General features: G+C 72.3%; 94 protein-coding genes and 3 pseudogenes (1 of these 97 running past the window's edge). 47 read left to right on the plus strand and 50 right to left on the minus strand.

Translation table 11 applies throughout. The annotated features are described in order from the left end of the window. The coding region (locus F1615_RS28035; RefSeq protein WP_208818424.1) for a fibronectin type III domain-containing protein at positions 1-1,368 on the plus strand (1,368 nt) is incomplete at its 5' end. 74 nt (positions 1,369-1,442) lie between these two features. On the opposite strand, the gene F1615_RS28040 is transcribed toward F1615_RS28035, so the two are convergent. From F1615_RS28040 to F1615_RS28060, 5 genes are read right to left on the minus strand one after another with little or no spacing between them, the layout of a single operon-like run. Next, positions 1,443-4,364, minus strand: coding sequence for a DUF5682 family protein (locus F1615_RS28040; protein WP_149551842.1), 2,922 nt, complete (start codon positions 4,362-4,364; stop codon positions 1,443-1,445). Continuing rightward, positions 4,361-5,485, minus strand: coding sequence for an ATP-binding protein (locus tag F1615_RS28045; protein WP_149551843.1), 1,125 nt, complete (start codon positions 5,483-5,485; stop codon positions 4,361-4,363). The genes F1615_RS28040 and F1615_RS28045 overlap by 4 nt, the downstream gene beginning before the upstream one ends. A 57-nt stretch (positions 5,486-5,542) precedes the next feature. Then, entirely contained in the window at positions 5,543-6,961 is a 1,419-nt protein-coding gene (locus F1615_RS28050) for a vWA domain-containing protein (RefSeq protein ID WP_149551844.1), read from the minus strand. After that, positions 6,958-8,355 carry a hypothetical protein gene (locus F1615_RS28055; protein WP_149551845.1) on the minus strand — a complete coding sequence of 466 codons (1,398 nt, stop codon included), beginning with the start codon at positions 8,353-8,355 and terminating at the stop codon, positions 6,958-6,960. Before F1615_RS28055 ends, F1615_RS28050 begins: the two co-directional genes overlap by 4 nt. Then, positions 8,355-8,873, minus strand: coding sequence for a hypothetical protein (locus F1615_RS28060; protein ID WP_149551846.1), 519 nt, complete (start codon positions 8,871-8,873; stop codon positions 8,355-8,357). Before F1615_RS28060 ends, F1615_RS28055 begins: the two co-directional genes overlap by 1 nt. A gap of 254 nt (positions 8,874-9,127) precedes the next feature. Between F1615_RS28060 and F1615_RS28065 the strand changes: the two genes are divergently transcribed. Then, positions 9,128-10,747, plus strand: a complete 1,620-nt coding sequence (locus tag F1615_RS28065; RefSeq protein ID WP_149551847.1) for a phosphodiester glycosidase family protein — start codon at positions 9,128-9,130, stop codon at positions 10,745-10,747. A gap of 64 nt (positions 10,748-10,811) precedes the next feature. Continuing rightward, complete coding sequence (locus F1615_RS28070; RefSeq protein ID WP_149551848.1) at positions 10,812-11,858, plus strand: alpha/beta hydrolase; 1,047 nt, start codon at positions 10,812-10,814, stop codon at positions 11,856-11,858. A 127-nt stretch (positions 11,859-11,985) separates the two neighbouring features. Here the strand turns inward: F1615_RS28070 and F1615_RS28075 are convergent, their stop codons facing one another. After that, positions 11,986-12,714: a TioE family transcriptional regulator gene (locus F1615_RS28075; RefSeq protein WP_149551849.1), complete on the minus strand. Its 729-nt coding sequence runs from the start codon at positions 12,712-12,714 to the stop codon at positions 11,986-11,988. Positions 12,715-12,772: 58 nt separating this feature from the next. Between F1615_RS28075 and F1615_RS28080 the strand changes: the two genes are divergently transcribed. From F1615_RS28080 to F1615_RS28095, 4 genes are all read left to right on the plus strand, one after another. Next, on the plus strand, positions 12,773-13,978 hold the full coding sequence (locus tag F1615_RS28080) for an erythromycin esterase family protein (protein WP_149551850.1): 1,206 nt from the start codon (positions 12,773-12,775) through the stop codon (positions 13,976-13,978). 53 nt (positions 13,979-14,031) lie between these two features. After that, on the plus strand, positions 14,032-14,511 hold the full coding sequence (locus F1615_RS28085) for a hypothetical protein (protein WP_149551851.1): 480 nt from the start codon (positions 14,032-14,034) through the stop codon (positions 14,509-14,511). Next, positions 14,508-14,918, plus strand: a complete 411-nt coding sequence (locus F1615_RS28090; RefSeq protein ID WP_149551852.1) for a hypothetical protein — start codon at positions 14,508-14,510, stop codon at positions 14,916-14,918. The genes F1615_RS28085 and F1615_RS28090 overlap by 4 nt, the downstream gene beginning before the upstream one ends. A 191-nt stretch (positions 14,919-15,109) precedes the next feature. Then, positions 15,110-17,722: a tetratricopeptide repeat protein gene (locus F1615_RS28095; RefSeq protein ID WP_149551853.1), complete on the plus strand. Its 2,613-nt coding sequence runs from the start codon at positions 15,110-15,112 to the stop codon at positions 17,720-17,722. A 49-nt stretch (positions 17,723-17,771) separates the two neighbouring features. On the opposite strand, the gene F1615_RS28100 is transcribed toward F1615_RS28095, so the two are convergent. The 3 genes from F1615_RS28100 to F1615_RS28110 all read right to left on the minus strand — a co-directional run bounded on the left by F1615_RS28100 (position 17,772) and on the right by F1615_RS28110 (position 19,516). Further along, positions 17,772-18,056, minus strand: coding sequence for a hypothetical protein (locus F1615_RS28100; RefSeq protein WP_149551854.1), 285 nt, complete (start codon positions 18,054-18,056; stop codon positions 17,772-17,774). 130 nt (positions 18,057-18,186) lie between these two features. Then, positions 18,187-19,113, minus strand: coding sequence for a hypothetical protein (locus F1615_RS28105; protein WP_149551855.1), 927 nt, complete (start codon positions 19,111-19,113; stop codon positions 18,187-18,189). Positions 19,114-19,123: 10 nt separating this feature from the next. Then, complete coding sequence (locus F1615_RS28110; RefSeq protein WP_149551856.1) at positions 19,124-19,516, minus strand: hypothetical protein; 393 nt, start codon at positions 19,514-19,516, stop codon at positions 19,124-19,126. A gap of 79 nt (positions 19,517-19,595) precedes the next feature. On the opposite strand from F1615_RS28110, the gene F1615_RS28115 reads away from it, so the two are divergent. Then, entirely contained in the window at positions 19,596-23,366 is a 3,771-nt protein-coding gene (locus F1615_RS28115; protein ID WP_149551857.1) for a CHAT domain-containing protein, read from the plus strand. Here the strand turns inward: F1615_RS28115 and F1615_RS35765 are convergent. The 3 genes from F1615_RS35765 to F1615_RS28125 all read right to left on the minus strand — a co-directional run bounded on the left by F1615_RS35765 (position 23,363) and on the right by F1615_RS28125 (position 25,564). Next, positions 23,363-23,527, minus strand: coding sequence for a hypothetical protein (locus tag F1615_RS35765; protein ID WP_167533881.1), 165 nt, complete (start codon positions 23,525-23,527; stop codon positions 23,363-23,365). The two genes, F1615_RS28115 and F1615_RS35765, sit on opposite strands and share 4 nt — an antisense overlap. Positions 23,528-23,534: 7 nt before the next feature. Then, positions 23,535-24,665: a hypothetical protein gene (locus F1615_RS28120; RefSeq protein ID WP_149551858.1), complete on the minus strand. Its 1,131-nt coding sequence runs from the start codon at positions 24,663-24,665 to the stop codon at positions 23,535-23,537. A gap of 416 nt (positions 24,666-25,081) precedes the next feature. Next, complete coding sequence (locus tag F1615_RS28125) at positions 25,082-25,564, minus strand: ATP-binding protein (RefSeq protein ID WP_149551859.1); 483 nt, start codon at positions 25,562-25,564, stop codon at positions 25,082-25,084. Positions 25,565-26,099: 535 nt separating this feature from the next. On the opposite strand from F1615_RS28125, the gene F1615_RS28130 reads away from it, so the two are divergent. The 3 genes from F1615_RS28130 to F1615_RS28140 all read left to right on the plus strand — a co-directional run bounded on the left by F1615_RS28130 (position 26,100) and on the right by F1615_RS28140 (position 29,939). Beyond that, positions 26,100-26,954 carry a hypothetical protein gene (locus F1615_RS28130; RefSeq protein ID WP_244328880.1) on the plus strand — a complete coding sequence of 285 codons (855 nt, stop codon included), beginning with the start codon at positions 26,100-26,102 and terminating at the stop codon, positions 26,952-26,954. Next, complete coding sequence (locus F1615_RS28135; RefSeq protein ID WP_244328881.1) at positions 26,939-28,156, plus strand: hypothetical protein; 1,218 nt, start codon at positions 26,939-26,941, stop codon at positions 28,154-28,156. The genes F1615_RS28130 and F1615_RS28135 overlap by 16 nt, the downstream gene beginning before the upstream one ends. Positions 28,157-28,412: 256 nt before the next feature. Beyond that, complete coding sequence (locus F1615_RS28140; RefSeq protein WP_149551861.1) at positions 28,413-29,939, plus strand: hypothetical protein; 1,527 nt, start codon at positions 28,413-28,415, stop codon at positions 29,937-29,939. A gap of 223 nt (positions 29,940-30,162) precedes the next feature. Here the strand turns inward: F1615_RS28140 and F1615_RS28145 are convergent, their stop codons facing one another. The 4 genes from F1615_RS28145 to F1615_RS28160 all read right to left on the minus strand — a co-directional run bounded on the left by F1615_RS28145 (position 30,163) and on the right by F1615_RS28160 (position 34,298). Then, positions 30,163-31,713, minus strand: a complete 1,551-nt coding sequence (locus F1615_RS28145; RefSeq protein WP_149551862.1) for a hypothetical protein — start codon at positions 31,711-31,713, stop codon at positions 30,163-30,165. A 256-nt stretch (positions 31,714-31,969) separates the two neighbouring features. Next, on the minus strand, positions 31,970-32,767 hold the full coding sequence (locus F1615_RS28150; protein ID WP_149551863.1) for a hypothetical protein: 798 nt from the start codon (positions 32,765-32,767) through the stop codon (positions 31,970-31,972). Between the two features lie 127 nt (positions 32,768-32,894). Next, positions 32,895-33,725 (minus strand): SAM-dependent methyltransferase, encoded by an 831-nt coding sequence (locus F1615_RS28155; protein ID WP_425385663.1) that lies wholly within the window; start codon positions 33,723-33,725, stop codon positions 32,895-32,897. A 105-nt stretch (positions 33,726-33,830) separates the two neighbouring features. Next, complete coding sequence (locus tag F1615_RS28160) at positions 33,831-34,298, minus strand: hypothetical protein (RefSeq protein WP_149551865.1); 468 nt, start codon at positions 34,296-34,298, stop codon at positions 33,831-33,833. Positions 34,299-34,857: 559 nt separating this feature from the next. On the opposite strand from F1615_RS28160, the gene F1615_RS28165 reads away from it, so the two are divergent. From F1615_RS28165 to F1615_RS36520, 3 genes and pseudogenes are all read left to right on the plus strand, one after another. Continuing rightward, a complete protein-coding gene (locus F1615_RS28165; protein ID WP_149551866.1) occupies positions 34,858-35,286 on the plus strand; it encodes a HEAT repeat domain-containing protein in 429 nt (142 codons plus the stop codon). Positions 35,287-35,345: 59 nt separating this feature from the next. Beyond that, complete coding sequence (locus F1615_RS28170; protein WP_149551867.1) at positions 35,346-36,125, plus strand: hypothetical protein; 780 nt, start codon at positions 35,346-35,348, stop codon at positions 36,123-36,125. 183 nt (positions 36,126-36,308) lie between these two features. Next, a pseudogene (locus F1615_RS36520) lies at positions 36,309-36,416 on the plus strand (VOC family protein); the annotation flags it as partial. A 230-nt stretch (positions 36,417-36,646) separates the two neighbouring features. Here the strand turns inward: F1615_RS36520 and F1615_RS28180 are convergent. Beyond that, on the minus strand, positions 36,647-37,255 hold the full coding sequence (locus F1615_RS28180) for a hypothetical protein (RefSeq protein WP_149551868.1): 609 nt from the start codon (positions 37,253-37,255) through the stop codon (positions 36,647-36,649). 627 nt (positions 37,256-37,882) lie between these two features. On the opposite strand from F1615_RS28180, the gene F1615_RS28185 reads away from it, so the two are divergent. The 3 genes from F1615_RS28185 to F1615_RS28200 all read left to right on the plus strand — a co-directional run bounded on the left by F1615_RS28185 (position 37,883) and on the right by F1615_RS28200 (position 40,663). After that, the gene (locus F1615_RS28185) at positions 37,883-38,605 is read left to right on the plus strand and encodes a hypothetical protein (RefSeq protein ID WP_149551869.1); all 723 of its coding nucleotides are present in this window, start codon (positions 37,883-37,885) and stop codon (positions 38,603-38,605) included. Positions 38,606-39,099: 494 nt separating this feature from the next. Then, positions 39,100-39,846, plus strand: coding sequence for a hypothetical protein (locus tag F1615_RS28190; protein ID WP_244328882.1), 747 nt, complete (start codon positions 39,100-39,102; stop codon positions 39,844-39,846). A 424-nt stretch (positions 39,847-40,270) separates the two neighbouring features. Then, complete coding sequence (locus F1615_RS28200; RefSeq protein WP_208818429.1) at positions 40,271-40,663, plus strand: hypothetical protein; 393 nt, start codon at positions 40,271-40,273, stop codon at positions 40,661-40,663. A 26-nt stretch (positions 40,664-40,689) separates the two neighbouring features. On the opposite strand, the gene F1615_RS28205 is transcribed toward F1615_RS28200, so the two are convergent. From F1615_RS28205 to F1615_RS28215, 3 genes are read right to left on the minus strand one after another with little or no spacing between them, the layout of a single operon-like run. Then, positions 40,690-41,016 carry a barstar family protein gene (locus F1615_RS28205; RefSeq protein WP_149551870.1) on the minus strand — a complete coding sequence of 109 codons (327 nt, stop codon included), beginning with the start codon at positions 41,014-41,016 and terminating at the stop codon, positions 40,690-40,692. A 12-nt stretch (positions 41,017-41,028) separates the two neighbouring features. Continuing rightward, a complete protein-coding gene (locus F1615_RS28210) occupies positions 41,029-41,250 on the minus strand; it encodes a hypothetical protein (protein ID WP_149551871.1) in 222 nt (73 codons plus the stop codon). Then, positions 41,247-41,582, minus strand: coding sequence for a hypothetical protein (locus tag F1615_RS28215; RefSeq protein WP_244328883.1), 336 nt, complete (start codon positions 41,580-41,582; stop codon positions 41,247-41,249). The genes F1615_RS28210 and F1615_RS28215 overlap by 4 nt, the downstream gene beginning before the upstream one ends. 68 nt (positions 41,583-41,650) lie before the next feature. On the opposite strand from F1615_RS28215, the gene F1615_RS28220 reads away from it, so the two are divergent. Continuing rightward, positions 41,651-42,100, plus strand: a complete 450-nt coding sequence (locus tag F1615_RS28220) for a hypothetical protein (RefSeq protein ID WP_244328884.1) — start codon at positions 41,651-41,653, stop codon at positions 42,098-42,100. Between the two features lie 47 nt (positions 42,101-42,147). On the opposite strand, the gene F1615_RS28225 is transcribed toward F1615_RS28220, so the two are convergent. Then, a complete protein-coding gene (locus F1615_RS28225) occupies positions 42,148-45,012 on the minus strand; it encodes an ABC transporter substrate-binding protein (RefSeq protein WP_149551873.1) in 2,865 nt (954 codons plus the stop codon). A 575-nt stretch (positions 45,013-45,587) separates the two neighbouring features. On the opposite strand from F1615_RS28225, the gene F1615_RS28230 reads away from it, so the two are divergent. From F1615_RS28230 to betT, 3 genes are all read left to right on the plus strand, one after another. Next, a complete protein-coding gene (locus tag F1615_RS28230) occupies positions 45,588-47,054 on the plus strand; it encodes an aldehyde dehydrogenase family protein (RefSeq protein ID WP_149551874.1) in 1,467 nt (488 codons plus the stop codon). A gap of 84 nt (positions 47,055-47,138) precedes the next feature. Next, positions 47,139-48,689 carry a GMC family oxidoreductase gene (locus tag F1615_RS28235; protein WP_149551875.1) on the plus strand — a complete coding sequence of 517 codons (1,551 nt, stop codon included), beginning with the start codon at positions 47,139-47,141 and terminating at the stop codon, positions 48,687-48,689. Positions 48,690-48,779: 90 nt separating this feature from the next. After that, complete coding sequence (gene betT / locus F1615_RS28240; protein WP_280118910.1) at positions 48,780-50,906, plus strand: choline BCCT transporter BetT; 2,127 nt, start codon at positions 48,780-48,782, stop codon at positions 50,904-50,906. Between the two features lie 71 nt (positions 50,907-50,977). Here betT and F1615_RS28245 read toward each other — a convergent pair whose 3' ends face one another. Beyond that, a complete protein-coding gene (locus F1615_RS28245; RefSeq protein WP_149551876.1) occupies positions 50,978-51,601 on the minus strand; it encodes an HD domain-containing protein in 624 nt (207 codons plus the stop codon). A gap of 169 nt (positions 51,602-51,770) precedes the next feature. Here F1615_RS28245 and F1615_RS28250 point away from each other — a divergent pair, with 169 nt between their 5' ends. After that, positions 51,771-52,313, plus strand: coding sequence for a hypothetical protein (locus F1615_RS28250; RefSeq protein ID WP_149551877.1), 543 nt, complete (start codon positions 51,771-51,773; stop codon positions 52,311-52,313). A 13-nt stretch (positions 52,314-52,326) separates the two neighbouring features. Here F1615_RS28250 and F1615_RS28255 read toward each other — a convergent pair whose 3' ends face one another. The 3 genes from F1615_RS28255 to F1615_RS28265 form a co-directional block, all read right to left on the minus strand. Further along, on the minus strand, positions 52,327-52,719 hold the full coding sequence (locus tag F1615_RS28255; protein WP_149551878.1) for an SCO5389 family protein: 393 nt from the start codon (positions 52,717-52,719) through the stop codon (positions 52,327-52,329). Positions 52,720-52,787: 68 nt separating this feature from the next. Then, positions 52,788-53,750, minus strand: coding sequence for an ATP-binding protein (locus F1615_RS28260; RefSeq protein WP_149551960.1), 963 nt, complete (start codon positions 53,748-53,750; stop codon positions 52,788-52,790). A gap of 169 nt (positions 53,751-53,919) precedes the next feature. Next, positions 53,920-54,684 (minus strand): CDP-alcohol phosphatidyltransferase family protein, encoded by a 765-nt coding sequence (locus F1615_RS28265; protein WP_149551879.1) that lies wholly within the window; start codon positions 54,682-54,684, stop codon positions 53,920-53,922. Positions 54,685-54,792: 108 nt separating this feature from the next. Here F1615_RS28265 and F1615_RS28270 point away from each other — a divergent pair, with 108 nt between their 5' ends. From F1615_RS28270 to F1615_RS28295, 5 genes and pseudogenes are all read left to right on the plus strand, one after another. After that, positions 54,793-55,788 carry a zinc-dependent alcohol dehydrogenase gene (locus F1615_RS28270; RefSeq protein ID WP_149551880.1) on the plus strand — a complete coding sequence of 332 codons (996 nt, stop codon included), beginning with the start codon at positions 54,793-54,795 and terminating at the stop codon, positions 55,786-55,788. 115 nt (positions 55,789-55,903) lie between these two features. After that, positions 55,904-56,302, plus strand: a complete 399-nt coding sequence (locus tag F1615_RS28275) for a 6-pyruvoyl trahydropterin synthase family protein (RefSeq protein ID WP_125502651.1) — start codon at positions 55,904-55,906, stop codon at positions 56,300-56,302. Between the two features lie 95 nt (positions 56,303-56,397). Next, positions 56,398-57,615 (plus strand): glycosyltransferase family 4 protein, encoded by a 1,218-nt coding sequence (locus F1615_RS28285; RefSeq protein WP_149551961.1) that lies wholly within the window; start codon positions 56,398-56,400, stop codon positions 57,613-57,615. Positions 57,616-57,713: 98 nt separating this feature from the next. Then, entirely contained in the window at positions 57,714-58,664 is a 951-nt protein-coding gene (locus F1615_RS28290; RefSeq protein WP_425385664.1) for a class I SAM-dependent methyltransferase, read from the plus strand. Continuing rightward, positions 58,661-59,566: pseudogene (locus F1615_RS28295) on the plus strand (lysylphosphatidylglycerol synthase transmembrane domain-containing protein); the annotation flags it as partial. The gene F1615_RS28290 and the pseudogene F1615_RS28295, both read left to right, overlap by 4 nt. Before the next feature lie 239 nt (positions 59,567-59,805). On the opposite strand, the gene F1615_RS28300 reads toward F1615_RS28295, so the two are convergent. Then, entirely contained in the window at positions 59,806-60,573 is a 768-nt protein-coding gene (locus F1615_RS28300; RefSeq protein ID WP_149551882.1) for a creatininase family protein, read from the minus strand. 41 nt (positions 60,574-60,614) lie between these two features. Here F1615_RS28300 and ribA point away from each other — a divergent pair, with 41 nt between their 5' ends. Next, positions 60,615-61,274 (plus strand): GTP cyclohydrolase II, encoded by a 660-nt coding sequence (gene ribA, locus F1615_RS28305; RefSeq protein ID WP_149551883.1) that lies wholly within the window; start codon positions 60,615-60,617, stop codon positions 61,272-61,274. Positions 61,275-61,284: 10 nt separating this feature from the next. On the opposite strand, the gene F1615_RS28310 is transcribed toward ribA, so the two are convergent. Further along, positions 61,285-62,514 (minus strand): serine hydrolase domain-containing protein, encoded by a 1,230-nt coding sequence (locus tag F1615_RS28310; RefSeq protein ID WP_149551884.1) that lies wholly within the window; start codon positions 62,512-62,514, stop codon positions 61,285-61,287. A gap of 48 nt (positions 62,515-62,562) precedes the next feature. On the opposite strand from F1615_RS28310, the gene F1615_RS28315 reads away from it, so the two are divergent. Then, positions 62,563-63,009, plus strand: a complete 447-nt coding sequence (locus F1615_RS28315) for a PPOX class F420-dependent oxidoreductase (protein WP_149551885.1) — start codon at positions 62,563-62,565, stop codon at positions 63,007-63,009. Between the two features lie 27 nt (positions 63,010-63,036). Here F1615_RS28315 and F1615_RS28320 read toward each other — a convergent pair whose 3' ends face one another. The 11 genes and pseudogenes from F1615_RS28320 to F1615_RS28370 all read right to left on the minus strand — a co-directional run bounded on the left by F1615_RS28320 (position 63,037) and on the right by F1615_RS28370 (position 77,415). Then, entirely contained in the window at positions 63,037-65,430 is a 2,394-nt protein-coding gene (locus tag F1615_RS28320) for an ATP-binding cassette domain-containing protein (RefSeq protein ID WP_149551886.1), read from the minus strand. Positions 65,431-65,698: 268 nt separating this feature from the next. After that, positions 65,699-66,283, minus strand: coding sequence for a histidine phosphatase family protein (locus tag F1615_RS28325; protein ID WP_149551887.1), 585 nt, complete (start codon positions 66,281-66,283; stop codon positions 65,699-65,701). 4 nt (positions 66,284-66,287) lie between these two features. Then, positions 66,288-67,172, minus strand: a complete 885-nt coding sequence (gene gnd / locus F1615_RS28330; protein ID WP_149551888.1) for a phosphogluconate dehydrogenase (NAD(+)-dependent, decarboxylating) — start codon at positions 67,170-67,172, stop codon at positions 66,288-66,290. Between the two features lie 6 nt (positions 67,173-67,178). Then, positions 67,179-67,397 (minus strand): annotated as a pseudogene (locus F1615_RS28335) (glucose-6-phosphate isomerase); the annotation flags it as partial. A gap of 97 nt (positions 67,398-67,494) precedes the next feature. Next, complete coding sequence (gene opcA / locus F1615_RS28340; protein WP_149551889.1) at positions 67,495-68,430, minus strand: glucose-6-phosphate dehydrogenase assembly protein OpcA; 936 nt, start codon at positions 68,428-68,430, stop codon at positions 67,495-67,497. Continuing rightward, a complete protein-coding gene (gene zwf, locus F1615_RS28345; RefSeq protein WP_149551890.1) occupies positions 68,427-70,085 on the minus strand; it encodes a glucose-6-phosphate dehydrogenase in 1,659 nt (552 codons plus the stop codon). The genes opcA and zwf overlap by 4 nt, the downstream gene beginning before the upstream one ends. Then, positions 70,082-71,230: a transaldolase gene (gene tal / locus F1615_RS28350; RefSeq protein ID WP_149551891.1), complete on the minus strand. Its 1,149-nt coding sequence runs from the start codon at positions 71,228-71,230 to the stop codon at positions 70,082-70,084. The genes zwf and tal overlap by 4 nt, the downstream gene beginning before the upstream one ends. 380 nt (positions 71,231-71,610) lie before the next feature. Continuing rightward, the gene (locus F1615_RS28355) at positions 71,611-73,029 is read right to left on the minus strand and encodes a glycoside hydrolase family 16 protein (protein WP_149551892.1); all 1,419 of its coding nucleotides are present in this window, start codon (positions 73,027-73,029) and stop codon (positions 71,611-71,613) included. A gap of 284 nt (positions 73,030-73,313) precedes the next feature. Further along, positions 73,314-75,419, minus strand: coding sequence for an MMPL family transporter (locus F1615_RS28360; RefSeq protein WP_149551893.1), 2,106 nt, complete (start codon positions 75,417-75,419; stop codon positions 73,314-73,316). Between the two features lie 131 nt (positions 75,420-75,550). Then, positions 75,551-76,222: a response regulator gene (locus tag F1615_RS28365; protein WP_149551894.1), complete on the minus strand. Its 672-nt coding sequence runs from the start codon at positions 76,220-76,222 to the stop codon at positions 75,551-75,553. Beyond that, entirely contained in the window at positions 76,219-77,415 is a 1,197-nt protein-coding gene (locus F1615_RS28370; RefSeq protein ID WP_149551895.1) for a sensor histidine kinase, read from the minus strand. The genes F1615_RS28365 and F1615_RS28370 overlap by 4 nt, the downstream gene beginning before the upstream one ends. Positions 77,416-78,075: 660 nt before the next feature. Between F1615_RS28370 and F1615_RS28375 the strand changes: the two genes are divergently transcribed. After that, positions 78,076-79,413 carry a 6-phospho-beta-glucosidase gene (locus tag F1615_RS28375; protein WP_149551896.1) on the plus strand — a complete coding sequence of 446 codons (1,338 nt, stop codon included), beginning with the start codon at positions 78,076-78,078 and terminating at the stop codon, positions 79,411-79,413. Between the two features lie 176 nt (positions 79,414-79,589). Here the strand turns inward: F1615_RS28375 and F1615_RS28380 are convergent, their stop codons facing one another. Further along, positions 79,590-80,729, minus strand: a complete 1,140-nt coding sequence (locus F1615_RS28380) for an ATP-grasp domain-containing protein (protein WP_149551897.1) — start codon at positions 80,727-80,729, stop codon at positions 79,590-79,592. Positions 80,730-80,963: 234 nt separating this feature from the next. Between F1615_RS28380 and F1615_RS28385 the strand changes: the two genes are divergently transcribed. Both F1615_RS28385 and F1615_RS28390 read left to right on the plus strand, forming a co-directional pair. Beyond that, positions 80,964-81,824 carry a metallophosphoesterase family protein gene (locus F1615_RS28385; RefSeq protein ID WP_388239069.1) on the plus strand — a complete coding sequence of 287 codons (861 nt, stop codon included), beginning with the start codon at positions 80,964-80,966 and terminating at the stop codon, positions 81,822-81,824. Continuing rightward, positions 81,821-82,498 (plus strand): 4'-phosphopantetheinyl transferase family protein, encoded by a 678-nt coding sequence (locus F1615_RS28390; RefSeq protein ID WP_149551899.1) that lies wholly within the window; start codon positions 81,821-81,823, stop codon positions 82,496-82,498. Before F1615_RS28385 ends, F1615_RS28390 begins: the two co-directional genes overlap by 4 nt. Before the next feature lie 59 nt (positions 82,499-82,557). On the opposite strand, the gene F1615_RS28395 is transcribed toward F1615_RS28390, so the two are convergent. The 3 genes from F1615_RS28395 to F1615_RS28405 all read right to left on the minus strand — a co-directional run bounded on the left by F1615_RS28395 (position 82,558) and on the right by F1615_RS28405 (position 84,173). After that, positions 82,558-82,794, minus strand: a complete 237-nt coding sequence (locus tag F1615_RS28395; protein ID WP_149551900.1) for a hypothetical protein — start codon at positions 82,792-82,794, stop codon at positions 82,558-82,560. Positions 82,795-82,945: 151 nt separating this feature from the next. Further along, entirely contained in the window at positions 82,946-83,485 is a 540-nt protein-coding gene (locus F1615_RS28400) for a toxin-antitoxin system, toxin component (protein ID WP_149551962.1), read from the minus strand. Positions 83,486-83,516: 31 nt separating this feature from the next. Continuing rightward, positions 83,517-84,173, minus strand: a complete 657-nt coding sequence (locus F1615_RS28405; protein ID WP_149551901.1) for a helix-turn-helix domain-containing protein — start codon at positions 84,171-84,173, stop codon at positions 83,517-83,519. Between the two features lie 223 nt (positions 84,174-84,396). Between F1615_RS28405 and F1615_RS28410 the strand changes: the two genes are divergently transcribed. From F1615_RS28410 to F1615_RS28435, 6 genes are all read left to right on the plus strand, one after another. Further along, complete coding sequence (locus tag F1615_RS28410; RefSeq protein ID WP_208818425.1) at positions 84,397-85,056, plus strand: hypothetical protein; 660 nt, start codon at positions 84,397-84,399, stop codon at positions 85,054-85,056. Positions 85,057-85,119: 63 nt separating this feature from the next. Beyond that, entirely contained in the window at positions 85,120-86,010 is an 891-nt protein-coding gene (locus F1615_RS28415) for an FAD-dependent oxidoreductase (RefSeq protein WP_167533882.1), read from the plus strand. A 239-nt stretch (positions 86,011-86,249) separates the two neighbouring features. Continuing rightward, positions 86,250-88,919 carry a class III lanthionine synthetase LanKC gene (lanKC, locus tag F1615_RS28420; protein ID WP_149551903.1) on the plus strand — a complete coding sequence of 890 codons (2,670 nt, stop codon included), beginning with the start codon at positions 86,250-86,252 and terminating at the stop codon, positions 88,917-88,919. Continuing rightward, positions 88,916-89,044 (plus strand): SapB/AmfS family lanthipeptide, encoded by a 129-nt coding sequence (locus tag F1615_RS28425; protein WP_149551904.1) that lies wholly within the window; start codon positions 88,916-88,918, stop codon positions 89,042-89,044. Before lanKC ends, F1615_RS28425 begins: the two co-directional genes overlap by 4 nt. Before the next feature lie 166 nt (positions 89,045-89,210). Next, positions 89,211-91,001, plus strand: a complete 1,791-nt coding sequence (locus tag F1615_RS28430; RefSeq protein WP_149551905.1) for an ABC transporter transmembrane domain-containing protein — start codon at positions 89,211-89,213, stop codon at positions 90,999-91,001. Continuing rightward, the gene (locus tag F1615_RS28435; protein WP_149551906.1) at positions 90,998-92,902 is read left to right on the plus strand and encodes an ATP-binding cassette domain-containing protein; all 1,905 of its coding nucleotides are present in this window, start codon (positions 90,998-91,000) and stop codon (positions 92,900-92,902) included. Before F1615_RS28430 ends, F1615_RS28435 begins: the two co-directional genes overlap by 4 nt. Positions 92,903-92,944: 42 nt before the next feature. Here F1615_RS28435 and F1615_RS28440 read toward each other — a convergent pair whose 3' ends face one another. Beyond that, positions 92,945-93,541, minus strand: coding sequence for a LuxR C-terminal-related transcriptional regulator (locus tag F1615_RS28440; RefSeq protein ID WP_149551907.1), 597 nt, complete (start codon positions 93,539-93,541; stop codon positions 92,945-92,947). 626 nt (positions 93,542-94,167) lie between these two features. Here F1615_RS28440 and F1615_RS28445 point away from each other — a divergent pair. Further along, the gene (locus F1615_RS28445; protein ID WP_149551908.1) at positions 94,168-94,782 is read left to right on the plus strand and encodes a TetR/AcrR family transcriptional regulator; all 615 of its coding nucleotides are present in this window, start codon (positions 94,168-94,170) and stop codon (positions 94,780-94,782) included. 139 nt (positions 94,783-94,921) lie between these two features. Here the strand turns inward: F1615_RS28445 and F1615_RS28450 are convergent, their stop codons facing one another. Further along, positions 94,922-95,878 carry a DUF2510 domain-containing protein gene (locus F1615_RS28450; RefSeq protein WP_149551909.1) on the minus strand — a complete coding sequence of 319 codons (957 nt, stop codon included), beginning with the start codon at positions 95,876-95,878 and terminating at the stop codon, positions 94,922-94,924. A gap of 262 nt (positions 95,879-96,140) precedes the next feature. Here F1615_RS28450 and F1615_RS28455 point away from each other — a divergent pair, with 262 nt between their 5' ends. After that, positions 96,141-98,828 (plus strand): ATP-binding protein, encoded by a 2,688-nt coding sequence (locus F1615_RS28455; protein WP_149551910.1) that lies wholly within the window; start codon positions 96,141-96,143, stop codon positions 98,826-98,828. 14 nt (positions 98,829-98,842) lie between these two features. On the opposite strand, the gene F1615_RS28460 is transcribed toward F1615_RS28455, so the two are convergent. Then, positions 98,843-99,838, minus strand: coding sequence for a DUF3048 domain-containing protein (locus F1615_RS28460; protein WP_149551911.1), 996 nt, complete (start codon positions 99,836-99,838; stop codon positions 98,843-98,845). Between the two features lie 198 nt (positions 99,839-100,036). Here F1615_RS28460 and F1615_RS28465 point away from each other — a divergent pair, with 198 nt between their 5' ends. Continuing rightward, positions 100,037-101,227: a zinc-dependent alcohol dehydrogenase gene (locus tag F1615_RS28465; RefSeq protein WP_149551912.1), complete on the plus strand. Its 1,191-nt coding sequence runs from the start codon at positions 100,037-100,039 to the stop codon at positions 101,225-101,227. Position 101,228: 1 nt separating this feature from the next. On the opposite strand, the gene F1615_RS28470 is transcribed toward F1615_RS28465, so the two are convergent. Next, positions 101,229-102,296, minus strand: a complete 1,068-nt coding sequence (locus F1615_RS28470) for an ATP-dependent DNA ligase (RefSeq protein ID WP_149551913.1) — start codon at positions 102,294-102,296, stop codon at positions 101,229-101,231. Positions 102,297-102,370: 74 nt separating this feature from the next. Between F1615_RS28470 and ligD the strand changes: the two genes are divergently transcribed. Then, complete coding sequence (gene ligD, locus F1615_RS28475) at positions 102,371-103,393, plus strand: non-homologous end-joining DNA ligase (RefSeq protein WP_149551914.1); 1,023 nt, start codon at positions 102,371-102,373, stop codon at positions 103,391-103,393. Between the two features lie 29 nt (positions 103,394-103,422). Here ligD and F1615_RS28480 read toward each other — a convergent pair whose 3' ends face one another. Next, entirely contained in the window at positions 103,423-105,612 is a 2,190-nt protein-coding gene (locus tag F1615_RS28480) for an OmpL47-type beta-barrel domain-containing protein (protein ID WP_149551964.1), read from the minus strand. A gap of 23 nt (positions 105,613-105,635) precedes the next feature. Next, a complete protein-coding gene (locus tag F1615_RS28485) occupies positions 105,636-108,065 on the minus strand; it encodes a ThuA domain-containing protein (RefSeq protein WP_149551915.1) in 2,430 nt (809 codons plus the stop codon). Positions 108,066-108,347: 282 nt separating this feature from the next. Between F1615_RS28485 and F1615_RS28490 the strand changes: the two genes are divergently transcribed. The 5 genes from F1615_RS28490 (at position 108,348) to F1615_RS28510 (ending at position 113,613) form a co-directional block, all read left to right on the plus strand. Further along, positions 108,348-109,334 carry a multicopper oxidase domain-containing protein gene (locus tag F1615_RS28490; protein WP_149551916.1) on the plus strand — a complete coding sequence of 329 codons (987 nt, stop codon included), beginning with the start codon at positions 108,348-108,350 and terminating at the stop codon, positions 109,332-109,334. A gap of 85 nt (positions 109,335-109,419) precedes the next feature. Then, on the plus strand, positions 109,420-110,451 hold the full coding sequence (locus F1615_RS28495) for a LacI family DNA-binding transcriptional regulator (protein ID WP_149551917.1): 1,032 nt from the start codon (positions 109,420-109,422) through the stop codon (positions 110,449-110,451). Positions 110,452-110,928: 477 nt separating this feature from the next. Next, complete coding sequence (locus tag F1615_RS28500; RefSeq protein ID WP_149551918.1) at positions 110,929-111,723, plus strand: VOC family protein; 795 nt, start codon at positions 110,929-110,931, stop codon at positions 111,721-111,723. 136 nt (positions 111,724-111,859) lie between these two features. After that, complete coding sequence (locus F1615_RS28505; protein ID WP_149551919.1) at positions 111,860-112,105, plus strand: WhiB family transcriptional regulator; 246 nt, start codon at positions 111,860-111,862, stop codon at positions 112,103-112,105. 179 nt (positions 112,106-112,284) lie between these two features. Beyond that, positions 112,285-113,613, plus strand: a complete 1,329-nt coding sequence (locus F1615_RS28510) for an SDR family NAD(P)-dependent oxidoreductase (RefSeq protein WP_149551920.1) — start codon at positions 112,285-112,287, stop codon at positions 113,611-113,613. A gap of 40 nt (positions 113,614-113,653) precedes the next feature. On the opposite strand, the gene F1615_RS28515 is transcribed toward F1615_RS28510, so the two are convergent. Continuing rightward, complete coding sequence (locus F1615_RS28515) at positions 113,654-114,631, minus strand: acyl-ACP desaturase (RefSeq protein ID WP_149551921.1); 978 nt, start codon at positions 114,629-114,631, stop codon at positions 113,654-113,656. A 211-nt stretch (positions 114,632-114,842) separates the two neighbouring features. Next, positions 114,843-115,343: the 3' portion of a dimethylargininase gene (gene ddaH / locus F1615_RS28520; protein WP_149551922.1), read on the minus strand. 276 nt of this gene lie beyond the right edge of the window; the window shows 501 of its 777 coding nt (coding positions 277-777); its start codon lies off the right edge, out of view — the gene reads right to left on this strand; its stop codon occupies positions 114,843-114,845.

Consider the following 115,343-nt stretch of genomic DNA (forward strand, 5'->3'; position numbering starts at 1 on the left):
CAGGTCTACCCCGAGGACTTCACCCACGACGTCGTGGGCATGGTGTGGAGCAGCGGCGGCGCCTACGCCACCTGGTGGACCGCCAACCCCGAGGAGATCCACGGCATCAACTTCCTCCCCATGACCGGTGGTTCGCTGCACCTGGCGCGCGAGAAGGAGATGCTGCGCCGCAGCGTGACCGAGATGGAGAAGGAGAACGGCGGACCGGCCGTCGAGTGGAAGGACATCTTCTGGCAGGTCCAGGCCCTCTACGACCCGGCCAAGGCCATGCAGTACTGGAACCAGTACAACGGCGGGTACGTCCCCGAGGCCGGCGAGACCAAGGCCCACACCTACCACTGGGTGTCCACGATGAACTCCATCGGCGCCCCGGACATGACCGTCACGGCCAACACCCCGACGGCCACCGTCTTCGACAAGAACGGCACCAGGACCTACGCCGCGCACAACTACGGTGCCGAGGAGTGCTCGGTGATCTTCTCCGACGGTGGCGTGCTGAACGTCCCGGCGAAGTCGACCGCGTCCGGAGCGGGCGACGACACCAGGCTCGACACGCTCTGCGGCGCCGCCGGCGGCGGCGAGGAGCCGCCTCCGGGCGACGAGAAGCCCTCCGCCCCCGGCACCCCGGCCACGAGCGACGTCACCGACACCTCCGTCAAGCTGACCTGGGACGCGGCGACCGACGACAAGGGCGTCAAGGACTACGACGTCTTCCGCGGCACCGCCAAGGTCGCCACCGTCACCGGCACCACGCACACCGACACCGGGCTGACCCCCGGAACCGAGTACACCTACAGCGTCAAGGCCCGCGACACCGCCGGCCAGGTCGGTCCGGCGAGCGGCACCGTGACCGTCACCACCACCGGTGACGCCCCTCCGCCGTACGTCACGGGCGACACCTTCTACCCGCGCTCGGGCGGCGGGCTCGCCACCGAGGCGGCCGCGACGGGCACCTCCGACACCATCCCGTCCGCCGGAGGGACCAACAACGACGGAACCCCGAAGAACCCGGTCGTCTACGAGGTCGAGAACGTCAAGGGCGACCTCAAGGCGGGCTCCGCCACCGCCTTCACGTTCAAGGTGGACGCGGGCACCTCCGTCGGCCACGCCCAGCAGGCCCGGGTGTCGTACGACCTGACCGGCGACGGCACGTTCGACCGCGTCGAGACGTTCCGCTACTTCGCCACCGACCCGGTACCCGGCTGGGAGGAGTACTCCTCGGCACGGCAGGGCCTGCACTCCGCCTCGGGCACCCTGGGCGACCTGGACGGCGGCACCGTCCGCGTCGAGGTCTGGAGCGCACTGGGCAACGGCCCCTCCACCCTCCAGGTGGGCACGGGCTCGGTGCTCACCATCCCGTTCGCCTGAACACCGGCCCGGTGGCGTGACGGCCCCCACGCCACCGGGCCCCTCGGCCGCACCGGGCCCACCGCACGCGGCCGTCATGTGGCGGGGAGCAGCACCCCCAGGGCCTCGGACGTGGCCGGATGACGCGCCACGAGCGCCGCGCCCGACGGGGGCCCGCCGGCCGCCGCGGCCCACGTGCCGTCGCACCCCAGCAGCTCCGCCACCGCGTCGCACGTCCGCGGATGCGCGGACAGCAACGCCGCGCCCGACGGGGCCGCCGGGACACCGGACCGCGCCCAGTCCTCCTCGCAGCCGAGCAGCCCCGCCACCGCGTCGCACGCCGCGGGGTGCACCGTGAGCAGCGCGGCGCCGCGCGGGACCACGGCCCCCGGCTGCGCCCGGGAGGCGGCGAAGGGATCGACCTCCGGCATCCGCCACGGCGGCGTCCACGCGTCCAGCGCCGCCAGCCGGCCCGGGAAGATCCGCCCCGCCTCCCGGATCAGCAGCGGGGCGAGATCCCCCGCGCCGGAGCGCAGGGTGGTGATCAGGAGCGGCAACCACGGCAGCAGCACCGCGTCCGGCAGTCGTCCGAACGCGTTCGACACCGCCTCCACGACCACGTCCGCCAGCCCCGGAACCGGCTCGAGGGCCTGCACGAAACCGCTGAGGTAACGCGGGTACGCGGGCACCACCAGCGGGTTGTCCAGCAGCGCCTCGCACCGCGCCCGCAGCTCCGCCCGGGACAGGGTGCCGAGCTGCACCTGCGCCGCCCACAGCAGGGCCGTCTTCGACGGGTCGTCCGGGTGCGACTGGGCGACCGCCAGCTCCAGCTGGGTCCGGTCGCAGCCCAGCGACAGCGCCAGGCTCTCCATGCTGAACAGGAAGCCGAGCATCGCCGCGACCTGTCCCACCGTCGCGTCCTCGTCACGGAAGGCCGTCGGCAGCAACGTGCAGTAGTGGGCGTAACCCGTCTTCACGAAGGACTCGATCCAGCCCGGCAGCACCGGCTCGCTGGTCCGGTAGTACGCCAGCAGCGCACGCGCCCGGCGCAGCACCTCCGGCGCCCCGTCGACACCGCGCTCCGCCGCGAGCACCTTCAGCGCGTGCGTGCCGAGCTCGTCGGCGAGACGGCGGCTGCGCAGGTACAGCAGCGTGTCCTCGACCGCCGCCAGCACGCTCGCCGCGGTCGCCTGCGGCCCGTACGCCTCGCGCCGCAGCCGCTGCTCCAGCACCTGCTCGAGACTGACACCCTCGTAGCCGAGCTCGATGAGGGCCCGCTGGTGGGTGCCGATCGCCAGGTCCCAGGACTCCTGGATCGACCGCTCACCGAGCCGCCGCTCGCCCATGATGGGCCGCGCGGCGCCGTGCGGCATGAGCCGCCGCAGCATCCACAGGATGTCGGAGCACGACTCGAGCTCCGGCCGGGACGTCATGTCAAGCAGCGCCCGCTGCACGCCGCGCTGCTGCAGCTTCAGCCCCAGCGGTTCGAGCCGGTCGTACACGTCGCGGGCGAGCGGCGGCAGCGCCTCGTAGCCCACCTGGCCGATCCGGTCGCCGCCCATCATGATCTCGACGAGCCGCCGCACGTCCCGCCGCCCGGGGACGCTGTCCTTCTCGATGCAGGTGACCGCCGCGTCCTGGAAGTCGTACGGCGTCGGCTTGGCGCGGTCCCGCATGCCGGCGAGCAGGATCGACGTCTCGAACACGGCGATGGCGTCGGCGGTGGAGGCGAGGTAGCCGTTGCGCCGGGCCGCCCGCACGATGTCCACCGACCAGCCGAGCAGTTCGGCCTCGTCCAGACCGTCGAGCACCGGCGGCCGGCGCAGGAACCCGGACAGCCTGTCCCCGGCGTCCGTGGACGGCGGAGCCGCCACGACCGGGGCGGCGACCGCCTTCCTCCCGGACTTCTTCGCCCCCGCCTGGCCCTGGAGCCGGTACGGCTTCACCCGGGTCCGCCTCAGGCTCTTCGCCCACTCCGTCGCCGCGATCGACACCGAACCGGCCGCCAGGCCGAACTGCGCCTCGATCGCCGTGTGACTGGACGGGATCAGCCCGTACTGCCAGGTGGTGGCGGTACACGGCGAGATCGTGAACGTGCCGGTGCTGCCGTGCACACCGAACTCCTCGACACGGCTCGCCGCGTGGAACGCCCCGCACACGTACAGGCAGTCCTCCGGATCCGTGCCGGTCGCCGCCAGGTGCTCACGCATCCGCGTCCACATGTACCGCTCGCGGTCCTCGTCCACCCGGACCCGGGCACCGTCGCCCGGGGCGAGCCGCCGGAACAGGCTGCCGATGAGGAACATGACCTGGCGGTAGGTGTCGTGGTCGGCGGCGCCGTCACCGAGCGGCACCTCGACGTACTGGTGCCACCACTCCGACCAGTGCCGCACCTTGCCGTGGCGCAGCAGGTGCTCCTCCAGCTCGGCGAAGCGCGGCCGCAGGTCGCCGATCTCCACCCCGACGGCCTCACCGTGCAGCGCGGCCTCCTCCTCGGCCGGGGGCTCGCTCCCCTCCGGGGCCCGCTCGCCCCTGCTGTCCCACTGGAAGACGTGGTCCGAGGACCGGTCGACGAGGACCAGTTCCACCCCCGGGGTGTCCAGGGCGTAGGCGATGACCTGGTACTCGGCGGACGCCTCGGTGATCGGCGCGACGACCGACAACGGCGCCCACTCCTGGGGGAAACCGTCGACATCGCCGGCGAACGCCTGCACCGCCACCGGAAGCCGGCAGTTGCGCAGCTCCGTCAGCAGCGGAGCCATGTCCTCGCACAGCTCCAGGTACACCACCTTCGGCTGCTTCTCCCGCAGCCGGCGGGCCATGGCGAGCGCCGAGGCGGGGGAGTGATGACAGACCGGGAAGATCTCCAGCGGCTCGCGCACCGCGCGGTCCACGTCGTCGACCATGCCGAGGAGGATGCCCTCCAGGGCGTCCGGCCCGCCCGCGAACGCGGCGGCCGCCTCCCGCAGTTGCCCGCGCAGCGCGGCGAAGGACGTGCTCTCCTGGGGCCCGCTCATGACAGGGTGGCGATCGCGTCGCGGCCGCCCTCCAGGAACTCGGGCCAGGAACCGCCCTCGTCCTTGCTGCGCGGCTCGACGACCCCGTGCAGGTACTTGTTGAGGATGGCCAGGTCCTCCGGCTCGCGCCGGGTGAGCGAACCGACCAGCGAGGAGGCCAGGGTGCGGGCGGTCAGGGCGCGCTCGCCGAAGAAGTTGCTGTGCAGGACCGCGTCCTCCAGCACACCGATCTGCTCGGCCGTCGACAGGGCCGACTCCAGCTTCTCGTCGTCGCTGCCGGCCGCCGCGGCGGACGCACGCAGGTCGGCGAAGCTCTGCAGCAGCACGTCGAGCAGGGTCGGCGGCACGTCCAGGTCGATCGAGTGCCGGCGCAGCAGCTCCTCGGTGCGGAAACGGACGATCTCCGCCTCGCTCTTCCTGTTCGTCACCACAGGTATGCGGACGAAGTTGAAGCGGCGCTTCAGCGCGGAGGAGAGGTCGTTGACGCCCCGGTCGCGGCTGTTGGCCGTGGCGATGATCGAGAAGCCCGGCTTGGCGAACACGATGTTGTCGTCGCCGGCTCCGCTCTCCAGCTCGGGCACGGAGATGTACTTCTCGGAGAGGATCGAGATCAGCGCGTCCTGGACGTCACTCGTGGACCGGGTCAGCTCCTCGAAGCGGCCGATGGCACCCGCCTCCATCGCGGTCATGATCGGCGAGGGAATCATCGACTCCCGCGACTGCCCCTTCGCGATGACCATGGAGACGTTCCACGAGTACTTGATGTGGTCCTCGGTCGTGCCGGCCGTGCCCTGCACCACCAGCGTGGAGTTGCGGCAGATCGCGGCGGACAGCAGCTCCGCCAGCCAGCTCTTGCCGGTGCCCGGGTCGCCGATGAGCAGCAGACCGCGGTCGGAGGCGAGCGTCACGATGGACCGCTCGACGAAGCTCCGGTCACCGAACCACTTCTGCGACACCTCCCGGTCCAGTCCGTCGGCCCGCTCGGAGCCGAGGATGAACAGGCGGACCATCTTCGGCGACAGGCGCCACGAGAACGGCTTGGGGTTGTCGTCGATGGACTCCAGCCAGTCGAGCTCCTCGGCGTACTTGATCTCGGCGGGCGCGCGCAGCAGGTCGGACATGAGGGGAAAGCCTTTCGTACGGTGATGATCAGAGGGAGACGTGTGGCGCTTCGCCGGTCACGTGAGGAAGGTCTTGAGCTCGTGCACGAGCTTTTTGATGTGGCCGGAGATCACCGGCGTACCGAGGTCCTTGAACTTCTCCCGGAACCACGGGTTGACGCTGCCGCGCCCGGAACTGGTCACCGAACCCACCGGGATGAACTTCGCCCCCGAGCGGTGAATCGCGGCCATGCTCTCGAACAGCTCGTCCGTGCGCCATTCGTAGAAGTCGGAGATCCACACCACGACCGTGTTGCGCGGCTCGGCGATCTTCGGCTGGGCGAGCGCCATCGCGACGGTGCCGTCGGTGCCGCCGCCGAGCTTGGTGCGCAGCAGCGTCTCGAACGGGTCGTGCGACCAGGGCGTGAGGTCCAGCGCCTGCGTGTCGTACGCGATGAGGTGCACGTCGACCTTCGGCAGCCCGGCGAATATGGACGCCAGGATCGTGCAGTTGACCATCGAGTCGACCATGGAGCCCGACTGGTCCACGACCACGATCAGCCGCTGCGGTGTCGTCTTGCGGCTGGTGTGCCGGTAGTAGAGCCGGTCGACGTAGAGCCGCTCCTCCTCCGGGCTCCAGTTGGTGAGGTTCTTCCAGATGGTGCGGTCGAGATCGAGATTGCGGAAGACCCGCTTGGGCGGGACGGACCGGTCGATGTCGCCGACCGTCGCCTTCTCCACCTGGCTGCGCAGGACTTGGGCCACCTCGTCGACATAACGCCGGATCAGCGCCTTGGCGTTGGCCAGGGCCACCCCGGAGAGGTTGTCCTTGTCCCGCAGCAGCTGCTCGATCAGCGACATGCTCGGCGTCAGCCGGGACGCCAGGGCGGGATCGGCCAGCACCTCGCGCAGACGCATCCGCTTGACGAGACCGGCCTCGATCGAACCCAGCTCGGGCCCGATCTCGGGAATCAGCCGGCTGAGGTCGGGCGCGGGCCCGCCGGCACCCGTACCGGTCGGACTGACACCTCCTCCGGACCCCGCCCGCCGGCCCCCGCCGCCGCGCAGGTCACCGGGCCGGCAGCCCAGCGCCCGCTCCAGCCAGCCCGCGTCGGACTGCCAGCGGGCCAGCTGCTCGGCGGTGACGGTGCCGGAGCCGGAGGCGAAGACGTTCAGCAGCACCTTCGACACGAGGGCCGCGCGCCGCACCTCCGCCGCCCGGTCACGGGTACCGTCCTCGTCCGGCCCGGGCGTCATCAGCCCGTCGAACTCGGCCGCCAGCTCCGGGTGCCGCTGCACCACGGAATCCACCGACGCCCCCGGGTCGAGCAGCGCCGACGGCAGACCGATGTCCTCGACCACGGCGAGACTCGCCGACTCCAGGGACGCCTGCTCCTCCGGGTCGAAGAGCCGGGCCAGCAGACGCCAGTAGAGCACCTGCCGCCGGTTCTCGTCGGGATCGGGCGCCGGGGCCCCTCCGCTCCTCTCCTCGCTCATTTCCGCAGCAGCCTTCCCGCCCGTTCACGCAGCACCGTGACGGTGTCGGTGGCCGCCTTCTCGGCCCGCACACCGGCCTTGTCGGACGTCCCACCGGCCCAGGCTCCCGCGTGCACGGCGACGGCCTTCTTCCGCACCGTCCGCTCGACGGCGAGCGGCTGCAGCACGAACGCCCCGGCGTCCCAGCGCAGCAGGCCGACACACGCACCGGATCCGGCAACGACCTCCGGGGTCAGCGGACCCGCGGCCGGAACGCGGTCCACGTCGACGGCGAGACGCTCTCCGGCCACCAGGAAGGCCGGCCCGTCCTCGCCCTCCTCCACCCCGTACCCCTCCAGCAGCACGGGCACGGCGATCCGCGCCGGATGCCGGTCCAACGGGGCGGTCGGAGAAGCGGCCGCGGAGGGCAGCGCGACCCGCGCGGTGGTGAACACCTCGGCGGGCTCACCCGTCCTGGCGCGGGCGTCGTCCCAGAGGAGATCGCCCTCGGCCGTGACCGGCATGGCGTCGAGCTCCATGGCACGCCCCTCACTCACGGCGGCCAGCAGGGACAGGTGCGGCCGGAGCAGCTGCCACAGCCCCGCCCCGACGACGCTGTCCGGCTTCGGCGCGGACACACTGGCCCGCACCAGCCGCGACGCACCACCGTCGGCCGGCTCGAACACCGCGTGCACCTGCGCCTGTACGGCGGTGGCGTGCTCCTGGACGTCCACCCCCAGCGGCAGCAGACGGCCGGTGACGTCGGCGACGGCGGGCGCGGAACCGGCGCCCGGCAGCGTCAGCAGCATCGCCCGCGACCACAGGTCGGCCCACCGGCGTACGGGAACGTGCTCCAGGGTCGCTCCGGGGCAGGAGGCGGCGAGCTCCGCGGCGAAGCCGTCGAGCAGCGTGGCCAGGCGCCGCAGACCGGGCTCGGGAAGCATCGCGGACACGACGGCCGCGGCCCCGGAGACCAGCTCGTGGTCGATGCCGCGCCACCCGGCCCGCGCCAGATCGCACAGCCAACTGCGCGCGGCCACATGAAGGTTGACCGCGTGCTCCGCGCCCCCGGCCGCGGCCGTGTCGCCGCCTGCCTCGGCGCGCGGCCGGCCGACGGCCTCCTCGACCCGCACGAGCAGCGCGTCGTGCACGCTGCCGAGCAGCGCGGTGCGCGCGGCGGCGAGCGCCACGAAGTGGTCCTCGCCGGCGGCCCCGGCAGCCGTCTTCTCGGCCGCCTCGGCGACCCGCCCGGCCAGCGGCGACCCGGCGACGGCATCGGCGAGCCCGGCCAGTCCCACGGCCTGGGCGGGCTGCGGACGGAGCAGACCGTCCACGAGAGCCTCGTCGAAACCGTCCACGGCGGCGAGGGCCTCGTCGAGCCCGTCGACGACATCGGTCAGCAGATCGGCACGCATCAGGCCACCGCCCTCGTGGTCGGGAACCACTGCATCTCGGGCAACGGAGCGGTCGTCGGCTCGAATTCGAGATAGGCCAGGTGCCGCAGGAACCGGCTGAACACCTGGGCCGCGGCCGAACTGTCCCCCTGCGCGGGCCGCGTCGAGACCATGGCACCGGTGACGGTGTGCGCGTCCGCCTCCTCACCGGGGACGTCCACCTTCAGATACCGGACCACACGCTCCGCACCGTACTGGAGTACCGCCTCACCGATGAGCGCCCGTATGTGGTTGCAGAACGACCCGCGAGCCCCACCGCACGGACGGTTGTTGTTGGTGCTGCACGCGAACGCGTACGTCCCCGCCTCGACCGACGACACGTACACCCGCCCGATGTCCGAGCCACTGGACACCACACCCTGCAGGCGCCCGTCCGCCAACTCCACGAACGGCACCTTGGCGAGCTTCCGGGGCCGCGCGGACGGCACCACCCGCGCCGTACTCGACCTCTCCCAGACGGACAACGCACCATCTCCCATGCATGCGAAAGGGGACGTCCTCGCCGGACCGGCGGGACGGAAGGAAATCTATCGACGCCCACTGACAACCGCGTCCGGACGCCGGACACCGGCCCCGGGGGGCGTTCTTGACGTGCGTCAGAACCGGTCGATACTTGTCCAACGTGCGTTAAGTGACTGTTCGTGACCCCGTCGGCGCGGGTGGGGAGAGTGACGCGTGTGCCACCGGAACGTCGTGTGCACGAGGCCTTGATGCCCCTCCCCAGGCGGTGCTGATGAAGAAGAGACTGTGCGGTGCGGTCGCCGTCCTCGGCGTCGTCCTGGCGGTGACCGGACCACCGGTCCAGGCATCCGCCGACTCCCGGGCGGGCAGGCCCGCCACCGCCCTGCCGCTGGGCGCGCCGGACCTGACGGAGACCCGCACCACGCGCACCCTGCAGCCGGGCGTCACCCTCACCCGCATCGTGCGCGGCGCCGTGGACCCCTCGCACCACTGGACGGTCGAGGCGTCCATCCCCGGCGGCGGCACCTCACCGGACCCGGACGCGCCGCCGGCCACCCTCAAGGACAGGGCGAGCGCCGACGAACTGGCCGCCGAGCTGGGACGCGAGGGATTCCGGGCCCGCGTGGAGCGGGTGACGACACCGAGGACGGCCGACTACGCGGGCGGCACCCTCGGCTGGCGGGTCCGCATCGGCTCCTTCGGCTCCCAGTCCGCCGCCACCTCCGAACGCACCCGGCTCAGGGCGGCCGGATTCACCGGATCGGTCACCTACACCGGCTGGGACGGCGGGACAGCGGACCGCGGCCCCTGGCGCGTCGACGTCCTCACCATCGACCCGCGCTCGTTCCGCGGGAGGCTGGACGCAACGTACGGCCCGGACCTGGAGAACCGCGAGACCACCAGCGCGCTGTCCGACGCCGCCGGCGCCACCGCCGCCGTCAACGCCGGCTTCTTCGTCCTCGACCCCCGCGCGGGCGCCCCCGGCGACCCGGCCGGCGTGGGCGTGTACGACGGCGGGCTGCTGAGCGAACCCGTGAGCGGACGCCCCGCCCTGGTCGTCCACGACAACGGCCGGCGGACGGACGTCACCCGCCTCACGTGGCAGGGACGGGTCACCACCGGGCACACCTCCCTGCCCCTGAACGGCATCAACCGCGTGCCGGGCCTGATCAGGAACTGCGGCGGCGGCGCGGGCGACAGCCCGACCGCCCTGCCCCTGCACGACGTGACCTGCACCAACCCCGACCAACTCGTCGCCTTCACACCCGAGTACGGCCGGAGCACACCGCAGGGCGAGGGCACGGAAGCCGTCCTGGACGCCCGCGGCCGGGTCGTCGAGCTGCGCACCCCGCGCGGTGGCCCGCTCCCCTCCGGCGGCAGTTCGGTCCAGGCGACCGGACGACGCGTCGCCGACCTGACGGCGTCGGCCCGGCCCGGCGACCGCCTGCACCTCGGGACCACCCTGCTCGACGACCGAGGACACCGCGTCCCGGCCTCCTCCGGGACGGACATCGTCAACGCGGGCCCGGAACTGGTCCGCGACGGCCGGCTCCACGTCACCCCCGCCACCGACGGCATGGTCCACCCGGGCGACCCGAGCTGGTACTACGGCTGGGTGCACAAGCGCAACCCGCGCACCCTGGCCGGAGTCGACGCGGCCGGCCGCACGGTCCTCGTCACCGCCGACGGCCGCAGCACCGACGCCCTCGGACTGAGCATCACCGAGGCCGCGGAGGTCGCCCGGTCCCTCGGCCTGCGCGACGCGGTCAACCTCGACGGCGGCGGCTCGACGACGATGGTGGCGAACGGCGCCGTGATCAACGACCCGTCCGACGCCGCGGGCGAACGCCCGGTCGGCGACGCGCTGCTGATCCTGCCGCGCAGAGACTGACGCCTGCCCCGCCCGTTCCGCAGAACCACCCTTGCAGCGACGAAGCGCATCACAGGGAGCCGCCGTGCACGCGACTGCGACCACCGTCCTGAACCGCAGAAACCGCCTCCTGCTCGTCCTCGCCGTGCTGCTCGCCACCCTCACCCCGACCGTCCCGGCGCCGGCCGGTGCGGCCGAGCCGGCCGAGGCACTGGGCGCAGCCGGGGCCTCCCGCCACTCGCCCTCCCGCGGCGCCGAAGTCGTGGGCGTCACCCGGGTCGCGGACCGCCAGACCGACCTGTCGGTCCGCTCCACGGCACTCGGCGGCCGAACGGTCAAGGTCCGCCTCCTCACCCCCGACGGCTGGAACCCGGCCGACCGACGCCGACACTGGCCCACCTTCTGGCTCCTGCACGGCTGCTGCGGCGACTACACGTCCTGGACCGCCAGGACCGACGTCGCCGACATCGACAGCCTGCGCGACGTCCTCGTCGTCATGCCCGAGGCCGGCTGGAACGGCTGGTACAGCGACTGGTGGAATTACGGCCGGGGCGGCGACCCCGCCTGGGAGACCTTCCACACCGTGGAGCTGCGGCACCTCCTGGAGAGCGACTGGGGAGCCGGCCGCGACCGCGTCGTGGCCGGCCTCTCGATGGGGGGCCAGGGCGCCCTCCTGTACGCCGCCCGCCACCCCGGCATGTTCAAGGCGACCGCCGCCTACTCCGGCTCCGCGCACCCGCTCCTGAACGACGAGTCGGTCGACCGCGTCATGGGCTTCTTCGCGGGCCAGAACAACGACCCCCTGCGTGTCTGGGGCGACCCGGTCGCCCAGCGCCACATCTGGCGGGCCCACGACCCCTTCCACCTGGCCAGGCGTCTCACGTCACTCCCCGTCCACCTGTCCTGCGGTGACGGCACCACCGGCCCGCTGGACGCACCGGGCGGCACGAGCGCCCTCGAGGCCGACTTCAACCGCCAGAACCACGCCCTGGCCGCGGAGTTGAGGCGCGTGGGCGCGAAGCACCTGACCACCCACTTCTACGGTCCGGGCACCCACTCCTGGGCGTACTGGGAACGCGAACTGCACGCGTCGTTGCCGATGCTGCTCGGCGCGCTGCGGGTCGAGGGCTGAGGCCTCTGGGAGTCTGTCGCATGCCGGGCGCGGGCAGTCCGTGGCCGGTCGCGCGGTTCCCCACGCCCCTGGGGTGCAGCCCGGACCGGAGTGCGAAGAGCGGGCCGGGCGCCGGGTGCGACGGCACTCATCCGCGGGCGCGCAGGTACGCCTCCAGCTCGGCGGCCCCGGTCAGCAGCGCCCGCCCACGGGCGGACAGCCGGCCGTGCCAGTCGCGCAGCGCCCCCTCCAGGGGCTCCAGCCCGCCGGCCGTCCGCACCTGCGTGATCAACGGGGCGATCTGTTCCAGCAGATGGCCCCCGCGCCTGAGCTGGTGGACCAGCCGCGCGTCGCGCACGTCGGCCTCGTCGTAGACCCGGTACCCGGTCACCGGGTCACGGCGCGGCCGCACGAGCCCGGCGTCCTCCCACTTGCGCAACGTCGCCGCCCGGATGCCGAGCTCCTCGGCCAGCGGGCCGATGAACGTACGGCCCGTCCGGTACGGGTCGGGCCCAGGGCCCGTCCGGGGTGAGAGGTCGTGCAGGGCCCTCTCGACGGCCTGGAGTGTGCGCCGGTCGTCGAGGAGCTGGACGTGGCTCTCGTCGATCAGGCGGAACGCCTCGTCGGGCGTCTCCCGGTTCACGGCCTGCATGATCGCCGTCGCCGTCCGGTGGCCGTGGCCGGGTACCAGGGCGAGGAACGCGCCGAGGGCCCGTTCGTGCAGGGGTGTGTAGGCGCGGTAGCCCGTGGCGGTGCGGTCGGCGGCGGGAAGGATGCCGGCGTCCTCGTAGTTCCTGACCGCCTGGGTGGACAGACCGTGCCGTCGTGCCAGGTCGATCGGCCTGAGTTTCTCACCGCTTTGAAGGTTGCGCCCCACGGAACGGACGATATCGCGCCCAAGTCTCCACCGAAAGTTCAACGATACCGTTGAGGCCATGGCAACCGACATCAAGGACATCGCCCACTCCGTCGACGCGGCGGCCGTGATGAGACTGCTTCCCGCCCGCCCACGCGTGCTCGCCCTGGGCGAGCCCACCCACGGCGAGGACGCGCTGCTCGACCTCCGCAACGACCTCTTCCGGCAGCTCGTCGAGCGGGAGGGCTACCGGACGATCGCGCTCGAGACCGACTGCGTGGCGGGCCTGGCCGTGGACGCGTACGTCACCTCCGGCACCGGCGCCCTGGACGAGGTCATGGAGCACGGGTTCAGCCACGCATGGGGCGCGTCAGCGGCCAACCGCGAACTGGTGCGCTGGATGCGGGAGTACAACAACGACCGCCCGGGACCCGAGCAGGTCCGCTTCGCGGGCATCGACGGCCCCCTGGAGATCACCGGCGCCGCGAGCCCGCGCCAGTCCCTCACCGCCCTCCACGCCTGCCTCGCGGCCCACGTCGACCCGACGCTGCTCCCCTGCACCGCGGACACGCTCGACCGCCTGCTCGGCCCCGACGAGCCGTGGACCGACGCGGCCGTGATGACCGACCCGTCCCGGTCCGTGGGCCGGTCGGCCGAGGCGAGGGAGTTGCGGCTGCTCGCCGACGACCTGGTGACACTGCTCGACACGCAGGCACCCCATCTGCTCACGGTGACCTCCCGCGACGACCGGGACCGGGCGCGCCTGTACGGGCGTACCGCCACCGGCCTGCTGCGCTACCACTTCTGGATGGCCGACACCTCACCGGCCCGCATGACCCACCTGCTGGCCACGCGGGACCACATGATGACCGGCAACCTCCTCGCGCTCGCCGCGCGTGGCCCGGTACTCGTCCACGCCCACAACAGCCACCTGCAGCGGGACAAGAGCTCGATGCGCATGTGGGACCACCCGCTGCTGGAGTGGTGGAGCGCCGGCGCCCTCGTGAGCGCCCGCCTGGGCGAGGAGTACGCCTTCCTGGCCACCGCCCTCGGCACGATCCGGCACCACGGAGTGGACACACCGCCCCCGGACACCCTGGAAGGACTCCTGTACGCCCTCCCGGACGACCCCTGCGTCATCGACTCCTCCCGGCTGGCCGACACTCTCGGTGACCCCCCTCCCGCGCCCCGGGTATCCCCGTACTTCGGCTACGCCCCACTCGACCCGGCCCAACTGCCGCGCATGCAGGGGGTGGTGTACGTCAGGGACGTCCCGCGCGACTAGGGTCTGTTCCCCGTGAGGTCGTACTCGGCCCTCTCACCTCCACTCGGAAGGACGTGACGGCGCTGCTGCTGGGTCTGGGTCTCTTCGTGGTCTGCGCCGTCGGCGCGCTCGTCGCCGCGGCGGGCGTCGTCTCGGTGGCGCTCCCGGGCAGGCCCGAGCCCTGGGCGGTGCACCTGCTGCGCCGTGCGGCGGCAACCGCCGCGTGGGCGGCCGCGGCCGTCTACTCCCTCGGGTTCTTCGGCGTCGCGGCGTCTGAGCAGGCGTTCGGCGACGGCGCGGACTCGATCCCGGCCCCGGCTTGCCGCGACGGCTTCGACGAGGAGACGAGGCAGGGCCTGACCCACCACCGGTCCTCGTACCTGCCGCTGCGCTTCGACTGCGTCCGCGACGACGGCTCGGTCTACCCCAGTGACCCCGACCACGTGTGGATGAACTGGTCGAGCGCGTCCCTGGCCCTGTCCGCCGCCCTGCTCGCCATCGGAGCGGCCTACGCAACCGAGTACCGCACCCGCAAGGCCGCAGCGGCGTCATGACGCTGCTCGCGGTCTTCGCCGTGCTCGTGATCGCCCGGGTGGCGCTGCGCGGCCTGCTGGTGCATCCGCTCCTGCCGTGGTGGGTGCGGACCACGGTGTTCTGGTCGTTGCCGCTCGGCGCCCTCACCTGGGCCGTGATCATGACGGCGGACGACCCCTTCCTCTTCCCGGACACCGCTCCCTGCCCCAGGGAACCGATGCGCGAGGGCGTCCTGGGGGACGGGGAGGTCTCGGGCATCTCCACCCCGTTCCCGCCGCGCGCCTACTGCCAGTGGGAGGACGGCACCGTCTACGACCTCGCGCCCGGGGCCACGTTCCTCTTCTGGGTCTTCTTCGCCCTGACGGTCGTACCGCTCGGAGCGGGACTGTGGCACGCCCTGAGGGATCCGAGGTCGCTCCTGCGCTGAGGTCGGTGCGACATGTTCCCACCGCCGTCAGCGGCAACGCCGCCTTTTGGGGGCGCGAGAATAAGCTCGAAGGCCGAATTCCGACGGGCACTGCTGTGTAGTGTGCCCTTGCGACGAGGAACTTTACGGCGTTTGCGGGGGTGTGCGATGGGTCCAGTGGAAGCGGCTGGAACGGCGCCGGGAGCCGGCCGGTGAACGGTGGGGGTGGCTCGCAGGACCGGCCGCGGGCGAGCCTACGGGCCGACGCCGACAGCGGTGGGCGGGTTTACCAGGCGCTCGGCAACCAGTACATCTACGAAGGCCGGCCCGTAGCGCCCGCCTCGGTCACCAACACGCTCCCTCGTGACACGTTCGCGTTCAACGGACGCGATGGGGAGCTGACACGGCTCATCAACGCTGTGCATCAGGCGTCCGAGTCCGAGGGGCCGTTACCGGTGTTCGCGATCGACGGAATGCCGGGCATCGGGAAGACCGCGTTCGCGATCCGAGCAGCACATCTGCTGGCCGGTTCCTTCCCCGACGGGACGCTCTTCGTCAACCTGCACGCACACAGCACAGGGCAGCTTCCGGTCGAACCGGTCGATGTGATCGGCTCGCTGCTGAGCATCGTCGGGGTGGCCGCGCAGAACGTCCCCGCCGGGTTGGACGCGCGTGCCGCCATGTGGCGTGACCGGCTCGCCGACAAGCGGCTCCTGCTCATCCTCGACAACGTGGCAGGCCACCGCCAGGTGGAGCCGTTGCTGCCCGGGGCGGACAACTGCCTGGTCCTCGTCACCAGCCGAAGACGGCTCGCCGCCCTGGACGGAGCGGTCTCGATCTCGTTGGGCACCCTTGCTCCCGCCGAAGCCGTCGCCTTGCTGAGTGCCCTCTCGGGCCGGGACCTCTCCCACACGGAACCTGTCGCCGATGCTCTCGTTCGTCTCTGCGGCTGCCTTCCGCTGGCCGTCTCACTGCTGGCCGGCAGGCTTCGTCACCATCCTCTCTGGCGGCTCGAAGACCTCGTGGAGGACATGACGGACGCACAGGCGAGGCTGGACGAGCTCCAAGCGGAGGACCGCGCGGTGGCCGCCACGTTCGAACTGTCCTACCGGGACTTACCCGACGACCTGAGGATCTTCTTCCGGCGGCTGGGGCTCCATCCCGGTGAGGAAATCGACGACTGGGCCGCGGCGGCGCTCACCGGGGTTCCGCGCGGGAAGGCCCGGCGTCACCTGGCGGCTCTCTACGACGACCATCTGATCGACGAACTGCGCCACGGCCGCTATCGCATGCACGACCTGATTCGCGACTACACGCGTGCTCTTGCCGAAGCGGACGGGACCACGAGCAACGAGGAAGCCGTCGGCCGACTGTTTGACTACTACCAGCGCACTGCCTCTCTTGCCGACCAGCAGTTGAGCCGTACCCTCCGGACAGGCATCCCCTCCGCCTCCGGAGCGTCGGACGCTCCCCATCTGACGACCCGTACCCAGGCGTTGAAGTGGATGGAGAGTGAACGAGCCAACCTTCTCGCCTGTGCTCAACGCACCATTCAGCGTGCCCAGCATCCGAGGGTCGTGCAATTCGCCCGGTCCATGGCGGGATATCTCCAGCAGGCAGGGCCCTGGGACCGGGCCATCGAGATCCATCGCGCGGCCACGGCCGCGGCGGAGCACAATGCCAACGCTCCGGAACAGGCACGTGCTCTCGTTCGACTGGCGACCGTGCAGTACCTGAGCGGAGACTACCCGCAGGCCCGCGAAGCGGTGAACCGTGCTCTCCGCCTCTACCGCGACGCGAATGACCCTTCGGGACAGGCGTCCGCGCTGTGCCATCTCGGCATCATCCACAAACTGACCAACGACCACGACGTGGCCGTCGAGGCCCTGGAACAGTCGCTGTCGCTCTATCGCGACCTCGCCGACCAGGAAGGGCAGGCCGACGCCCTCACCCAGTTCGGAATCGTCCGGTACTGGCAGTCGGACTATCCGGGCGCCACCCTTTTGCTGAAACAGGCGTTGCGGCTCTACCGGAGCACGGAGAACGGTCTGGGGCAGGCCAACGCTCTGCACCACCTGGGCCTGGTCCGGTGGCTTCTCGACGACTACCCGATGGCGGCCGAAGCGCTCGAGAAGGCCATCGCTCTCTATCGGGAACACGGCAATCTCATCGGGATGGCCGAAGCGCAGAACTGGCTGGGGGCGGTGTGGTGCGTCACCGGCAGGTACGACGCCGCGGCTCAGACGCAACGCGAGGCACTGGCCGTCTTCCGTGACATGGGCAGTCGCTTCAACGAGTCGGAGGCGCTCTACAACCTGGGCGTCACGCTCGGCTACGTCGAGGACTACGACGGGGCGGTGAAGTTCCTGGAAGAATCCCTGGCCATGTGCCGATTGGTGCACAGCCCTCTCGGCGAGGCGGATGCGCTGTGGGCCCTCGGCTCAATGTATCGGCGTACCGGCGCCCACGCTGTGGCCGCCGAAACCCTCGACCAGTCGCTGGCGCTCTACCGAGAGTTGGACAACGCCCTGGGAGAAGCCGCCGCTCTCAATGAGATCGGGCAGCTGTCGTTCGCTTCGGGCCAGCACGCCCGGGCACTGGAGCATCACGAGTCGGCGCTGTCCCTCGCACGCTCGCTCAGCAGCCCCTTCGAGGAAGCCCTCGCGCTTGTCGGGATCGGTCGTCATGCCCACCACGCGGGTGAGACCGAGGCCGCCGTCGAACACCTCCGAGAGGCGCATGCGATGCTCCAGCGCATCGGAGCGGCCGAAGCGAAGAACGTCGAGCGTGAGCTGGCCGGCCTCGTGCGGGGCCCGGACGACTGACCTCCGACACCGGCCGTCCGCCAGGCTGTCCGTGCACCTGTGCCACTGGCTACACCGAGGAAGTGAACGTGGAGCGGTTCGCCGCGGGCAAGGTCCTGCGCAGCAGGTACCGGCTGGACCGCATCCTGGGCAGTCTCGTGAAGGTCCTCTCCGAGAGCGCGTGCTGCGACTGGTCGACGACCGGCCGCCCGTCCGCCGTCGCACCGCCGCAACTCGTGCGGACGTAGCACGGATTGAGGCGTACGTCGTCCCCGGCCAGCGGGACCGTGCTGGTGCCGTCCTGCGCGTACGTCGTCGTGAGGTACTGCGGCCGGGCGGGCGGCACGGCGGGCACGGACGCCGCTCATGCCCACCTTGCTCGGGAATGCTCCGTGTGTGCGGCTTGATGGGGCGCCATGCGTTGATTCGCGGGTGGCGATGGTGCACGTACCGCGCGGCGCCCGGGCCCCGTACGTGTCCCGCCGTCACTCGGCCTTCCTGAACATCGCCGACATGCCGTCTCCCGTGTCCTGGTCCAGCCGCCCTTGCGCATCCGGGGACATCAGCCCGATCCGGGTGGCCAGCTCGCGGCCGTGAACGTCGACGGCGGCCTCGATGAGTCCCGCGAGTGCGTCAAGTGCGGTGCGGGCGCGCGTCCGGGCGACGGCCGCGCAGCCGACGGCGGCCAGCGCGGCCGGCCACCACCAGCAGGCGAGCAGGGCGTAGCCGACGGCCCAGGCGGCGAGGCGGGCGGCGGCACTGAAGGAGTCGTGTGCCGACTGAATCTGGCGTACGGCGGGTTCGGGGAGGATCAGCCACAACCTGGGCCACAGGACGGCGAGGTCCACCCCGTAGGCGGCCTCGACGCGATCGGCCGCTGCCTGCATGCGGTCGCCGTACCAGGTGGGGCGGGCCGGTTCGCGCAGCGCGATACGGGCGCGGGCCTCGGTGAGGGTATGGATCCGTGCCAGAGTGTCACCCGGGATCACCACCGCACCGTCGGGTCCGGTACCGGCGTGGTGGGCGTGACCGACGGCCTCGGTGAGCTGCGCGTCAATCCGCCGCCACCGGCGGGCCCGGCGTGCCGTCCTGGCGCGTGAGAACGGGTCCCGGCCGAAGCGCAGCCGGCACCGCTCGATCCCGCCGCCGAGGAACTGCGCGGCGAGTGAGGCCGCGGTCGCGGTGAGCAGGACGAGGGCGACCAGGAGCGCGGCGGTGCCGGTGCGGTCCAGGGCGGGGCGGGCGGCGAGGTCGTCCAGGGTGGTGCGCAGCCGGTCGACATCGTGCCAGTGGCGGTGCCCCAGGGTGGCGCCGACGGCGGTCGCGGCGAGGAACAGGGCACCGGGGAGGACCAGCGAATTCAGCCAGCGTTCGGTGAGTTTGCCGCCCAGGGTGGCGAGGAGGGGGTTCACGGGGGCGGGGTCACTGTGCCGAGCCCAGCCGGCTCTTGCGCATGCGGGTGCCGTGGACGGCGCAGTACGGGGCGGGGAGCAGGTCGCGGGCCCGTTCCACGCGGGCGCAGAGGGGCGCCCCGGGGCAGACGGCCACCTTGATGTGGGGCGCGATGCCGGGAGCCGTGGCGCCTCGGGATCCGCCGACCAGCCCGCGTGCGTCCCCGTTCCGGCGCAACGCCGTGTCCAGGGCGCGGTAGCAGGCCGCGAGTTCGCCGGCGTCCGCACCCGACCGCAGCAGGTCGCGCGCACGCTCGGCCGCCTCCCTGACCCCGGGCTGCCGCAGGTCCTCAGGCGAGCCGAGCAGGGCGCACAGTGCCGCTGCCGCTCTGTCGGGTCGGGGTAAGTAGGGAGATGCGGTCATGGTCCAAGTGTGCCGTAATTCAGGCAGAGTTGAGAGCCTGTTGACGCGCCGATGACGTCTGCGGTGGGGGAGTGACGGGGTGGGGTACGACCGGGACTGGTACCTGCGGGCGCTGCGCACGCGTCTCGACCGGGCTCTGACGGCGGACGGGGCAACGGGCGCGGAGGTGGTGTCGTGCCCGGAAGCGGACGCCGAACTCCGAGGTCTGCTGAGGACCGCCGACACGAGAACCGACATGGAGGCCCGGCACGCGGCCGGCTGGCTCTGCGCCCTGCGTGCGATGGCCGGCCCCGGGGAGCACAGCGCCGTCCACGGGGCCATGGCCGGCACACTGCTCTTCCCGGTGTGGGTCGCCGATCCGGAGTCGGTGCCGTCGGAGTTGGCGGCGGGCTACGCGTCCGCCGATCCGGCCGCACGCCCCGACCCCGCGAACGCGGACGGGCCCTCCGAGTGGTCGGCCTTGGGCACCGCGTTCCTGATCGCGGCGCAGGGCCGTCAGCACACCCCGCCACCGGACGCCTCCGAAGACCTCCTCCGACTTCACGAGATGGCCGCGATGGTGGCCGCCACGGCCCCGTCCCGTGAGGAGCGGCTCACCAGCGCCATCGGATGCGGCAGCCTCGCCGTGCTCGCGACCTGGGAATACGACCTCTGGTTCACGGACCGGCTCGAAGAGCTGGCCCGCGCCGTGGCCTTCGCCGGGACGACCTGGCCGTTCGGGGACCTGGCGGACGGGGACCCGGTCCGGTTCATCCACCGTGCCGTCAAGCGGACCCCGGCCGATTCCCCGGCACGGATCCTCGCCCTGGACGGCCTGGGCCGCCGGCTCCAGGAGCGCTACGGGGAGTCGTTCGACACCGAGGACCTGCACGAGGCGGTCGGCATCGCCCGTGACGTGGTGGCGCAATTGCCGCCCGAACACCCGCACCTGCCGCACGGACTCGGCGCGTTGGGGGACGCTCTGCTGACGTTGCGGCAGGCGGACGGGGCGACGGCGGAGGAGTGCGACGAAGTGGTGGACGTGTGCCGCCGGGGCTTCGCCGTCCATCCGGAGGGGCCCGCGGCGGCGGGCCACGGTCTGGGCTCGGCGCTCGTCCTGAGGGCGCAGCACACCGGCCGGTTGGAAGACCTGGACGAGGCGGTCCGGGTCTTCGACGAGGCGCTCCGGGCGGCGCGCCGTCCGGGGGAGAGGGCAGCCCTGCGCCATGCCCTCGGCAACGCACTGCGCTTCCGCTCCGTCAGGACCGGAGCCCCGGCCGACCTGGATGCGGCGCTCGACCTCGCCGGCCCCGCCACCGCGTCCGGGGGGACGGCGGACGTCCCGCAGCCGTCCTTCCTCGGTCCGGCGCTGGCCCTGTACACCCGCTACTCACGCGATCCGGAGAGGAACGGGGCGGACCTGGACGAGGCACGGCGCCGCATCCGGGACAGCGAGGCGACCCTGCCGCCGGGCCACCCGGAGCGTCCCGTGACACTCAACTACCTCGGCCTGGTGCTGATGGCCTGCCATGAACGCTCGGGAAGAGCAGAGGAACTGAACGCGTCCGTGGAGGCCCATCGGGAGGCGGTGGCACTCACCCCCGAAGGACACGGAGCGCTCGGGCTGCGGCTGCTCAACCTCAGTGCGGCGTTGAGTCTGCGTCACCGCCTGACCGGGGACGGCGAGGACCTTCAGGAGGCCCGGGAGTGCCGTCGCCGGGCCACCACGCTGCCCGGCCTGGGGCAAGCTCATCATGCCGCGCTGCTGAGCTCGATGGGGATCAGCCTGTTCACGGGGCACGAGCGCGCTGCCGACCCGGTCACCCAACTCGGCCAGGCCGTGGAGCTCTTCAGGCAGGCCCTGGCACTGACCCCGGAGGGTGACCCCCAGGTGCCCCGTCGGCGGTTCCGCCTCCCCATCGCCCTGCTGACCCTCCACCGGGTTACGCCGGGGACCGGCGTGGCCCGTGAGGCGCGTGAGCTGGCCGACGCCGTGATCGCGGCACTGCCCGCGAACTCGCCCGACCTGCCGGGAGCCCTGATGGTGGCCGCGGCCGCACGGATGGAGAGCCCGCGCACCCTGCTGTCGTTGGCCGCCCGGCGCGAGGTGGTCGCGCTGCACCGCCGGGCGGTGGAGGCCACTCCGCCCGGCCACCCCAGGCGCGCGTCCCGCCTGGGCGCCCTGGGCGGCGTCCTGTACGAGCTGGCACTGGACCGGCGCCGCCGCCGGGCCGATCTGGCCGAGGCCGCCGACATCTTCCGGGAGGCGGCCCTGGAACAGCAGTGCGGGCCCTCCGAGCGGCTGAACGCGGCACGGGCGTGGGGCGAGATCCGGGCGGAACTGGGTGACTGGGACCGCGCCCTGGACGGCTACGTGGTGGCGGTCGATCTGCTGCACTCCGTGGCACCCCGCCAGCTCGTCCGCGACGACCAGGAGTTCCTGCTGAGCCGCACCGTCGGCCTGGGCGCCGCAGCCGCTGCCTGCGCGGTGCGCTGCGGCCGTCCCGGGCTCGCGGTCGGTCTGCTCGAACAGGCCAGGGGCGTGATCCTCTCCCACGCCTTCGACGCCGACAGCGATCTGACCCGGCTCCGGGAAACCGCCCCCGGCCTCGCCGCCCGTTTCGAGGAGCTCCGGGACGCCCTCGACACGGCGACCGGCGGCGGGGAGTTACCGGAAGAGGGATCGCCCGGCCGGGAATCCCGGGCCGATCTCCGGCAGCGACTGGCCGCCGAGTGGCGGGACCTCACCGACCGGATCCGCGCCGAGCACCCCGAACTGGGCCTGCTGCGTCCGGTACGGGACTGGGACGAACGCGAGCTGCGCGCGACGGCCGCGGCTGGCCCGGTGGTCCTCGTCAACGTCTCCCCGTACGGCAGCGACGCCCTGGTCGTCACCGACCACTCCATCGACGCCGTACCGCTCCCGGGTCTCGACCCGCGGACGACGGCCAAGCGCCGGCGGACCTTCGAGGCCGCGCTGGTCCGCCTCGAGACACCCGGAACCTCCCGCAAACAGTCGCAGCGCGCCCAGCAGGACGTGCGGGAAACCCTCGCCTGGCTGTGGCAGGCGGTCACCGGCCCGGTCCTCGACCGCCTCCCCGGGGCCACCCGCGTGTGGTGGTCACCCGGCGGCCTGCTGGGCACGCTGCCCCTGCACGCGGCAGCGCCCGCCAGCGGCGCCCCCGGCGCCCTGGACCGGGTGGTCTCCTCGTACACGCCGACGCTGCGGGCCCTGCACCACGCCCGCCGGCGCGCCGCCCGCCCGGCGGGCACCGGAACGCTTGTCGTCAGCGTCGCGGAGGCCACCGGGCAGGCCCCGCTCCCGGGCGCGCGCCGCGAAGCCGAGCACCTGGCCCGTCTGCTCCCCGGTGCCGCGCTGCTGGCGGACACCTCCGCCACTCACTCCGCGGTCGTCTCCGCCCTGCACCGCCACGCCTACGCGCATTTCGCCTGCCACGCCCTGGGCGACCTGGAGCGCCCGTCCGGCAGCCGGCTCGTCCTGCACGACCACGCCGAACGCCCGCTGACCGTCCGCGACCTGGCCCGGCTCCGGCTCCCGTCGGTCCGGCTCGCCTACCTCTCCGCCTGCGCCACCCTGCACACCAGCCCCGAGCTCGCCGACGAGGCCGTCCACATCGTCAGCGCCTTCCAGATGGCGGGCTTCCCCCATGTGGTCGGCTCGCTGTGGCACGTCGACGACGCGATCGGGGCCGAGGTCGCGCTCAGCGTGTACGAGGACCTGAACACGGGCGACGGCACACTCGACGTCGCCCGCACGGCCGAGGCCCTGCACCGGGCGGTGCGCACCGTGCGCGACACGTATCCGGAGACCCCGAGCCTGTGGGCCTGCCAGGTGCACGCGGGCCCCTAGAAGGGACCGAGGCCCTGCGGGATACGGGCGAGGAGGCGACGGGCGTGGACGAGGTCCTGACCGAACGTGGCCGGGGCCTGCTTGGCGAGCTGCTCGTAGAGCTCCACCGCCTCCCTGGCGAGGGCGAGTGCCGAGGAAGGGTCCACGGAGTGCTGCCGCACGACGGGGTCATCCCCGGCGGCACCGCTCCCGAAGCTCCGCGAGGACCGCCTCCTCACGGGAGCTGACGTCACCGTCCACAGTGGCCACGCGCTCCGCCGCGTCGAGGACGTCGCCGAGATCGCCCGGCTCGGCGTCCACGCGCTTCCACACCTCGGCCGGGTCGATGTCGACGACGTGCGCGAGCTGCTCGTCGACCACCTCGTGCCGCTCCCGGACCAGCCGCACCAGATGCCGCATCAGCAGCGCCTCGTCGTCCGCGATCCCGGGGTTCGCCCTGATGACGAGCCATGTGACCCACAGCATCAACTGCGGGTGCCGGCTCCTCCCGCTCATTCCCTCGGCGAGTTCGATCACCCGCGCCTCGTTCCGGAAGACGGCCCGCGCGTGCCGGCCGGCGAGGAGAGTGGTGTAGCGGTTCAGCAGGACGGCGAGGGGGACGCCTACCAGGGGAATACCGATCTTGATGACGTTGCGCTGCAGGAGGTGCTTCCCGACGACGGGTAGCGCCTTCCCGGCGGCGAGCACCGACTTCGAGTAGAAGCGCTTGACCAAGGGCCGCACCAGGGCGGGCACCGCTTTGACCACCGTCTTGTTGGCTGCTTCCCCGCTCTTGATGGTGAGGGCCACGCGGATCAGCTTCCACAGGTCCTCGGGGTCGTGCACGTCGAGCGGGACCCGGTAGAGCACGGAGATGTCGTAGGCCAGACGAAGCTGGAGCTGGGTGATGAATGCGATGTCGACCATCACTGTCGCCACGGCCGCGGGGACGGTCGCCGGTGAGGCACCCCCGAGGCTCCCGATGGTGGCGGCGACGGTCGCCGTGTAGGCCCCGGCGGAGAGCCCGCCTTCGAGCGCGGCGTACCGGGCCGCGATCTTGATCCGCTGATCCACGATGGCGTCCGCGGGCACGCCCGCGTACCGGTCCTGGAAGTACTGCCAGTCGACCTTCTCGGTGTACGTGTTCATGGCGTGAGCGGCCAGCTTGGTGAACCAGTTGCCCGACTTGATGTCGTCCGCGCTCAGGCTTTTGACGAAGTCCTTGATCTCGGCCTGCTCCTGCTCGACGACCTTCCGGTCGGCGGCGTCGTCGGCTTCGTCCGTGCCGGTGTCGGCAGCGTGTGTCGGCGCATCTGTCATGGCGCGTTCCCCCAGACTGTTCCGCGGTCGGCCGGCTTGCGGGGCGCAGGCCCCGGCTGCCGTCTCCGCGCGTTGCTTCTCGAGGGCACAACGGCCGCTCGATGTCCTCCCCTTGCGGCGCAACCCTAGCGTCTCGTCGCGCGATCGGCGCCGCGTCGGGATACGGGGGCGCGGGTGCACAGGTGGGCGCCGTAAGCGCGAGGGCAGGCACGCGTGCGCGCTGGGCCACCGCCGTTGGCGGATGGCCTCCCGAGACCTTCGCCCCGAGCGCCGAAGCGCTCGACGCGGACCTCGGGCCCTTGGCCATCGGTGATCTGCACCTGCCCTTCCCGGACGAGGTGGAACACCCGTCGACAGCCGTCCACCACCGCGACCACGCCCGCTGGGGAGACGGACCTTCGACGGGGCGGACGGCTTCATGTCATTGAAGAGCCGGGCACGCTCACGGACGCCCACACCGTCTTGCCGGGCCCGGAGCGGCGGTCGGTGACGCCCCAGGCGTCGGCCAGGGCGGCGACGAGGAGGAGGCCGCGGCCGGACTCGGACTCGTCGTCGGGGCCCGTGGGCGTGGTGGCGACGGGCCGGCGTTCCGCGCGGGTGTCGGAGACCTCCACGCGCAGCCGCCCGCCGTCCGCCTCGGCGGCCAGCCGGACGTGGAAGTCCCGTCCGGGGACGCGTCCGTGCTGGACGGCGTTCGCGCACAGCTCGGCGGTGATCAGGGTCAGCGTCTCGTTGACGTCGCTGTCGTAGGGGTGGCCCCAGGAGTCCAGACACTGCGCGACGAAGAGCCGGGCGAGGCGGGCGCCGCGCGGGGTCGAGGTGAACGCGATGGCGAACTCTGTGGGGGAGACGCCACCGGAGACGACCGGCCGGTGCCGCTGGGGGGAAGGACTGTGCATGCCGCCGGCGTGGCGGCGGCGACCGGCGTGCCACCAGCAGCGACGCCTGTACGGGAGAGGGCTGTACATGGGGCGTGATGTCGGTATGAGGCTGGTACGGGGGGCGTCAACTCTGGGGACAGGCGCAGCCGTTGTCCCTAAGGTGGGTGGTGAGGGACGGTTGGTGCCCGACGGGGGTTCTGTACGGGGCTCCGCGTCGGGTCGCCGAGCGGGAGCACCACCTATCACGTCGTGAGGGGACGGCATGACGGCGACCGCACCAGCGGGCGGGACACTGGAACCCCGGCCGAACACCGCCGGGACCACCGGGGGAAGCACCACTCCGGGAACGGCAGGGCAGAACGGAACGCCGGACGGGACCTCACCCCCCGCCCCGTCACCGGCCCCACCGGCACGCCCCCCGGACGTGCCGCCTCCGCCCTCAGCTTCCCCCGGCGGGGCTGACGACGGTCTCCGGACGGTCCTTCCCGAAGTGCTCGGCGTGCCTGCCGGAGCCTCCCGGCGCAAGAGGAGGCTGTGGTTGTCGGTGGCGGCGGTGAGCGCTGTGCTGGGAGGACTGGGCGGGGCGCTGCTGGCCTACGTCATGATCGGGCCGAGCGTCACCAAGGAGAACGACTCCAACAAGGCGTACGACGCCTCCCAGCCGCCGTTCACGGTGTCGGTACAGCCCGAGCAGAGTGAGCCCCGGGAGTGGGCGATGGTGCTCGACCGGACGCTGACCGACGACGAAGTACGGAAGATGAAGTCCCTGAAGGGAAGTTCGTCAGTCTTCTCCTATCTGAAGTCCCTGGGCGGCCGTCCGCTCGCCTACGCGCCGTTCCTGGAGCACGCTCCGCAGCGGTACCCGGAGGAGCAGACTGCCAGTGGGGGCATGGAGTTCTCGGACACGTTCAAGATGACTGTGATGAGCACACGCCAGTACGCGGTGACCATCAACGACTGGAAGGTCACCGGCCTGACGTGCCGGGAGAGCACTGCGCAGGCCGTCGTCGGCCTTCCGCCGCAGGGTGGGGTCGCCTACGAGGGCATCCGGCTCCATCTTCCGCCCCGCGCCGACGAGCCGGTGCTGACCGACGACACCGAGGGACAGGGCGAGCCGTATTTCGGCAATCGCTTCGTGGAGGTCGGCAACGGCCAGTCGTCGGGCGGGCTCCGGGTGGAGGTCATCGCGCCCCGGGGACAGACCTGCGAGTGGGGCATCCAGGTCCACTACAACGACACCCACCGGCCGGAAGGGCGGTGGGTCCAACTGAAGGACGACAAGGGCGAGCCGCTCCGCATCCGTACGGAGTCCGTCCCGGAGAACCCCCGGCAGAGCTGGGTCTTCGGCTCCATGCCCTGGACGTCGTGTGACGACATGCCCGAGGAGGGACAGTGTTACGGGCTCTGACGGGCAGGGCGGCGGTCCTGGTCGCCGCGCTGACCGTCCTGTGCGTCCAGGGGTGCGGCACCTCGCAGTCCGAGGAGGAGGAAGGGCCGGCGCCGGGTCCCTCGGCGCCCTACTGGGGCAACCGCGGATATCCCCTTCCGGACAGCCCGTTCACCCGCGAGGACGCGGTCGTCACCGCCACGTGCAGCATGGGCGCACGTTACGCCGGGGTCAACGTGCAGGCCTGGGACCCCGAGCGGTGGGAACTGCGCGAGACGCGGAACTTCTTCCTCCCGGTCGACGCCGCGTTCAGCAACTACCCGGACGTCAAGGACGTGCACAGCTCTCTCGTGGACCTCTGCGGAGTGAGCTCGGACAGTCCGTCGCCCTACGCCGTGGACGATCTGGAGTACGTGACTCCCCGGGTCCGCGCCCTGTTCGACCTGGCGTACACGCGCATGGCGGTGGTGCTCCGGGACGCGGACGGCAGGACGACGCACGCCGGCTACGTGGAGAGCGGCGGCAACGCCGACGACTTCGTGAGCCTGAGCGAGGCGAGGGGCGACGACGAGCAGAACGCGGTGATGGCACCCGACGGGCGCAGCGTGTGGTTCACGTACATCACCGCCGACGGTGAGCGCAGGATCGGTTCGCGGTCCACCGAGGGGGGTCACCGGTTGTCGGACGAGGGCCCCGCGATCGGGCACGACCTCCCCCTGACCGTCACCGGGAAGCCCCCGCGCGCCGTCCAGGCCAACATGGTGCACCTCGCTCCCGACGGCCGCCGCCTCACCGCGACCGCGCCGAAGATCTACGGGCACGTCTTCCGCACCCGGGAGTCCTCGGGACCGCTCACCGCGGCATCGGGCCGCTCCGCCACCCTGCTCAGTGGGTGCGTCGGCATCGTCGGCTGGGTCGGAGACGAACGGGTGCTGTGCCGCACACAGTCCGCCAACTTCCGGACCGTGGACGCCCGTAGCGGCCGTCCCGAGGGGAACGCCGTCGCCGTGGTCCGCGAGGACGACGGGAGGGTCGCCGAGGGGATGCTGGTCTCTGCGGACGGCGAGAAGTTCATCGCGTCCGTTCACTCGCCCAACGACCGCTCGGGGCAGCCGTTGGGCCTGGGCGACTTCCGGGTGATGTCGACCTCGGGGGAAGGGGCCGCGGTTCCTGTCTCCGCTGACTCCTTGACCAGCGACACGGTGTTCCTGGAGTGGCGCTGAAGCACGCGGGTGCGGGTGTACAGGCGGGAGCTGTATGGGGGAGCGCGTGGGCGCTCGTCCCCGGTACGGGGGAAGCGGGCCGAAGCGGCGCGAAAGCCACGGTGCGTGCCCGGGCCGTCCACTCGGCTGCCACCGCCGACGTACCACCGTTGGGGCGAACGCCCGAACCGCCGACCGTAACCCGCACCCCCTGTCGGCATGGCCTCCCGCAGGGGCCGCGAGTCCGCGGTCAGCGGGCGGTGTTACTTTCCGCGACATGACCGATCACGCGCTACGGCTGCTGCGGCAGGACCGCCGCCTGGCCGAACTGGCCGCCTTCCCCTTCGACTTCGACCTCGACCGCGCCGCCCACGGCCCGGTCGAGGAGGTCCGCCTCGCTTCGGGCGGACCGCTGGAGGCGGTGGCCGGGGACGACACCGGCGGCACGTACTTCGTGTGCGCGGACGGCTCGGTGCTCTACGCCGACTCGGAGGGCGCCGCGGGGATCATCGGCTCCAGCGTCGACGAGGCCCTGGAGCTCGTGATCGGCCTGCCCGGCTGGCGCGGCTGCACGCGTCTGTCGCCGGACGACGGCGAGGAGAAAATCCTGGCGTGCGTCGCGGAGACCGAGGACGAGATCCGTGAGTGCTACGGAATCGACGAGGAGCGGGCCGAGCTCCGTGCGGCGCTGGGCTTCCCGGAACGCTCCCCGATCGAGCTGGTGGGCAGACTGCGTACCGCGCTGCTGCGCACCGAGCCGGACTTCGTCCTGCTCAATGCGGACGAGGGGTGCGCGTACGACCGGTTGGGCCCGGCCGGTCCACCGCTGTGGGAGACGGTGCTCGCGGCGGGCCGCGCCGATCTCGCCCGCCTGCGGGAGGGCGACCACACAGCATGGCGTGAAGTCGCCGAGGACCCGGTCCGGCGCCGGCTCACCCTGCGGGCCGCGCAGTTCGACCGCGCCGAGGGCGACCTGGAGCTGCTGCGGCACCTGCTGCGGCACGAGACACGGTCCTCGATGACGGACGAACTGCGGCTCGCGGCCGTGCTGGTCGGGCTGCACGGGGACACCGGGGATCTGCCGCTGCTGCTCGAGGTCCGGGAGACGGACTTCGACACGGCGTGCGGCCTGGGCGGCATGCCGGAACCGGGAGCGGGCGCGGACGAGTTGCGCCAGTGGGCGCGGGACCTCGACGAGTGGATGTTCGGGACGGACCCGGCGGACGAGCCGGTCTCCACCTGGACCGACCTGGCGCGGGACCAGGGGATGACGGACCTCGCGCGGGTGACGCTGATCCGCGAACTCGACAGCATCGTCATGGACCAGAGCAGACTCCGCCACCCCGGGGCGCCCCACACCCTGGCCACGGGTCCGCTGAGCGCGCTCGCCCAGGACTTCGAGGAACTCGGCGACCTTCCCCAGGCGCTGCGCGCCCAGCGCCTGTACGCCGCCCTTCAGGAGACGGCTTGGGACCGGGCCTCGGCCCGGCACACCCTGGCCCGCCTGGAGCGGGAGGCGGGCGAGCTGCCGCAGGCGGTGGACAGCCTGGCCGCCGTGCGCGACGCCCTGGCGACTCCGGGCGACGCCTCACTGCGCTACTGGCAGCGGGTCAACCTCGGCCGTTTCATCGCCGAGGAGCACTACCGGCTCACCCTCGCTCTGGCCGACACGGGCCGCCCCGAGGAGGCCCGTGCCCTCCTCACCGCCGCCGACGCCGTACTCGGCGAGCTCTCGGACAACGCCGCCAAGGGCGTCCGCGAGCTCGCCGAGCGGACCGCTGCACGCGTGCGGGAGGCCGGCTGAGGACGGGCACGGCGGGCGGCCGGCCGGCCCGCCGGGAAGCAGTGACTGCCGAAGCAGCCTCCTCGTCCGCTGCCCCGAGCGACGCACCACCGTCAGCATGGCATTCTCCGAGCTCGCCGACGGGGAGAACGACCGAACCACCGACGTGGAGTGGTGGTGAACCCGTGGGCAGGGCGACGGCGCCCCGCCCACGGGCGCGATCGCGGAGAGGGAGGGCGGGAGCTCAATCCAGCAGGGGGCAGGTGAGGGGGAGGACACGTTCGGTCAGCCGGCCGGTGAGGTGGGTGTCGGTGAGGGCGGCGTCGGTGAGCCAGTCCGCTGCGGTCAGCCGGTCGATCAGGTCCCGCAGTTCGTCGGTGCCGACCGGGACCCGGGTGGTGAGGGCGTTCAGGGCGACGCCCCGGCCGCCGGGTCCGAGGCGCCCCACGTCGTCCGTCCACGTGGCCAGCGTCACGGCGAGCAGCCGGGCGCCGGCGGGTGCCTTGGCCTTGCGGAGCTTCTTGTCCGAGACGACTCTCTGGGCCCAGCCGGAGAGCTTGGGCCGTGTCTTCCTGCCGAACGTGAACGGGCCCGTCCCGTCCTCGTCGGGCACCAGGGAGGGGACGGTGACCGGGGTGGGGTTCTCCGGCCGGGAGGCGAGCAGGTCGCCGACTGTGCCGGGGAGGGACAGCCAGCCGCAGCCGGTCAGCTGCTCGACCAGGTCCTCCGGGTCGGTCAGGCCCAGCGCGGTGACGTCCTGGCCGACGAGGTTGCCGGTGCCGGTGTGCGCGGTGCGCAGGGTCAGCATCAGTACCAGCAGCCGTGCTTCCGCTCCGGGCAGCGGCGTGTGGCCGGCCACGTGCGCGAGGACGGTGCGCGCGTACTCCCACTGTGGCGGCACGGTCAGCAGGCGCGCCACGCCCGGTTCTTCGCCCTCCGGGACACAGCCGGTGCGGTGCTGGTGCTGGCGTCGGATGACGGCGGCGGCCTGCTCGGCGCGCTGGGCCTCCAGCCGGAGGGTGACGTCACAACTGACGTCGGACCAGGTGAGGAAGGCGCGGGCCTTGCGTTCCTGGAGATTGGCCAGCATCGCCAGGTCGGGCTCGGGGCGCTTCTGGTAGGCGCGGAAGAGGTCACCGAGCTCGGTGAGTTCGTCCCGCAGGGACACGGGCCGCAGGTCGCGCGGAATGACACGCCGGCCGATCCTCGCCTCCGGCGGGCGGCGGCGCCGCGCGGGTACGGGGCGGGGTGCGGGGACGGGGAAGGGCGCCGGACATCCCGTCCGGGTGGTGACCTGCTGGTCGGAGAACTGCGGCGTGCCCGCCGCTGCGGGGGTCGGGCGGCCGGCGGTCCGGGGTGCGGACGGAGGGGAGGTGGCCGCGGTCCGGGCCCCGGGAGTGGCGGCGGCACACCTCGAACAGCACTCCAGGGCCTGCCACCAGCGTCCTGCCCGGTCGGTGATCACGGCCAGGACGACCGGTCCGCCGCACCGCCAGGGTTGTTCGGTACGCGCATGCCTGCCGGTGTCGGGGAGGTGGGCGCGGCAGCCGTCGGCCCGGCAGGCACAGTAGGTATCGGCTCCGGGGGCGGGGGTGGCGCGCAGGTGCGCGTTCAGGTGGGCGACCGCGGCCGTACGGCCTGCCGCCGCGGAGGGCAGACGCCGCTCGGCACAGGCGGGTCGGCTGCATGAGACGCGCACCTCCGCGCTGCCTCGGCCGACGGGGTCCAGACGCACGGTCCACCGGCGCCCCGGCACCCGTTCGTCCAGCTCGCTCCCTGCGGCGGCCTGTGTCATCCCGTTCTTCCTCCGTCTCCCGTGACCTGCATGTCCGCGCCGCTCCCTGTTGTGCCGAGAGGTGTTCGGGCGGCGGGGTTCACGGTATGCGGCACAGAGGTGAAGGGGGGTGAAATCGCACAGGGTGAGGGCTTTCGGGTGACAACGCCGTCCGTTTCGGTGAACCCGGCTTGACGGCCGTCACGACGACGGAGACGGGCCTGAACCCGCCTTTCCGCGAGCGTACTCGGGCGGCTGGGGGGAACTGAGCTGTCGGTCAGCTGCCCTGGTAGATCGTGGTGCACAGCAGCGTGGCGCCGTCGTCCACCAGGGCGGCCCAGTAGCGTGTCTGGTCGCCTGCCACCCGGCGGCAGTTGTTCGCGTCGGCGCCCGCCGGGGCGCGGTAGACCCCTGTGATGTGCATGATCTGGTTGTACGGGACGGGTACCGGCTCGCGTCGGCAGGCCACGGCCGTCATCAGGGCGAGGGAGATCGAGTCGCCGGACTGCCGGCCGAGAATGCAGTAGTTGGCGTGGTAGACGCGGGTGAGGCAGAGCTTAGTGGTATCGCCGGTGGTGGCGGACCGGTGGCTCCAGTACGACTTCCCATAGCCGGTGGGGCAGGCCGTGTTGAGGGCGGTCACCTGGACCTGTGCCTGCTCGCCGGCGCAGGACACGGGGTCCGGCGGAGCACCGACGCTCCAGTCGACGCTGGTGGTGCCCCCGCGGCCCGTGTCGTAGACGGCCAGGCAGTCGCCGACCGAGATGGCTTCGAACGCCTCTCCGGTGGGATCCGGAGTGGGTGTCGACGGCTCGGGGCCGGGCTCGTCAGTGCTCCCCTCACCGGTGTCAGTCCTCCCCTCACCGGTGCCGGAGTCATCGGGGATGCGGACGGCCGGCGAAGACGTGTACGGGGCTGGGCTGGAACTGGAGGGGGGCGAGTCGGCCACCAAGTCCTTCAGCTCGCCCACGTTGTTCAAGCCCAGCCAGCCCAGGATCGACAGCACGGATGCGATTCCGCCGATCAGTGCCCACACCTTGGCAGTGGAGTGGTCACCGGATGCGCCTGCCACCATGCCCTCCCCCGCCGAGACTCAGGCGATATTAGCCGCTTTGGCGCTGTCGAGAGTCCAACTTCCTTGCCCCGCCCCTGTTGACCCCCGCCCGGTCCAGCACCCCATGGGTCGTCGCCCGCCGGGGCCACTACGCCTTGCGGGCCAGCCCGGCGACGATGAGGTGCTGCCAGACGCTGAGCTCCGGCTGCGCGCCGTCGGCGCTCCAACGGTTGGCGGTCGTGTCGGGACGCCACAGGGGCGCGGGAACGATCCCGGGGTCGAGGATCTCCAGACCCTCCAGCAGGGAGGCGATCTCCTCGCCGGTGCGCCACCGGCCGCGGCCGAAGGTCCGCTGGAGGACCCGCTCGGCCTCCGCGGTCTCCGGGTTGTCGCCGGAACGGAAGTGGCTGACGAAGAAGAGGCTCCCGGACGGCACGTGGTCACGCCAGTGGCGGACGATCCCGGCCGGGTCCTCCTCGTCGTTGACGTGGTGGAGGATGGCGCTGAGGACGACGGCGACGGGGCGGTCGAAGTCGATCAGTTCCAGGGTGTCCGGGTGGGTGCGGACGCCTTCGGGGTCGCGTACGTCGGCCCGGACGACCCGGGTCCGGTCGTTCTGCTCCAGCAGTGCGCAGCCGTGGACCAGCACCTGGGGGTCGTTGTCGACGTACACGATCCGGGACTCCGGGGCGTGCCCCTGCGCGACCTGGTGGACGTTGTCGGCGGTCGGCAGGCCACTGCCCAGGTCGATGAACTGCCGTATGCCGGTGGTCGTCACGATCTGCGCGATCGCCCGTGTCAGGGCCGCGCGGTTGGCAAAGGCGATGGCCACCGAGCCGGGGAGGTCGCGGAGGAACACGTCGCCGACCTCCCGGTCCACTGCGTAGTTGTCCTTGCCGCCGAGCAGGTAGTCGTAGACGCGGGCGATGCTCGGCCTGGTGGAGTCGATGGAGGGGCCTTCAACCGTCATGCCGGCCATCCTCCCCCGCGAGGTCACCTGCCCACCGGCGTTCCGGGATTCCGGGCGGACGGATTCCAACGCCGCGTCGGCCCCGGCCCGCGACCGCGCGGGTGACGTTGGTTCTCAGTCGTCCAGTTCGGCGCAGAGGGCGGTCACCTTCTCGTGGGCCGCCTCCGCTTCGGCGCCCTCCACCTCGTAGGTCTGCAGGAGCCTGTGGACTTCCTGGAAGGCCTCGCCCAGACCCTTGTAGCGGTCGTCCAGTTCGGCCGCGGTGCGGGCCAGGTAGGCGGCGCCGATGGCGCGGTTGAAGTGGGTCGAGGCGTCCTTGTTGCCGCTGGACAGCGCGCTGAACGCCGGAACCCGCTGCCACGCCTGGCAGGCGCCCGCCGCATCGGCCGCCGCGTTGTCGAGGCCGGTCCCGGACGCCGCGCTGTCCGGCCCGGACCACAGGAGCCAGCCGATGCCCATGCCCGCACCGACGGCGACGACGGCAGCCGCCACCGGCGCGACCCAGCGGGAGGGAGCGCGACGGCCCGGGACGGGGACCGGCGGGGTGGAGGGAGGGCGCGGAGGGGGTACGGACGCGGTCATCGCAATGGCTTCCTTCGGTCTACGGGTGGGCGATCCCGGCAGCAAGTGAACCACTTCCGTCACCGGTCAAGTCGGTCGGGTGCAGCCCGGGTTGGCGAGGCGTCAGGCCTGCTCAGGGGTCCGGCTCGTGTTCCGTACCGAGGGTGCGGAAGCGTCCGAGTACGCCGCCTCGCCGGCTTGCGAGCAGGGCCACGTCATCGGGACCACCGGCAACCGGTGCTGCGGTCTCGTGAACCGGCGGGTGCGGCGGCTCCTTGGCGTGGGTGCGCGTATAGGCGGGGACAACTCACCTGTACGGCAAGCGGCCGGTGTCTGGTGTCCGGTGTCCGGAGTCCGGAGTCCACGAGCGGTGCGGCATCCTGCGAGCGTGGGGCCTTGCGCCCTCTGAGTCACAGGATCGGCGGGGCTCGTCGCCGCCGTAGGCGGAGCCGCTGCTCCCGCACGGACTGACGTGCGTGCGTTCATCTACCCCCGTGGCGCGGGTGAGCGCATGCCCATCGCCTGATCACATCGAACCGCAGGACGGAACCGGCATCCTGGTGTGCCAGGATCTCCTCCTGTGACGGATGACGACCCTCTCGCCGGCCTGGACGATGTGCCCTGTGCCCCCGAGTCCGTTGCGACGTCGGTCCCGCAGTTGAAGGCGCTCGTCGCCGATGAGGTCTCGCCCGGCGCCGCGGCGACGGGAGTGGTCGCCCTCGGCCTGCTCGGCGATGCGGCGACCGTCCCCTTCATCGAGCCCTACCTGGAGAGCCCGATCGCCGAGTTGCGCTGGGCTTCCGCCTTCGCGTTGACGCGGTTCGGCATCGCCGGCCCGGCCGTCGTCGACGTACTGACGCAGGTGGTCGCTCGGCCGCCCGAGAGGACCGGGACGATGGCGTTCCTGAGCGGCTGCTACGGCGGCCTCGCGGCGATGGCCCTGGCCGAGACGTCCGCGGCCACGACTCTCCGGACGGACGCTCAACCCTCAGGCCCGGCCCGGGCCTGAAGCGCCCGTGGTGCAGTGTGGGCCTCTGAATAATCCGACAGCAGGGAGCGTTTCTTCCGATGACCGCACAGCCCGCACGCCCTGAGCGCAGCGGTCCCGAAACCGCCTCGGTCATGGATGTCCCGCCGTTCAAGCTTCCTCTCGTCAAAGCAGTGTTCAGGGACGTGACCCCGATGCACGTCTCCCGGCCGGCCGCGCGGGCCGCCGCGTCGGTGACGCGGACAGTGCTGACGGAGATCATCGACGGCGCGAGGAGAGCGGCGGCAGAGGAGTCCCGGAGGAAGCTGGTTCCCGGGGACCTTCTTTCGGCGATCGACCGGAACGTCGAGCTCGAGGTGGGGACCAAGTGGTACGACCACAGCCCGACGTTCCAAGGCCTGACCGGTGTCCTGTACGACGCCGAGGGTGTCATCGTGCCTTCTCCCAAGCGCAGCAGGTCGCGTCGACCGAGTGCCGTGATCGGCGCCCACAGGTTCGAGGCCGGGGTCAGGAAGCTGCTGCGGAGCCGGGGGGTGACGGCCGTCCCGGTGATGGTCCGCGACCTGGACGGAATCGCGAGCGTGTTCCTGACGGACCTCGCCCGGGACGCGGCCATGGTCGTCCGCGAGGGCGGGGTCAAACGTTTCGGTTCGGTCGCCCTGGTGATGCCGGGCGAACCGGCCCCACCCCCGTCCCTCAAGGATCCCCTCCTGGCCCTGTCCACCCGCAGGGGGGACGGGCGGACCATCGGCAGGGATGACGTCCTGGCCGCCACCACGATCCAGTTGTTCGGCGGCAACCTCAGGCAGCGAGCCCTCACCGAAGCACGCGAGGCGGCACAGGACACTTCGGCCGGCTGAGCCGGTGCGATGAGCATCGCCTGCACCCTCGTCTGCTACCGCGGGTTTGAGTTCAGGAGGAGCTGTGCTGCCACTCAGGTGTTGGCGGCGCCCTAGTGGAGGGCGCCCCCCCATGGGGAGCAGGGACCCGATGCGTCGCTCCTGTGGCGTCTTCCCTGCCGGCGTTGTCGCGTCTGAGCAGCCAAGCAGCCCGACGTGATCAACCACAACGACGGTGGCCGCGGCGTGTACTTCATGGACCCGGCGGGCCACGCCATGGAGCTCATCACCGTGCCGGGCGGCGGCTGGGCCTCGTCACCCCATGCACCGAGGGCGGTACTCCCCGCGCGAGGAGTGCGGCCCTCGGTCGTTGCTCGTACCTCATGAGATCGGAGCCGGCGCCCTGGCATGCCAGTCCCTTCGCACCTATCGAAGCGCGAGATGAGGGACTGTGCGAAGCGCCGGCACCGAAGCCCTGTGGGCTGTCACAGAACAACTTCAGGCTTGGATCCCGGTCGGGTGGGACGAGAGGTGACGCCGCCTCAGATGGTCGGGGTGTCGTCGACGACCGGCTTGTGAATCTCAACGACCGGCTTCCACCCCGCGGAGAACTCGATGAAGTCCGCACGGGTGGGGTAGGTGTCGATCGCGCGACGGTCACGCTTGGGGCTGTCGCTCGCCTTGCGCCCCCGGGGAATCTGCTCCTCGAAGATGTCGACCTTCACGTCGGGAACCTCCTTGAGGCCCTGGCGCCAAATCTGCACGACGTCGGCGCCGAACGCCTGCCGGACCGCGGCGTAAAGGGCCGTGAGGGACCCCTTGTCCCCACCGGGGACGAAGAGTGCCAGGTCCAGCACGACACCGGCGGACTGGAGGACCTCGATGGTCACCGGACCGCTCTCGTCGGCCACGTAGATCCCGGCTTCGTTCTCGTCGTCGGGAAGGCAGGAGACCTCTTCCTGGAATACGGTCCTCGCCGTGATCGAGCCGCCCTCGAAATGCTCACCGGGCTTGGTCAGAAAAGCAGGGACATAGCAGTCGGGAAGTTTGAGTTCTTTCGTGTCGGCGGAAACGAAGAGCCTGTCCTTCACGCCGAGCTTCGTCACCTCTTCCAGCGAGAGGCGGCGCGCGGCGATCTTCTCCGTGTTCACGATTTCCCTTTCAGGTTGCACTGTCCCTCCGGGCGAGGACGCTACCACGAAACCTTGAGGTCAACTGCCCAGTAATCGTTGGATATATGGCCTCCAGTGACCCGCACGGGAGGATATTGAAGCGAGCGCCACTCGGTCGGGAACACGCACCCGCCAGGCAGTATCCCTCGTCATGGTGTTGGTGATCAACTGGCCATGGATTTGGGTGCGTTGGGTAGCAACGGAGGAACTAGAAGAGAGTTTGCGGTAGATATCACCCATATCGCCTTCGAGGGGTGGGGTGAGGCGCTCCATTTGTCGTGCATCTCGAAGAGTGCAGCGGAAACCAGCCGGATGGTCCGACGGCACCTCCGCCTGCCCGGCGCCCGCCCCGCAGCATCGCCTCGGCCTCCGACGGGCAGCCCGGGACCGAACCCGGCCCCTTGCCCCCGTCGGCGTGAACTCCGGCTCACCCAATCTCGCCGTGGCCGCCGGGTCTTCAGCAGGCGCGAAGACGGGCTTCTCCGTGAGCCCGCGTGGGTGCTGGATCTTCCGTCGTTCCGGCGCGTGCCCCTATGCTCGGGCGGCAGGCTCCATACACCGGAGGCAGGCAGTCTGTACCACCCGGGGGAAGTCGTGGACGTGCCGATGCTGATCCTGCTGGGTGCGGCGGGAGGTGCACTACGCGGGCTCCTCGATGTCTACAACCGGTTCCTGGACTGGCAGTCGGACCGTCGTGCCCATCGGCAGTCACTCACCGGGCAGGGGAGTGAATCGCCCAGGTTCCTGGACTACTTCGACCCGGTCGCCGACCCCGTCGCGGCCGTCGTGCACAGCGCGATGGGTGCCGGGGCAGCAGTGCTCTTCGGTACCACCGGACAGGTCAGCGGAGCGTATGCGGCCATGGTCGTCGGCCTCTCGGCCCCGGTGATCCTGACTCAGCTCGGCCGTGTCCAGTCGATCGGCGATGCGGTCAACGGCGTCCCGCAGGCAGGGACGGCCGCGGAAGAGGGCACCTCCGCAGGTCTTCCGGAAGCCGCGCCCCCCACCGAACGGCCGGCACCGGCCGGCGCTGGGCCTCAGCCCCCCGTCACGCAGCCGGCCCCGGCAACGGCCACCCCGACGCAGTCGGCACCGACCGTGCCCGCTGCCTCCGTGGACGTCGAAGCACGCCGCCGACCGGATCTCCCGGGACCGGACTACGCGAGCCCGGATTTCGCCACCGGCCTCCGGACGGGCGTCGAAGCCCGCGATCCGCAACCGAACGGCCGGCTGGCGGATCCCCCGGGCGGGCCGGGCGGTGCGACCACCGAGGGGGCGCTGCGCCATCGGCACGGACCGGTCACCGGCGAGGAAGGGACGACACGATGATGCGCCCCTCCATGAGCCGACGTTTCGCGGCTGCGGTCCTGGGTGCCGACCGCCGGGGCAACCGGCCCTCCGCCGTGGCGCATCAGCGCCGGCTCCCCCTGGGGCGCCGTCTGCTGACCTCGCTCCTGGGAGTCCAGGCGCGCCCGTCGGCGTCCCCCGTATCCTCGCGTACCGAGCCGATGGGGAATGCGAAAGCGCCGCATACCCACGGCACAAGCTACTTCTCCTCCCTTCCGGACACACCGGGTCCCCCGCCACCGACCCGGCCCCGGAGGCCACGCTCCCGGTACACGGGCGGCAGTGTTCCGCGACGCGCGTCGAGCGACGACCGCCAGGAGTACGACTCGCGCCGGGCCGGGCCGGCGCCGCAGCACCTACTGAGCAAGGACCGCCAGGAATACGAGAGGATCCTCGATGAGGCGCTGCGCTCAGCCCCGCACCTCCCGGGACTCGCCCACCTCGGCCCGCGGCTCAACACCGAACAACTGCGCACCATGGCGCTCAACGCCACCGCGATCATCACTGCGGCCGCGGCGACCGAGTACCAGCATTATGTGTCGGTCCGCGAGGGACTGAGCGGCCTGCCGCCGTCCGCGACCTCGTCCGTTCACGCAGGGGGATCGGAGGACCCCAGCGCCGGCGTGGTGGGTCTCGCCGCCACCGTGGGAGAGTTCCACGAGCCCGGCGGCGCGGGTGCCGCCGACATCGTCGCGGTGCTCGCCCCCGTGCTGGCAGGCGTTGTCGCGGTGTTCTCCCTGCTCGTGGGTTTCCTTCTGAAGGTCTTTGTCCCCACGTCGGTGTTCGCCCACGTTTTCCTCACCGTTGGATGGATCTCCGGCGTGGTCACGGGAGCCGCGGTCGTCGTCGCCGGCGTCGTGCTGCTGGTCACCGCCCTGCGTCACAGGCCCCGGATCGAGACCGGACGAGACGACGAACTGAGGGAGGAGGTGGCCCTGGCCAGGGAGGCCTGGCGCGAGGCGCTGCTGGAGCGGGGGATCGTGCCCTTCCTGCGAGACGCCCTCTCCGATCCGGGCACGCCGGCCGCGATGCGCGGTACGGCACCGTCCGAACCGTCCAGCCGTGTTCCGCTCCTCGGCTATCACCGGCCATCGTTCACCAGCCCGGAAGAGGGACCCTCCCACCGCACACGGCCGAGGTTCACCAGCCCGGACTACGCGGGGCCGGCGGACGGCGGGCCCTCGACGACTCCCGAGAACCCCGATGGGACCTCTTCGTCCTGATGAACCGTAAGTGAGCCGCACTCGGGCCGGGGCCGGGATGTCCCCTTCCGGGGGCCTGTGATGAGGGGTCCTGCCTCGTCGGCACACCCGGTGAGCGGGCCCGTCCAGCCGGAGGCGCAGCGGCGATTGACCGGCTGTCAGACCGTGCCTGACGCCGACGCCCGCAGGCCCCGTTCGGACTCCGGCAGCGGCGTCTTGCGCAGCACCGCCTCCAGGAACAGGCGCGAGCGGCGGCAGTTCGGCGAGTCGTCCCGCACCAGGCGGGTCCGCCTCGGTCGAGCAGCTCGATGCGGTCGAGGCCGGTGAAGAACACCGCCTCCTGGTCGCGCACGAAGCCCGACGCCCCGACCGCCTCGACCCGGGCCCCGTCGTGCTCGGTCCGCGTCGCGTTGCGCACCAGCCACACCTCGTCCCGTACGAGGATATGGGCGTCGGTATCGGCACGAGTAGCGGCTCGGCGGACACCGGCGAAGCGACGGCCACCGTCACCGAGACCGCGGAGGCGGAGCCCGCGCCCACGGTCACCGAGACCGAGACGGTGACGGCGAAGCCGAAGAAGACCGAGAAGCCCGGCCCGGCGACCCGTTTCTTCGGCGAGGGCGAGTACCTGGTCGGCGAGGACATCAAGCCCGGCACGTACAAAACGGCCGGGGCGGGGGGCGAGTTCGGCTGCCACTGGGAACGGGCCAAGGACGCCAGCGGCGAGTTCGACTCCATCATCGCCAACAACAACCTTGACGGGCAGGGGCGGGTGACGCTCAACAACGGGGAGTACCTCAAGACGAACCGGTGCCAGGAGTGGAAGAGGGTCGGCTGAGAACACCGCAGGGCGGGTGGTCGTGCCTACCGGTAGTGGATGCGGCGGGGCACGGCGAGGTACTGGCCGGACGCACGCAGGTAGTCGTCGAAGAGTCCGCGCAGCGTGCGTGCCTCCGCTGGAAGGGCGGCCGAGAAGGCGGCCCAGCCGGTGAAGGTCAGCTCGTGCGGCAGGTCGACGAGGCCGGTGACCGCGTCCCACAACGCGTCCCAGTTCCGGCCGTAGAAGTCGGGGAACCGCAGATCCCGTTGGAGGAGCCGGTGGAGCTCCTCGGCGTTCCGCACCTCGGTCAGATCGATGACCAGTGCGTGCGGGACATCCGTGAGCTCCGCCCCGCTTGTTTCGTCTGTCATGTGGCTGTGGTCTCAGTCCGCCCGCACCGCGCTGTAGCGGACCGGCCAGTCCTCCACCTTCACCAGCAGGCCCTCGCTCGCGAGGTCCCGGAGGATCTGGCGGGTGTGCTTGTCCTGTGGGTCGTGGCCTGCGTCGCGCAGCGCGCGCAGGGCGCGTTCGGTGTCCCAGTGGCCGCCGTACGTGCGCACGGCCTTCTCGAGATCGGCACGCTGGCTGCCGGTCGGCTCGGTCAACGCTCCGCCCCCTGCGCATGGTCACCGATCGCGGCGGCGTGCGCCTTCTTCGTGTGGTTGGTGATGCTCGCCGGCGCGCCGACGTAGTCGCACGCGGGGCACGTGAGCCACACACCCTCGGACACGGCACGCGCGCTGACCGAGTGGCCCGGGCCGTATCCGTGTCCGTGGAGCAACTGGGCGACGGAGGAGCCGTACTCGACCGCGAGCAGAGCCGCCTCCGCCACCTTGTCGTGACCGGGGGCGAAGAACGATCCGGTGCCGACCTTCTTCGCACAGCCGCACCAGCAGGTGCCGGTCGGGGTGAGGCTGGGAAGGGACTTCTGTGTCATGCCGTCACGGTAGATCAACGCACGTGGGCGCACGCGGGCTTTGCCCTGTTCGTGCCCGCACTCGTAGCATGCCGACCGTGGCCGACATCTACGAACTCCAGCTCACGCTCCACCTTCCGGGCTCGCTCCCGCCCGAGGACCTCGCCCTGCTGCGATGGCACTTGGGGATGGAGGGCGGACAGCAGGGCGACGGATACGAGTACCCCCTGTGGGAGGCTCGGGGCGCGGCGTTGCGGATCGGGGGCGCGCTGGTCGGGGAGTTGCACCCCGGTGGTGCGGGATGGGCGCTGACCGTGCGGCAGGAGACGCATCCCGACGAGTTCGACGATCTGCGCAGGATCGTGCGGTGGCTCGGCGCCCGGACGACGACCGTGGGCACGGTGGGCCACCTCCGCTTCTACGAAGCGCATCTCCCCGACCTGCTGATCGCGGAGGGCGGGGCCGTGTGCAGAGAGATCCTGCGTGTCGAGGAGGTCGTCGGGGCGGCGGATCACGTGATTCCCGACTTCTACGCCTGAACGGCGGCCGGCGCCGTGCCCCCCGGGTGCAGCGCCCGGCGGCCCGCTCACTTGATCGAGCACTCCTTCACGTCCAGCGGCTTCGTGTCGCCCGCCGGTCTGCTGCACAGGACCTCCGCCTTCGAGACGCCCTCCGGGGTTCTCCGGACCCGTGCGAGGACGATGCTGTGGCCGTGCCGTTCGCCGTACAGGGGCGCGTCGGTGAAGTCGATCGTTCCGGTGGCCATCCCGTCGAGCTTGACGCCCCTCAGGTTGATCCAGGTCGCGGCGCGGCTCTGGCGTACGTCTCCGAGGCTGGCCGCCCAGTACAGCGCACGCGTGGCGTCGTGGGCGAGGGCCGTCTGACCGCTGGCGAAGTCGGCGGCGTCGTACGTGGCCTCCCCGTCCTCGAGCCAGGGGAGGTGTTCGACGGCGTCCTGGTAGAAGGCGGTCCCGGACGCCGCTTCCCGCAGCTCGGCCAGGGCGGCGTGGTACAGCGTGATCCGCGGGGCCACGCCGTCCCGGCCGCCCGTGCCCGAGAACTTGGCCTTGCTCAGGTCGTCACCCGTGAGGATCGAGATCTCCCGGTTCGCGCAGCCCGGTTCGACGCCCAGCTGGGTCATCAGCGGCCCGATGTCCTCGACCCGTCCCGCGAAGTAGATCACCGACGGGACGTTCTCCCCGCGGCAGATGCTCTCCGCGTGCAGCCGCAGCTCGGGCTTGCCGTTCGCCACCCGGTAGCTTTGCGCGGGCAGCATCCGGAAGCCCTCCCGCTTCAGCATCTCGCCGCCGTAGAGGGCCTGTTCGCTGGTGTAACGGTCCTGCGACTCCTCCGTGTCACGGGCCAGCACCAGGGCGTGCGGGGCCCTGTCCCGGCCGCGCAGCTGCCGGGCGACGAGACCGAGGGCCTCCGCCTGGTGCTCGTCGGGAGCCGCGAGGCTGAACCAGTTGGAGAACTCCTTCGGCAGGTAGGTCGCCGAGTTGGTGCCGGAGACGACGGGGAGTCCCGCCGAGTGGAGCCGGCGCGTCACGTCGGGGCTGCTCTGCAGGTCACGGCCGAAGCCGACGACGCCGACGACGGTCGGGTCGCGGTCGGCGTACTCGGCGATCGCGTCGGCCGTGACGCTCTGGTGGCCCATGTCCGCGCCGCCGTTGGCGAGCAGTACCCGCAGTTTCACCCGGTAGTTCTCGTTGACGACGCGCTGGGCGAGGTAGACGCCGGCCAGCTCCTCGGCGCCCTTGACCAGGGACGGGTCCACCGGCGACGAGCTCAGCGGTCCCGCGTACACCACCGTGACGTAGGCGCCGGGGTGGTCGCGCAGCACCTCGGCGTTCTCCGCGTGCACCAGATCTTCCAGCTGGCGCAGCCTCCCGCCCTCCTCGTCGGCTCCGCCGGAGAGGTGAGCGCCGAACCGCACGTCCCCGGCGGCTATGCCGACGCACTCCGTACCGCCCCCGGGCGCGGGACGCCGCTCGGTGTCGCGGTCGGCGGTCAGCAGGCCCGCCGAGCAGTACGTCCGGTGCAGTTCGCGGGCGTGGACGACGCCGACGGTGGCGGCGAGGGCGAGGACCACGATCAGGCTGTGCGCCGACCACACGACACGGGCCACGGACGGCCGGTGCCCGGCCCGCACGCACCGCCAGTCCGTCTGGCGCAGCTGCACCAGCTCGTCACGGGGCAGCGGGATCCTGAGCACCCAGGGCAGGGCGTTGGTCCTGCTCGGCGACTGATCGGCCCGGAGGTTGCCGGCCCATTCGTCGTACCAGTGCCGCAGTCTCTGCTGCAGGCGCAAGGGCTGGGACCTGAGCGGGGGCTGCGGCTGCGGTCGGTTGACCGGCGCGCTTCCGTCCGTGCCCCGGTCGAGCAGCGCGGCGTCATCCGCCGCCACGCCCGCCACGATCAGCAGCGGGTCGAGTTCGCTGCGCCGGCTGCGGACGTCACTGACCGCCCTGATCAGCTCGATGCCGCCGTTCTCCCGGCCCACCCGGCGCAGGAACAGCACCGGCGGCCGGGTCCGCTTCAGCCCTCGCAGGTCCCAGCTGCCGCGCCGGTGGCTGTCCCGCAGATCCTCGAAGAGCGCCAGCACGTACAACTGGAGGGGGAACGGACCGCCCTCGCGCATGGCCTCGGCCACGTCGTAGGCGCGGGCCGCTATGGCCCGCCAGGAGCGCACGGGCCGCAGGAGCCGCACGCTCGTCGACTGGCGGCGGGCGGCGGACTGGAGGAACGTCGTGGTCAGGAACCACCGGCTCTCCCTGCGCAGCCACAGGAAGAGGGGCGCGCGTCCGGGAACGTGGTTCAGGGCGGCGAGCAGGATCATCAGTCCGATGCCCGCCAGGACGGCGACGTACCACTCGGGACGGGTGAGCAGCGCGGTGAACGCTCCCAGGACACCCATGGGGAGGAACTGCTGCACGTCGTTGAGCAGCACCTGCCGGTTGCGGCGCGAGGGTCTGCGGGGGCGCCAGCGCTGCCGGGCCAGGATGCGCAGAAGGTGCGTCTGGGCCTGCTCCCGCTGGGCGTTCCCGTCCGGAGTACCCGCCGGGGCGGTCGGCCAGTGCTCGCGCATCTCCGGATCGTCGGTGGCTTCCTGGAGGGCACGTACGAGGCCCAGGCGGGGGAAGGAGTAGGGCCGGTAGGCGGCGGAACGGTCGCCCCACTTCCGGCTGTCGCCGAGGTCGCGCAGGAGCCGCACGGCCTGGGCCGTGGGGTCGAGGTTTCCCGGCTGCGGCTCGGTCGGCGCGACGGCTAGGCGCGTACCGTGGCGCTGCTGCCCCTCGCGCAGTTCGTCGACGAGTTCGGTGACGCGGCCGTCGTCGTCGGCATCCTCGGCGTGCAGCACGATCACCGGCATGGGAGCGTCGCCGGCCCGGAAGTCCTGGATCAGTGACTCCAGTTGTCGTTGGACGTCGATACCCGCCTCGGTCGACATGCCCGGGTGACCGCCCCGGCAGTCCTGAGGGAAATTCTGGTCGCGGCCGTGCATGGACACCCCCCGTGGTCGTAAGACACATGTGTCACAAGCGCCTTGCGAGGATATCGCCCACCCCTGACAACTGCTCCCGGCGAAAGGGCGGTTCGTCGCGGTGGTGATGCCGCCGGAGCGGAAGGTCACTCGATCGGGTGATGCCGCACGGCGAGGGCACGTGCGGGGGCGCTGGTGTCGCAGGACGGGCACGGGCCGGTGCGGTGGTGTCGTACGACGGACAGCCCGCGTGCTGTCGGTGCCGACCGCCGACTGCCGACCGCCGACCGCCGACTGCCGACTGCCGACCACCGACCACCGACCACCGGAGCCGGATGACCGCGGCTCCCGGCTTCCCCGGCCCCGTCCCGGCCGCCCATCGCCCCGGCCGCGTCCCGGTCGCCCATTGGGCCGCCCGGGTCACCCCGGCCACCCGGTCGCGACGGTGGCCGTGCGCCCCGTGGTCCCCGGCCGCACGATGGGGCGGTGTCGCCGACCGGCGAACCGATCGGTACCGGTCGGATGCGAAGGAGGCCCCCGCGATGGGCGAGCTGTACATCGACGGCGAGTGGACCGAGGCCGCGGCCGGCGGGCGGCGGGAGGTGGTCAACCCGTACGACGCCTCCGTCGTCACCACCGTGGACGAGGCGGACGCCACCGACGTGGACCGCGCGGTGCGTGCCGCCCGGCGTGCCTTCGACGAGGAGGACTGGGCGAACGCCCCCACCCGCCGGCGCGCCGACCTCCTGATGCGCGTCCACGACCTGCTGCTGCGCGACATCGACGAGATCGCCCGCACCGAGACCCTCGACACGGGCAAGACGCTGACCGAGGCCCGCGTCGACGTGGAGGACGTGGCGAACGCCTTCCGCTACTTCGCGGAACTCGCGGGCAAGGACGGCGGCCGTGTCGTGGACGTCGGCCCGGACGTCCTCAGCCGCGTCGTCTACCAGCCGGTCGGGGTGTGCGCGCTCATCGCCCCCTGGAACTACCCGCTGCTGCAGGCGTCGTGGAAGGTGGCGCCGGCGCTGGCCGCGGGCAACACCTTCGTCCTCAAACCCAGCGAGACCACGCCGCTCACCACGATCGCCATGATCCGGCTGATCGAGGAGGCCGGCGCCCCGCCCGGCGTCGCCAACCTGGTGCTCGGCTCCGGAGCGACCGTCGGCGCGGCGCTGACCGCCCACCCCGAGGTCGACCTGGTCTCCTTCACGGGAGGCCTGGCCACCGGACGGGCCATCATGGCCTCCGCCGCCGAGGGGCCGAAGAACATCGCCCTGGAACTGGGCGGCAAGAACCCCAACATCGTCTTCGGGGACGCCGACTTCGACGCCGCCGTGGACTACGCGCTGGACGCCGCCTTCCTGCACGCCGGGCAGGTCTGCTCCGCCGGTTCGCGCCTGCTCGTCCAGGACTCCCTGCACGACCGGTTCGTCGACGCCCTCGCCCGGCGCGCCCGGGCGATCCGTCTCGGCAACGGCCTGGAGGAGGGGACCGAGAGCGGCCCGCTCAGCTCCGCCGAGCACCGTGAGAAGGTCGAGGGCCACATCGCCGTCGCCCAGGAGGAGGGCGCCCGGCTCGTCACCGGCGGCACCCGCCCCGACGACCCGGCGCTCAGCCGCGGCTTCTTCCTGCTGCCGACGGTCTTCGCCGACTGCGACAGCTCCATGCGCATCGTGCGGGAGGAGGTCTTCGGGCCGGTGGTCACCGTCGAACGGTTCCGCACCGAGGACGAGGCGGTGGCACTGGCCAACGACACCCGCTACGGCCTGGCCGGCGGTGTGTGGACCTCCGACGCGAGCCGCGCCCAGCGCGTCGCCCAGCGGCTGCGGCACGGCACCGTGTGGATCAACGACTTCCACCCCTACGTACCGCAGGCCGAGTGGGGCGGCTTCGGCCGCTCCGGCGTCGGGCGCGAGCTGGGCCCCACGGGCCTGCGTGAATACCAGGAGGCCAAGCACATCTACCAGAACCTCGCTCCGGCACCCTCCGGCTGGTTCAAGGGCTGACCGGGGCACGGCACGAACAGCCCGTCACCACCCGCCGGACCCCACGGCACCGACGGCACCGACGGCACCGAAGAAAGGCACTTCATGGCCTCCACCACCCCGCACGGCGCGGAGTCCTCCTACGACTACGTCGTCGTCGGCGGCGGCACCGCCGGCTGCGTGCTGGCCGCCCGCCTGAGCGAGGACCCCGACTGCCGCGTCTGCGTCATCGAGGGCGGCCCCAGCGATGTCGGTGACGAGCGCATTCTGCGCCTGCGCAACTGGATCAACCTGCTCGGCACGGAGTTCGACTACGGCTACACCACGGTCGAACAGCCACGCGGCAACTCCCACATCCTGCACTCACGGGCCCGTGTGCTCGGCGGCTGCTCGTCCCACAACACGCTGATCAGCTTCCTGCCGCTGCCACAGGACCTCGACGACTGGGTCGCGGCGGGCTGCACCGGCTGGGACCCGGCGACGATCCTTCCGTACCGCGACCGGCTGCAGACCAAGATCGTCCCGGTGGCCGAGGCCGACCGCAATCCCATCGCCAGGGACTTCGTCACCGCGGCCCACCGCGCCCTCGGCGTCCCCGTCATCGACGACTTCAACGCCGAGCCCTTCGCCGACGGCACCGGCTTCTTCTCCCTGGCCTACGAGCCGGAGGGCAACCTGCGCTCCTCCGCGTCCGTCGCCTACCTCCACCCCGTCCTGGACCGCCCCAACCTCACCCTGCTCCTGGAGACCTGGGCCCACCGGCTGCTCACCGACGCGTCGGGGAGGCTGACGCGTGTCGCCGTCCGCGGCGCCGACGGCGAACCCGCCACCGTGCGTGCCGAACGCGAACTCCTGTTGTGCGCCGGCGCCATCGACACCCCGCGGCTGCTGATGCTGTCCGGCATCGGCCCGGCCGACGACCTGCGCCGCCTGGGCATCAACGTCCACGCCGATCTGCCCGGCGTGGGGGAGAACCTGCTGGACCACCCCGAGTCCGTGATCGTCTGGGAGACCGACGGCCCGCTGCCGCCCAACTCCGCGATGGACTCCGATGCCGGCCTGTTCCTGCGCCTCGACAAGGGGCAGCCGCGCCCGGACCTGATGTTCCACTTCTACCAGGTGCCGTTCACCGTCAACACCGAACGTCTGGGCTACCCCGTCCCCGAGTACGGGGTGTGCATGACACCGAACGTGCCCCGGGCCCGCTCCACCGGCCGCATGTGGCTGCGCAGTTCCAACCCGGCCGAGCACCCCGCCCTGGACTTCCGGTACTTCACCGACCCCGACGGCCACGACGAGCGCACCATCGTCGAAGGGCTCAAACTGGCCCGGGAGGTCGCCGCCACCGATCCTCTGAGCGGCTGGCTCGTCCGCGAGGTCGCGCCCGGCCCGGACGTCACCTCCGACGCCGACCTGTCCGAGTACGGGCGCCGCGCGGCCCACACCGTCTACCACCCGGCGGGCACCTGCCGCATGGGCGCGGCGGACGACCCGATGGCCGTCTGCGACCCGCACCTGAGACTGCGCGGTGCCGAGGGCGTGCGCATCGTCGACGCGTCGGTGTTCCCGACGATGCCCACCATCAACCCCATGGTGACCGTCCTGCTCGCCGCCGAACGCGCCGCCGACCTGCTCACCCGGGCGTCGGAGCGGTGACCACGGCTCTTCCGCGCTGCGGAGCCCCGGCGGATGCCGTCGGCCGCCGGCAGCCGACGTACTGGCCCTCAGCGAAGGAGGAACACGACCGTGTCGACCACTGGAGCGCAGGGCCCCGGAGCGACGCCGGAGGAGATGCCCCCGGAGGACGCCCCGACGGGCCAGGTCCGGCTCAAACCTGTGGTGTTCTTCGGGTCGGCCGTCCTCGTCCTCGCGATCTCGATCTGGGCGATCATCACCCCCTCAGGTGCGGAATCGGCCATCGGAGTGGCCGTCGGCAAGATCTCCGGCTGGTTCGGCTGGTACTACTTCCTCGCCGCGACCCTGTACCTGCTGTTCGTCGTCTTCATCGCCGTGTCCAAGTACGGCACGGTCAAGCTGGGCCCCAAGCACTCCAAGCCCGACTACGGCCTCTTCACCTGGGGGGCGATGCTGTTCGCCGCGGGCATCGGCATCGACCTGATGTTCTTCTCGGTCTCCGGGCCCGTCAGCCACTACCTCGCGCCGCCGCAGGGCGACCCGGAGACACTCGAGGCCGCCCGGCAGGCCGTGGTGTGGACGCTGTTCCACTACGGCATCACGGGCTGGGGCATGTACGCGCTGATGGGCATGGCGCTCGGCTACTTCTCCTTCCGCTACCGGCTGCCGCTCGCGATCCGCTCCGCGCTCTATCCGATCATCGGCCGCCGGATCCACGGGCGGATCGGTGACACCGTCGACCTGGCGGCCGTCATCGGCACCGTCTTCGGTATCGGTGTGACGCTCGGCATCGGCGTGGTGCAGCTGAACTACGGACTGAAGGTCCTCTTCGACGTGCCGGAAGGGCTCGCCGCGCAGATCGCCCTGATCGTCGTCGCGGTGGCGATGGCCACCGCGTCCGCGGCGTCCGGTGTGGACAAGGGCATCCGCAGGCTGTCGCAGCTCAACATCCTCCTCGCCACCCTGCTGATGCTCTACATCCTGGTCGTGGGTGAACCGTTCCGGCTGCTCAACGCCGTGGTCCAGAACGTGGGTGACTACGTCAGCCGTTTCCCGTCGATGACCCTGAACACCTTCGCCTACGACCAGCCCACCGAGTGGCTGGACGCGTGGACGCTCTTCTTCTGGGCCTGGTGGGTCGCCTGGGCGCCGTTCGTCGGGCTCTTCCTGGCCCGCATCTCCCGCGGCCGCACCCTGCGCGAGTTCGTCGCGGCGACGCTGGTCATCCCGTTCCTCTTCACCGGTCTCTTCCTGGCGATCTTCGGCAACAGCGCCCTGTTCGTGGTGCGCGACGGGAACGCCGAGTTCGGCGAAACGGCCATGAACATCCCCGAGCAGGGCTTCTACAGCCTCCTGGAGCAGTATCCGGGATTCCTGTTCAGCGCCGGACTCGCGACGTTCGTCGGGCTGCTGCTGTACGTCACCTCCGCGGACTCCGGGGCCCTGGTCATGGGCAACCTCAGCGCCGAACTGCCCACCCCGGTCACCGACGCGCCCCCGTGGCTGCGCATCTTCTGGGCGGTGGCGACAGGGCTGCTCACTCTCGCCATGCTCATCGTGGGCGGGGTGCAGGCGCTCACCAACGCCACCATCATCATGGGGCTGCCCTTCTCCTTCGTCATGTTCCTGATCATGGCCGGGCTCTATCTGGCGTTGCGCACCGAGCGCATGAAGGTGGAGGCGAGGGTGACCACGCTGCCCGCCTCGCTTTCCGGACGTATGCCGCAGCACGGTCTGCCGGGTGCGCCGAACTGGCGGCACCGGCTGGCGCGCGCGATGGCGTTCCCCAGCAGGCGGGCGGCCGCACGCTTCGTCGACCAGGTGTGCCGCCCCGCCTTCCAGGAGGTCGCCGAGGAGTTGCGGCAGCAAGGAGTGGAGGCGGAGGTCCTGGAAGGCACCGTCGAGGAGAACGGCCTCACCCATGCCGGCCTGCGGGTGCCGACCGGCCCCAGCGACACCTTCCTCTACGAGGTCTGGCCGGTCGAGCTGCCGACCCCGGCGTTCGCCACCCGGTCGGTCAGCACGCACGACACCTACGTACGCTTCGAGGTCCGGCTCGCCGAGGGCAACCAGGACTACGACGTGATGGGTTACACCAAGGAACAACTCATCGCCGACAGCCTCGACCAGTACGAGCGGCACCTGGAATACCTGCGGGTGCGCCACGAGGCGGCCGCCCGCTCGGGCCTTCCCGACCACCGTCCGGACGCGCCGGACGCACACATGCCGGAGCAGTAGACACCCCCGGGCAGGGTGCGGGCCGGCGAGGGGGCCGAACAGCGGTGACGTCCGCCCCGGGTCCCCGGTCCCTACGCCTGAACGGCTGACGTCGCCGCGCATCCCCCCGATCCGGTGCCCGGCACCGGCCCGGTGAGGTCCGGGTCGCCGAACCGCGTGCGCAGGGCCTTGAAGGCCGTCACCTTGTCCTCGCCGAAGCGGCGGACGTGGGTGGCGTACTCGTCGGGGGAGAGGAACGCCGACGGCCGGGACTTGCTGTGGAACTTGTCCGCGTACATCACCAGCTTTTCCTCCTCCGTGACCGCCAGGTAGTCGCCGGGCGGGAGGGGCAGGCCCTGGGACACGACGTCGTGCCGGGTGAGGCCCACTCCGGTGTGGTGGGAGCAGAAACGGCGCAAGGGCTCGGGGAAGCCTTCGCTCTCGAGGATCTCGTGGCCGAGCAGGCCGTGCCGGATGTAGTTCTCGTGGTCCAGACGTCCGTCGTCGCCGTAGAGGCGGTAGACGCCGATGTCGTGGAGGAGGCAGCCGGCGCGGACCAGCCCGGCGTCCAGGTGGGCGAGGTGGGGCGCGGCCAGAAGCTGCTCGGCGACGCTCCAGACGATCTCGCAGTGCGTGTGGACGAGGGCGAACGCCTCGGGGGTGGGCGCGTGCCTCTCGTGCAGCGCGCGGATCTCTTCGGGGCCCGGAATCCTCATCGGGGGAGCGTAACAACCGTTCATCGGGCTGAGCCGGGCAGTTCCCGCCGCGCCCTTTTTCACGCGATCGGATGGTGCTCCGGGGAGTGGGCACCTGCCCGGCCCGCGGGCCGTTCGAGCTGGTGACGGGACTTGCTGTCCATTCTCAGCACGGAAACGGGAGCACACCATGGGACTGGCCTTCCACCGCAACGCCGACGGCACGACGACCGGACGCAACGAGGCCAACGGCTTCACCGTGACGCATGCCGAAGAGGAAGAGGTGAAGCGGCAGTTGTACGAGGACGCCGGGTGGGAGTACACGCCTCCGCCTCCTCCCGTGCCGCCCGGGTTCCACCGGTTCTCGTTGGTGCACGACGACTTCCGGGACTCGGGGTTCACGGACGAGCGGTATGCGGGGCTGCGGGCGCGTCCGCCGGAGGGGTGTGTGCCGGTCGACCGGGGGTGCTTCGCCCTGGAGTGCGAGCGGCCGGGGAAGACACTGATGGAAGCGGTCGCCGGCACGGTCGCGGAGATCCGTCGCGATCACGGGCTCGTGATGAACAGCCTGGGGGTCGAGAAGCCCCAGGAGTGGTTCGACACCGACACCAAAAACGGACACGCGGCGGAGATCGTCGCGCACCTGGTGGTGATGGCGGCCGACCGGGCCCGGTTGCTCGGATACGGGCGCAAGGACGTGGTCCGGCTACTCGATGCCACGGGGATCGAGTAGCCGGTGGGGTGGTTCAGCAGTCCCTGAACTCCGGGGACTGGTTCAGGATCTGGGACCGGACCGAGGTGAAGCGGTCGTGCCTGTCCCCGCCCCTCGCCTCCGGGCGGAACGCCGCTACCCGGTGGCAGTTCTGGAAGGCCAGGGTCACGCCGAAGTGGCGCTCCAGGCTGCCGCGGATGGCGTCGCTGGCGAGGGCGCGGAGGAGCTGGCCGCGTTCCTTCTCGGACGGGGGAGGGGTCTGGTTGTCGGTGAAGTCGGCGGTGCCGGCCTTCAGTTCCGCGGCCAGGGAGGCGATCAGGTCGTAGGCGTACGGCAGGGACGTGCGGACGGTGTCCACGAAGTCCTGCTCCCGGATGTCACCCTGCTCGGCTTCGGCGAGGAGCTTCGGGGAGACGTCGAGGGACATGGAGGGGTCCGTTCTCGGTAGGAGAGGAGGAGGAAGGGAGAGAGGCGGAGAGGGGGCGGAAGAGGGCCTCAGGACAGGGCCGCCGGGCCCGGTACGTAGTCCGGGTCCACCTGGTCCGCCAGGGACTCGCCCGTGCGCGCGTCCGCCCACGCGCGTGCGTTGCGGAGGTGGAACTCCACGGCGTGGCGGTGGAGCCGCTCCCAGTCGCGGGACCGCGCGTCCACCGTTTCGCGCAGGACGGTCAGGGCATGGCGGTTGTGCGGCTCCAGAGCGTCGAGCGCTTCCGACGCGGCCCGGCCCTGTTCCGCCGCGCGCACCCAGTCCGACTGCACCAGGTGGGTCAGCAGGTCGTCGCCGACCTGTTCCTTGAGGAAGAGGAGGTCGTCCTCTCCGGTCACCTTGTTGCCGACGACCGCGAGGGGGATGCCGAACTCGCGCGCGTGGTCGCGGTACTGGCGGTAGACCGACACGCCCTTGCGGGTCGGCTCGGCGACCAGGAAGGTCATGTCGAAGCGGGTGAACAGGCCGGAGGCGAAGGCGTCGGCGCCGGCGGTCATGTCGACCACGACGTACTCGCCGGGGCCGTCGACGAGGTGGCCGAGGTAGAGCTCCACCGCGCCCAGCTTGGAGTGGTAGCAGGCCACCCCCAGGTCGCTCTCGTCGAACTCGCCCGTGACCATCAGGGGCACTCCGCCGGCCCGGGAGACGTGGCGGGAGTGCAGTGCGTCGTCGCCGAGGAGACGCAGAAGACGTGAGCCCCGGCCGGGCGGGGTCGTCTTGATCATGGAGTCGGGGGAGGCGATGCGGGGGTTGGTGCCGCGCAGGTAGGCCTTGATGTCGGAAAGGGCCGGGCCCAGGGGAGGGGGTGTCGACGGGTTGTCCTCGCCGGGGGCGAGCGCCTGGGCCAGGTGCTGGTTGATGTCCCCGTCGATGGCGAGGACCGGGGCGCCGGAGTGGGCCAGGTGGCGGGTGAAGAGGGCGGACAGGGTGGTCTTGCCGCTGCCGCCCTTGCCGACGAACGCGATTCTCATCAGCGCCTCGCGCTGTTGAAAATGAATGTCATGTGTGTAGTTGTAGGGGTGGTCTCGGGGCCGCGTCAAATTCTTCGCGTCGTGTCCGGTGACCCTCACCCCGTCGAGCAGCCAGGGAGGCTTCATGCGTGTGATGGTGTCCCTGGGGGTCCGCCCACCCGCCCGGCCGTCAGCCGGCGACCAGTTCCCGTCGCACCTCGTGTCCGCACGGAGCCGTCTCCACCCGCGACGTCCGCCACAGCCACAGCACGTCGCGGCCGAACGACCACACCAGGAGACCGAGCGCCAGCACCACCACCGCGACGTTGACCGCGTGCGGCAGCAGTGCCGCGCCCGCCACAAGCAGCAGCACGCCCTGGAGCGCGGCCACCGTCTTGCGGGCCGTGCTCGGCGGGAGCGGGGCGGTCAGCCAGGGCCAGACCCGGGCCGCCGCGACGAAGCCGTAGCGCATCCCGCCGATCAGCAGCACCCACGGGCCCATCGCCATCGACACGTACACACTCAGCACCAGGATCAGGAACGCGTCCACCTCCATGTCGAAGCGGGCGCCCAGCGGGGTCGACGTACCGGTCCTGCGTGCCACCTTGCCGTCCACGCCGTCGAGGATCAGTGCCACGGCGGTCAGGCCCACGAACAGGGAGACGGGAGGTGAGTCCTGGAACGAGTCGGCGACCAGCGCGGTCACCCCGCCGACGAGGGCGGCCCGGCCGAGGGTGACCCGGTTCGCCGCGCCGAACGAGCGCGACCGGGAGCGGTGCAGGGCCCGGGAGAGCACCGCCCAGGTGGCGATCGCGAACGCGAGGCCGGTCAGCCAGCCCGCGGGGCCCATGCCGATCGCCGTACCGATCAGGGCCAGCAGCAGGATCTGCACGCCCGCCCCCACGGCGGTCTCCTGCTGTACGAGCCTCGCGTCGTAACTGTTGTTCAGGGCCACCGAGCATCCTCCGGCCGTATGACAGAGTCGATCAACGCCGCTACCTTGTGCGCGGCCTGTGTACCACTCGGTACGCGTGCAGGATCCCGATCGTTCAGGAGGACTTCGATGAACCGCACCGCTCGTGCGTTCTGGCTCGACTCGCCTGGCCGAGGGGTGATCCGTGAGGTCACGCTGCCCGAGCCCGGCGCGGACGAGGTGCTGGTGCGCTCGCTCCACTCCGGGGTGAGCCGCGGCACCGAGACGCTCGTGTTCCGCGGCGGCGTGCCCGAGAGCCAGCACACGGCGATGCGCGCGCCGTTCCAGGAGGGCGACTTCCCGGGGCCGGTGAAGTACGGCTATCTCAGTGTGGGGGTGGTGGAGGAGGGGCCCGACGCGCTCACCGGGCGTACGGTGTTCTGCCTGCACCCGCACCAGACGCGGTACGTCGTTCCGGCGAGCGCCGTCACGCCCGTGCCCGACGGCGTGCCCGCCGGGCGGGCCGTGCTCGCCGGCACCGTGGAGACCGCGGTCAACGCCCTGTGGGACGCGGCGCCCCTGGTCGGCGACCGCATCGCCGTCGTCGGCGGCGGCATGGTCGGCTGCTCGGTGGCCGCGCTGCTGGCCCGTTTCCCGGGCGTGCGCGTCCAGCTCGTCGACGCGGACCCCTCGCGGGCGAAGACGGCCGAGGCGCTCGGCGCCGGTTTCGCGCTGCCCGCGGACGCCCTCGGCGAGTGCGACCTGGTCGTGCACGCCAGCGCCACCGAACAGGGGCTGAGCAGGGCCCTCGAACTGCTCCGGCCCGAGGGCACCGTCGTCGAGCTCAGCTGGTACGGCGACCGGAAGGTGAGCCTCCCGCTGGGCGAGGCCTTCCACTCGCGACGGCTGGCCATCCGCGGCAGCCAGGTCGGCACCGTCTCCCCGGCCCGCGCGAACCGCGGCTACGCCGACCGGCTCGCCCTTGCCCTCGAACTCCTCTCCGACCCCGCCCTCGACGCCCTGATCACCGGCGAGTCCGCCTTCGAGGAACTGCCGGACGTCATGCCCCGGCTCGCCTCCGGCGAGATCCCCGCGCTGTGCCACCGCGTGCGCTACACCGACCCGGACCGCGGCGAACACGCCTGACCTGAGAAAAGACGTAGCCGACGCTGAACAGGGGAAGACAGTCAGCCGTACTACACGGCAATCCCCGCCGGAGCTCGGCCGGGGAACAGACGCGCCGCACCTGGAGGGTCGTCCGTTGTTCAGCATCACCGTCCGCGATCACATCATGATCGCCCACAGCTTCCGCGGCGAGGTCTTCGGACCGGCCCAGCGCCTTCACGGGGCCACGTTCCTCGTGGACGCCACGTTCCGGCGCGAACAGCTGGACGAGGACAACATCGTCGTCGACATCGGCCTCGCCACACAGGAACTCGGGGCCGTCGTCGGCGAGCTGAACTACCGCAACCTCGACAACGAGCCCGACTTCGCGGGGATCAACACCTCCACGGAGTACCTGGCCAAGGTCATCGCCGACCGGCTCGCCGAACGCGTCCACAAGGGCGCGCTGGGCGAGGGCGCCAAGGGCATCGCGAAGATCGCCGTCACGCTGCACGAGTCGCACATCGCCTGGGCGAGTTACGAGCGTGCGCTGTGACGGACACGACCATCGACGCGACCGGCAAGACCGTCGGGATGACCGGCGGCAAGACCGCCGGGATGACCGGCGGCATGACCGACAAGGCCGTCGGCATGACCGACAAGGCCGTCCGCGTGACCGACAAGGCCGGTGAGCGGGCCGGGACCGCCCGCCTGGACTATGTTCCGCTGCAGGCGTCCTTCCCGAGGAACGGCGGGATCATCCCCATGTCCCTGCGTACGGTCCACTTCGTGATGCCGGGCGGCGTCGACGACCCGGCCGTGCCCAGCGGCGGCAATGCCTACGACCGCCGTGTCTGCCTGGACCTGCCCGGGTTCGGCTGGCAGGTGCACCGGCACACCGTGGCCGGTGCCTGGCCCCGCCCGGACGCCGCCGCCCGGGCCGAACTCGCCCGGACCCTGCGCGACCTGCCGGACGGCGCCGTCGTCCTGCTCGACGGGCTGGTCGCCTGTGGTGTGCCCGAGATCATCGTCCCGGAGGCGGAGGAGGGGCGGCTGCGCATGGCCGTCCTCGTTCATCTCCCGCTCGGCGACGAGACCGGGCTCGACGCGACCGTCGCCGCCGGTCTGGACACCCGCGAACGCGCGGTGCTGAGGGCGGTGCCGGCCGTCATCGCCACCAGCGACTGGGCCGTACGCCGTCTCGTCTCCCACCACGGACTGGCCCCCGACCGCGTCCACGTCGCCGCCCCCGGCGCCGACATCGCGCCCCTCGCGCCCGGCACCGACGGCGTCTCACGGCTGCTGTGCGTGGCCGCCGTCACGCCGCGCAAGGGACAGCACCGGCTCGTGGAGGCGCTGGCGGCGGTCGCCGACCTGCCGTGGAGCTGCGCGCTCGTCGGCGGGCTCGGCCAGGACCCCGAGTACGTCGCCCACCTGCGCGACCTCATCCGCGGGCACGGCCTGGAGGACCGGCTGGAGCTGACCGGCCCGCAGTCCGGCGCGGCCCTCGACGCCAGCTACGCCGCCGCCGACCTGATGGTGCTCACCTCCTACGCGGAGACGTACGGCATGGCGGTCACCGAGGCGCTGGCCCGCGGCATCCCGGTCCTGGCCACCGACGTCGGCGGACTGCCCGAGGCGGTCGGCCGCGCACCCGACGGCGGAGTGCCCGGCATCCTCGTCCCGCCGGAGAACCCCGCCGCCATCGCCGCCGAACTGCGCGGCTGGTTCGGCGAGGCGGACGTGCGGCGCCGGCTGAAGGCGGCCGCCCGCAGCCGGCGGGCCGCGCTCGGCGGCTGGGCGAGCACCGCACAGAGCCTGGCGGCGGTACTGCGCCGGTTCCCGACCGAGCCCCGGAGGGCCGCATGACCGAACCGGCAACCGTCACCCAGCACAGCGCCACGATCCCGGCCCAGCCCGGCCCCCGGGACGTGACGGACGCGGCAGCCGGCCGGCGAGGGGGCGACATGGAACGCGAGACCACCGGCACGGCCGCCGCAGCGTCGGTCATTCCGGGCGCCGGACCCGCCGCGCCCACCGGGGAGCGGGCCACGCTGCGGCTGCGTGACACGGGTGAGGAGGAAATTGCCCGCTACGCGCCCGAGTGGCTCCAGCTGCGCGAACCGGCCGACGCCGCCGCCCGCTCGTACGACCTGCTCGACCCGTTGCGCATGCGGCTCGCCAACCTCCCCGGGCGGGCGGCGGACGGGCTCGTCATTCACGACATCGGGTGCGGCACCGGTTCGATGGGCCGCTGGCTCGCCCCCCATCTCGACGGTGCCCAGCACTGGGTCCTGCACGACCGGGACCCCTACCTGCTGCACTTCGCCGCCGTCGCCTCCCCGCGCTCCGCCGCCGACGGCAGCCACGTCACCGTCGAGACCCGGCGCGGCGACGTCGCCCGGCTCACCGCGGACGCCCTGTCCGGTGCCTCCCTGGTGACCGCGTCCGCCCTGCTCGACGTCCTCACCCGCGAGGAGGTCGGCGCACTCGCCGCCGCCTGCGCGGGGGCCGGCTGCCCGGCTCTGCTGACCCTGTCGGTGGCCGGACGCGTGGAGCTGACCGCTCCCCATCCGATGGACGAGGAGATCACCGAGGCGTTCAACGCCCATCAGCGGCGCGGCGGTCTGCTCGGGCCGGACGCGGTCACCGCCGCGGCCGAGGCGTTCGCCGAGCACGGGGCGACCGTACGGCTGAACCCCAGCCCCTGGCGCCTCGGACCGGAGCAGGCCGAACTGACCGGGCAGTGGCTGCGGGGCTGGGTCGGTGCGGCGGTGGAGGAGCGGCCGGAGCTGGCGGCGCGCGCCGACGGATATCTGGCCGAGCGTCTCGAGGCCTGTGCGGCGGGGGAGTTGCGGGTCGTCGTTCACCACAGTGACCTGCTCGCCCTGTGCCGGCCGGTGAACGGGGCCGCATGAGCGTGGAGACGGTGGAGGCCGCCGCCGCGGGGGCGCCGTCCGGGCACGGGGAAGGCGGCTTCCGTCGTCGGCTCGGGCGGCTCAACAACCGAACCGTGCGGACCCGCCTCTGCACCGTCGCCGGTGCCGCGATCCTGGCGGTGCTGTTCTGGCGGCTCGGTACCGGTGCCTTCCTGGACGGGCTGCGGCGCATCGACGGGGCGACGCTGCTCGCGGCGCTGGGGATCGGGGCGGTCACCACCGCGTTCAGCGCGTGGCGCTGGGCGCTGGTGGCGCGGGGGATCGGCATCCGGCTGCCGCTCGGGGCGGCCGTCGCGGACTACTACCGTGCCCTGTTCCTCAACGCGGCTCTGCCCGGAGGCGTCCTGGGCGATGTGCACCGGGCCGTGCGGCACGGGAAGGACGCCGGCGATCTGGGGCGGGGGGTGCGGGCGGTGGTGCTGGAGCGTACGGCGGGGCAGCTCGCGCTGTTCGCCGCCGGGGGTGTGGTGCTGGTGAGCATGCCGTCCCCGGTGCTCGGTGCGGTGCGGCAGGCGGCGCCGGTCGCCGGGCTCGGGGTGCTGGGGGCCTGCGCGGTGGTACTGGCCCTGCGGATGAACCGGGCGCCGTCGGGGCGGGGGCGGGGGGTCGTGCGCGGGGTGCTCGGTGAGGCGCGTGAAGGGCTGTTCTCCCGGCGCAACGCGCCTGGAGTGCTGGTCTCGTCCGCCGTCGTGCTGGCCGGCTACGTCGCGATGTTCGTGCTCGCCGCCGAAGTCGTCGGTGTGGGTGCGCCGGTGGCCGAGTTGCTGCCGCTCGCCGTACTGGCGCTGCTGGCGATGGGGCTGCCGCTGAACGTGGGGGGCTGGGGGCCCCGGGAAGGGGTCACCGCGTGGGCCTTCGGAGCGGCGGGGCTGGGGGCGGGGCGCGGGCTGACGGTCGCCGTGGTGTACGGCGTGCTGAGCCTGGTGGCGAGTCTGCCGGGTGCCGTGGTGCTTGTCGCCCGGTGGTACGCGGGTGTCCGCCGGGCCGGTGACCGGGCTTCTCTCGCCCCCGCCGCCCCTTCCCTTGGCGTCGGCTCCGAGGTGCCGTCGGGGCCGGAGGGTTCCCCCCGGATCGGCTCGAAGGTGCCGTCGGGGCCGGGAGGTGGCCACCGGGGTGGTTCTCAGGTGTCCGAGGTCAGCAGGGAGAAATACGTGCCGAAGGAATCCGTCAGGCTTGCCAGGAGATCCCTGCCCTTTTCCGGAGAGCCCAGGGAAGGGCGGCCGATGACACCCGAATCCGTATAGGCGGACATGCCGAGGGTGAGCAGATGACGTCGGTCGTCCGCGATGTGATCGGAGGTCTCGTAACCGGGCCGGAGCAATTCGGGATGCGTGTGCAAAAGGATGGAGGTCTCGATTTCACCCGCGTGCATGTCGGTGAGGAGCGAGGTGGCGACACCGGCCCGCTCGCACGCCGTCTCCCAGTCCTCCGGGGCCGGGAACAGCGCCATCCGCTCACCACGTGCGGAGGATTCCTGAACGGCGTTGCCCAGGACGTAGTTGCCGCCGTGGCCGTTGACCAGGACCAGGGTGTCCACGTCCGAGCGGCGGAGCGAGTCGGCGATGTCCCGTACGACCGCGTGAAGGGTCGTGGAGGAGAGGGAGACGGTCCCCGGCCAGGCCGCGTGCTCGTGCGAGCAGGAGATGGTCACCGGAGGAAGGAGGTGCACCGGGTAGGCGTCGGCGATCTCCCGCGCGATCGCGCAGGCGACCAGCGTGTCGGTCGCCAGCGGCAGGAACGGACCGTGCTGCTCGAAACTCCCGACCGGAAGTACCGCGATCTGCCGTGAGACGCCGGCTCCCCGCGTCCGTACATCCTCTGTAGTATCCGCCGGCAACAGACCGTGCACCGGGCCGTATGCCGCCGACCGCTTGTGTGAACCACCCATATCGTCACGGCCTTTCGTCTCTGCTTAGGAACTTGGGAATCATGACAGAAAAAGTAGGCGTACTCGGCAAGAAGCCTCCGCGGCGGACCGGTGTGGAACGCGTCGTGAATGCGCCGCTGCCCACCGTGTACGGGAAGTTCCAGGCGGTCGGCTACCTGGACCACGACCGCGGTGACGAGCAAGTCGCCCTGGTGTACGGCGATCCCGGCACCGACCGGGTCCTCACCCGGCTGCACTCGGAGTGCCTGACCGGCGACGCCTTCGGTTCCCAGCACTGCGAGTGCGGTGACCAGCTGGCGGCGGCGCTGCGCGCGGTCGTCGCCGAAGGAGCGGGCGTGGTCGTCTACTTGAGGGGACACGAGGGCCGCGGCATCGGCCTGCTCGCCAAGCTCCGCGCGATGGCCCTGCAGGCGGAGGGGCTGGACACCGTCGAGGCGAACCTCGCGCTCGGCCTGCCCGTGGACGCCCGCGACTACGCCGTCGCCGCCGGAATGCTCCAGGACCTGGGCGTGCGGTCGGTGCGGCTGATGTCCAACAACCCGCGCAAGCGCGAGGCCCTGGTCCGGCACGGCGTCCAGGTCGCCGAGCAGGTGCCGCTGCTGATACCGCCGTGCGAGAGCAACATCACCTATCTGCGCACCAAGCGGGAGCGTCTCGACCACCACCTGCCCCACCTGGACGCGGTGGCGCATCTGTCCTGACGGCGCCCGGTCAGTGCGTCACCGCCTCGTGCACCAGCCGCTTGAGGTCCCGGAAGACGGTGTGGGAGGACCTGGGCCGCACCTGCGTGCAGAACTGCACCGTCAGGTCGCGGCCCGGGTCGACCCAGAAGGTGGTGGTGGCCACCCCGCTCCAGCCGAAGCTGCCGCGACCGGACGGGGACTGGGTGCGGGACGGGTCGATGACGACGGAGACCCCGAGACCGAAGCCGACGCCCTCGTTGCCCGGTTCGTCGTGCGCGGGGCGGCTGCCGAAGGCGCGCAGGTCGGCGTTGCCGGGGAGGTGGTTGCGGGTCATCAGGTCCACGGTCGCGGGGTCGAGCAGGCGTGTGCCGTCGAGTTCGCCGCGCCGGCGCAGCAGCTCCATGAAGCGGTGCAGGTCATGGGCGGAGGCCACCATGCCGCCGCTGCCGGACAGGAACCGGGGGCGTCCCCGCAGGGGGAGCCCCGGGATCGGCTCGATGCCGCCGTCGTCCGTTTCTCCGTACAACTCCGCGAGGCGCTCCGCCTGCTCCTCGGTGACCTGGAATCCCGCGTCGTTCATGCCGAGCGGCCGGAAGACGCGTTCGGTGAGGTACTCGTCCAGCGGACGGCCCGAGACGACCTCGATGATCCGGCCCAGTACGTTCGAGGCGACCGAGTAGTTCCACTGCGTCCCCGGCTCGAACTGCAGGGGCAGGCTCGCGTACACGTCGGTCGTCCCGGCGAGGTCCGTCCCGGGCGCCACCGACGACTCGAGACCGGCCGCTCGGTACAGCGCGTCGACGGGATGGGCGTGGTAGAAGGCGAACGTCAGCCCGGCGGTGTGCGTCATCAGATGCCGTACGAGGAGGGGGCCGGCGGCCGGACGGGTGCGCACCCGGTCACCGGAGCCGCTCTCGTACACGCGCGGCTCCGCGAACGCCGGCAGGTGTCGGCCCACCGGGTCGTCCAGCGACAGCAGCCCCTCCTCCCTCAGCATCAGCGCGCCCACGGCCGTCACCGGCTTGGTCATGGAGTAGATCCGCCACAGCGTGTCGCTCTCCACGGGCAGCCCCGCCGCGACGTCCCGCGCCCCGTACGCCGTGAGGTGCGCGACGCGCCCGCCCCGGGCGACGGCCACGAGGAAACCGGGCAGCTTCCCCTCGTCCACCAGACGGGCGAAGTGCCGGTCCATACGCTCCAGCGCCCCCGCGTCCAGACCGGCCTCCCCGGGACCGGTCTCCTGCCGCAGCACCGTCATCGCTCTCCTCCGGGGAACGCCGGCCCGGTGCGGACCGTTGATCGAGTCATGACCCAGGACGCCGAACAGAACGCACTGCTCGCCCTGCTCTCCGAGGGGCACGGCGGAGTGCTCGTCACCCTGAAGCGCGACGGACGGCCCCAGCTGTCGAACGTCATGCACGCCTACTACCCCGATGAACGCGTCATCCGCGTCTCGCTCACGGACGACCGGGCCAAGACCCGCAATCTGCGGCGGGACCCCCGGGCGTCCTACCACGTCACCACCCCGGACCGGTGGGCCTACACGGTGGCCGAGGGCACCGCCGGGCTGTCACCCGTCGCCGGGGACCCGTACGACGAGACGGTGGAGGAGCTCATCCGGCTGTACCGCGACATCAACGGCGAGCACTCCGACTGGGAGGAGTACCGCGCGGCGATGGTCCGCGACCGGCGGCTGGTGCTGCGGCTCCGGGTGGAACGGGCGTACGGCATCCCGCGCCGCGCCGGGGAGTAGCGGCCCCGGCGCGGCGCGGACGCCGCCTCAGGCGCCGACGTACTCCGCGAGGTGCTCACCGGTGAGGGTGGAGCGGTCGGCGACCAGGTCGGCCGGGGTGCCCTCGAAGACGATCCGGCCGCCGTCGTGGCCGGCACCGGGACCGAGGTCGATGATCCAGTCGGCGTGCGCCATGACCGCCTGGTGGTGCTCGATGACGATGACCGACTTGCCGGAGTCGACCAGCCGGTCCAGCAGTCCGAGGAGCTGCTCGACGTCGGCGAGGTGCAGGCCCGTGGTCGGCTCGTCCAGGACGTAGACACCGCCCTTGTCGCCCAGGTGCGTGGCCAGCTTGAGCCGCTGCCGTTCGCCGCCGGACAGCGTGGTGAGCGGCTGGCCCAGGGTGAGGTACCCGAGGCCGACGTCGGCCATCCGCTCGACGATCTTGTGAGCGGCCGGAATCCGCGCCTCGCCCGCGCGGAGGAACTCCTCGGCCTCGGTCACCGACATCGCGAGCACCTCGCTGATGTCGCGGCCGCCGAAGCGGTACTCCAGCACCGACGCGTCGAACCGCTTGCCCCCGCAGTCCTCGCAGGTGGTGGAGACACCGGCCATCATGCCGAGGTCGGTGTAGATCACGCCGGCCCCGTTGCAGGTGGGGCAGGCGCCCTCGGAGTTGGCGCTGAACAGCGCCGGCTTCACGCCGTTGGCCTTGGCGAACGCCTTGCGGATGGGATCGAGCAGTCCGGTGTACGTCGCCGGGTTGCTCCGCCGGGAGCCGCGGATGGGGGTCTGGTCGACCGCGATCACGCCCTGCTCGGCGGGAATCGACCCGTGCACCAGCGAGCTCTTGCCGGAGCCCGCCACACCGGTGACGACGGTCAGCACCCCGAGGGGGATGTCGACGTCGACGTCCCGCAGGTTGTTCGCCGCCGCGCCGCGGATCGCGAGGGTGCCCGTGGGCGTGCGGACCGTCTCCTTGACCGAGGCCCGGTCGTCGAGATGGCGGCCGGTGATCGTGTCGCTGGCCCGCAGCCCCTCGACGGTGCCCTCGAAGCAGACGGTGCCGCCCGCCGTACCGGCGCCGGGACCGAGGTCGACGATGTGGTCGGCGATCGCGATCGCCTCCGGCTTGTGCTCCACCACCAGCACCGTGTTGCCCTTGTCCCGCAGGCGCAGCAGCAGGTTGTTCATCCGCTGGATGTCGTGCGGGTGCAGGCCGATGGTGGGCTCGTCGAAGACGTAGGTGACATCGGTGAGCGAGGACCCGAGGTGCCGGATCATCTTGACGCGCTGCGCCTCGCCGCCCGACAGCGTGCCCGAGGCCCGGTCGAGCGAGAGGTAGCCGAGACCGATCTCCACGAACGAGTCGAGGCTGTGCTGGAGCGCGGTGAGCAGCGGTGCCATCGACGGCTCGTCGAGGCCGCGGACCCACTCGGCGAGGTCCCTGATCTCCATCGCACAGGCGTCGGCGATGCTGATCTTCTTGATCTTCGACGACCGGGCGCCCGCGGTGAGCCGGGTGCCGTCGCACTCGGGGCAGGTCGCGAAGGTGACCGCACGGTCGACGAACGCCCGGATGTGGGGCTGCATCGCCTCCCGGTCCTTGGAGAGCATCGACTTCTGGAGCTTGGGGATCAGCCCCTCGTAGGTGAGGTTGATGCCGTTGATCTTGACCTTGGTCGGCTCGCGGTACAGGAAGTCGTGCCGTTCCTTCTTGGTGTACTCGCGGATCGGCTTGTCCGGGTCGAAGAAGCCCGACTCGGCGATGACCCGCACCACCCAGCCGCCCCCGGTGTAGGTGGGGATGGTGAAGGGATCCTCGGAGAGCGACTTGGAGTCGTCGTAGAGCTGGGCCAGGTCGATGTCCGAGACCGTGCCCCGGCCCTCGCAGTGCGTGCACATGCCGCCGGTGCGGCTGAAGGACACCTTCTCCGTCTTGGTCTTGTCGGTGCCGCGGTCGACCGTGAAGCCTCCGCTCGCCTGGACCGAGGCGACATTGAAGGAGAACGCGCCGGGCGGGCCGAAGTACGGCCTGCCCAGCCGGCTGAAGAGGATGCGCAGCATCGCGTTGGCGTCGGTGGCGGTGCCGACCGTGGAGCGCGGGTCGGACCCCATCCGCTGCTGGTCGACGGTGATCGCGGTGGTCAGCCCCTCGAGCACGTCGACCTCGGGGCGCGCCAGCGTCGGCATGAAGCCCTGCACGAAGGCGCTGTACGTCTCGTTGATCATCCGTTGCGACTCGGCGGCGATCGTGTCGAACACCAGTGAGCTCTTGCCCGAGCCGGACACACCGGTGAAGACGGTCAGACGGCGCTTGGGGAGTTCGACGCTGACGTCCTTGAGGTTGTTCTCGCGCGCTCCGTGTACGCGGATCAGATCGTGGCTGTCGGCAGCGTGCGGCGCGTCCGGCTGCCGGTCCGTCCTCGTGGCCTTGCTCATCGTTCTCCATCCGTCGGGCGGATCCGCCGTCGCGGCTCCGCCGGCGTCCCCCGGCTCGGTCCGACCGGTGGGGACGGGTGCGTCCGGTCGGCCTGCGTCGGCGCGGTCACGGCCGTGGTCCGCCGTCCGCCGAGGGCCCTCCCCGGCCGGGCCCCGCGCCAAGGCTAGGCCAGGCGTGCCCCTTGCCGCTTCTCCATTCCTGACCGGCCGCGGACACGACGCGGCCCCGGTCACGCCCGCGGGCGGGCGTGACCGGGGCCGGCCGGTGTCACGGGCGGGTGTTCCACTCCGCGACGACCGGGGTGCCGTGTTCCAGGGACAGCCGGCTCAGGGTCCCCGTCTCCAGCAGGAAGAGCCGTCCGTCGGCCGGTGGAAGCCCCAGGCGGCGGGCCGTCAGGACGCGCAGCAGATGGCCGTGGGCCACCAGCAGCACGTCCCCCTCGGCCAGTGCCCCGGCCACCCGGGACAGCACCCGGTCCGCGCGCTCGCCGACCTGCTCCGGTGACTCGCCGGGGAACTCCCGGCCGGGCGGCACTCCGTCGGTCCACAGGTCCCAGCCGGGCCGGGTGCGGCGGATGTCCGCCGTGGTGATCCCCTCGTAACCGCCGTAGTCCCATTCCCGCAGGCCGGGCTCCACCTCGGCGCCGGTCAGGCCCGCCAGTTCGGCGGTGCGCCGGGCGCGGACCAGCGGGCTGGTGAGGACCAGGCGGAAGGCGCGGTCCGCGAGCAGCGGGGCGAGGGACGTGGCCTGGGCCTCGCCCCTCGGGGTCAGCCGCAGATCGGTGCGGCCGGTGTGCCGTCCCGCCCTGCTCCACTCCGTCTCACCGTGCCGCGCCAGCAGCAGGTCACCCACCCCGTCATGCCTTCTTGACCGACTCGACGGCGTGCCCGCCGAACTGGTTCCGCAGCGCCGCGACCATCTTCATCTGGGGCGAGTCCTCCTGGCGGGAGGCGAAGCGCGAGAACAGGGACGCGGTGATCGCGGGCAGCGGCACCGCGTTGTCGATGGCCGCCTCCACCGTCCAGCGGCCCTCACCCGAGTCCTCCGCGTATCCGCGCAGCCGGTCCAGGTGCTCGTCCTCGTCGAGGGCGCCGACCGCCAGATCGAGCAGCCAGGAACGGATCACCGTGCCTTGCTGCCAGGAGCGGAACACCTCCCGGACGTTGTCCACCGAGTCGACCTTCTCGAGCAGCTCCCAGCCCTCGGCGTAGGCCTGCATCATGGCGTACTCGATGCCGTTGTGGACCATCTTCGCGAAGTGCCCCGCGCCGACCCCGCCCGCGTGGACGTAGCCGTACGGACCGTCCGGCTTGAGCGCGTGGAAGATCGGCTTCAGCCGCTCCACGTGCTCCTCGTCGCCGCCGACCATCAGCGCGTAGCCGTGCTCAAGGCCCCAGACGCCGCCCGAGACGCCCGCGTCGACGAAGCCGATGCCCCGGGCACCCAGTTCCTTGGCGTGCCTCTCGTCGTCCGTCCAGCGGGAGTTGCCGCCGTCGACGACGGTGTCGCCGGGCTTGAGCAGGCTGCACAGCTGGTCGATGACGTTCTGGGTGGGGGCGCCGGCCGGCACCATCACCCACACCGCGCGCGGCCCGTCGAGCCCGTCGACGAGGTCGGACAGGTGGGCGACGTCGGAGACGTCCGGGTTGGTGTCGTACCCGATGACGGTGTGGCCGGCGTTGCGGATGCGCTCGCGCATGTTGCCGCCCATCCTGCCGAGCCCGATCAGACCGATCTGCATGTCAGTTCACTTCCTGCGTTCGCGGTGGGCGGCCGCCGGCGCGGCCGTGGACGGGTCGAGGCCGGGGACGTCGGCGCCGGTGGTGAGGGCCGGTTGGACGCGCTTGGCGAGGACCTCGCCGAGTTCGACGCCCCACTGGTCGAAGGAGTCGATGTTCCGGATCGCGCCCTGCACGAACACCTTGTGCTCGTACCGCGCGATCAGCCGGCCGAGGACCGAGGGGGCCGGCCGGGCGCCCGGACGGGCGAAGCCGATCAGACCGGCCGGGACCGGCTTCGTCCCCGGGGCCGCCCGCTCGGGACGCCGGGTCGGCTCGGGGACGTCAGACATGGGAGGGGATCTCCTCGGCGGCCTCGCCGCGCAGGGCGACGGCGTACATCTCGTCCGCGTCGAGGCGCCTGAGCTCCTCGGCGATCAGCTCGGACGTGGCACGGACCTTCAGGGCCAGCCGGCGAGCGGGCTGGCCCGGCAGGGTCAGCGTGGCCAGCGGGCCCTCGGGGCGGTCGACGACGACCTCGCCGTCCTCCGTGCCCAGCCGGACCGCCGTGACGACAGGACCGGCGGTCACCACCCGCTCGACGGTGACCCGCAGCCGTGCCTCCAGCCAGCGCGCCAGCAGTTCGGCGGCCGGGTTGTCCGCCTCGGCCTCCACCGTCGCCGAGGTCACCCCGGACCGCGCCTGGTCCAGGGCCGCGGCCAGCGTGGACCGCCACAGGGTGAGCCTGGTCCAGGCGAGGTCGGTGTCGCCGGGCGCGTAGGTGCGCTTCCGGGCCTCGAGCACGTCCATGGGGTTCTCGACGGCGTACAGGTCGGTGATCCTGCGCTGGCCCAGGGCGCCCAGCGGATCCTTCGCGGGGTTCTCGGGCGCGTCCGCCGGCCACCAGACCACCACCGGCGCGTCCGGCAGCAGCAGCGGCAACACCACCGAGTCGGCGTGCTCCGACACCTCGCCGTACGTCCGCAGCACCACCGTCTCCCCGGTGCCCGCCTCCGAACCGACGCGGACCTCGGCGTCCAGCCGGGGGTGCGTGCGCTCGCGCGGATTGCGGGCGTGCCGCTTGATCACCACCAGGGTGCGCGAAGGGTGCTCGTGCGAGGCCTCCTCGGCCGCCTTGATCGAGTCGTAGGCGTTCTCCTCGTCCGTGACGATCACCATCGTCAGGACCATGCCCACGGCGGGGGTGCCGATGGCACGGCGGCCCTGCACGAGCGCCTTGTTGACCTTGCTTGCCGTGGTGTCGGTCAGGTCGATCTTCATGGCCTGCGCCAGCTCCGTCCGTCTTGTGCGAGCATCTCGTCGGCTTCCGCGGGTCCCCAGCTGCCCGACGTGTACCGCGCCGGCCGGCCGTGCGAGGCCCAGTACTCCTCGATCGGGTCGAGGATCCTCCAGGACTCCTCCACTTCCTGGTGCCGGGGGAACAGGTTGGCGTCTCCCAGCAGGACGTCCAGGATGAGCCGCTCGTACGCCTCCGGGCTGGACTCGGTGAACGACTCGCCGTAGGCGAAGTCCATGGTCACGTCCCGAAGCTCCATTGAGGTGCCCGGCACCTTGGAGCCGAACCGGACCGTCATGCCCTCGTCCGGCTGGACGCGGATGACGACCGCGTTCTGGCCCAGTTCCTCGGTGGCGCTGGAGTCGAAGGGGGAGTGCGGCGCCCGCTGGAACACCACCGCGATCTCGGTGACCCGGCGGCCGAGCCGCTTGCCGGTGCGCAGGTAGAAGGGCACGCCCGCCCAGCGGCGGTTGTCCACCCCCAGCTTGATCGCGGCGTACGTGTCGGTGGTGGAGGCCCGGTCGATGCCCTCCTCCTCCAGATACCCGCGCACCTTCGCGCCGCCCTGCCAGGCGCCCGCGTACTGCCCGCGCACCGTGTGCCGGCCGAGGTCGTCCGGGAGCCGCACGGCCCGGAACACCTTCAGCTTCTCGGTGAGCAGCGAGGCCGCGTCGAAGGAGGCCGGCTCCTCCATGGCGGTGAGCGCCATCAGCTGCAGCAGGTGGTTCTGGATGACGTCGCGGGCGGCGCCGATGCCGTCGTAGTAGCCCGCGCGCCCCCCGATGCCGATGTCCTCGGCCATGGTGATCTGCACGTGGTCCACGAAGGACCGGTTCCAGATCGGCTCGAACAACTGGTTGGCGAAGCGCAGCGCCAGGATGTTCTGCACGGTCTCCTTGCCCAGGTAGTGGTCGATCCGGAACACCTGCTCCGGGTCGAACACGTCGTGCACGATCGCGTTGAGCTCCTGCGCCGACCTCAGGTCGTGGCCGAACGGTTTCTCGATCACCGCGCGCCGCCAGGAGCCCTCCGGGGCGTCGGCCAGCCCGTGCTTCTTGAGCTGCTGGACGACCTTCGGGAAGAACCTGGGCGGTACGGAGAGGTAGAAGGCGTAGTTCCCGCTGGTGCCCCGGGAGGCGTCCAGCTCGTCGACCGCCTTGCGCAGCTGCTCGAACGCGTGGTCGTCGTCGAAGTCGCCCGGAACGAACCGCATGCCCTCGGAGAGCTGCTGCCAGACCTCCTCGCGGAACGGCGTCCGCGCGTGCTCCTTGACCGCGTCGTGCACCACCTCGGCGAAGTCCTGGTCCTCCCAGTCCCGGCGGGCGAAGCCCACCAGGGAGAAGCCGGGCGGCAGCAGACCCCGGTTGGCGAGGTCGTACACGGCCGGCATCAGCTTCTTGCGGGACAGGTCGCCGGTCACCCCGAAGATGACCAGCCCGGAGGGGCCCGCGATCCGGGGCAGCCGGCGGTCCCGGGGGTCGCGCAGCGGGTTGGACCAGCCGGCCGGGGGCGCCGGGAGGGCGGTGAGGTGCTCCGCCGGCTCCTCCCGCGCGGGCGCACGGGTCGCCCGGGCGTCCGCCGCCGCCTCGGTCGTCCCGTCGGGGGTGTCCGTCCCCGCTTCCGTCGTCTCGTCGGTCATGGTGCGTCAACTCCCTTGCCGTCGAGCGATTTCGTCACCGCGTCGACCAGCTCCTGCCAGGCGTCCTCGAAGGCCGCGACGCCCTCGTTCTCCAGCTGCCGCACCACCTCGTCGTACGAGATGCCGAGCCGCTCCACGGCGGCCAGATCGGCCCGCGCCTGGACGTAACCGCCGGTGACGGTGTCACCCCGGACCACCCCGTGGCCGGCGGTGGCCCGCAGCGTGGCCCCGGTCATCGTGAGGACGGTGCCGGGTGCGACCAGCCCCTCCGCATACAGGGTGTCCTTGTGGGCGGGGTCCTTCACCCCGGTGGACGCCCACAGCGGCCGCTGCTTGTTGGCCCGTGACCCACCGGCCAGCGCCAGCCAGCGCTCGCCCGAGAAGAACCGCTCGTACGCCTCGTAGGCGAGCCGCGCGTTCGCCAGGGCCGCCCGGCCCCGCAGGGCGAGTGCCTCGTCCGTGCCCAGCACGGTCAGCCGTTTGTCGATCTCGCTGTCGACGGGGGAGACGGGGAAGGAGGCGACGGAGTGGATCGCGGCCAGGCCGAGCCCGGCGGTGCGCGCCCGCTCCAGGCCGGCGAGGTAGGCGTCCATCACCTCCCGGTAGCGCTCCAGGGAGAAGAGCAGCGTGACGTCGACGCTGATCCCGGCGCCGATCACCTCGGTGATCGCGGGGAGGCCCGCCCCGGTCGCCGGAATGCCGATCATCACGTTGGGCCGGTCCACCAGCCGGGCGAGCCGTCTCGCCTCGTCGACGACGGCCGCCGTGTCGTGCGCCAGGCGTGGGTCGACCCCGAGACAGACCCGTCCGTCCCTGCCGCCCGTCGCCTCGTGCACGGGCCGCAGGACGTCGGCGGCCGCCCGGACGTCATCGGTGGTCATCGTCCGTACGGCCTCGTCGGGGGTCACGCCCCGCACGGCCAGGCCGGCGAGCTGCTCCTCGTAGCCCGATCCGGAGCCGATGGCGGCCCGGAGGGCCGACGGGCCGGTGGTGGCACCGGTGACGGTGCCGGACGCGACCAGGTCGGCGAGTCCGCCGGAGGTGAGGTGCGCCCGGGACAGGTCGTCGAGCCAGACCGAGACGCCCGCGCCGGACAGTCGCTTCAGGGCTCCCGCGCTCGCGGCTGCTTCGCTCACAGTGATCATCTTCTTTCTCGCGATGGCGTCAACCGCGCGCGCCGACAGGTGATTCCCCGGTGGCCGCGTCGTCGTCGGGTCGAATCCGTACTCGCGTGAACCGGTACCACGTCAGCCCGCTCCGGACTCGAACGCTGGTCCGTTCGGGGCCGGTCGGGCCGGGCCGCACCACCTCCGCGGAAGCGTGCACACCATAAAGGTATGACTTTTATCGGGGCGAGGGGCCGCCCCCCTCTGGCGGCCCCTCGCCCGGCGGCGAGTACCGCGGAACCGCTCCGGTCATGCGCATGGCCTTCCGGAAAGGGGGCCGGACATGCGGACGAGGGCTCCACACAGGTGTGGAGCCCTCGTCGCCTCCCGGCCGCGGGGCCGGGTACGGGGGGGGTGGGTCAGTGGCCGAAGGTGAACCAGTTGACGTTCACGAAGTCCGCCGGCTGGCCGCTGGTGAAGGTCAGGTAGACGTCGTGCGTGCCGGTCACGTCGCTGATGTTCGCCGGGATCGTCCGCCAGGACTGCCACCCGCCCGTGTTGCCCACCGCGAAACTGCCGATGGGGGCGTTGTTCCTGCTGTCCAGGCGTACTTCGACCAGCCCGCTGACGCCGGAACCGGCACCGCTCGCCACCCGCGCGGAGAACTGCCGGGCCGGGTCCGAGCCGAAGTCGACGCCCTTGTACTGCAGCCAGTCACCGCCCGCGAGGGCGCCCACGTTCTGGCCGCCGCCCGCGTCCGAGGCCGGCTCCTTCATCACGCCGGACTGGGCGTCGTAGGACTCGGCCTGGAGGGTGCCGTAGGCGTCGCGGTTGCCCGGGGTGCCGGGGTCACCGGGGTCGCCGGGGTCGCCGCCCCCGGAGGTCAGCACCTGTACGTAGTCGACGAGCATCGAGTGGCCGGGCCGGGTGCCCGCGTCCGGACCGCCGCCGAAGGCGTCGGGAAAGCCGCCGCCCATCGCCACGTTGAGGATGACGAAGAAGCCGTGGTCCGTGGCGTTGCTCCAGGTCGTCGCGTCGACCTGGTTCTCCCGCACGGTGTGGAAGTTGTCGCCGTCGAGGGAGAAGCGGATCTCCTCCACGCTCGTCGAGCGGTCCCACTCCATCCGGTAGGTGTGGAAACCGGCCTGGCAGCTCGTGCCCTGGCAGGTGGTCGAACCGCCGATGCCGCTGGTCTCGTTGCACGGGCCGCCCGGTGAGGTGCCGCAGTGCATCGTGGCGAACACGGTGTTCATGCCCTGCGTGTTCTCCATGATGTCCAGCTCGCCGACGGCGGGCCAGTTCCAGTAGTTGCCCCGGTAGGGGGCGCCGAGCATCCAGAACGCCGGCCAGTAGCCCTTGGCGGCGGCACCCGTGACGTTCGGGACCTGGATGCGGCCCTCGACGCGCAGCTTGCCCCCGGCCGGGGGCTGGAAGTCCGCGCGGTTGGTCTCGATGCGGCCCGAGGTCCAGTTGCCGGCGCCGTCGCGCCGCGGGGTGATGCGCAGGTTGCCGGCGCCGTCCAGGGAGACGTTGTCCGTGCTGGACGTCATGGTCTCGATCTCGCCCGTACCCCAGTTGGCGGGGCCGCCCGGGTAGCCCTTGCCGGTGGCGTACCGCCAGTCGGCGGTGTCGACCCCGCTGCCCGCGGGTCCGTTGAAGTCGTCGGCGAAGACCTGCGTCCAGCCCGACGGCGGAGGCGGCACGGAGGCGCTCGCGGACGTGCTTGCGGCGGTCGCCGCGCCCGCCGCGAGGGCGAGCGTGCTGACGACGGCGAGGAGCGCCCGCCGCACCGGACGGGGTCTGCGGAGCGTGCGGGGTACGCCGGAGGTGTCACTCATGGGGGGAAGCCCTCTCGGTACGGACGGTCTGTGCGGGGGAGTGCGGTCGAGAGCCCGGAACAACGCGTGAGAGCGCTCTCACAGCGACGCCAATGTGCTCTGCGGCCCCTTCGCCGTCAAGAGGTGCAGCCGGGAAAGTCCTTGCGGGCGTGGAGAGTTCACGTACCGAAAGACGCGAAAGGGTGCAAGTGGGCCCGGGCCCGGGTGAGGGCGCGGCACCCGGGACCGTCCCGGGCGCCGCGCCCCTCCCCCTGTTCGGCCGTGCGCGCGGCGGCGGCCCGCGCTCACACCGCTGTCGGCACGCGGGGCCGGGGCTCCTCCTCGGGCTCCTCCCGCAGGCCGAAGCGGTCGTGTGCCCGGCGCAGGGGCGCCGGGGCCCACCAGGCGCGCCGGCCGAGGACGGCCATGGTGGCCGGGACCAGGAGCATCCGGACGACCGTCGCGTCGATCAGGACGGCCAGGGTGAGCCCGAGGCCGATCTGCAGGATGGGTGAGAACCCGCCCGTCATGAAGGCGCCGAAGACCACCGCCAGGAGCAGCGCCGCGCAGGTGACCACCCGTCCGGAGCGGCGCAGCCCGGTCACCACGGCCTCGCGGTCGTCGCCGGTGCGCTGCCGGGCCTCGCGCATCCGGGCCAGGATGAACAGCTCGTAGTCCATGGCGAGTCCGAACGCGATCGCGACGATCAGCGGTGGCGCGGTGAGGCTGAGCGCGCCCAGCCCCTCGGCGCCCAGCAGCCCCGCCAGATGGCCGTCCTGGAACACCCACACGACCACGCCCAGCGCGGCACCCAGACTGAGCAGGGTCGTCGCGATGGTCCGCAGCGGCAGCAGGACGGAGCCGGTGAACGCGAACAGCAGCAGGAAGATCCCGGCCAGGACGGTCACGGCCGCCCACGGCCCCCGTTCCGCGAGCATCTCGCGGAAGTCGACCAGCCTGGCGGCGGTGCCCGTGACCTCGACCGGTTCGTCGCCGCGCACCTCCCTTACCCGCTCGACCAGTTCGGTCGCCTCCCGGCCGTCGGTCCCGCCGTGCGGCGGGATCTCGATCACCGCGGCGCCGTCCGGCAGTTCACGCGTCGCGGCACGCGGCGACAGCGCCCGGATCCGGCCGGCGGTCGCGGCGTCCGCGCCGGGTCCGACGACGACGGTGACCGGCGAGACCCCGGTGCCCGGCGGGAAGTGCCCGGTGACGGTGTCGTGCAGCTGCCTGGCCTCGGTGTCCGTGGGCAGTTGCCGGGCGTCGCCCACCGCGATGCTCATCCCGGACACGGGCAGCGCCAGGACCAGCAGCACCGGGACGACCACGGCCAGGACGGCGACCCTGCGCCGCGCCGCGAAACGGGCGACGCGGGCGAAGAACCGCCCCTCCTCGCCGCCCCCCGGCGTCTTCGCCGGCGGGATCCGCCCGCCGTACCTCGCCAGCAGCGCGGGCAGCAGGGTCAGCGCGGCCAGCATGTCGATGACGACCACGGCGGCGACCGCGAGGCCCATGCTGCGCAGGAACACACTGGGGAACACCAGCAGCCCGGTCAGGCTGACGGCCACCGTGAGTCCGGAGAACAGCACCGTCCGCCCGGCCGCCGCGACGGTGCGGTGCACCGCCTCGACGACGTCGCCGGTGCGCCGGCGCTCCTCACGGAACCGCACCAGCATCAACAGGGCGTAGTCCACCGCGAGTCCGAGGCCCAGCATCGTCGTCACCTGGATCGCGTACACGGAGATGTCGGTGACCGTGCTGAAGACGAACAGCGCCAGGAAGGCCCCCGCGATCCCGCTGACCGCGACGATCAGCGGCAGCAGCGCCGACCGGAGCCCGCCGAACACGGCGAGCAGCAGCGCCAGAACCACCGGCAGGGAGATCAGCTCCGCGTTCTTCACGTCCTCCTGGGCCCGCTCACCGAGCTGCTTCCCCAGCAACGGGCCGCCGCTCACATGGACATCGGGCGCGTCGATCTCCCGGATCCGGTCGGCCGCCGCGTCGAGCGTGCGCTCCTCGGCGTCGTCCAGTCCGCCCTTCAGCGCGACGGAGATGATCAGCGCCTGCCCGTCCCCGGCGGTCAGACCGGGCGTGGTGTACGGGTCGGGCACGGCGGCGACCCCGGCGACCTTCCGGACGTCTGCCACGGCCCGCTCGACGTCGGCGCGCAGCTCCGGGTCCGAGACGGCGGTGCCGGCCACCACGCCGGTGACCGACTCGCCCGCCGGGTCCACCCGGTCCAGGTACTGGGCGGCCGAGTCCGACTCGGTCCCGGGCACTTCGGGCACGTTGTCGGAGAGCCGCGCGAAGACTCCCGTCCCCAGGCCGAAGCCCAGCAGCAGAAAGAGCCCCCACAGGAGCATCACGGTCAAGGGGCGGCGGGTGGCCGCCCGGGCAAGTGCGGAAAGCACGGTCCCTCCCGGCGGGTGATGCGGCGTCAACACGCCTCAGACTCGTGCCGGGGGCCGGGTCGACGGATCGCCGGAGGGAGCGGTTCGCGGCCCTCGCCCGTACGGGGGAGACGGCCGCCCCCTCTCACTCCTCAGGGGGAGCCGGGCGTGATCAGCCCCGTCTCGTACGCGCAGATCACCGCCTGCACCCGGTCCCTGAGACCGAGCTTGCTGAGCACGTTGCTCACATGCGTCTTCACGGTGTGCTCACTGACGAACAGGGTCGTCGCGATCTCCGCGTTCGACAGCCCCCGGGCCAGCAGCCGCAAGGTCTCCACCTCGCGGGCGGTGAGCGCGTCCAGGCGCCGGGGTGTCGCGGCGTCGGCGGTGGCGTGCTCCCGGCGGCGCCGCACGATGTCCGCCACCAGCCGCCGCGTCACCGCCGGGGCGAGCAGCGAGTCACCGGCCGCGACCACCCGCACCGCGTGCACGAGGTCGTCGCGGCGGACGTCCTTCAGCAGAAAGCCGCTGGCACCGGCGTACAACGCCTCGTACACGTACTCGTCCAGGTCGAACGTGGTCAGCATGACCACCTTGCAGCCCGACTGCGCGCACACCCTGCGGGCCGCCTCCAGACCGTCCATCACCGGCATGCGGATGTCGAGCAGCAGCACGTCCGGCGTGTGCCGGCGGACCGCCGCGACGGCCTCCTCGCCGTCACCGGCCTCGGCGACCACCTCGATGTCGTCCTGGGCGTCGAGGATCATGCCGAAGCCGGCCCGGACCAGCTCCTGGTCGTCGGCGACGACCACCCGGATGCTCACCCGAGGGCCCCTTCGCGGTCGGCGGCCGCGGGCAGCCGTACGACGACCCGGAAGCCGCCGTCCGGGCCGCCGCCGGTCTCGGCGCTGCCGCCGCAGGCCGCGGCCCGCTCCCGGATGCCGATCAGCCCGTGGCCGCCGGCCGGCCCGGACGGGCCCCGTCCGTCGTCCGTCACCGTGAGGGTCACCTGGTCCTCCGCCCAGTCCAGCTCGACCACCGCGCGGGAAGCACGGGCGTGCTTCACGGTGTTGGTGAGCGCTTCCTGGACCACACGGTAGGCCGCGACCTCGGTGTCCGAGGACAGCGGGCAGGGTTCGCCCCTGGTGCGCAGTTCGGTGCGCAGCCCCGTGGACTGCTGAACCTGGCGGACCAGGCCGGGCAGGGCCGTCATGCCCGGCTGCGGAAACCGCCGCCCCGTCCCGCCGCCCGGCCGCTCCTCCTTCAGCACCCCGAGGATGCGGCGCAGTTGGGCCATCGCGTCCCGCCCGGTCGCCGCGATGGTGTCGAACGTCGCCTCGGCGCGCTCGGGGTCCTTGCGCACCACGACCGGCCCGGCCTCCGCCTGCACCACCATCAGACTCACCGCGTGCGCCAGGATGTCGTGCATGTCCCGGGCGATCCGGGCGCGTTCCTCGGCCCTCGCCCGCGCGGTGTCCGCGGCCCGCTCACGCTCCAGCCGACGGGCCCGGTCCTCCAGCTCCGTCGTGTAGGCGCGCTGCACGTGAGCGAGCATCCCCAGGGCGTAGGCGCAGACGAGTCCCATCAGATGGAAGGCGTACTCGAAGGGCTCCTTGTCCGTCTGGTGCTGCATGGTCGTGACGACCCCGGTCACCCAGCCCGCGAGCATCATCCTGCGCTGCCAGGGCCGTGCCACGGTGGCCAGGGTGTACAGGACGACCATCCCGCCGTACATCACGTCGGGCGGGGGCGCGTGGTAAAGGGCCTGCGCCGGGGTGGCGGCCGACACGGCCCACGCGGTCGTGCAGGGGGCGCGCCGCCGCCAGATCAGCGGTACGGCCGTGGCGGCGCCGAGCAGCCAGCCCTGCCAGGTCAGCGGGTCGTCGCCCTCGCCGGGAAAGATCCACTGCAGGGAGACGGCGAACAGCACGAGCGCGGCGAGCGCCGTGTCGAGGGCGTACGGATTCACCGGACGCCGGCGGGTGAGGACCGGCGGGAGGACGGACCGGAGGGACATGAGCGGCTCCTCGGGGCGGGGGCCGTCCCAGTATCACGAGGGCCCGGGAGCCCGGTCCTCACCGGTGAGAGGGATTTCGCGGCGCCGGAGAGGACGGTCCGTGCCCCGGCCGACGGGCCCCGGTCCCGGCCCGTCCGACGTCCGGCTGCGGCCCGGGGGCATGCGTGGCGGCGCGCGGGAGGTGATCCGGGGAGCGGGGCGGACGGGGCACGGACGGTCACTGGGCCGTCCCCGCGCCGGGCTGGTGCGGGGGCTGTCGGTGCGGGGCGCTGGAGCGTGGGGCCGGGCCGGAGCACCGAAGTGCGGTACGACGACCGGCACGGCGGCGGCCGCGGTCCTTGTCCGCGTACCGACCGCGGCCACCGGACGGCGTCCCCGGTGATCTGCCGGCCGTTCACCGTGACGCCCGAGTGCGGTGGTCCGTCGAAGGGCGGGCCGGGACGGGGAGGGCGCGGGGTTCGGGTCGGGTGGCCGGTGGTGAGGTCGGCGCGGGGAGCCGGGTGGTGTCCGCTCGCCGGCCGTGACGCTCGCGTGCGGTGGTCCGTCGAAGGGCGGGCCGGGGCGGGGGAGGCGGGCGCGGCGCGGTGGTGCGGAGCCCGTCGTGGGGGCCGCGCCGCGAGTAGGGTCGTCCCCGTTCGTCGTGGTGGGAAGGGTGCGGATGTGAGGCTGACGATTCTGGGCGGCGGAGGGTTCCGCGTGCCGCTGGTGTACGGGGCGCTGCTCGGGGACCACGCCGAGGGGCGGGTGACCCGGGTCGTCCTGCACGACGTGGACGCCGGCCGGCTGCGGGCGATCGCCCGGGTCCTGGCCGAGCAGGCCGCCGGCGTGCCCGACGCTCCCGAGGTGACCACGACCACCGACCTCGACGAGGCACTGCGCGGCGCCGACTTCGTCTTCTCGGCGATCCGCGTCGGCGGCCTGGAGGGCAGGGCGCACGACGAACGCGTCGCCCTCGCCGAGGGCGTGCTCGGCCAGGAGACGGTCGGCGCGGGCGGCATCGCCTACGGTCTGCGCACCGTGCCCGTCGCCGTGGACATCGCCCGCCGGGTGGCCCGCCTCGCCCCCGACGCCTGGGTCATCAACTTCACCAACCCGGCCGGCCTGGTCACCGAGGCCATGTCCCGCCACCTCGGCGACCGCGTCATCGGCATCTGCGACTCACCGGTCGGCCTCGGCCGCCGTATCGCCAGGGTGCTCGGCGCGCGGCCGCGGGAGGCGTGGATCGACTACGTCGGCCTCAACCACCTCGGCTGGGTGCGCGGTCTGCGCGTCGCCGGCCGGGACCGGCTCCCCGGCCTGCTGGCCGACCCCGCCCTGCTCGGCTCCTTCGAGGAGGGCAGGCTCTTCGGCGCCGACTGGCTGCGGTCCCTGGGCGCGATCCCCAACGAGTACCTGCACTACTACTACTTCAACCGCGAGGCCGTGGACTCCTACCGGCGGGCCGGGCGGACCCGGGGCGCGTTCCTGCACGACCAGCAGGCCCGCTTCTACGCCGGGACGGACGACCCCGGCGTCTCCGCCCTCGCCCTGTGGGACCGCACCCGCGCCGAGCGCGAGGCCACCTACATGTCCGAGAACCGGGAAGCGGCGGGCGCGGGCGAGCGCGAGGCCGACGACCTGTCCGGCGGCTACGAGAAGGTGGCCCTCGCCCTGATGCGGGCCGTCGCCCGCGACGAACGCACCACCCTGATCCTCAACGTCCGCAACCGCGGCACCCTCTCGCCGCTGGACGCCGACGCCGTGATCGAGGTGCCCTGTCTCGTGGACGCCGGTGGCGCGCACCCCGTCTCCGTCGGCCCGCTGCCCGACCACGCCACCGGACTGGTCTGCGCCGTCAAGGCCGTCGAACGCGAGGTGCTCGCCGCCGCACGGTCGGGTTCCCGCGCGACCGCGGTGAAGGCGTTCGCGCTGCACCCGCTCGTGGACTCGGTGAACGTGGCCCGCCGTCTCGTCGACGGCTACACCGCCGTCCACCCTGGCCTCGCCTATCTCGCATAGCCGCGGCCGGCCATGGCTTCGGGCCGGCCGGTCGCCCCCCGTGACAGCGACCGACCGACCCGAGCCCCCCGTTCCCCCGTGCTTCCCCCCGGCGGCTTCCCCAGTCGCCTACACCATCAAGAGCACCGGGCCCGGCCCCTGATACACCCCTGGCGGAAATTTCCCCGGAGAATTTTTCACCAGCGTGCCCCGGTCGCCGTCCGCGGTTCCACGGGCGCCGCCGGAGCCGGTACGGCACCCAGCGCGGGCGCGGGCGCGGCCGCGGGCACCTCCGCGCGCTGCTGCGGCAACGGCACCGGCAGCAACGGACGCGGACCGGCCACCACCGAGTAGTCCTGTCCGAGGAACGGCGGCACCAGCTCGCCGGGGTCGTCACCGAGCGCCAGCCGCACGGCGGCCCACGGGGCGTTCACCCCGCACAGCGACAACTGGTGCAGCCCGCCCGCCGGCCGGGTGTTGACGTCCATGAGCACGGGCCGCTCACCGAGCATCCGGAACTGGATGTTCGACAGGTGGTGCAGACCGAAGCCCTCCGCGATCCGCCGCGCCGGCTCCAGCCACCGGTCGTCCAGGGTGAAGCCCCTGCGCCGGCCGTTCTTGGTGCGTCCCACCGCCATCCGGACGCGATTGTCGGGCCCGGTCAGGCAGTCCACCGACACCTCGGGCTGCTCCAGCCGCGGCATCACCAGCCAGTCCACCGGCTCCTCGGCCCGCCGCACGGCGTCGAGCACCAGGCCGAGCGGCACGTACGGGCTCGGGAAACCGCTCAGCTGCGTGAGCGAGAAGGGGGCACGTGTGATCATCCGGAACCCGACCCCGCCCGCCCCGGACGCGGGCTTGAAACAGGCCCGGTACCCGCGCCCCTCCAGCTCGTCGACCGCCGCGACGAGTTCGTCCGCGCCACGCACCCGCCACCACGGCGGTACGGGCACCCCGATCGCCTGGACCGCCTCGTAGGCGATCACCTTGTCCTGGAACACGGCCACGGCCTCGGGCGGGGGCGCCAGCAGCGCCGTGCCGAGCGCCTCGAACTCGGCGCGGTGCGCGACGATCGCCGACTGGTGCAGCCGGGGCACGAACACGTCGATGCCGCGCCGCTCGCACTGGATGAGCGCGTACTCGACGTACGCGGCCGGGGACAGGCCCTCGGGCTCCGGTTCGGCGGTGTCGGCGGCGGCCAGCACGGGGGAGTCGGGGTCGCCGTGGGTGGCATGGATCTCGACGGCCCGGTCGCTGGGATTTCTCCGCAGCTGATCCATGAAGAACACGTTCTCCGCGTACGTGCGGTTGAGCCAGACGCGTACGCAAGAGACCATGCAGGCCGCCTTTCACGGTTCGCGGGCAGGGCTCAGCGGCCCGTTGCCCGGGCAGAGGTGGGGAGGGTCACCAAACCGCCCTGTGCGAAGGGCGTTTCACGGCGGTGGTGTCGGGGCGATCATACGGCTTCGGCGGCTGCCGCTGACACCACGTGCGGGAGACGGGTCGTGCTTGTTCCGGCGGCACGGATGTGATCTCGTGGTGGTGCTCGGTGACGGCTGAAGGGACCACGGGTGATGTCGGGGACAGGCGGCGGCGGACAGCTGTGGGCTATCAGCGATCTGCACATCGGCTACGCCGAGAACCGTGCCCTGGTCGAAGCCATGAGGCCCGCTTCGGACGAGGACTGGCTGCTGGTGGCCGGTGACGTCGCGGAGACCGTGGAGGACATCCGCTGGGCCCTCAAGACCCTCGCCGGCCGGTTCGCCAAGGTCGTCTGGGCGCCCGGCAACCACGAGCTGTGGACCCACCCGAGCGATCCGGTCACCCTGCGCGGCGTCGCCCGCTACGACCATCTGGTCGAACAGTGCCGCGACCTCGGAGTGATCACCCCCGAGGACCCCTACCCCGTCTGGGAGGGACCCGGCGGCCCGGTGGCCGTCGCACCGCTCTTCCTGCTGTACGACTACACGTTCCTCCCGCCCGGCTGCGTCACCAAGGACGAAGGGCTGGAGTACGCGCACGGCACCGGTGTCGTCTGCGCCGACGAGCACCTGCTGCACCCCGACCCCTACCCGAGCCGGGAGGACTGGTGCCGGGCCCGGGTCGAAGGGACGGAGCGCCGGCTCGCCGAGCTGCCCGACGGTCTGCCCGTCGTCCTCGTCAACCACTACCCGCTGCACCGCCATCCGACGGAGGTGCTCTGGTACCCGGAGTTCGCCATGTGGTGCGGCACCGCGCTGACCGACGACTGGCACCGCAGATTCCCCGTCCACACGGTGGTCTACGGCCATCTGCACATCCCCCGCACCACCTGGCAGGACGGTGTCCGCTTCGAGGAGGTGTCGGTGGGCTACCCGCGCGAGTGGCGCAAACGGAACCGGCCACCGGGGCGGCTGCGCCGGATCGTGCCCGGGGAGGGTGAGGGACGATGATCGAGGAACTGCTGCCGCAGACGGTGGTCGCCGTCGAGGCCTACGGCGACGAGGGCGTCGACGCCCCGCTGTACCCGGAGGAGGAGGCGCAGGTGGAGCGGGCGGTGCTCAAACGCCGCCGCGAGTTCACCGCCGTACGTGCCTGCGCCCGCCGCGCGATGGAGAAGCTCGGTGTGCCGCCGCAGCCCGTGCTGCCGGGAGAGCGCGGCGCCCCGCTCTGGCCGGACGGGCTGGCCGGCAGTATGACCCACTGCCGCGGCTACTGCGCCGCCGCCCTGGTCCGCGCCGATGACCTGGCGTCCGTCGGCATCGACGCCGAGCTCCACGGACCGCTGCCCGAGGGCGTCCTGCCCGCCGTGGCGCTGCCCGCGGAGGCGGAGCGGATCACCCGGCTGACCGGGGAACTGCCCGCCGTGCACTGGGACCGGCTGCTGTTCAGCGCCAAGGAGTCCGTCTACAAGGCGTGGTTCCCGCTCACCGGGAAGTGGCTGGACTTCCAGGAGGCGGACATCGACCTCTTCGCCGACGCCGGGGAAGCCGCTCAGGGCGGATTCCGCGCCACCCTGCTCGTGCCCGGCCCGCTGGTGGGCGGGCGCCGCGTGGACCACTTCACCGGCCGCTGGACCGCCCGGGGCGGCCTCGTCGTCACGGCGATCGCGGTCCCGCACACCTGACAGCGGCGCCCCGGGGCGGCGTGACCCGCCGCCGCGGGACGCCCGGCGCGGCGGCCGGCCTACCGCTCGGGGTGCCAGTCACGCAGCATGCGGAAGAACGCCTCCTCGTTGCCGGTCAGACCCGCCCGCGCCAGGGCGGCTTCCGCCTCGGCGAGCACGGACGGCGGGACGAGCGGGGGTCCGGGCGTGCCCGGCGGGCCGGGCCGGGTGTCGAGGGCGGCCCGGACGGTGTGCAGCAGGCGCAGATAGGCCTGGACGGCGGTGCGCTCGCGGTCGGTCAGTACGGCGGTGGGCATCGCTCGGCTCTCCCCGTGTCGTGGTCGTCGGTCCCACGCCCCCGCACACGGAGGGGACGCACCTCCAGCTTGCCGTCCACCACTGACAATCGGGCCGTACCGGGGGCCGGTTCGCCCGGCCGGCGGGGCTCGCGCGCCGGGGCGCGCCCGCTCAGCTCTGCGGACCCAGATACCCGAGCGACGCCCCGATGCGGCCCGCCAGATGGTCCCGCCGCACCGGCCCGCGCAGTGCGGAACCGGCCAGCCGGGTCCGGCACTTGCTGGCCAGCAGCAGACCGAACGCCTCGGCCTCCTTCTCCTCGGCGAGGTCGAACCGGGTGCGCGCGGCGACCCTCAGGACCGTCGCCCGCAAGGCGTCCTCGTCGGGGGCCGCACCCAGTAACCGGGTCGCGACCCCCGCGCCCGCCACATGGTGACCGCAGTGACCCGCCTTCATGTGCCACAGCTCGTGGCCGAGGATCACCAACTGGTGGTCGGGAGCCGTGCGTTCCTCGATCACCACGAGGTCCTGGTCCCTCATGTCGAGCCACAGCCCGCTCGCCGTCCCCGGCGGGAAGACGGCCGTACGGAACAGCACCGGCCGGCCGCGGCGCCTGCTCATCGCCTCGCACAGGGCGCCGTACAGATCGGCGGGCCGCGCCGGGACGGGAAGCGTCAGCTCCGCGACCAACTCGCCGCACAGGCGGCGCATTTCCCTACCGATGCCCACAGTTCTCCCCGGGTCACGCCTTGGGCCGCTGGACACTCTCCAGGAGCATGTCCAGCCACTCCGCGACCTTGTCGCGGTGCTGGTCGGTGGGCAGCTGCGCGGCCCGCCAGGCGATCCCGCGCACACCGTGGTCCTGCAGCAGCCGCTCCAGGGGGTCGGCCGTGACCGCCGCCGCCTCCCGCTCCCGGTCCGCCAGCTGCTGCAGCAGCTCCTGCTCGGTGTGCTGGAGGGCGCTCGCGAGCGCCTCGGGGTCCTCGGCGGTGAGGAAGCCGGCGTGCACCCGGAAGAACCGCTGGATGGCGTCGCAGTGCTCCATGGTGGGCCGCCGGTCGCCGTTGATCAGGGCGCCGGCCTGCTGCCGCGACATGCCGGCGCCGTCGGCGATCTCCTGCTGCGTGTACTTGCGGCCGTTCGGCTTCAGCCGGGTGCGGCGCAACAGGTCCAGCCGCTGCACGAACCGGGCCTGCACATCGGGCTCGCCCGCGGACCGGCCGCTCAGCAGCGCCCTGACCACGGGTTCCGGGACGCCGGAGGCGACGGACAGCCGGCGGACGTCGAAGACCTCGGTGTGCGCCACGCCGAGCCGGTCGGCGAGTGCGGTGACGCGGGCGACGACGGCCGGCAGCGCGGCCGTCGGCGCGGTGCCCGGACCCTCGAAGCCACCCGTCACCGAAAGATCTCCTACGTCTCTCACAGGCTTCTCACAAGCGATTGCCGTGAACTTCACGGAGACTAGCCGGTGGTTCGAACTCTCATCCAGGTCTCGCCACAACTGTGGCCAATTTCGGCCGTCAACCATCGTGGAATGCCACGATAGTTGACATGCCACACGTCCGGGCACCAGGATCGGGGCGCCGCGTCAGGGCCGCACAGGCAAGAGGGGTGACCTCCCGATGGCATATCAGGCAGGAGGGCAGCGGCCGGCACCGCGGCCCGTCCCCGGGACCCCCGAGGCCCAGGCCTATCTGCAGGACTACGCCGCTCTCCTGGAGGCGGCCCCGTTCCCCTCCCTGGTGGTGGACCACCGCTGGGACGTGCTGCTCACCAACAGTGCTTTCCGGACACTTTTCCAGGACGTCGAGCCGCATCCCACCGCCCTGCCCGTCGACAACTTCCTGCGGTTCGTCCTCTTCCATCCGGACGCCGCCACGGTCCTCGGCGACCACGAGTCGAGCTGGTGCCTGCCGATGCTGGCCCACTTCGCCAAGACCGTCGAGCGCCACGGCCACGACCACGGGCTGCAGGCCATCCGCCGCGACATCGCCCAGGACCCGATCATGGAGGCCGCCTACCGGCACGGGCTGCCGCACTGGCTCCGGGCCGTCGGCGAGCGGGCCGCCGAACACGACGGCGCCGTACGGCCGCTGCTGCACCCCGATCCGCGCTGGGGTGCCACGGACTGCCGCATCGTCGTCGAGACGACCGGGATCCTCCAGGAGATGGGCTGCGTCCGGCTGACCCTGGTCCTGCGCGAGACCCGCCGCGCCCCGGCCCCGGGCCGCAGGACCCGCCGCGTCGCATCCCACCTGCGGGTGGTGTCCGCCGTCGACTGAGCGGCCCCGTGCCGACTGTGTCCGCCCTGTTCCCGAACATGTGCTGTGTGACATAGTACTGACGTGAGCGAGCCGCTGACCTGCGATGTCGTGGTAGGCGCCGGGATGGTGGGCGCCGCCTGTGCCTATTACGCGGCCCGGGCCGGTCTCACCGTCACCGTCGTGGACCGGGGCTCCGTGGCCGGCGGGACGACCGGCGCGGGCGAGGGGACCCTCCTCGTCTCCGACAAGGCGCCCGGCCCCGAACTCGAACTCGCCCTGCTGTCGAACCGGTTGTGGGCGGAGGCCGCCCAGGAGGCGGGCAGCGCCGTGGAGTACGAGGCCAAGGGCGGTCTCGTCGCCGCCGGCACCCCCGAAGCCCTCGACGGGCTGGCAACGTTCGCCGACGCACAGCGGACCGCCGGGGTGACCGCCGATCCCGTCCCCGCCGACCGGCTCCACGACCTCGAACCGCTGCACGGCGAGGGGTACGTCCGTGCCGTCAAGAAGTTCTCCGGGGACGTACGCCGCGCCTACCGGATCGCCGAACTGGCCCCCGAACTCGACCTGCTGGCCGGCGCGGACGACGTCCTGCTGGACGAGATCCCGACGACGGCGGAACTCGCCACCACCGCGGACCCGGTGGCCCTGGAGGCGCTGCGCCCGGTCGCCGAGGAGATCGTCACCGCCGCCGCGGCCGGCGACCTCATCGCGTACGTCGCGGCCGACCAGCGCTTCCACCTCGGGCTGCTGGCGCTCGCCGGCAACGGCCACCTCGTCGAGGTCGTCAGGGACCTGCGCCGCCGCGCCCGCCTGTACGGGCTGACGGCGCCGGCGGAGCAGGGGCGGCTGGAGGCGTCGGCCGTGGAGCACCTGGAGATACTCGACGCGTTGCTCGCCCGCGACACGGAGACCGTAGGTGCCGTGATGACCCGCCACCTCGGGCACGTCCGCGGCCTGTGGGCCGCACCCTGACGGCGGACTCGCGCATCGGACGCAAGCGGCTCGCGTAGCACGGGCCGGCCGGCCGCTCGGTTCTCCGAGGCGGGGGCATGTCCGTCCCAGCCGGGGCAGTACCCCGCCCCCTGCCCGGCACGCCGCCGCGAAGTTACCCGTGCGTTCCGCACGTCGGAGTGATGACAGCGGTGACTGTGCGGGACGGTACGCCGCGTGACAGCGTCATGCCCGTCAGCGATCGACGGGAGGGAGACGGCGTGAACAAGGGCTATGCCGTGTACTGCGACGCGGACCCGTACTTCTACGACGCTCCGCACCGCACCGTCTCCCCGGCCGGCGCCGGGCGCTCCCGGTACGCCGCGGCCTCATGGCCCGTCCCGCCGGGGTGGCAGCGCAACGAGAGCGGGGACTGGCTCGCCCTGCGCCCGGTCGACGCCGAACTGCCCGACCAGGGCTGGAAGATCCACGTCTCCGCCTGTCTCGACAACGCCGAGTCCGTGCTCGAGCGGGTGTGGCGGCACTGCGTCGCCGGCGGCACGGCCTTCAAGTTCGTCCCCAGCCGTTATCTGCTGCACCAGCGCAACGCCAAGTACGCGGACCGGGCCGGCAGCGGCAAGTTCATCACCGTGTACCCGGCGGACGAGGCGCGGTTCGAACGGCTCGCGGGGGAGCTGGCGGAGCTGCTGGCCGGCGAGCCCGGACCGCGCATCCTGAGCGACCTGCGGCTCGGTGACGGTCCCGTGCACGTGCGCTACGGCGGCTTCACCCGGCGCAACTGCTACGACGAGCACGGGGAGCTGCGGCCGGCCGTGACCGGTCCCGACGGAGTGCTGGTGCCCGATCTGCGCGGCCCCGTCTTCCGCGTACCGGACTGGGTCAGCCCGCCCGCCTTCCTGCGTCCGCACCTGGAGGCCCGGGGCGCGCTGACCGTGGCCGGTCTGCCCTACGCCATCGAGTCGGCGCTGCACTTCTCCAACGGCGGCGGTGTCTACCTCGCCCGCGACTCCCGCACGGGGGAGCGGGTCGTCCTCAAGGAGGCCCGTCCGCACGCCGGACTGGCGGCCGACGGTGCGGACGCCGTGACCCGGCTGCACCGCGAACGCCGGGCGCTGGAGCGTCTGTCCGGCCTCGGCTGCACACCCGAGGTGCTCGACCACCTGACGGTCGGGGAGCACCACTTCCTGGTGCTGGAGTACATCGACGGCAAGCCGCTCAACACGTTCTTCGCCCGCCGTCACCCGCTCATCGAGGCCGACCCCGGTGAGCAGCGGCTGGCCGAGTACACGGCCTGGGCCCTCGACGTCCACGCCCGGGTCGAGCGTGCCGTCGAGGACGTCCACGCCCGGGGCGTGGTCTTCAACGACCTGCACCTGTTCAACATCATGATCCGTGAGGACGACAGCGTCGCCCTGCTGGACTTCGAGGCGGCGCACGAGGTCGGCGGACCCGGCCGGCAGACCGTCGCCAACCCGGGGTTCGTGGCGCCGCCCGGCCGGAGGGGCGTCGCGGTGGACCGGTACGCGCTGGCCTGCCTGCGGCTCGCGCTGTTCCTCCCGCTCACCAGCCTGCTGGCGCTGGACCGCCGCAAGGCGGCCCACCTGGCCGATGTGGTGGCCGGCCAGTTCCCGGTGGACCGGGCCTTCCTGGACGCCGCGGTCGACGAGATCACGGGCGGCGACACCACCGCGTCGGCCCCCGCCGGCGCCCCGGGGGCGCGACGGACGGCCGAGCCGGTGGTTCCCGTCCGGCCGGACGACTGGCCCGACAGCCGGGACTCGATGGCCGCGGCCATCCGTGACTCGGCGACACCGTCGCGTACCGACCGCCTCTTCCCCGGCGACATCGCCCAGTTCGCCACGGCCGGCGGCGGACTGGCCTTCGGCCACGGCGCGGCGGGAGTGCTGTACGCCCTCGCCGGGAGCGGGGCGGGAAGGGACGAGGACGGGGAGCAGTGGCTGCTGGAGCGGACCAAGCAACCGCCGTCGGGCATGCCGCTCGGTTTCCACGACGGTCTCGCCGGTGTCGCCTGGACGCTGGAGTACCTCGGCCACCGTGACCGCGCCCTCGACCTCGCCGAACTGCTCCTCGACCAGCCCTTCGACCACCTCGCCCAGGACCTGCACAGCGGTACCGCCGGACTGGGCCTGGCCCTGGACTCGCTGGCCGCGGCCACCGGGGAGACCACCCTGCGCTCGGCGGCGCGGCGCTGCGCCGAACTGACCGCCCGCGACAGGCCCGCCGGCGGGAGCGCCGGCCGGAGCCGCGCGGGACTGCTGTACGGAGCCGCGGGACGCGCGCTGCTCTTCCTGCGGCTGTACGAGCGCGACCGGGACCCCGCGCTGCTCGACCTCGCCCGGGACGCGCTGCGCCAGGACCTGTCCCGCTGCGTCCGCGGCGCGGGCGGCGCCCTGCAGGTGGACGAGGGATGGCGCACCATGCCCTATCTGGGCGCCGGCAGCGTGGGCATCGGCATGGTGCTCGACGACTACCTGGCGCACCGGGAGGACGAGGAGTTCGAGCAGGCGAGAGGCGAGATCGTGGCCGCGGCGCAGGCCATGTTCTACGCCCAGCCGGGCCTGTACCGAGGTGTCTCCGGGATGGTGCTGTACCTCGGCCGCACCACGGCCACGGTGCCCGGCACCGGTCCGGAGGCCGTTCGGCGTCAGCTCGACGCGCTGTCCTGGCACGCCATGTCCTACCGCGACCGGCTCGCCTTCCCCGGAGAGCAGATGATGCGCCTGTCCATGGACCTTTCCACGGGCACGGCGGGATGCCTGCTGGCCGTCGCCTCCGTCCACGGCACCCCCTCCGCCGGGCTGCCGTTCCTTCCGCCCCTGCGCGACACAGGGCGGCCCCACGACTCGGCCCCTCAGGGGGTCGTGATGAGAGAAGACAACCCGTTGCCGTACGAAGGGAAGACGTCATGAACCTGTTCGACCTGCAGTCGATGGAGACCCCCAAGGAAGAGGCCATGGGGGATGTCGAGTCCGGCAGCCGCGCGAGCCTGCTGCTCTGCGGCGACAGCAGCCTGAGCGTCACCACCTGCAACTGACGCCGGCGGCGACCGCCGCGGCGACGCGGTGAGTCACCTCGCTCGGCTCCGGCGCCCCGGGCTTTCGCCCGGGGCGCCGGCGCCTGCAACGGAGGACATCCGAGCCCCCGGCGCGCCCGGTGGGCGGTGTCCGGCCACGGCGGACGGACGGAAGGGAGGCCGGTCGGTGCCGACGACCGGGACCCGGGCACGGCCGGAGGACGGGGCGCGGGGCGGAGCCGACGGCGCGACGCCGGGGCGCACGCCCGAAGTGCTCGTACTGCTGTGCTCGGTCGCAGCGGCCGCGGCGACGGTGGCCCAGCCCTTCGTCCTCGGCCGCACACTCGACCTGCTCCTGCACGACGGAACGGACGTCGGCGCTGCCGCGGGACGCTGGCTGGCGCTGAGTGCCGCGCTGCTCGTCGGCGAACTGCTGCTCGACAGCCTCACCTCCCTGTTCACCGGCCGCTGCAACGCCGCATGGACGGCGTCCGTCCGGTCCCGCGCCTACGGCGGTCTGCTGCGTGCCGTACCGGACCGCGCGCGGTCCTGGACGCCGGGGGACGTCGGGACCCGCCTGACCCTCAACGCCGCCGACGCGGGAGGCGCCCCCGCGGCCCGGGCGGCACTGGTGGCCTCGGCGTTCACGCCCGTGGGCGCGCTCGTGGCGCTCGCCGTCGTCGACGTATGGGTGGCCGCCTGCGTACTGGCCGGGCTGCCCGCTCTGGCGCTGGTCCTGCGGGCCTTCGCCCGCGACACCGGTGCCTCGGTCGCCGCCTACCAGAACACCCAGTCGGAGATCGCGTCCCGGCTGCTCGAGGCCCTGGAGGGCGCGGCGACGATCGCCGCAGCGGGGACCGTCGCCCGTGAACGAGCCCGCGTACTCGCGCCGCTGACCCGGCTCGCCGCCCAGGGCCGGCGCATGTGGGCGCTGCACGGCCGCGCCCTGGCCCGCAGCGGTGTCCTGGTCCCGCTGCTCACCCTGGCCGCCACGGCCGTCGGCGGCCTGCGTCTCGCGTCGGGCGCCCTGAGCGTGGGCGAGCTGCTCGCGGTGTTCCGGTACGCGCAGCTGACGGCCGGCGTCGGGAGCGCCGCGTCCCTGCTGGGAGCGGTGGTACGGGGCCGCGAGGCACGGAACCGGACGCTGGCACTGGCACGCGTGCCCGCACTGGTCCACGGGACGCGGCGCCTGCCCCCGGGCGGGGCGGGCGAACTCGAACTGCGCGGGGTGCGCGTGGTGCGCGACGGCAGGCAGGTGCTGCGCGCGGACGGTGTGCGGGTGCCGGGCGGCGCCACGGCCGCGGTGGTCGGCCGCAGCGGAGCGGGGAAGTCCGTCCTGGCCGCCGTGGCGGGGCGGCTGGCCGACCCCGACGAGGGACATGTGCTGCTGGACGGTGTCCGCCTCGACCGGCTGACCCGGGAGGCGCTGCGCACCGAGGTCGCCTACGCGTTCGAGCGCCCGGCGCTGGGCGAGGGAACGGTCGCCGAGGCGGTCGCCACCGGCCCGCGGCAGGTGTCGCCGGAACAGGTACGGGAAGCCTGCCGTGCCGCGGGCGCCGACGGCTTCGTCCGCAGGCTGCCGGGCGGGTACCACACCCCGTTGCCCGCGGCGCCGCTCTCGGGCGGCGAGCACCAGCGCCTCGGACTGGCCCGGGCGTTCGCGCACGCCGGACGGCTGCTGATCATGGACGACGCGACGTCCAGTCTGGACACCGCGACGGAGCACGAGGTGGACCGGGCGCTGCGCCGGTCGGTGCGGCCCGGAACCCGGCTCGTCGTCGCGCACCGCCCGTCGGTGGCGGCCCGGTCGGACCTGGTGATCTGGCTGGAGGACGGGGAAGTGCGGGCTGTCGCGCCCCACCGCGAACTGTGGGACCTGGCCGCCTACCGGGCGGTCTTCGCCGCCGACGGCACCGCGGCCGGGGCATCGCCTCGGAGCACCACGTCCCGGTCCGAACCCGAAGGAGCGCGGCCGTGAACCGCGCCGCGGACGCGGACGCGCGCGGCACGGGCGACGGGTCCGGGGCGCTGCGCCGCATCGCGCCGCACGCCCGCCGTTTCCTCGCCCGGCGCACCGGGGTACTGACGCGCCTCACGCTCTGGTCGCTGGCCGAGACCGCGCAGGCGTTCCTCGTGGGCTACGGCGTCGCCCAGGCCGTCGACCAGGGATTCCTCGCCGGTGACGCGCGTCGGGGCTTGCTGTGGCTCACGGTCGCGCTGGTCGCCGTGCTGCTCGGGGCCCCCGTGATCCGGGGCGTGTTCACCGAACTGGCCGGCCTGACCGAACCGCTGCGCGACGGGCTGGTGCGGCGTGCGGTCGACCGGTCCCTGGAGCGAGCGGCCACGGCAGGGTCCGGCGGGACGGACCGGGCGGCCGTCTCCCGGCTGACCAACCAGGTCGAGATCGCCCGGGACAGCTTCGCCGGTCTCGTCCTCACCCTGCGGTCCTTCGTCTTCACCGCCGCCGGAGCGCTGCTGGGGCTGGCGTCGCTGCACCCTGCCCTCCTCGTGGTGGTGCTGCCGCCTCTGTCGGGCGGTCTGGTGCTGTTCCTGGCGACGCTGCGGCCCATGGCGGCGGCCCAGCGACGCGCACTGGCGGCCGACGAGGCGCTGGGCGACCACGCGGCCCGGACCCGGGCGGCGTTGCGGGACCTGACGGCCTGCGGAACAGGGCCCGAGGCGGCGCGGCGCGGAGCGGAGCTGGTCGACGGTGCCGCCGCGGCGGCCCGTGTCCTGGCCGGCTGGGCGGCGGTGCGCACGGCGGCGCTCGGCGTCGCGGGTCATCTGCCCGTCCTGGCGCTGCTGCTGGCCGTGCCGTGGCTGCGCGGGCGAGGGGTGACGGCAGGGGCGCTGCTGGGCGCCTTCACCTATCTCGTCCAGTCGCTCCTGCCCGCCCTCCACACGCTGATGACCGCGCTCGGCGCGGCGGGGGCCCGGCTGCTGGTCGTCCTCGACCGCATCATCGGCCCGGAGCCGGAGCCGGAGCCGGAGCCGGAGCCGGAGCCGGAGCCGGAGCCGGAGGCAAAGGCAAGGGCGGCACGGATGTCGACGCCGGGGGGCATCACGCACCCCGCGCGGCCCGAACCCGCGGGCCCGGCCACATGTCGTCCGGCGCCCGGCACCGCCGGTATCCCCGCCCCCGGCGCCCGGCCCCCGGCGGTGGAACTGCGGTCCGTCACCCTGTCCTACGGCGCCCGCGCGGAGCCGGTCCTCGACGCGCTCGACCTGTGCGTCGCCCCGGGCGAGCACCTCGCCGTCGTCGGACCGAGCGGCATCGGCAAGTCGACGCTCACCCGCCTGGTGGCGGGGACGCTCGCGCCGAGCGGCGGCGAGGTCCGGGTGGCCGGGCGGGGGGTGACCGGGCGCGCCCCCGCCGAACTCGCCGCACTGCGCGTACTGGTGCCCCAGGAGGCGTACGTCTTCTCCGGCACCCTGGGCGACAACCTCGCGTATCTGCGTCCCGACGTGAGCCGCGCGGACCTCGACGCCGCCGTCGGGGACCTCGGTCTGATGCCGCTGGCGGAGCGCCTGGGCGGGCTCGACGCACCGGTGCGGCCCGCCGAACTGTCCCACGGCGAACGGCAACTCGTCGCGCTGGCACGTGCCTTCCTGTCGCCCGCCCCCCTGCTGCTGCTCGACGAGGCCACCTGCCACCTCGACCCGGCGGCCGAGGCGCGCGCGGAGGAGGCTCTCGCGCGGCGCCCGGGAACGCTGCTGGTGGTGGCGCACCGCCTGTCGTCGGCCGTCCGCGCCGACCGGGTGCTCGTGCTGGACGGCACGGAGGCGGTCTGCGGCACCCATGAGGAGGTGCTGGACCGGTCGCCGCTCTACCGTGACCTGACGGGTCACTGGAACGGCGGCCCGGCCCGGGAGTCCTGACCGCGGCCGGCCGGGCCGCACTGAGAGGTCACCGCACGCCGGTCACGTCCATCCGGCGCTCTGGACGATGCGTATCGCGTCGACCCGGTTGCGGGCGCCCACCTTCCGGATCGCGGTGGCCATGTAATTGCGGACGGTCCCCCGGGACAGGTGCAGGCGGGCCGCTATCTCGGCCATCGGCGCCCCCTGGGAGGCGAGGGACAGCACGCTCAGTTCCCGGGTGGTCAGCGGCATCTCCGCTCCCTCCAACAGGGCGACGGTGAGCGTCTCGTCGAGGAAGCGCTCTCCCTTGGCGACCGCGTGCACCGCCGTGATCAGCCGGCGCGCCGGGGCGTTCTTGTCGACCAGCCCGCGAGCACCGCCGTCGAACGCCCTGCGGAGGACCCCCGGCCGCTTGGCGCTCGTCAGAACGACGAGCCGGTCCCCGTGCCGCGCCTGGAAGGGGGCGTCGTGCGCCTGCCCCGGGCCCTGCAGGCAGTCGCCGTCCACGACCCAGACGTCCGTCGGCAGCACCTCGGGATCCGGCAGGCCGGCGCCGGGTGACATGGAGGAGACCTCCAGCGCGACATCGGATCTCAGCAGTTCCACCAATGCCGACCGCAGCAGTTCCTCATCGTGCACCACGACTGTACGGACCATCTCCCCCACCTCTTGTCAGCGGCCGCGCCCCGGGGCAGCCGGCCTCCCACTCCTTGGAGCCACGGGCCATGTGCCCTGATCCGTCCCGCGGGAACACGCGCGTACGCACGTGCGAACCGCACCGGACGCAATCCGCCGCCTCCGGCACCCCTCACAGGGCGGGACGGCCGCGTCCGCCCGGCCGAAAACGGCGTAGTCGCACACCCTCCGGCGGGCGGCGCCCGCCCACGCGGAACGCGGCAGCCGGCCGTCGCACCCGCGACGGCGGCTCCAGACCCTGGCCACGGCCGCATACGGTCGGCCGATACCGCCGTACCCCGCGGAACCGGACGTTCGGGTGACGCTTTCTCCCCGTCCGGGAGTACGGCTGGAAACGGTCAGTGTGCAATCTGGCGTGATTCCCACGGCCCGCCGGCCGGGCCGCGCCACCCGGGACCGTCCGGTCCAGGGCAGGGACGGCCGCGCCGCGAGCCGCGCCCCCAGGCCCAGCTCATCGGTGCGCGCGGGTACCGACTCTCATCGATACGGGACCGTACCGATACGACAGTGTTCCGATACGTCGGCGTACCGGTACACTGGCGTATCGATAGACGTGGGACACACTCCAGGGGCAAGGAGCCGAGCCGATGACGTCGCAGGACGCGGACCGACCGGGGCCGGCCGGGACCTCGCGCCGCTCCAAGATCACGCCGGAGCGTGAGCGGGAGTTCTTCGACGCGGTGCTGGACCGGATCCGCGAGTGCGGCTACGACGCCGTGAGCATGGAGGGCATCGCCGCCAGCACACGGTGCAGCAAGTCGACGCTCTACCGGCAGTGGCGGACCAAGCCCCAGTTCGTCGCCGCCGCCCTGCGGTCCAGCCGGCAGGCGCGGTTCGCCGGCATCGACACCGGCACCCTGGCCGGGGACCTGCGCGAGGCGGCGCGGTGCGCGGGGGAGTGGTCACCGAAGGACACCCAGCTGCTCCAGGCGCTCGGCCACGCGGTGCTGCAGGACCAGGAACTCGCCAAGGCGCTGCGCGAGGCGCTGGTCGACCCGGAGCTCGCGGCGCTGAGGGAGATCCTGCGGCGCGGGATCGAGCGCGGGGAGGTCGACGCCGGCAATCCGGCGCTGGACTACATCCCGGCGCAGATCTTCGGAGTGCTGCGGGTGCGCCCGATGCTGGAGGGGCGCCACGCGGACCCGGACTATCTGCTGCGGTTCGTGGAGGCCGCCGTACTGCCCGCACTCGGCCTCGACTGAGACCCAGGCCGCCGTTCCCGGGCCGACCGGGCGGTGACCTGACGCGCCGCACCGTGGGGACGGGGGCGGCGCCCACCCCGGCCGGGTGGGACACCTCTTGAGCGGAGGGGTGGCCCACCCGGCCGTCGTACGCGGGGTGTCAGACGTCCTGCCCGTTGCCGCCGCCGCCCGACGCCACCTCGATGCCCTCGGTGATCTCGTCGAGGACGGACTGGGTCTGGTCGGTGTCGACCCCGAAACGGACCACGACGATCCGCTTCGGCTGCGCGGGGGACGGGAGGGCGAGCGACTGCACGTACCCGTCCGAACCCTTGCTGGTGACCGCCTTCCAGCGCACCAGGTAGCCCTTCTGCCCGGCCACGGTCACCGCCCTGGACGCGAGCACGTCGTGCGAGGTGATCTTCCCGTAGGAGTCACCGCCGTAGCTCTGCTCCGCGTTGGCGGCGATGTCCGCCTTGGCCACCTCCTCGGCGGTCGAGCCCCGGATGCCGAGCGCCAGGGCGGGCGCCGAGTACGCCCCGCCCTTGGTGCAGCTCTTGGACGTGTCGCCGGGGCAGTCGTACTCGTCCTTCGACGTCACCGCGGCGCCCGACCGGAGCTCCTGGCCGTACCAGCCGTCCGGGACGGGCAGGCTGATCCCGCTCAGCGCGTCGGTCACCGACCCGCTCTCGACCCGCGGCGCCTCGGAACCGTCGGGTCCCGGTTCCCCGCCCCCGGAACCACCGGAGCCGTCGTCCGGCCGGCCGTCCCGCCCGCCCGGTCCCTGCGAGGTCGTGGAGCCCCCGCCTCCGCCGTCGTCCGTCAGCGCGTACACACCGACACCGATGCTCGCCAGGACGGCGACGGCCACCGCGACGGCTATGCCGTTGCGCACACGGTGCCCGCGTCCGGGCGGCGGCGGAACGGGATGCACGGGGTAGGCCGGATACGCCGGCCCGGCCGAGGTGCCCGGTGCCGGCGGCCCCCAGGCGGCGGCCGTCCCCGCCGGCCGGACCTGGTCCGTCCAGGCCGCGCCGTCCCACCAGCGCTCGGTGGCCGGTCCGTCATTCGTCTGCCCGGGGTCGGGGTACCACCCGGGAGGAGTCACCTGCGTCATGCCCCCACCGTATGAGGCAACGGTGAAAGCCGTATGAGAGAGCCCCGCCGACCCGCGCCCACGCCCGGTACGCCCCGCGCAACCCGGCCCCACTTGACGGCAGTTGACCATCGGTCCCCCTGGTGGGAGGCGGCTCGCGTCGACCGGGGTGTCCGGTGTCACTCGTCACGGCAACACGTGCGCCGAGCGGGCACCGCCCGGACGGGAGGAGGACTACGCTCGACACCGGTACGTCATTCGGGCGACTCGGGGAGGTAGCGGGATGACGGAGGTACGGCCCCCGGCCGCTTCCTCGGCTTCCCTGTGGGAGCGCGACGAGGAAGTCGCCGCCATCAAGGATGCCGTCGACATCCTGTGCGCCGACCGCTCCTCGCCGGGCAGGCTGCTGGTGCTCCGGGGCGAGGCGGGGCTCGGCAAGACCGCGCTGCTTGCGGAGACCCGGCGCATCGCGGAACAGCGCGGCTGCACCGTCTGGTCGGCCCGCGGCGGCGAGACCCTGCGCTCCGTCCCCTTCAACGTCGTACGCCAACTCCTCCAGCCCGCCCTGGTGCCGATGCTGCCGGAGGAGGCACGCGAGTACCTCGGCGACTGGTACGACATCGCCGGCCCGGCCCTCGGCATAGCGGACCCCGGCGACCGGCACGCCGACCCGCAGGGCGTGTGCGAGGGCCTGGTCGCCGCCGTACGCCGGCTGGCCCGCCGGGACTGGCCGTTGGTCCTGCTGATCGACGACGCCCACTGGGCCGACCAGGAGACCCTGTACTGGCTGGCCGCGTTCGCCGAGCGCCTGGCCGACCTGTCCGTCCTCGTCGTGGTCGCCCGCCGGCCCGGCGAGATCTCCGGGACCGGAGCCCGGTACCTGGACGCCGTGGACGCCGCGGCAGACCGTGCCGTCACCACCCTCAGCGCCCTGACCCCGGACGCCGCCGCCGGACTCACCCGCGCCACCCTGGGGGAGAACGCCGACGCCGCGTTCTGCCGCGAGGTGTGGGCCGTCACCGCCGGCAACCCCTACGAGACCGTCGAGCTCCTCGCCAAGGTCCAGGACAGCGAGCTCGAACCCGTCGAGGCCCACGCCGGTGAACTGCGCGACCTCAACCGCTCCGCCCGCGGCGGCGGCCTCGTCGCCCGGCTGGAACAACTCGGCATAGACGCCACCCGGTTCGCCTGGGCCGCCGCCATCCTCGGCGACGACATCACCGTCGACCTCGTGGCCCGGCTGGCCACCCTCAGCCATGACGAGGCCGCCCGCTGCGCCGAACGTCTGCGCAGCGCCCGCATCCTCACCGTGCCCGACCCGGCCACCACGGGTGGCACCGGATCCGCCGACCTCGAGTTCGTGCACCCCCTGATAGCCACGGCCGTCTACAACTCCATCCCCGACGCCCTGCGCCGTGCCATGCACGGCATCGCGGCCCGGATCGTCACCGACTCCGGACGCGGCGCCGCGTCCGCCGCCCGCCACCTCCTCGAGGTCCACGCGGACGACGACGAGGAACTCGTCTGGCAACTGCGCGAGGCCGCCCGCGAACACCTCGCCGTCGGCGCCCCCGACGCCGCCCGCCGCTGTCTGGAACGCGCCCTCGAGGAGCCGCCCCGCCCCGAGGTCCACGCCCACGTGCTGTACGAACTGGGCTGCGCCACCTTCCTCACCGCTCCCGCCCGCACCATCGGCCATCTGCGGACCGCGCTCGGCATGCCCGGCCTCGACGGCGACCGCCGGGTGGACGCCGTGATCCGGCTGTCCCAGGCCCTGCTGCACAACGACCAGATGGAAGAGGCCGTCCGCACCGTCGAGGCGGAGGCCGCCCGGCTCGAACCCGGCCCCGCCCAACTGCGCCTCCAGGCAGTGCAGTTCATGTGGGAGGGCATCCACACCGGCGAGACCGTCACACCCGGCCGCTCCGAGCGCCTCGCCCGGCTCGCCGCCACCTGCACCGGTCGTGACAACTCCGAACGGGCGCTGCTCATCCTGCGCGGCTTCGACGCCATGATGCGCGGCGAGAACGCCGAGGAGATCGTCGAGGTCTGCGACCGCGCCCTCGTCAACGGCCGCCTCGCACCGGGGCTCGGCTGGACCGATTCCGAGTGGGGCGTCGAACTCCTGCTGATGCTGGCGAGTTCCTACGCCTACACCGACCGCCTCGACCGCGCCGAGAGCCTCTACAGCGAAGCCCTGCACGCCTACGACACGGCGGGCTGGAGCGGTGGCCACCTGGCCCTTGCGCACGCCTACGTCGGTCTGGCGCACCGCAGGCGGGGCAGGCTGGAGGCGGCGGAGGCCTCACTGCGCGAGTCCCTGCGCCTCGCCGAGCGTGTCGGCCGCGGACTGCCCCTGTACTGGACGGCCACCTGCAACCTCGTCGACACCCTGCTGGCCCGCGGCCATGTCGACGAGGCCTGGGCGATGGCGGAACGGCACGGCTTCACACCGCCCTACCCGTCCACCATCGTGCTGCCCGACCCGCGCTCCGTACGCGGCCGTCTGCTGCTCGCAGTGGGCCGCACCAAGGACGGCATCAACGAACTGGAGGCGGCGGAGAAGGCGGCGGCCGCCCGCGGCCACCACAACCCGGTGCACGTCTTCGGGGCCGGCGACCTCGCCCGCGCGCTCGCCACCGAGGACCCCGCCCGCGCCGCGCGGCTGGCCGTCGACATCCGCCGGCACGCCGAACGCCTCGGCACGGACACCGCCATAGGAGAGGCCCTGCGGGTCGCCGCCGCCCTGGAGACCGGCCAGCGCGCGGTTCGCCTCGCCGCCCAGGCGGTCACCTATCTGGAGTCCTCGCCCTGCCAGTACGAACACGCCGCGGCCCGCGTCGAGTACGGCATCCTCGCCCGCTCCGTCCCCGACCTCGAACGCGGCCTGGCACTGGCACGCTCCTGCGGAGCGGACGGCCTGGTGCGGCGGGCCCGGGCGGAGCTGGAGACGGGCGCGGGCCTGAGGTAGCCCGGCCGGTTCGCTCAGGGCGCCTTCGCGTACACCACCCACACCTGGCCGCGCGCGAAGTTCAGCCGCTCGCCGGAGCCGGTGGTGAACGAGGTGCCGTCCTCGTCGGCCGGACGGTCCCAGTTCGCCTCGTACGCGCGACCGTCGCGCAGCACGGTGGCCTTCCCGGACCCCACGGTCTCGGTGTACGGGGTGTTGTTGCCGAGGAAGTCGCGGAAGTCGGAAGGACGCACGGTCACGTACTGCACGACGACCGTCGCGGGCGCCAGCCGGTCGCCGTCCGTGGTGAGCGCCGGGGCGCCGTCCATCGAGACCAGCCAGCGGTCCCGGTCGCCGGACCAGGTGAAGGTGAAGCGGGCCGCCGGGTAGCGCACCGTGAGCTCCTTCTCGGGCTCCCCATCGGCGGGAGGCCCGCCGAAGCGGAAACCCGTGGTCAGGGCGGCCTCGCCGGGCGGGGCGTCCATCAGCCGCTGCGGGCGCAGATACAGATTGTGGGGAGCGGGCCGGCCGGCGCCCCGGGTGTAGGCGCCGGGCTCCGACCCGGGTGTCACCGCCTCCAGCGGTGCCCGCTCGATCAGCGGCATCAGCTTGCTCTGCGCCCCCGAGAAGGCCAGCAGCGGCCGGTCGAACTGGCGCAGCAGCTCCAGGTCCGACTCCCGGGCACTGCGCACCGGCCCGACGGACTCCGGCAGCTCGGTGGCGTACAGGGCGATCAGCCTGCTGGTCCCGCCCTCGACCTGTTCGGCGTACACCACGTCGGCGGCGTCCAGGCCGGTATGGGGCCGGGCTGCGGGGGCGTTGTCGATCTTCACGGCGAGCAGCGGCGGACCGTTCCGCTCGCCGGGTCCGGTCGGCGACTCGCTGGGCGAGCCCCGCCCGTCGTCGCGCGAACCGTCCGACGTCGTGCAGCCCGCGGCCGTCCCGGCCGTCAGCACGGCGGCGAGAAGTATCCCCGCCGCCCCCGTGACGCGCCGTCGGCGCGTTCCTCGTTCCGTGCCCACCGTTGTCACCGCGCCTGCCTCAGATCATCCGTTGTCTCGATTGTGCGCTTATCTGATCGTCACTGGCCATAGCCGACCGCAGGCGGTCCCGCGCGGCGGCTTCCGCCGAACGGCTCAGCGACTCGCGGTTCGGCAGGCGGCCGCTCGGGTACCCGGACGCCCACCGCACGAGCGACAGACCGGCCACGACGGAGGGAGCGGGCGGCGATGAGGGCACTGACCTGGCAGGGAAAGCGGGACGTACGGGTGGAGAACGTGCCCGACCCACGGATCGAGGAGCCGACGGACGCGGTCATCCGCGTCACCTCCAGCGGGCTGTGCGGGTCCGACCTGCACCTGTACGAGGTGCTCACCCCGTTCATGACCCCGGGCGACATCCTCGGCCACGAGCCGATGGGGATCGTCGAGGAGGTCGGCGCGGCGGTGCCCGACCTCCAGGTGGGCGACCGGGTCGTGGTGCCGTTCCAGATCGCCTGCGGCAACTGCTGGATGTGCCTGACCGGACTGCCCACCCAGTGCGAGACCACCCAGGTCAGCGCCGAGGGCATGGGCGCGGCCCTGTTCGGCTACACCCGGCTGTACGGCGCGGTGCCGGGCGCCCAGGCCGAGTACCTGCGGGTCCCGCAGGCCCAGTACGGCCCGATCAAGGTCCCCGAGGGGCCCTCCGACGACCGGTTCCTCTACCTCTCCGACGTACTGCCCACCGCCTGGCAGGCGGTCGCCTACGCCGGAGTCCCCAAGGGCGGCAGTGTCGCCGTGCTCGGGCTCGGCCCCATCGGCGACATGGCCTGCCGGGTCGCGCAGGTACAGGGCGCCGGACGGGTGTTCGGCGTGGACCTCGTCCCCGAGCGGCTGCGCCGGGCGAAGGAACGCGGCGTGGAGACCTTCGACCTGCGTTCCTTCGACGACGAGAAGGAACTCGTCACCGCCATCCGCGACCAGACCGACGGCCGCGGCCCCGACGCCGTGATCGACGCCGTCGGCACCGAGGCGCACGGCAGCGCGGCGGCCCGCATGGTGCAGAACGCGTCCGCGCTGCTGCCCCGCAAACTCAGCGGCCCGATGGCGGAACGCTTCAGCGTCGACCGGCTCGCCGCCCTCCACACGGCCATCGAGCTGGTGCGCCGCGGCGGCACCATCTCGATCAGCGGCGTCTACGGCGGCATGGCCGACCCGCTGCCCATGCTCACCCTGTTCGACAAGCAGATCCAGATGCGCATGGGACAGGCCAACGTACGCCGCTGGAGCGACGAGATCATCCCCTACCTCACCGACGAGGACCCCCTCGGCGTCGACGACTTCGCCACCCACCGCGTGCCGCTCAGCGAGGCACCGCACGCCTACGACATGTTCCAGAAGAAGCAGGACGGCGCGGTCAAGGTGGTGTTCCGGCCCTGACTCAGGGCCCGCCGAGGATCTCGGCCAGGTCGTAGCGGACCGGCTCCTCCAGCTGCGCGTAGGTGCAGCTCACGGGGGTGCGGTCCGGGCGCCAGCGGCGGAAACGGGCGGTGTGCCGGAAGCGCTGCCCGTTCTCCATGTGGTCGTAGGCCACCTCGGCCACCCGCTCCGGCCGCAGCGGCACCCATGACAGGTCCTTCCGCCCCGACCAGCGGCTCGGCGCGCCGGGCAGCCGGGCGGACTCGTGCGCCGCCTCGTCAGCCCAGGCCGCCCACGGATGGCCCGACACGTCGTCCATCCGCAGCGGCTCGAGCTCCTCGATCAGCTCCGCGCGCCGCTTCATCGGGAACGCCGCGGACACACCGACGTGCTGGAGCCGGCCACCGTCGTCGTACAGACCCAGCAGCAGCGAGCCGACGACCGGGCCGCTCTTGTGGAGCCGGTACCCGGCGACGACCACATCGGCCGTGCGCTCGTGCTTGATCTTGAACATGACCCGCTCGTCCTGGCGGTAGCGCAGATTCAGCGGCTTGGCGATCACCCCGTCCAGGCCCGCTCCCTCGTACTGCTCGAACCACCCCCGCGCCACCTCGATGTCCGTCGTCGCCGGCGCCACGTGGACGGGAGGGGTGACCCCCTCCAGCACCCGGGTCAGCAGCTCGCGCCGGTCGGCCAGCGGAACCTCCAGCAGCGACTCGTCCCCCAGTGCCAGCACGTCGAAGGCGACGAACGACGCCGGGGTCCGCTCGGCGAGCGTCCTCACCCGCGAGTCCGCCGGGTGGATGCGCTCGGTGAGGGCGTCGAAGTCGAGGTGCCCCTCCCGCGCGACGACGATCTCCCCGTCCATCACGCACCGCTTCGGCAGCCGTTCCCGCACCGCCGCGGCCACTTCAGGGAAGTACCTGGTCAGCGGCTTGCCGGTGCGGCTGCCCAGCTCGACTTCGTCCCCGTCGCGGAACACGATCGCCCGGAAGCCGTCCCACTTCGCCTCGTACTGCATGTCCGGCGGGATCTTCGCCACGGACTTGGCGAGCATCGGCTTCACGGGCGGCATGACGGGCAGATCCATGCTCCGATTCTGCGCGCCACCGCCCGTTGTCGCCCGGTGTGCGAGGTATGTGCGCTACGCCTACCGTGGCTCGCATGGGTGACGCGGTGGAACTCGAGGTGGCCGGCCGGACCGTACGGCTGTCCAGTCCGGACAAGGTCTTCTTCCCGGAGCACGGATACACCAAGCTGGACGTCGCCCGCTACTACCAGGCGGTCGCCCCCGGCCTGCTGCGCGCCCTGCGCAACCGGCCCACCACCCTGCAGCGCTACCCCGACGGCATCACCGGCGAGTGGTTCTACCAGAAGCGCGCGCCCAAGAGCATGCCCGGCTGGATCCCCACCGCGCACATCACCTTCCCCAGCGGTCGCAGCGCCGACGAGATGTGCCCCACCGAGGAGGCGGCCGTGGTGTGGGCGGCCCAGTACGGCACGCTGGTCTTCCACCCCTGGCCGGTGCGGCGCACCGATGTCGACCACCCCGACGAACTGCGCATCGACCTCGACCCGCAGCCCGGCACCGACTACGACGACGCCGTCCGCGCCGCCGGTGAACTGCGCGCCGTGCTCGACGAGCACGGGCTGCGCGGCTGGCCCAAGACCTCCGGCGGACGCGGCCTGCACGTGTTCGTGCCGATCGCACCGCGCTGGACCTTCACCCAGGTCCGCCGTGCCGCCATCGCCGTGGGCCGGGAACTGGAACGCAGGATGCCGGAGCGGGTCACCATCAAGTGGTGGAAGGAGGAACGCGGCGAGCGCATCTTCGTCGACTACAACCAGACCGCCCGCGACCGCACCATCGCCTCCGCCTACTCCGTACGCCCCCGCCCGCACGCACCCGTCTCGGCTCCACTGCGTTGGGAGGAGGTCCCGGCCGCGCGTCCGCGGGACTTCGACATCACGACCATGCCCGCGCGCTTCGCCGAACTGGGCGACGTGCACGCGGACATGGACGATCACGCGTTCTCACTGGAGTCCCTGCTCGAACTCGCCCGCCGTGACGAGCACGACCACGGCCTGGGCGATCTGCCGTACCCGCCCGAGTACCCGAAGATGCCGGGAGAGCCGAGCCGGGTGCAGCCGAGCCGGGCCAGGAAGCCGAAACCCCCGGCCTGCTGACCCGGTGCGTCACACGGAGCCGTGCGCGACTACAGGTCCTTGATCCGGACGTCCCGGTAGGAGACGACGTCCGTCGTGCCGTGCACCTGCAGTCCGATGTAGCCGGAGGCGAACCTTCGCCCGTCCGTGCCCGGGTCGTCCGAGCGCGGCGGGGTGAAGTCCTGGCCGCCGGTGTTGTCGAACTCGTTGATCAGCACACCGTTGCGGTAGACCGAGTAGTGCTGGTCCACCACGCGGATCTCGTAGTCGTTCCAGGTGCCCTTCTGGGTGACGCCCGCACCGGCCAGCCCCACCCGGTCGAACCCGTAGACGGAGCCGGTCTTGTACATGTCGCCGGTGGGTGAGTCGAACACCTGCACCTCGTGCCCGTACTTGATGGCGACCCACTCCGGCCGCGATTCCTCCGGGTGGTCGTGGATCTGCGGGAACCGCACGAACACACCGGAGTTGGCGTTGCCGGTGCCCGGGGCGTCGTCACGCCACTGGAGCTTCAGCGAGAAGTCGCCGTACGTGCGCTCGGGGAACCACAGCATGCCGAGCCCGCCCCGGGTGGTGCCGGAGGTGATCGAGCCGTCCGGGTTCAGCCCGAACGAACCGCCGCCCACGTGCTGCCACTTGGCGAACGACTCCTGGCTGCCGTCGAGGATCTTGCGGTAGCCCTCGGTCTGGCCGGGCCTGCCGATGCCGGACTGGCGGGCCGCCTTGGTGATGGCCCGGTACTCCCGCGTGTCGACGACGCCTTCCTCCCGCAGCGCGTCCAGGACGCCCTTCACGTGCTTGAGGAACAGCGCCTGCGAGGTCCACTCCTTCTCGTCCTCGATCAGCTCGCCGATCCGGCACCGGTTGTTGGTGACCCGGTTCGGCACACCCGAGTCGACCGTGCCGACGATCACCGTCAACCGCTCGTCGTACTCGGGGCAGTGGGGCGCGGGCACCCCGCCGCCGGCCACGACCGTGAAGCTCACCGTGAGCGGCTCGGAGGTGTTGCCGGCCTGGTCGCTCGCCCGGTACGCCACGGTGTGCCGGCCCGCCCGGTCGACGACCACGGGCCCGGTGTAGGCCAGGTACGGTCCGCCGTCGAGCGAGTACTCGATGCCCGCGACACCGGAACCTCCGTGTCCGTCGTCGGCGCTGAGGGTCACGGTGGCGTCACCGACGTAGGCGCCGTCGGAGTTCCTGGTGCCCTCCACGGTGACGCCGGTCGCCGGCGGGGTGGTGTCCTGCGGGGGAGCGGCGACGACCGTGAACTCCACGCTCTTCGCCGCCGCCGCGTTGCCCGCCTTGTCGGTGGCGCGGTACCGCACGGTGTGCGTGCCCACCTGGTGCACCATCACCGGGCCGGTGTACGGCTGCCAGGCACCGTCGGCACCGATCGCGTACTCGATGGTGTTGACCCCGGACCCGGTGTCGGACGCGGTGACGGTGACCGTCGCCATGTCGATGTAGGCACCGTCGTCGTTCTTCTCGCCGTCCACCGTCGCCGAGGTCTCCGGCGGCGTGGTGTCGTCCGTCGGCGGCGGCACGACGGTGAACCCGACGGTCTTCTCCGCCGAGACGTTGCCCGCCTTGTCCAGGGCGCGGTAGCGCACCGTGTGGGTGCCGACCTGGTCGACGACGACCGGCGCGGTGTACGGCTGCCAGGCGCCGTCCGTCCCCACCGCGTACTCGATCCGCTCCACGCCCGAGCCCTCGTCGGTGGCCTCGACCGTGACGCTCGCCGAACCGACGTACTCGCCCTTGTCGTTCTGCGAGCCGGTCACCTTCGCCGTGGCCTCGGGCGCGGTGGTGTCCTCGCCGCCGCCCTCGGTCACCGTCAGGATGCCCTGCATCTCGCCGTGGCCGGGGATGGTGCAGTGGTAGAAGTAGCGGCCCGGGGTGAGCGTCACCTCGGCCGTGTGCCGGCCGCCCTGGGCGTCACCCGGATTGGCCAGGATGTTCAGCTGGACGTCGTTGTTGAACTCCGGGTCGGAGGTCACGAACGTCAGCGTGTGGGGCATCCCGGTGGTGTTGCCGGTCGCCGCGCTGTTCTCGAAGACGATCGTCGCCGCACCGGCCACCGCGGTCGCCGGCGCCGACGTGTACTCGGTGATGCTGTCCCCGGCGGTCCAGGTGAGCACCTGCTCCGCCGCGGTGGCCCCGGATCCGGACTCGCCGGCCGCGGACGTGGTCGTCTGCAGACCGAGCACCATCAGCAGGGCGGCCAGCAGGCCGGCCCACATTCCTCGTTTGCGTATCACTGGTCTCACTCGGCCTTCCTCGCCAGCTGACCGGCGGCCGGGGTCGGGCCGCCGCCCGTGTAGGTGACCTGCCACAGCGCGGACTTGGCGTCGGAGGTGAAGAAGCCGCGGCCGTAGTCGAGGACGTACAGCGAGCCGTCCGGGCCGAATTTCCAGTCCATCAGGTTCTTGATGCCGTCGTTGCCGACCGGCACGATCTTCTTCAGGGACTCCGAGTGCACCGGAAGTCCGCCGTCGCCCTGGGTCTTGGGGTCCATGAGCACCGCGTTGCGCGGCTGGTCGGCGTCGTAGAAGTCACCGATGAACCACTTGCCGTCCCAGTACGCCGGCCACTTGACCTCACTGGGGCTGCCGGCGTCGTAGCGGTAGACCGGGCCGTTCATGGCGGCCTGGCCGCCGCCCTTGAGCCAGGGCAGCCGGTACGTGGCCTCGCTCTGCTCGTACGACGGGATGCCGTTCTCGTCACGCGGGTAGTCCGGGGCGCCGCCCTGTGGCGCGTACCAGATGTTGTTGCCCGTCACCGGCGGGAGGTTGACCAGGCCGTCGTTGTTCGGCGATTCGTTCTTCGGGGCGTCGCAGTCGTACCAGCCGAGCGGCTTGGACGGGTCGGGCAGGTTCCGGTCCCGGTAGGGCTGCTTGTTGCCCATGCAGTACGGCCAGCCGCGGTTGCCGGCCTCGGTGATCACGGCGAACGTGTCGTACTTCGCCGGGCCCCAGGTCGGCGACGGGGAGCCGGCGTCCGGGCCGACCCAGCCCGCGTAGAGGGTGTCGGTCCTCTTGTCGACGGAGATGCGCGCCGGGTTGCGCACGCCCATCACATAGATCTCGCCGCGCGTCTTGCCGCCGCCCTCGGCCGTCTCCTCACCGGTGAACAGGTTGCCCTCGGGGAGGGTGTACGTGCCGTCCGGCTCGGGGTGGATGCGCAGGATCTTGCCGTTGAGGTTGTTGGTGTTTCCGGCGGTGCGGCGCGCGTCGGCGAAGGACACGCCCTTGAAGTCGGGCTCCGGGTTGTTGCCCGAGTAACCGCCGCTGAAGCCGCTGGAGTTGGTGTCACCGGTGGCGATGTACAGGTTGCCCTTGGAGTCCCAGGCCATCCCGCCGCCCGCGTGGCAGCAGCTGTGGATCTGCACCGGCCACTTCAGCAGCACCTTCTCGCTGCCGAGGTCCAGCTTGCCGGTTGCCCGGTCGAGCGTGAAGCGGGAGACCCGCCGCTCGCCCATGTGCGTGTCCCGGTTGATCTCGGAGTGGGGCGTGTAGTGCAGGTACACCCACCCGTTCTGCTCGAACCGCGGGTCCAGTTCGATGCCGAGCAGGCCCTCCTCGACCTTCCGCAGCTCGTCGCCGCCGCCCTTGTTGCCGAAGACGGTGAGCGCCCCGGCCAGGGTGACCTTCCCGGTCTTCGGGTCGTAGACGTGGATCTCGCCCTTGCCCTTGCCGATGTCCGGGTCGTTCCAGTCGGTGACGACGGGCTGCGAGGAGTCGGCGCCGCCCCGGCCGATGTAGAAGACCCGTCCGTCGGGGGCGGTGACCAGACCGTGCGGTTCGCCGATCTGGTCGTTCTGCCCCGGCTGGTTGGGCTTGGTCAGCCGCTTGGCCTCGTAGTTGCCGGTGATGGTCGCCTTGCAGTCGGCCTGTACGAGCCGGTTGGTCCACAGCAGGGCGCCGCGCAGATGGTCGCGGAAGTCGGTCTCGTCGTACGACGACACCGTGCCGCCCATGCCGGTGTAGAAGGACCGCCCGCCGTCGTAGTCACGGCACCAGCTCACCGGGTGGTCCCAGCCGCTTGCGCCCGCACCGGGCGCGTAGGTCGACTCGCGCACCCTGGCGACCGTGTGCACGTCACCGGAGGGGTTCTTCACCCAGTTCAGCCACTTGTCGGGCCGCTTCCACTGCTGCGGCAGGCCCTTGGTCGCCGGATGGGTCCGGTCGCCGACCTCGACGGTCGCCCGCTGCACCGCGTCGGGGCCGGAGGCGGCCGGGCGGGCGCCGATCAGGCCGGTGAACCAGTCCGAGTACGGCTCCGCGCGTGCGGCGTCGTGCAGACCGACGAAACCGCCGCCGGCCTCCATGTACGCCTCCAGGCCCGCCTCCTGGTCCGGGTCGAGGACGTCCCCGCCGCCGGTCAGGAACACGACGGTGTTGAAACGGCCCAGCTTCCTGGCGTCGGTGAAGACCGAGGCGTCGTCGGTCGCGGTGACCTTGAACCGCTGGTCCGCCGGGCCGGACAGGCCGATCCTCTCGATCGCCGCGATCCCCGCGTTCACCAGGGGCGACTCGTCACCGCCGGCCGCCGAACCGTGGAACAGCAGCACACGTACGTTCGCGCCGCCCGGGGGCGACTTGATGGACATCGTTGTCAGGGACGGATCCGGGGCCTGGCGCGCGCTGGCGGCGGGCCCCGAGAGCAGCCCGGCGGCGACGGCACCGGCGGTCACGGTGGCCGCCCAGAGGCGTCGCCTCGTTCTCGTCCTTCGTGTGTTCCTGGCGCCTGACGTGCTCAACCCTCGCAAGCGCACGGGTTCTTGATGCGATGTGGACCGCACGTGGCCACCCACCCCTCCTCGGTCGCAGCAACAGCGTCAAGGAAGCTAGACCTCTTTGCGTCACACGCCAATACCTATCGCAGCAATGAAACGAACTTTGTCCTGAGTGTGGATAAACCCCGGGGTGGCCGCTACGGTTTCACAGGTTCATGACAGCCACGTGGGGAGTTCGGCATGGACAGACGCGGTTTCAACCGGCGAGTACTGCTGGGCGGCGCTGCCGTCGCGACATCGTTGTCCGTCGCACCCGAGGCCGTGAGCGCGGCCCGGCCGGCGAGGACCGCGCCCGCCGGGGGCGAGGTGCGGCGCCTCAAGATGTACGCCGAGCGGCTGGACGGCGGCCGGATGGGCTACGGCTTCGAGAAGGGCAAGGCGTCGATCCCGGGCCCGCTGATCGAGCTCAACGAGGGCGACACGCTGCACGTCGAGTTCGAGAACACCATGGACGTGCCCGTGAGCCTGCACGTCCACGGCCTGGACTACGAGATCTCCAGTGACGGCACCAAGCAGAACAGGAGCCATGTCGAGCCCGGCGCCACCCGCACCTACACCTGGCGCACCCACAAGCCCGGCCGCCGCTCCGACGGCACCTGGCGGTCGGGCAGCGCGGGCTACTGGCACTACCACGACCACGTCGTGGGCACGGTGCACGGCACCGGCGGCATACGCAACGGGCTGTACGGCCCGGTGATCGTCCGCCGCAAGGGCGACGTCCTGCCCGACGCGACCCACACCATCGTCTTCAACGACATGACGATCAACAACAAGCCCGCACACACCGGCCCGAACTTCGAGGCCACCGTGGGCGACCGCGTCGAGATCGTCATGATCACGCACGGCGAGTACTACCACACGTTCCACATGCACGGTCACCGCTGGGCCGACAACCGCACCGGCATGCTCACCGGCCCCGACGACCCGAGCCAGGTCATCGACAACAAGATCTGCGGTCCGGCCGACTCCTTCGGCTTCCAGATCATCGCGGGGGAGGGGGTCGGCGCGGGCGCCTGGATGTACCACTGCCACGTGCAGAGCCACTCCGACATGGGCATGGTCGGTCTGTTCCTGGTGAAGAAGCCGGACGGCACCATCCCGGGGTACGACCCGCACGAGCACGCGCACGAGCCCGCCTCCGAGGAGGAGCCGACGCACGAGCACTGACGCACCGGACGTGATCCGGTAGCGCTCTCGCCCGGGGACGGGCCGGGGCTATCCTTTCCCGCAGCCGCAGGTGAGGAGCGCCCAAGTGAACGAGACAGTGCCGCGCCCCACGCTGGAGGCGGTGGCCGCGCGGGCCGGGGTCTCCCGGGCCACGGTCTCCCGCGTGGTCAACGGCTCCGACGGGGTGCGCGAGCCCCTGGCCGAGCGGGTGAGACAGGCGGTGGAGGAACTCGGGTACGTCCCCAACCAGGCCGCCCGCAGCCTGGTGACCAAGCGGCACGACGCCGTCGCCGTCGTCGTCGCCGAACCGGAGACCCGCGTCTTCGCCGACCCCTTCTTCGCCCGGCAACTGCGCGGGATCAGCAAGGAACTGACGGCGCACGACAACCAGCTCGTCCTGCTGCTCACCGAGGACCGCGACGACCACGCCCGCGTCGGCCGCTACCTCGCCGGCGGCCATGTGGACGGAGCGCTGGTGATCTCGCTCCACATCGACGACCCGCTGCCCGGACTGATCCAGCGCGCCGGCGTGCCGACGGTGTTCGGCGGGCGGCCCGACTTCAACGGCGGCGTCGTCTACGTCGACAGCGACAACCGGGGCGGCGCCCGTGACGCCGTACGGCATCTGCTCGGCCTCGGCCGGAGCCGCGTCGCCCACATCACCGGCGCCCTCGACCAGACGTCGGCCGTGGACCGGCTCGACGGCTTCCGGGACGTCATGACCGATGCCGACCCGCGGCTGGTCGTCGAGGGCGACTTCACCCCCGCGGGGGGCGAGCGGGCGATGCGGGAGCTCCTCGACCGCCGCCCCGACCTGGACGCGGTGTTCGCCGGCAACGACCTCATGGCGGCGGGCGCCCTGCGCGTGCTGCGCGAGCGCGGGCGGCGGGTGCCGGACGACGTGGCGGTCGTCGGGTTCGACGACATGCTGCCGATCGCCGAACAGACCGAGCCGCCGCTCACCACGGTCCGCCAGGACATCGAGGGGATGGGCCGCCTCATGGCCCGCCTCCTGCTGCGCGACCTGGACCGCACGGGCGTGCCGGACGAGGCCGCGGGCGGCGGCCCCTCCAGCGTCGTCCTCCCGACGACGCTGATCCACCGGGCATCCGCCTGAACCCCCGACGCCGGCCCCCGATCCCGCCGGCACCCTGACCTCCGGCCCCGGACCTGAGACCCGAGGGCGACCCGGGATCTCCACCCCCGACGCGCGAGCCCGCCCGCGGCCGCGGGACCTGACCGGCACGAGCCGGGCGCAGCCCTGAATGTCGCCGCTCCGGGCCGGGGCGCGGGCTGCCGGCCAGGGTCCCACCGACCTGGGGTCCGGGACGGGAGCCGGAGCCGTGCGTCTCCGGGGCCTGGGCTCCGGCCCGCGGGTCCTGGGCTCGAACTCCGAGTCCTGGATCCTTGGTCACGCGCCCGGCACCGATCCACGGTTTCCGGGCCGGGGTGGGCCTCCCCTTGGTGGAGCCCCGGGCACCGGACCACGGCGCGCCGGTTCGGGACACGCCCGTCCGGGTGCTCCGAGGGGGATTGTCAGTGGGCGGTGGAAGACTCGCCAGAGCAGGCGACCGGACCGCTCGGAGGAGGCACCATGCTCACCACAGACTTCGTCAACGGCGCCCCGAACTGGATCGACGTCGGCACCACCGACATCGAGGGCGCCGTGTCCTTCTACGCCGGCCTGTTCGGCTGGGAGTTCCGCTCGGCGGGGCCCGACGCCGGGGGTTACGGGTTCTTCGAGCTGGCCGGGCGGATCGTCGCGGGCGGTATGCGGACCACACCGGACCAGGGCCCGCCCGCGTGGACCGTCCACTTCCGGACCCCCGACGCGGACGCCACCGCGAAGGCCGCCCAGCAGGCCAGGGGCAGCGTGCTCATGCCGCCCATGGACGTGATGGACCAGGGGAGGACGGCGATCCTCGCCGATCAGGCGGGCGTCCCCTTCGGCATCTGGGAGCCGGCGCGGCGCAAGGGCGTCGAGGCGGCCGGCGAGGCCGGCTCGCTGTGCTGGGTCGAGCTCTACACCCCCGACATCGCCCGGACCGCCGCCTTCTACCACTCCACCCTCGGCTGGGAGACCTCGGCCGTGACCTTCCCCGGCGGCGTCTACACGTCCGTCAACCCCGCCGGAACGGGGGACGAGGGCATGTTCGGCGGACTGGTCCCGCTGGCCGACGATCCCGTCGAGGCGCGCAGCGGACACCCCTACTGGCTGCCCTACATCGGTGTGGAGGACCCGGACGCCGTCGTCGACAGGGCCGTCGAGCTGGGCGGCAGCGTGCGGATGCCCGCCACGTCCCTGGCCGGGGTCGGCCGCCTCGCCCGTCTGGAGGATCCGTACGGCGCGCGCTTCGCGGTCCTCAGGGGCGACCCGCGCCAGACCTGAACACCGGCGCGCCGCCGTGCGCGGCGTGTTCCCCGGCGCCATCCTCATGCCTGAGGACCGCCGAAGGACCCCCTGCGGAAGCCGCGTTGATTCGGCGTTGATCGAACGTTTTTCGCCGTCCGGCACGCTTCCGGCCATGCACATCGACACATACCCCTCGCCCGACCTCACCTGGCAGGAGGAGGCGCTGTGCGCGCAGACGGGAGGAGACTTCTTCTTCCCCGAGCCGGGCAGCTCGGTCCGCGAGGCCAAGCGCATCTGCGGTCTCTGCCCGATCCGCGTCACCTGCCTCGAGTACGCCCTGACCAACGACATGCGCTTCGGTGTCTGGGGCGGTCTGTCGGAGAAGGAACGCCTGGAACTGCGGCGCGTGGGAAGGTAGTTCCACCCGTCACGGCACCCCCCGTCGCACCGGGGAAAACCGGTACGGGCGATGCCGCCCCCGTGGCTAGGATCGCTCCGCGAGGTCGGCAGCGCGCAGGTGAGCGCACCTCCAGGGCGTGAGGCGCACACCGGTCCGGTCCGGGCCCGGCCCTCGCACGACACACACGGGGGCGTCTCATGGGCGACGGCATCACCGAGGAAGAGCTGTCCGCCTTCCACCGCACGGTCGGCCGCCTGCGCCGGCTGCCCGCCGACGATCCGGTGCGCCTGCACGCCGAACATGTGGCTGCCTCCTTCGTCCGCGACGGCCAGGCCCGACGCCGCAGGGCCCGCAACGAGGCCGTGTCCGCGGCCGACGCCGAGACGATGGCCGCCACGGCCACCGGTGCCCCGCACCGCCGCGAGGACGCCCCGCTGGTGGCGCCGGGCAGCCCGGGTGTCTACCGCAGGGCCCGCCACTGCTATGTCTGCAAGTCGTCCTATCGACAGGTCGACGCCTTCTACCACCGGCTCTGCCCGGGCTGCGCGGTCGACAACCGCACCCGGCGCGCACTCGCCACCGACCTGACCGGCCGCCGCGCCCTGCTCACCGGCGGCCGGGTGAAGATCGGCTTCCAGCTGGCCCTCATGATGCTGCGCGACGGCGTGGAGCTGATCGTCACCAGCCGCTTCCCGCACGACACGGTGCGCCGCTTCCGGGCCGACCCGGACAGCGGCACGTGGCTCGACCGGCTCCACATACTCGCCGTCGACCTGCGCGACCCCCGCCAGGTCCTGGGGCTGTGCGAGGAACTGCGCCGCGAGGGCGCGCCCCTCGACATCCTCGTCAACAACGCCGCGCAGACCGTACGGCGGCCGCCGGAGTCGTACGCGCTGCTCGCCTCCGGGGAGCGGGACCGGCTGCCCGAGGGCGCACGGCAGGCGCCGGGCTTCACCCCGATGCGGATGCTCGGCGACGGGCGCGCCACGCTGCCGGCGGCCCTGCGGGAGGCCGACGAGGCCGGGCTGCTGCCCGACCCGTCCCCGGAGAACTCCTGGTCGGCCCGGCTCGGAGCGCTCGACCCCGCCGAGGTCCTGGAGACACAGCTCGTCAACGCGCTCGCCCCGGCGCTGCTCTGCGACCGGCTGTTGCCCCTGCTGCTCGCCTCACCGCACCCGCGGCGCTACGTCGTCAACGTGACCGCGGTGGAGGGCCGGTTCGCGGTGCGCAACAAGATGCCGGGACATCCGCACACCAACATGGCCAAGGCCGCACTCAACATGCTCACCCGCACCAGCGCGTCCGACCTCGCCGGGCAGGGCGTGTACATGTGCGCCGTGGACACCGGCTGGATCACCGACGAGAACCCGGCGCCGAAGAAGTCCCGCATGGCGCGGGCCGGATTCCGCACCCCGCTGGACGTCGTCGACGGGGCGGCCCGGGTGTACGACCCCATCGTGCGGGGAGAGGCCGGGGACCCGGTGGCCGGCGTGTTCCTGAAGGACTACCAGGAGGCGGACTGGTGACCGGCACACCGGGAAACGCCGGTCCGAAACCGCCCGCGCCTCAGCTCTGACCGGCGCGGGCCGCCATCCGGGCCTTGCGGGCCGCCAGCTTCTCGTCGAATTTCGAGGCCTCCGCGTCCAGGCCGCCCATGAACAGACCCAGTTCCTCCTGCGCCTTGACGCCCTCGGGGCCCAGCCCGTCGATCTCCAGGACCTTCAGGAAGCGCAGCACCGGCTGAAGCACGTCGTCGTGGTGGATGCGCAGGTTGTACACCTCGCCGATGGCCATCTGCGCGGCCGCCCGCTCGAACCCGGGGATGCCGTGACCGGGCATCCGGAAGTCGACCACGACGTCGCGCACCGCCTGCATCGTGAGGTCCGGCGCGAGTTCGAAGGCCGACTTCATCAGGTTGCGGTAGAAGATCATGTGCAGGTTCTCGTCGGTCGCGATGCGGGCCAGCATGCGGTCGCAGACCGGGTCACCGGACTGGTGGCCGGTGTTGCGGTGCGAGATGCGGGTGGCCAGCTCCTGGAAGGCGACGTAGGCGATCGAGTGCAGCATCGAGTGCCGGTTGTCCGACTCGAAGCCCTCACTCATGTGCGCCATGCGGAACTGCTCCAGCTTGTCCGGGTCCACCGCCCGCGAGGCGAGCAGGTAGTCCCGCATCACGATGCCGTGCCGGCCCTCCTCGGCCGTCCAGCGGTGCACCCAGGTGCCCCAGGCGCCGTCCCGGCCGAACAGCGTGGCGATCTCGTGGTGGTAGCTGGGGAGGTTGTCCTCGGTCAGCAGGTTCACCACGAGCGCGATGCGGCCGACCTCGGTGACCTTCGACTGCTCCTTGTCCCAGGCCTCGCCGTCCTCGAAGAAGCCGGGGAAGTTACGGGCGTCGCTGAACGGCACGTACTCGTGCGGCATCCAGTCCTTGGCGACCTTCAGGTGCCGGTTGAGCTCCTGCTCGACCACTTCCTCCAGGGCGTACAACAGCCGCGCGTCGGTCCAGACGGAAGGGCTGCCGAGGTGGGGAGAGGCGATCGTCACGTGTGACTCCAGGGGACGGGGACGTTCGGAGGTCCGGCGAGCGGTGCCGGGAACTTACGGAATCGTAGGCTACGTAGCCGTAGGTTACGTAGCCGTAGGTTAAGGCCGCCGTAAAGACACCTGATCAGCGGGGTCCCCTCGGTGCGGCGTGGCGCGCCCCGGGGCCTCGGAGCCGCAGGTCGCTGCGCCGTACGGGTGACACGGCCGCGGGTCAGGCGTACAGCTCCCGCAGGCGCACCGAGAGGCACGTCACACAGCCCTCGAGCTTCTCGAACTCGCCGATGTCCACCAGGACCGGCTCGTAACCGAGATCCGCGAACAGCTCGGCGGTCTTCGGCGCGCTCGCCGCCATCAGCAGCCTGTCCCCGCCGAGCAGCACCACATGCGCCCCGGACTCCTCCGGCACCGGCAGGAGGCGCGGGAACAGCGAGGGCGCGTCCATGTTCGGGACGTGCCCGACGACCGTCCCGTCCGGCAGCGCGGTGACCGCCGACTTCAGATGCAGCACCTTGGCGACCGGCACCGCGACCACCCGCGCCCCCAGCGGCTCGAACGCGGCCCGCACCTGCTGCACCCCGGCGGCGTTGGTGCGCCCGCCCCGGCCCACGTACACCGTGTCGCCGACCTTCAGCACATCGCCGCCGTCCAGCGTGCCCGGCTCCCAGACCCAGTTCACCGAACAGCCCAGCGACGCCACGGCCTCCTCGACCCC

Source organism: Streptomyces marokkonensis (assembly GCF_008312835.1).
Taxonomy (GTDB): domain Bacteria; phylum Actinomycetota; class Actinomycetes; order Streptomycetales; family Streptomycetaceae; genus Streptomyces; species Streptomyces marokkonensis_A.

Bases quoted from the DNA above. Each gene is read 5' to 3' on its own strand.
- F1615_RS28250 (WP_149551877.1), top strand. From the start codon at position 51,771: ATGGGACTGGCCTTCCACCGCAACGCCGACGGCACGACGACCGGACGC.
- opcA (WP_149551889.1), bottom strand. From the start codon at position 68,430: ATGAAGATCGACCTGACCGACACCACGGCAAGCAAGGTCAACAAGGCG.
- F1615_RS28410 (WP_208818425.1), top strand. From the start codon at position 84,397: ATGGCATATCAGGCAGGAGGGCAGCGGCCGGCACCGCGGCCCGTCCCC.
- F1615_RS28370 (WP_149551895.1), bottom strand. From the start codon at position 77,415: ATGTCCCTCCGGTCCGTCCTCCCGCCGGTCCTCACCCGCCGGCGTCCG.
- F1615_RS28155 (WP_425385663.1), bottom strand. From the start codon at position 33,725: ATGGCCGGCATGACGGTTGAAGGCCCCTCCATCGACTCCACCAGGCCG.
- zwf (WP_149551890.1), bottom strand. From the start codon at position 70,085: ATGACCGACGAGACGACGGAAGCGGGGACGGACACCCCCGACGGGACG.
- F1615_RS28200 (WP_208818429.1), top strand. From the start codon at position 40,271: ATGGGCGTCGGTATCGGCACGAGTAGCGGCTCGGCGGACACCGGCGAA.
- F1615_RS28090 (WP_149551852.1), top strand. From the start codon at position 14,508: ATGACGCTGCTCGCGGTCTTCGCCGTGCTCGTGATCGCCCGGGTGGCG.
- F1615_RS28440 (WP_149551907.1), bottom strand. From the start codon at position 93,541: ATGGTCCGTACAGTCGTGGTGCACGATGAGGAACTGCTGCGGTCGGCA.
- F1615_RS28470 (WP_149551913.1), bottom strand. From the start codon at position 102,296: ATGGATCTGCCCGTCATGCCGCCCGTGAAGCCGATGCTCGCCAAGTCC.
- F1615_RS28230 (WP_149551874.1), top strand. From the start codon at position 45,588: ATGGGCGAGCTGTACATCGACGGCGAGTGGACCGAGGCCGCGGCCGGC.
- ribA (WP_149551883.1), top strand. From the start codon at position 60,615: ATGACAGAAAAAGTAGGCGTACTCGGCAAGAAGCCTCCGCGGCGGACC.
- F1615_RS28395 (WP_149551900.1), bottom strand. From the start codon at position 82,794: ATGCCCACCGCCGTACTGACCGACCGCGAGCGCACCGCCGTCCAGGCC.
- F1615_RS28060 (WP_149551846.1), bottom strand. From the start codon at position 8,873: ATGGGAGATGGTGCGTTGTCCGTCTGGGAGAGGTCGAGTACGGCGCGG.
- F1615_RS28150 (WP_149551863.1), bottom strand. From the start codon at position 32,767: ATGGTGGCAGGCGCATCCGGTGACCACTCCACTGCCAAGGTGTGGGCA.
- F1615_RS28455 (WP_149551910.1), top strand. From the start codon at position 96,141: ATGACGGAGGTACGGCCCCCGGCCGCTTCCTCGGCTTCCCTGTGGGAG.
- F1615_RS28160 (WP_149551865.1), bottom strand. From the start codon at position 34,298: ATGACCGCGTCCGTACCCCCTCCGCGCCCTCCCTCCACCCCGCCGGTC.
- F1615_RS28245 (WP_149551876.1), bottom strand. From the start codon at position 51,601: ATGAGGATTCCGGGCCCCGAAGAGATCCGCGCGCTGCACGAGAGGCAC.
- F1615_RS28480 (WP_149551964.1), bottom strand. From the start codon at position 105,612: ATGTGGGCCGGCCTGCTGGCCGCCCTGCTGATGGTGCTCGGTCTGCAG.
- F1615_RS28215 (WP_244328883.1), bottom strand. From the start codon at position 41,582: ATGACACAGAAGTCCCTTCCCAGCCTCACCCCGACCGGCACCTGCTGG.
- gnd (WP_149551888.1), bottom strand. From the start codon at position 67,172: ATGCAGATCGGTCTGATCGGGCTCGGCAGGATGGGCGGCAACATGCGC.
- F1615_RS28125 (WP_149551859.1), bottom strand. From the start codon at position 25,564: ATGCACAGTCCTTCCCCCCAGCGGCACCGGCCGGTCGTCTCCGGTGGC.
- F1615_RS28235 (WP_149551875.1), top strand. From the start codon at position 47,139: ATGGCCTCCACCACCCCGCACGGCGCGGAGTCCTCCTACGACTACGTC.
- F1615_RS28400 (WP_149551962.1), bottom strand. From the start codon at position 83,485: ATGCGCCGCCTGTGCGGCGAGTTGGTCGCGGAGCTGACGCTTCCCGTC.
- F1615_RS28310 (WP_149551884.1), bottom strand. From the start codon at position 62,514: ATGACGGTGCTGCGGCAGGAGACCGGTCCCGGGGAGGCCGGTCTGGAC.
- F1615_RS28145 (WP_149551862.1), bottom strand. From the start codon at position 31,713: ATGACACAGGCCGCCGCAGGGAGCGAGCTGGACGAACGGGTGCCGGGG.
- F1615_RS28390 (WP_149551899.1), top strand. From the start codon at position 81,821: ATGATCGAGGAACTGCTGCCGCAGACGGTGGTCGCCGTCGAGGCCTAC.
- F1615_RS28500 (WP_149551918.1), top strand. From the start codon at position 110,929: ATGCTCACCACAGACTTCGTCAACGGCGCCCCGAACTGGATCGACGTC.
- F1615_RS28080 (WP_149551850.1), top strand. From the start codon at position 12,773: ATGGCAACCGACATCAAGGACATCGCCCACTCCGTCGACGCGGCGGCC.
- F1615_RS28465 (WP_149551912.1), top strand. From the start codon at position 100,037: ATGAGGGCACTGACCTGGCAGGGAAAGCGGGACGTACGGGTGGAGAAC.
- F1615_RS28315 (WP_149551885.1), top strand. From the start codon at position 62,563: ATGACCCAGGACGCCGAACAGAACGCACTGCTCGCCCTGCTCTCCGAG.
- F1615_RS28185 (WP_149551869.1), top strand. From the start codon at position 37,883: ATGCTGATCCTGCTGGGTGCGGCGGGAGGTGCACTACGCGGGCTCCTC.
- F1615_RS28505 (WP_149551919.1), top strand. From the start codon at position 111,860: ATGCACATCGACACATACCCCTCGCCCGACCTCACCTGGCAGGAGGAG.
- F1615_RS28045 (WP_149551843.1), bottom strand. From the start codon at position 5,485: ATGTCCGACCTGCTGCGCGCGCCCGCCGAGATCAAGTACGCCGAGGAG.
- F1615_RS28320 (WP_149551886.1), bottom strand. From the start codon at position 65,430: ATGAGCAAGGCCACGAGGACGGACCGGCAGCCGGACGCGCCGCACGCT.
- F1615_RS28355 (WP_149551892.1), bottom strand. From the start codon at position 73,029: ATGAGTGACACCTCCGGCGTACCCCGCACGCTCCGCAGACCCCGTCCG.
- F1615_RS28190 (WP_244328882.1), top strand. From the start codon at position 39,100: ATGGCGCTCAACGCCACCGCGATCATCACTGCGGCCGCGGCGACCGAG.
- F1615_RS28490 (WP_149551916.1), top strand. From the start codon at position 108,348: ATGGACAGACGCGGTTTCAACCGGCGAGTACTGCTGGGCGGCGCTGCC.
- F1615_RS28285 (WP_149551961.1), top strand. From the start codon at position 56,398: ATGACCGACAAGGCCGTCCGCGTGACCGACAAGGCCGGTGAGCGGGCC.
- F1615_RS28170 (WP_149551867.1), top strand. From the start codon at position 35,346: ATGACCGCACAGCCCGCACGCCCTGAGCGCAGCGGTCCCGAAACCGCC.
- F1615_RS28225 (WP_149551873.1), bottom strand. From the start codon at position 45,012: ATGTCGACCGAGGCGGGTATCGACGTCCAACGACAACTGGAGTCACTG.
- F1615_RS28300 (WP_149551882.1), bottom strand. From the start codon at position 60,573: ATGGGTGGTTCACACAAGCGGTCGGCGGCATACGGCCCGGTGCACGGT.
- F1615_RS28140 (WP_149551861.1), top strand. From the start codon at position 28,413: ATGACCGATCACGCGCTACGGCTGCTGCGGCAGGACCGCCGCCTGGCC.
- F1615_RS28050 (WP_149551844.1), bottom strand. From the start codon at position 6,961: ATGAGCGAGGAGAGGAGCGGAGGGGCCCCGGCGCCCGATCCCGACGAG.
- F1615_RS28425 (WP_149551904.1), top strand. From the start codon at position 88,916: ATGAACCTGTTCGACCTGCAGTCGATGGAGACCCCCAAGGAAGAGGCC.
- F1615_RS28255 (WP_149551878.1), bottom strand. From the start codon at position 52,719: ATGTCCCTCGACGTCTCCCCGAAGCTCCTCGCCGAAGCCGAGCAGGGT.
- F1615_RS28290 (WP_425385664.1), top strand. From the start codon at position 57,714: ATGGAACGCGAGACCACCGGCACGGCCGCCGCAGCGTCGGTCATTCCG.
- F1615_RS28380 (WP_149551897.1), bottom strand. From the start codon at position 80,729: ATGGTCTCTTGCGTACGCGTCTGGCTCAACCGCACGTACGCGGAGAAC.
- F1615_RS28120 (WP_149551858.1), bottom strand. From the start codon at position 24,665: ATGACAGATGCGCCGACACACGCTGCCGACACCGGCACGGACGAAGCC.
- F1615_RS28260 (WP_149551960.1), bottom strand. From the start codon at position 53,750: ATGAGAATCGCGTTCGTCGGCAAGGGCGGCAGCGGCAAGACCACCCTG.
- F1615_RS28110 (WP_149551856.1), bottom strand. From the start codon at position 19,516: ATGACCGCATCTCCCTACTTACCCCGACCCGACAGAGCGGCAGCGGCA.
- F1615_RS28065 (WP_149551847.1), top strand. From the start codon at position 9,128: ATGAAGAAGAGACTGTGCGGTGCGGTCGCCGTCCTCGGCGTCGTCCTG.
- F1615_RS28220 (WP_244328884.1), top strand. From the start codon at position 41,651: ATGCCGACCGTGGCCGACATCTACGAACTCCAGCTCACGCTCCACCTT.
- F1615_RS28040 (WP_149551842.1), bottom strand. From the start codon at position 4,364: ATGAGCGGGCCCCAGGAGAGCACGTCCTTCGCCGCGCTGCGCGGGCAA.
- F1615_RS28205 (WP_149551870.1), bottom strand. From the start codon at position 41,016: ATGACAGACGAAACAAGCGGGGCGGAGCTCACGGATGTCCCGCACGCA.
- F1615_RS28270 (WP_149551880.1), top strand. From the start codon at position 54,793: ATGAACCGCACCGCTCGTGCGTTCTGGCTCGACTCGCCTGGCCGAGGG.
- F1615_RS28510 (WP_149551920.1), top strand. From the start codon at position 112,285: ATGGGCGACGGCATCACCGAGGAAGAGCTGTCCGCCTTCCACCGCACG.
- F1615_RS28450 (WP_149551909.1), bottom strand. From the start codon at position 95,878: ATGACGCAGGTGACTCCTCCCGGGTGGTACCCCGACCCCGGGCAGACG.
- ligD (WP_149551914.1), top strand. From the start codon at position 102,371: ATGGGTGACGCGGTGGAACTCGAGGTGGCCGGCCGGACCGTACGGCTG.
- tal (WP_149551891.1), bottom strand. From the start codon at position 71,230: ATGATCACTGTGAGCGAAGCAGCCGCGAGCGCGGGAGCCCTGAAGCGA.
- F1615_RS28445 (WP_149551908.1), top strand. From the start codon at position 94,168: ATGACGTCGCAGGACGCGGACCGACCGGGGCCGGCCGGGACCTCGCGC.
- F1615_RS28055 (WP_149551845.1), bottom strand. From the start codon at position 8,355: ATGCGTGCCGATCTGCTGACCGATGTCGTCGACGGGCTCGACGAGGCC.